The following is a 109,239-nucleotide window of genomic DNA, read 5'->3' on the forward strand; positions in this document are numbered from 1 at the left end:
TCGTGCCCTCGGCGCCCGCAAAACTGTAGGTCTCCGTCATCCCCGGTTGATCGCGGAAGCGAACGATTTCGGGAAGGCGATCCCATAGCGCCTTTGTCGGCAATCCTCTCTCCATGGCCATATCCTTAGTTATCTAACTATAATTGCGTATTACCGTACTCCAGTCAAGGGAAGGGCTTCCCATGCGAAGGGGCGCGCACTGAGCAACCATCCCCTCCCCTGTTTGCCCAAATAGGTAGCGGTTTTCCGTTGTCCTCGGTCACGATAGGTACGTTTTTAGGGCGGTACAGCCTATAGAGCACCTCCGACGGGACCGTCGCTATGGGCCGGAGCGACGCTGCTGGCCGGGTGCCCTGAATATGGCTTGCGTCGCGTTTCCTTTCATATATTACTTAGGTTCTAATCATTTTTGAAAAGCCGGCTTGCGAGCACGTCCACAGAAGGCGGCCGCCCGGAAGGAGAGGGATGAAAATATGAGACTAACTGCTCTCGCGCCGGTCACGCTTGCGACACTGCTGACCTTGTCCCAAGGCGCATACGCTCAATCACAGACCGCCCAACCAGCTCCGACGCCGCCTTCTGACGCCCCCGCGGCGCAAGACCCAAACGCTGAGGGCGACATCATCGTGACGGCGCAGAAGAAGTCGGAAAATCTTCGCGACGTCCCGATCGCGATCAGCGCGATCAAGGGACAGGATCTCACCGCCCGCGGCTTCACAACGTCGATGGATCTTCCAGATCTTGTTCCAGGTGTGCGCTCAACTACCCCGGGTGGCGGTGCTTATGTCACGACGATCATCCGTGGGGTCGGCCAGCAAGATATCGGGCGTCACCAGGAAGCACCGGTCGCCACCTATGTGGACGGAGCGTATGTCGGCCTCACGACCGCGCTGACTCAGCCGGTTTTCGACGTCGACCGTGTCGAGGTTCTCAAGGGGCCGCAAGGAACACTGTTCGGGCGCAATGCGACGGGTGGCCTTGTCCAATATATTACCCGAGCACCCAGCCAAGAGTTCGAGGCTTATGTCACGACCGAATATGGGAGCTACGACAAGTTCATGACGGAAGGGGCCGTCGGCGGCAGCCTTGGCGGTGACTGGTCAGGCCGTATCGCATATCATGCCGAAAAGGGTGGCGCATACATCCGCAATCCGATCGGGCCAGACCATAACGGCACAGATGTTCAAGCTGTCCGTGCGCAACTCCAGTATAAGCCCAGTAGCGATTTCCGGGCCCTGCTCAGCGTATATGCAGACCGTTTTCCGGACCAACCCGGCCCTGTCGCGAGCACGACGCGCGCGTTTATCGGGGCGAACGGTAAGCCGGTCGGCGTCACGCCCGGCAATTTTGCCGCGTATCAGAATTTCTGCCGCACGACAGTTGGGACAGTTCCGACCACTTATTCTCCACTCGGTGACTGCGCGGCATCACTGAAGAGCCCTTACAATGTGCCAGCCGCCAACTACCTAAAATTCAACGGAAAATATCTTAACGCCACCGCGACAATCGATTGGACGATTGGGTCCGGAATCAAGCTGACGTCGATCTCAAACTATCAGTACTCCGATCAACTCTACAACACCCAGCTTGCGAGCGGATTCCCGACAGCTATTTTAAATGTAAGCAATCCTGGGGACCGCCAATATTCCGAAGAGATCAGACTCTCCGGAAAGGTAAGTAATGTTGACTGGGTCGCCGGTCTTTATGGGTTGTGGATCAACAACCGTACCCGCGGAAATGCTAATCTAAACGATATACCGTTCTATGGAATCAATCTCAATGCGGCCCTGCATCTGAGAACCACGTCTTACGCTGGATTTGCGGAAGCCACCTACCACTTTAGCCCCAAGTTCAGTGTTATTGTCGGCGGCCGCGTAACCAGTGACCAGAAGCGTGGTGTCAATCAGTCCTCCTGCACGACCAATCCTACGATCCCGGTCAATATTTGCGCAGTGCTCGCAGGGGCGTCGCCGGTTCCGCTCGTGCAGTTCGTCGGATTCGACAAGTCAATATCAACGACATCCTGGTCAGGACGCATCGTTGCTCAATATAAACTCGATGAAAATGTCAATGTCTACGCTGGCGTAAACAGGGGCACAAAGGCAGGTGGGTTCAATACCGGTGCAAACGAGCTTTATCCCGTTTCCGTAGCCGAGTTCAAACCTGAGACGCTTGTGAACTATGAGGCCGGTGTTAAATCGAGAATGCTCAACGGAGTGCTCGATTTCAACGGTTCGATTTTCTATTACGATTACAAGAATCTACAAACCTTCTCGACCCAAAACTTTGCGCTCTACGTCTTTAACGTCGACGCATGGGTAAGGGGTGCCGAGTTCGACATGGTTATCCGCCCGATGCGCGGACTTAATTTTTCCGCATCCGCCAGTTATCTCGATTCAAAGGCCAAAAATGTTCCGGTTGGTGCGGGGTTTGCCGACTTTGTGCTCCCGAACGCGCCGAAATTCAGCTCGAACGTCTCGGCCCGCTACGAGTTCGACCTCGGCCCGGGCAAGGCTTCGATTTTCGGAAGCTACGCGAGGGTTGGCCGGCGGAGTACCTCGGCGGTTGATTACGCGATCGAAAATACACCTGCCTACAACAAAGTGGATTTCAGGCTCGGATACGAGCTTGATCGCGTCTCATTTGCTTTCAACATCCGAAATTTGACGAATGCACTTATCTATAATTCCGGTGTTCCTTCTGAGACTATAACTGGATCGGTGTTCAATTCAGTTCTTGCGCCAAGAACTTTTTCAGGATCCATATCTCTTAGATTGTGATCGATCTTCAATTGATCCCAATGGCGTCTGCGGATGATGGCGACTATGCTGCTAGAGGTTTGGTGTAGGCTCCTGGCGGTGCATTATTCACCTTGGTCTGGAAGGAGCCGATATAGGCGATATTGCCTACCCAAGCGTCACAATGACCGCGGCGGCACCCGCAAGCGGGCGCAAGATCGCGGGCAGATAGTCCGCAACGCGGGCCTTCCGCTCTCCGATCTCGCTCCGCAGGCGACGACGATAGGCGATGCGGGCGGCTTGCACGTCCTTGAGAGTGATACTCAGGCCGGCATGGTCGGGGCTGACGGCCCGGCACAGAAAGACGTTGCGATGGAATATCCGAACCTCGCCTACGTCGCGAGGATCGTAGCGGATCGTCACCGGCTCGCCGACATAGGCGGCGAGCGTAGGGTTGAAGTATCGCAGCCCCTCGAAACGGATGCCGTCGCGGTGGACGATGCGCGGCTTGGCGACCATGACCAGCAGCGCGTCCAGTTCCTCCAGCGTTTCCGGCATCCGGGACAGCCAGCCATCGCCGCGCCACGCATCGACGGGCGGTACGCCGATCGCCCTGTGCGGGCGGACGTTATAGGTCGCCACGATGTATGTGCCGATCGCAGCGTCCAGTTCGGGAAGCGTCAGGCGCGGGGGCGATACCGGTTTGCCGTTACGAAGATTGCCCGGCAGTTCCGCCAACAGTTCGGTGTTGATGGTGCGGAACAGCCGCTCGATCTTGCCGCGCCCCTGTGGACGCGCGACGGCAGAGTAGATCAGGCGGATACGCAGATCGGCCGCAGCCTGTTCGAGATGAAGGCTGGTGAAGTCCGATCCGTGATCGACGTACAGGACGTCGGGAATGCCGCATACCGGCCAGGTCGGATCGGCCTTGCGCCAAATCGCCTGTCGCAGCGCGAGCGACGTGTTGAGCGCGGAGGGCGCGCCGAGGAAAACCATGTAGCCTGCTATCACGCGCGAGTGATCGTCCAGCACCGTCGTCAGCCACGGCCGCACCGGGCGACCGCCGGCATCGAGGATCAGGATATCGAGCTGGGTGTGATCGGCTTGCCAGATCGCATTGGGGTGTTCGGCGCGGTGCCGATGCACCAACTCGAACTTGTCGCGGAAGGCGGCAGCACCTTCATGTGCCAAGGTCAGCATCGCCGGATCGATCCGCCGCACGATATCGCGCACGCTGCCATAGGACGGCATTCGCCATTGCCGTTCGCCGACGATGGCGGCGAGACGGCGATGGATGGTCACGATCGATGGCGGCGGTTTGAGCAGCGCCATGCCCTCGATCAGTTCGACTAGTTCTTTCGGGAAGGTACGCTTGCCGGCTTCGGGTCGGGTAGGACGCGCCAGCCCCGCCGGACCATCGGCGCGGTAGCGGGCGAGCCAGCGGCGAGCGGTGCGGAGCGAGATGCCGGCGTCGGTCGCGGCTTGGTCCAGCGGCACCGCATCATGGAGGTGCCGACGGAGCACAGCCATCCGTGGCGCGACTTCGGCACTTCCCGATTCCGACTTACGATCATCGGTCATGGTGATCTGCCCCGTCCGAAAGAGGATCGTTCAGCGGACGGTCGCCAGCTGACCTGTCGAGGCACGGGAAACCGCCAAAAGCCGAGTCTCATATAGATGGTACTATATCTTTTGCGTTGAGGGACCCCTTTACGTTACAGATTTCACCATGACACACACGCTGATCGGCTACGCCCGATGCTCCACCGACAAACAGGACCTTGCCGCCCAACAGGACGCGCTGGTCAAACTCGGCGTCGCGGCCAATCGCATCTACACCGACAAGGGCTTTACCGGGACGAACCGGACCCGCCCCGGTCTGGATCAGGCGCTCGCGGCGGTCCGAAGCGGCGACACGCTGGTGGTGCCCAAGCTCGACCGTCTTGCGCGGTCGGTGCCCGACGCGCGCGCGATCGGCGACGACCTCGCCATGCGGGGCGTAAAGCTACAGCTCGGGGCCAGTGTCCACGATCCGTCCGACCCGATGGGCAAGCTGTTCTTCAACATCCTCGCCACCTTCGCCGAGTTCGAGGCCGACCTGATCCGGATGCGGACCCGCGAAGGCATGGTGGTCGCACGTTCGAAAGGGAAGCTGCGCGGCAAGAAGCCCAAGCTGTCGGATCGCCAGCAGAAGGAGTTGCGCCGCATGTACGACACCGACGACTATTCGATCAGCGATCTCGCCGAGGTGTTCTCGATATCGCGGCCAACCGTGTATCGGACGCTTGGACGCCAATCTTCCGCGCCTGCGGCAAAGCCGGCGTGATCCTACCACGACCGCGCCTAGGTGTTGGCCCCATCGATAGAAGCTATGAGTATAAAGGGGCATCAGTGATCCGCAGAATGTTGGCGTCACCGTTAGCCGGGACGGCTCTGGGGTTGCTGTGCAGCCCTGCGTTCGCCGCCAACAGGCCTGGGGATGGATTCGAGGTAGCGAGCTACAGGCTCGCGCTTACCCCGGACATCGAGAACAGGACCGTCGCGGGACGTGAGAAGATCACGCTACGCGCGACGGTGGATGGCGTCCGGCGGCTGAATTTCTCCGCCAACACTCTCGGCATCGACAGTGCAACCCTCGATGGCGTGGCGCTCGCTCATACTGTGGAAGGCGATGTGCTCGGCTTCGATCTGCCCCGGCCGCTCCGGCGTGGACGCACGGTCAAGCTGGAGTTGTCCTATCATGGCCGCCCTGCACGTGGGTTCGCCGGCTCGGCGACGACGCTCTACACCAGCTATTTTGCCTGCGACTGGATGGTGTGTTCCCAGAACAAGTTCGGCGAGAAAGCGGCCTTCTCGCTCGATCTGCGTGTTCCGGCCGGGATGACCAGCCTGTCAGTCGGCAACATGATCGTGCGGCGACCGGGAGCGGACGGCAGCGAGATCCATACCTGGAAAGCGCCTCGGCCCTACTCGGCCTATCTTTACGGCTTTGCGGTGGGTCGACTCACGCGGGTCAGCGAACGGGTCGGATCAAAAAGGCTCACCTATCTGAGCAACACTGCCGACGCGGGCGAGCTGAAACGACGCTTGGCAGGGACAAAGGATATGGTCGCCTTTCTCTCCGCCAAGGCGGGCATGCCGCTTCCGGTTGCCGACTACAGCCAGCTTCTGGTCGAAGGCGATGAGGCGCAGGAGGCGGCGACATACTCCGTCCTCGGCAGCGATGCGCTGCCGAGGCAGCCAGATGATCCGTCGCAGGATTGGGCCATCGTACACGAACTTACCCATCAATGGTGGGGCAACCTGATCACATGCGAAACCCTCAAGGACTTCTGGCTGAACGAGGGCATCACGACATTCATGACGGCCGCATGGAAGCAGCATCGCTACGGTCGCGCCGCGTATGAAGCCGAACTCAATGAAGCCAGAAGCCGGTTTGAAAAGGCGCGAGCGATGGGTTTTGACAAGCCGCTGGCTTGGAACGGCACCTACCCGACATTGGGCGTCCGACGCGCGATCCAATACAGCAAGGGCGCGCTGTTCATGGCGCAGCTCCGGGTCACGCTCGGCGATGCCGCGTTCTGGTCTGGCCTGCGCCGCTACACCCGTGACCATGCGGGCGGCACGGTCACCAGCATAGACCTAAAGCGGGCGATGGAGGAAGCGAGCGGCCGGGACTTGCGTCCGCTGTTCGCCGAATGGGTGTTCGGCGAGGGCCTTTCGGAAGGGCAGTCGCAATAGCTTGGCCGTGATGACATTTACCGCTGACAGAACCATGCCAATTAGCTCTGACATCCACACATAAGATTGGGCTATTGTGTATCTTAACCAGCATCTCAATCAAGCTATCTCAAACCGTAGCTCGGAAAGAATAAGGAGCATGTATGCCGCGTCGCGTGACCCTGACCGATCGACAGCGCGAGGCGCTGCTTCACTTGCCGGTCGATCAAGGTGAGCTGCTGCGGCACTATACCCTCAGCGATGAGGATCTCGGGCATATCCGCCAGCGCCGGCGCGCCCACAATCGTTTTGGCTTCGCGCTGCAACTGTGCGTCCTGCGCTACCCGGGCCGGGTGCTCGCTCCTGGCGAGTTGATCCCGGCGCAGGTATCGGATTTCATCGCGGCCCAGCTCGGCCTGACCAGCGACGATCTACTCCTCTATGCCGCGCGCGAGGAGACCCGGCACGAGCATCTGGCGGACCTTCGCCGAATCTACGGCTATCGCTCGGGGCTGTTGAAAAAAGGCCGGGTGATCCGATCGCGTTCCTAACGGGTTCCCTGCTTCGACACATCGGGAGCAGCGGCCATGATGGGTGAGCAACAGCGAGGCGGCAAGGGCGCAAGCTGGCGGGCGCTGGGAGCGATGATCCCCGCCGATCATATGCTGCACAGGATAGACGGGCTGATCGACCTGGGTGAACTGCGCGATGCGCTCGCGCCGCACTACAGTTGCCGTGGGCGTCCCTCGATCGCGCCTGAATTGCTGGTCCGCATGGCGCTGATCGCTCGCCTCTATGGCATCACGTCGGAGCGCCGTCTGTGTGAGGAAGTCCGCTTCAACCTCGCCTATCGCTGGTTCTGCCGATTGCCGCTCAACGCGCCGGTGCCGCACCACTCGACGTTTAGCAAGAACCGGCATGGCCGCTTCCGCGATGCTAGCATCTTCCGCATCCTGTTCGAGCAGACGGTGCGGCGCTGCGCCGATGCGGGGCTGATCGCCCACAAGGATGCCGCAATCGATGCATCGTTCGTCGCGGCCGATGCGAGCTGGCAGCGCAAGATGCGGGACGCCGACATGGCCGCGCCCCGGCTTCCCCGCCCGGTTTGTGAATGGCTGGCGGATCAGGCCAATGCTCCACCGCAGGAACATGGCGTACCGCGTGGCAAACCGGCCGAGGTGTCACGCACCGATCCGGCGTCGGCATGGTCGGCGCGCACGGCGCGGGGCCGGTTCGGCTATGCCTTCAATGTCCTGATTGACACGCCGGGAGGGGTGGCGATCGACGTGGAGGCCAGTCCCGCCCGCTTCGCCGCGGAAGTCGATGCGGGGCGGACCATGCTGGCACGGGCCGACAATCGGTTCGGCTATCGGCCAAAGCGTGTCGCGGCCGACACCGCCTATGGCAGCGCTGCGTTCCTGGCGTTCGTCACCGATCGCGGCACCATCCCGCATATCCCGGTGCTGGAACGATCCGAACAGACCAAGGGCAAATTCCCCCGCGAAGCCTTCCGCTATGAGCGGGAGCAGGACCGCTATGTCTGCCCCGCTGGGAAGATACTGCCCTTTCGCGGTGCCGATCGTCGGGCGGGCTTTCTCCGATACAGCGCCAGTCCTGCCGATTGCCGCGCCTGTCACCTCAAACGGAAATGCACCGCAGGCAGCAACAGGTCGGTCACGCACAGCGAATATGAGGACGTGCGTGAGATGGTGCGCGGCGAGATGCAGACGCCGCTATTCAAGCGGTCGATGCGGCTGCGCCGGGGTGTCGAGCGGGTGTTCGCCGATGCCAAAGGCAAGCGAGGGCTGACCCGCCTGCACCTTCGCGGACTGCGCGGTGCCGAAGAAGAGTTTCTGTTGGGCGCGGCCATTGCCAATCTCGTGCTGTTAGCCCGCACCGACGCAAGACCGGCCCGGAACCGTCGCCCGCCCCCGGTGCCGGAACGCATCGAGCGCATGGCCCGGATCAGCCGTGGCCGGTTCGAGCAATCCTACTACGCGACGATCTTCTGACGCCGGTTAGCCGGGTTCGCGCTCGGCCGCAGGGAAGTGGCGATAGAAGGTAGAACGGCCGACCTGGAGCAGCTTCGCGACCTTCGCCGGTTTGTCGCCAGCCTTGAGCAGCTTGCGGGCGGTATCGAGCATGTCAGGCGTCATGACCGACTTGCGGCCTCCGCCCGTGCCGCCCTTGGCCCGTGCCGCTGCCAAACCGGCAATCGTCCGTTCCTTTATCAGTTCGCGCTCCATCTCCGCGACAGAAGCGAGGATATGGAACAGCAGACGGCCCGATGGGGTTGCCGTGTCGAACCCGTCCGTCAGGGACCGGAAATCAATCTTCCGAGCGGACAAGTCCGCCGCCAGTTCGATCAGGCCCCCGATCGATCGGCCAAGGCGATCGAGCTTCCATATCACCAGCGTGTCACCGGCCCGCACGAAATTGAGAGCTTCGGTCAGACCGGGACGGTTCAGCTTCGCGCCGCTCACCTTGTCGGTGAACAGCTTTTCACAGCCAGCCTTGGTCAGCGCATCGGTTTGTAGCGTCAGGTCCTGGTCGGAGGTCGAGACACGCGCATAACCAACCAGCATGAGTCCCGTTATCCCATCTCAAACAGCGAATTTCGGGACTCATATTTCGGGAACATATTTTGGGAAAGCCCCGGCGGGCATACAGCGGATTTTTGTGTCGGTCACGGTCGTCCCGTTGGAGGTTCCCAATCGGGAAGGCTGATAACCGGCTCACCCATGGAATAAACCCGGACGAGCGTCGTCTATGCTTTCAGGACTGATGCGCCGGAGGCTTATGCGTAGACGATATTGGATGCTCGGTCTGACTGCTTCGGCCCTGCTCACAGGCGCAGTCGCGGCCGCCCCTGCCGGTGGTTACGCCAGCATGGTGGCTGCCGCGATGGACCGGATGATGGCGGGCATGATGGTCAAGCCGTCCGGCAACGTCGACCGCGACTTCGTCACGATGATGCTCCCGCATCATCAGGGTGCGATCGATATGGCAGTGGCGGAGCTGCGCTACGGCCATAACGAGCAGCTCAAGCGCATCGCGCAGGAGATCATCATCGATCAGCAGCAGGAGATTGCCGCTATGAAGTTGGCGATCGGTCAGCCGCTACCGCCTTCGACGCCGGCCCCGACGCAGGGCGGCGACCACCACAGCCCTATGGAGCACTGACATGATCCGGACCATCCTGCGCTCGGCCGCCTTGCTGATGAGCGCCGCACCGGGCCTCGCCATGGCGCAGCAGGCGCCGTGGAACGCCAAGGACATGCCCGTCAGCCACCGCGACCGCGTCTATGCGTCCGAACAATTCTCCAACACGGTGTCGGTGACGGACCCTGCCGACAACCGGCTGCTCGGCGTCATCAAGCTCGGCGATCCGCAGCCGATGAACTTCTCCCCGCTCTACAAGGGACAAGTGCTGGTCCACGGCCTGGGCTTCTCGCCGGACGGGAAGACCTTGGCGGTCGTGTCGATCGGATCGAATGCCGTGTCGTGGATCGACACCGCCACCAACACGGTCAAACACACGACCTATGTCGGGCGCAGTCCGCACGAGGCGTTCTTCACGCCGGACGGAAAGGAGGTCTGGGTCACCGTTCGCGGCGAGGACTATATCGCCGTGCTCGATCCCGCGACGTACAAGGAAACCGGCCGCATCAAGACGCCCGGTGGTCCGGGTATGACGATCTTCTCGCCCGATGGGCGATACGGCTATGTCTGTTCCTCGTTCAATCCGGTGCTGGCCGTGTTCGATGTCGCAACCCACGCACAGGTCGGACAGGTGGCGCAGCCGAGCCCATTCTGCCCCAACATCGCCGCGACGCCGGACGGCAAGCAGGCGTGGTTTACGCTAAAGGACATCGGCAAGACGGTCGCATTCGATGCCAGGCCACCCTTCACAATCCTCAAGGTGCTGGATACCGGGCCGATCACCAATCACGTCAACTTCGCCCGCACGGCCAAGGGGCAGTTCGCCTATGTGACGGTCGGCGGGGAGAATGCGGTGAAGGTGTTCCGCACGTCCGACTTCACGCTGGTGGCAACCATTCCAGTCGGCAAGATGCCGCACGGTGTCTGGCCGTCCGGCGACGGTCGGCGCATCTATGTCGGGCTGGAGAATGCCGATGAGCTGGCCGCGATCGACACCGCTGGCAACACGGTCGTCGCTACCGTGCCGGTCGGACAGGCACCGCAGGCGATCGCCTATGTGCCGAACGCTGTTCCGACAGGCCCCGGCACCGACAATCTCCAGCCGCTCGGCACGGCCGGCAAGGCGTTGCATCTGACTATGGGGCCGATCGGCGGCAAGGGTGCGGCAAGCAGCATCACCCTCTTCGACCAAGGCATCATTCAGGTCGTGCAGAGTGCCGTTACCGGTTTGCAGCCCAAGAAGCCCTACATGCTCGTGCTGACCGCCAACGCGGATGGTAGCGGCGCTGTAGAGCCGCTTGCCAACTTCATGAGCAACCCGGCGGGTGCGGCGATCGTCAACGCGTCGGGTCCGATCCGGCAGATCGTTCAAGGCAGCACCGCGACGCCCCGCCGTTTTCTGGCGGTCGCTGAGGTGGTGAACGGCGCGCCGGGACGCATCGTGCAGGTACAGCGCGACTGACATGGACCCGCTTGCCGCCGCGATCGAGCCCCTGATCCCCGGTCTGCGCCGCTATGCCCGGTCGTGGTTGCGCGATCGGGCAATGGCAGATGACGTGGTGCAGGATTGTCTCGAGCGCGCGGTCGGGCGCTGGCGACAACGACGCGGGGCGGAGGTGCGCCCATGGGTCTATACGATCCTGCACAATCTGTTGGTCGACCATCAGCGGCAGCATAGCCGGCGAGGCACAGCGGTTCCGCTCCACCTCGTGGACGACGCCACGCTCGGCCGTCCGGCCGATCAGGAAACAGGCCTACACCACCGCGACCTGCTGCGCGCCCTTGATGCGTTGCCCGAGGAGCAGCGAACGGTGCTGCTCCTCGTATCGGTCGAGGGCCTGCCCTATGCGGAGGTCGCTGCCGTTGTCGGCGTGCCGCTGGGCACGGTGATGTCGCGCATATCCCGGGCGCGCGACCGACTGGCGACCCTCCTCCGGGAGGGTGAACGGCCGCGATTGAGGAGCGTGCAATGACCAGCCCGATCGGCGAGGACGATCTGGCCGCATGGATCGATGGCAGGCTGTCGCCCGAGCGGCAGCGCCTGGTCGATGCCTATCTTGAAGGCCAGCCGGACCTGCATGCCCGTTTGCGGGAACAGGCGGAGCAGGCGCGAGCCCTTGCATCCCTGTTTGCCCCGATCGCGGATGAACCGATCCCGGCGACGATGCGCGTCGCAGCCATCAGGGGGCGGCAACGTCAGCCGCGATGGCAATTCGCCATCGCCGCGTCACTTCTGCTGGCGGTCGGGTTTGGCGGTGGTTGGTCGAGCGCGAAGTGGAGCGGTGAACCCCGCGCAGGCATCGCGGCGCTGGCCAACGAGGCGAGTGACAATTTCCGTGTCTATGCCGCCGACCGGATACGACCGGCGGAGATCGGTCCGGATCAGCGCGCCATGCTGATCCGATGGACCTCCGCCCGTTTGGGTGAGCGCGTCACCATCCCGGACCTCAGCACAGCCGGCTATCGCTATGGTGGGGGGCGACTGGTCGCGACGCCTCACGGCCCTGCGGCACTGCTCCTCTACGACGGACCGCAAGCGTCGAAACTCGCGGTGCTGACGAGGCCTATGCAGATCGACAAGACTGCGAGCATGACCAGCACGTCCAGCGGGACCATGGGCCGGGTCACATGGGCAGTCGACGGGATCGGCTATAGTGTGGTGGGCGAGCGGCCTGCGGCCGAGCTGCATCCGATTGCCGATGAAGTCCGGCGGCAGGCCGATGCGGCGCTGGTGTCCTGATAGCGCCCTTGCTGCTCCTCAGCGCCGACAGGCACCGGGCGGGCCAGCGCGATCAGGGCTTGCGCTCGGCATCCTTCCTGGCGGCCTCGGCCGGCGTCAGGCGGGCTCGCTCGCGGATGTGGCGTTCCAGCGGCGCGCCGACGAACAGGACGAGCATCGCAAGGATCACCCCGCCAGTGATGAGCGGTCATGGACGATCAAACGTCGCAGGCCCGCCTAACGCTCCAAGTCTTCGAGACCATCGCAGACGAAAGGCTGCCGATCATTCCGATATCCAGATTGGAATGACCATATCAAACGGTTGGTCGTATCGATCTAAGTACGCGATATATGCTGCATGACCCTGGAGCAGCTCAGAATCTTCGTCGGTGTCGCGGAGCGCGAACACGTCACCAAGGCAGCGGAGGTGCTGAACGTCACGCAGTCCGCTGCCTCCGGCGCGATTGCTGCCCTCGAAGCGCGCTACGGGGTTCCTCTGTTTCACCGCGTCGGGCGTGGCATCCAGCTGACCGAAGCAGGCCGCGGCTTTCTGGAGGAAGCGCGCGCGGTGCTGGGGCGGGCAGCGCATGCCGAGACGATGCTGGCGGACTATGCCGGGCTTGCCCGTGGTTCATTGCGGATCGTCGCCAGCCAGACGATCGCGAGCTACTGGTTGCCGGCAAAGCTAGCCGCCTTCCACGAACGCCACCCGCAGATCGCGGTCGAACTGGCGATCGACAACACCGAAGGTGCGGCAGCGCAGGTCCTGAGCGGCGCGGCGGAGCTCGGTTTCGTCGAGGGCGAGGTGGACGAACCGGCGCTCGCCCACTGGCATGTCGGGCGTGATCCGATGGTGCTGGTCGGCCGCGAGGACACCGGGCGCGTCGACGAGGACTGGCTGCGCACTGAACGCTGGATCGTCCGTGAGCTGGGATCGGGTACGCGCTCGACCTTCGAGGACGTGCTGCGAACGCGCGGGTTTGATCCGGCCCAGCTGACGATAGCGATGACGCTGCCGTCCAACGAGGCGGTGCGCACCGCCGTCGAGGCGGGTGCCGGCGTTGCCGTCTTGTCGCGATTGGTCGTCGCGCGCGCGCTCAAGGCCGGTGACCTTGTCGAGCTGCCGCTCGGGCTGCCCGACCGCGCCTTTCACGCGCTGCGCCACAAGGAACGCTATCGCACCCGCGCGGCCGACGCGCTGACGGACCTCATCAAGGAGCAGGTCGCATGACTGCCGACACGCACTCCGTTCTCAGCGGCCTCAAGCCGCTCAGCCGGCTCGATCATCCCCGCGAGATGATTCGTCAGTTCACGCCCAACTGGTTCGCCGCGACGATGGGCACCGGTATCCTCGCGCTCGCGCTGCCGCAGGTGCCCGGCATCGGGCCTTCGCTTAAACCCGTCGGCGAGGTGTTGTGGTTCTTCAATATCGCACTCTTCGCGCTGTTCGCCGGCCTTTATGGCGCGCGCTGGGTGATGTTCGGGCACGAGGCGCGGCGCATCTTCGGGCATAACACCGTGTCGATGTTCATCGGCACCATCCCGATGGGCCTCGCGACGATCATCAACGGCTGCCTCGCCTTCGGCATCGCACGGTTCGGGAATGGCATCGTACCGGTCGCACACGTCCTGTGGTGGATCGACGCCGCCATGTCGCTCGCCTGTGGCGTGCTGATCCCGTACATGATGTTCACCCGTCACGAGCACAGCCTGGACGGCATGACCGCGGTATGGTTGCTGCCGGTCGTCGCTGCCGAAGTGGCGGGCGCCAGCGGCGGGCTGCTCGCGCCGCATCTGGCCGATCCTCACGCGCAGCTCGTCACGCTTGCGACCTCCTATGTGCTGTGGGCCTATTCGGTGCCGGTCGCGTTCGGCATCCTCGCCATCCTCATCCTGCGCATGGCGCTCCACAAACTGCCGCAGGAGAGCATGGCGGCGTCCTCCTGGCTGGCGCTGGGACCGATCGGCACGGGTGCTCTGGGCATGCTGGTGCTCGGGGCGGACGCGCCGGCTATCCTCGCGGCGCACGGGCTGGCCGGTATCGGTGCCGTCGCGCAAGGGATCGGCGTTGTGGCCGGACTCTGCCTGTGGGGCTTCGGCCTGTGGTGGCTGGCGCTCGCGACGCTCATCACCATCCGCTACTGGCGCGCCGGCGTCCCGTTCAACCTGGGCTGGTGGGGCTATACCTTTCCGCTCGGCGTCTACACCGTCGCCACCTTACGCCTAGGCACGACGCTGAACCTCGGTTTCTTCGGTTTCGTCGGCACGGTGCTGACAGTCGCGCTTGCGGCGATGTGGCTGCTCGTCGGCGCCAAGACGCTGGCCGGCGCATGGCGCGGCAACCTGTTCGTCTCACCCTGCATCGCCACCCCGAACTGATCCGCCATGATGATCGGATCAGTCGGTCCGATCACTTGCGAAACGCCCCTTCGATCCGCCAGCGTGGCTGGCCACAGGAGAGCCTTGTCATGGACAATTTCGACGCCGAACTGGCGAGTGAGACCAGCCGTCGCCGCTTTCTCAGGCATGCCGCGCTCGGTACCGCCGGCCTTGCCGCCGCGCCGGCACTGGCGCAGCAGCTCGTCGACCTGAAGCTGCCTGGCGGCAATGCCGAACGGCCGATGACCAGCGCCTTTCCCGGCAAGGGCAGCATGATCCTCCAGCGTGTCCATCCGCCCTTGCTGGAAACGCCGATGGACGTGTTCGACAAGTCGGTGTTCACGCCCAACGACCAGTTCTTCGTCCGCTGGCACTGGGCCGACATCCCGACCTCGATCGATGTCGAGACTTTCCGCCTCAACGTCTTCGGCCACGTCAACCGACCGCTGTCGATCAGCCTCGCCCAGCTGCTGCGCCTGCCGCGGGTCGAGATGGCGGCGGTCAACCAATGCTCGGGAAACAGCCGTGGGCTGTTCCAGCCACGTGTTGCCGGCGCGCAATGGGGCAACGGCGCGATGGGCAATGCCAAATGGCTCGGTGTGCGCCTGCGCGACGTGCTCGACCTCGCCGGGGTCAAGACAGGCGCGGTGCAGGTGCGCTTCGGTGCGCTCGATCAACCGGTCGTGGCGGGCGCCCCTGACTTTGAGAAGGCGCTCGACATCGACCATGCCCGCGACGGCGAAGTGATGATCGCCTTCGGCATGAACGGCGAGCAGCTGCCGCTCCTCAATGGCTTTCCCTGCCGGCTGATCGTGCCGGGCTGGTACTCGACCTATTGGGTCAAGATGCTGAACTCGATCGAGGTACTGCCCGGCCCCGACGACCAGTATTGGATGGCCAAGGCCTACAAGATCCCCGCGACGCCGGGCGCGAATGTCGCGCCCGGCGCCAGAGACTTCCCGACTGTCCCCATCAACCGCATGATCCCGCGCAGCTGGATGACCAGCCTGCCCGATGGCCAGACGATAGCCTATGAGGCATCGATCCCGGTCGGCGGCATCGCGATGGGCGGCGACTGCGGCGTCGCCAAGGTCGATGTATCGTCGGACGGAGGCCGCACCTGGTACAGGACGACGCTCGGAGCGGACGAGGGCAGGTACAGCTTCCGTCGGTGGGATGGTCGCGTGCCGCTGCGACGCGGTGCCAACCCGATCATGGTGCGCTGCTGGAACACCAACGGTGTCGCCCAGCCGATGAAGCCGATCTGGAACCCGGGCGGGTTCATGCGCGGCAATATCGAGACCACCACCATCATCGCGGCCTGAGGAGCGAGTAGCATGAAGACCCCGTCTCCCGGCATCATGGCCGCTGGCCTGATCGGCCTGACCGGCATTATCCTCGTCTCGATCGGGGCGCCGAGCAGCCGCAAGGCGCCTGCCCCGATCTCCGAGACATCCGAGCCGGCACCGCCCACCAGCGTCTCAGCCCGCGGCTTTTCGCTCGCCTCGACCAGCGTCGACCTGCCGGTCGATGACGCTACCTACCCCGATGGTCCGCACGCCGACGTCATCAACGCCAACTGCACTTCGTGCCACTCGGCCAGCATGGCGCTAACTCAGCCTGCGCTATCGGCGGACCAGTGGAAGGCGACCGTCACCAAGATGCGTGAGGTGTACAAGGCGCCGGTGGCCGAGAAGGACGTTGACGCGATCGTTGCTTATCTCACCGCTATGCCGAGCCAGAAAGCGGCACCCGCAACCGGCAAGGCACAGGATCCCGACCCCAAGGTGGCTCCTGATGTCTCAGGTGGAACCGGATAAGCAAACCTCTCGCATAATCTAAAAAGGCGATTTCGACAGACGATCGGCAGCCTTCAGTAGGACTTTTTCAACAGCCACGGCCGCTTGCTCTCGGCAAGCGTGCCGTCGAGGTCGAAGGCGATCAGCCACTTCATGCCGCCTTCCCTGCCGGATCGCGGTAGGCGAGCAGCCTGAGCGCATTGATGACGACGAGCAGCGTCGATCCCTCATGAACCGCCACCGCTGGCCCAATGCCGAGGCCGAGGATGGTAGCAGGCACCAGGAAGGCGACGACACCCAGGCTGACGAAGACGTTCTGCCGGATGATTCCACGGGTATGGCGGCTAAGACCGACTGCGAATGGCAGGTGCGCCAGATCGTCGGCCATCAGCGCCACGTCGGCTGTCTCCAGCGCAACGTCCGACCCCGCCGCGCCCATCGCGATGCCGACCGTGGCGCTTGCCATCGCCGGCGCATCGTTCACGCCGTCGCCCACCATCGCGACCTTGTCTTCGCCGGCGAGCTTCTTGATCGCGGCAACCTTGTCTTCGGGCATGAGGTCGCCCCACGCTTCGTCGATCCCGACTTCGTCGGCGATCGCTTCGGCGACTTTCTGGTGATCGCCGGAGATCATTATCATCCGCGACACGCCCATCTCGTGCAGCCGACGCAACGCGGTCTTGGCAGCTTCGCGAGGCGTGTCCATCAGGCCGATCGCGCCCAGGTCGCGGTCCCCCTTGCGGACCACCATTGTCGTGCGGCCGTTCTCGCGCAGCTTCGCGATTGCGTCCTGCGCGCCCTGCCCCAGCGCCGGAATGCCCTCACTTCCGAACATCTCGGCCTTGCCGATCCACACCGTCTCGCCATCCACGCTCGCGGTGACGCCCCGACCGGTCAGGCTCTTGAGGTCGCCGGCAGTCGGCACGGCACGATCGTTCAGACGTTCGCGGCCGTCCTTGACGATCGCTTGGGCCAGGGGATGGTCGCTCAACGCTTCGACGGCGACAGCCAGCGCCAGCAACTCGCCTTCATCGGCGCCATCGACGGGCACGACATCAGTGATGCGCGGACGACCTTCGGTCAGCGTGCCCGTCTTGTCGAAAGCGATCGCTTTGAGCGACCCGAGGTTTTCGAGCGGTGCACCGCCCTTCACGAGCACGCCGCCCCGCGCTGCACGGGCAACGCCCGACAGGACCGCGCTCGGCGTTGCGATCGCGAGCGCGCACGGGCTTGCCGCCACCAGCACCGCCATCGCGCGATAGAAGCTGTCGCGGAACGGCTCGTCGACGACCACCCATGCGAACAGCAGGAGCACTGACAGGACCAGGACGGCGGGCACGAAGATCCGTTCGAACCGGTCGGTGAAGCGCTGCGTCGGCGACTTCTGCGTCTCCGCTTCGCTCACCATCTTCACGACCTTGGCAAGCGCGCTTTCATTGGAACGGCGTGTCACCTCGATCTCGATCGCGCCGCCGCCGTTGATCGTACCAGCAAAAACCCGGCTTTCCGCGTCGACTGCATCGGGCTTGGCGCGTGCCGCTGCGGCATCTGCGACCGGCACCTTGTCGACCGGGATGCTTTCACCCGTGACCGGGGCCTGGTTGATCGCGCTGGTGCCCTTGATGACGAAGCCGTCGGCAGGCAGGCGCTCGTTCGGGCGGACGATGGCAATGTCCCCGACGACCATCTGCTCGACCGGGATTTCGCTGGTCTGCCCGCCGCGTCGCACGGTCGCGGTTTCGGGCGCGAGCTTCGCCAGCGCCTCGATCGCCTTCTTGGCGCGGCCCATTGCATAATGCTCAAGCGCATGGCCGAGGCTGAACAGGAACAGCAGCAGCGCACCTTCGGCCCATGCGCCCAGCGCAGCGGCGCCGGCCGCAGCGACCAACATCAGCGTGTCGATCTCGAACTTCTTCATCCGGAGGTTGTCGATCGCCTCGCGCAGCGTGAAGAATCCGCCGAAGAAATAGGCTGCGATATAGCAGGCGGTCGGCAGCCATTCGGGCGCGCCAGCGACCAGCCTCTCGATCGCGTAGCCGATCCCCAGCAGCGCGCCACAGGCGAGCGCGAAGATCAGCTCGGTATTGGGGCCGAGAAATTCGGCGTGGCTATGGTCGTGGCCATCGCCGGGGCCGTGCTTCTCTTCGCCCGCGCCGTGGCCCCCGGGGCCGTGGTCGTGGCCGGCATGTTCATCGGCAGCGACCCGCTTGCCCACCCTCACCTTCAGCTTGCGAAGCGCAGCGCGCACCTCCTCTTCGGTGGTTTCGCGGCGATCATATTCGACCCGGACAGACCCGCTGGTGCTGGCGCTTGCCTGGACCACGCCGGGCAAGGCGCACAGCGCATCGCTGACCGTGCGCGCCCGACGTTCGTGGTTGATCCCCGTCACCTGCCAGATCGCATGGCCGTAGCGCTCGGTGATTTCGGCACCTGCGGCGCGCACCATTTCGCGCAACCGTGGCAGCGGCAGCTTGGCGGCATCGAAATGGATGCACAGCGCCGCTGGCGTGTTGCCGTCGAGACAGATCACATGCGCCCGCTCGACACCTTCGCGCTTTGACAGGGTTGATACGAGACGGTCCAGGCAGGCATCGGCCGCGTCAGGAAGGTCCGGCAACAACACTGGAATGTCGAGTTCGAGCTTGTCGTTCATGACGACCTCCTTTCGCTTTTCTTGGTTTCGGCGCGCGCGTCGCGCAGGATTTCGACACCGCCCTTGATGGCGATGATGGCGGTGGCGAAGCCGACCAGCAGGTCCGGCCAATTGGTACCCAACCACAGCACCAGCACGCCGGCGATCAGGATGCCGCCGTTGGAAATGAAGTCGTTGAAGCTGAAGGTGGTTGCGGCCCGGAGATTGACGTCCGGATCCTTGAGGCGCTGGAGCAGCCGCAGGCAGAGGTAATTCACGACGCCGGCGATCGCGGACATGACCATCATGGTAGGTCCGATGGGCTCGCTGCCCTGCACGTAGCGCCGTCCGACATCGATCAAGATGCCGCCCGCGAAGATCAGCAGCATGACGCCCGAAGCGACCGCGGCGCGTGTCTTCCATGTCTGGCCCCGGGTGAGCGCCACAAGGCTCAGCGCATACACAGCCGTATCGGACAGGTTGTCGACGCCGTTGGCGATCAGCGCGCTCGAATCCGCGAAGAAGCCGGAAACGAAGAAGCCCGCAGCGATCGCCGCGTTCAGCAGCAGGACGATCCACAGTGTGCGGCGCTCCTGCCCGCCATTGTTGTCGTTGCCCGGGATCATCCCATCATCTCCTCAAGTGTCAGCAGGGCCAGGAAGCCGACGAAAAACATCGAGCTGATGAGCGGGGTGTCGGGTTTCTCGTGCGCCTCGACCAGCAACTCCTCCGTGACGAGGTAGAGCAGCGCCATCAGCCCGAAGCTGAGGAAGCCGGCGATCATCACCGGCGACAGCGCGGCGACCGGCACGGCAGCGAGCGCGCCGATCGGCAGCAGCAGGGCCAATGCCGAGACGATCACGATGATGCGCAAGCGCGAGCGATAGGTTTCCGCCAGCTCGTCGGTCAGCGTCAGTCCCAGAAATAACACTTCCAGAGTGAGCGCGATCGTCAGCAGGAGACCTGCCTTCTCGCCCGCCACGAAAGCGAGGCCGAGCACCAGGCCGTCGACCAGAATGTCGATGCCGATCGCGGCGAGTAGCGCCATCGGCCCCTTGAAGCGGGCCTCAAGAGCCTTGAGCCCCAGCATGGTCGCGACGCCCGCCGCCCCGCCGATCAACGTCGCGCTGGGCGATGCCTCATGCTTGACCTGCGGCAGGATTTCGGTCGCTGCCGCCGCGAACACGACGCCGGCAGCGAGATGCTGTAGGCCCGCCACGAGGCCAGGTTTCAACTTGGTGCGGCTCGCGACAATCGCGCCGAGCACGACCGCCAGCACAGGCGCAAGCGTATAGAGCAGTGCCTGCATTTCCTAGGACTCCTCCGGGGTTCGGTGGCAGACGCGGATCTTCCCGCGTCGCGTGAACGCGATCGATCCGCCCGCCACGACAGCCCGCGAATGGTCGCCGCGAAACTCGTCACCGGTTCGCTGCGCGCGCAGGATCTCGGTCCTGCCCTTCGGCAGCCAGGTGACGGCCATTTTCAAGCCGTCATCGATGAAGTCGACATCGGCGCGTGTGCCGTCGTCGCAGTACATGATGCGCTGCGCGATTAGTTTCGACGTCAGATGCTTTTCATGCGCCGGCTCGGTAGGCTGGGTCGGCGCTGGATTACACGCCCCTATAACCGCCCCGGAGACGAGAACGACGCCGAGGCGCGCGATCGCCAGACCGGCCCGATTCAGGCCGCACAAGGTTGTCACATTTGAAATCGACGTGTCAGACATCGGTCTCTTCCGACGAAGCGCCCTGTGGCGTTCGAAGGCAGGGCAGTTCATCGCGTGCCTTCCTGCTCGCAGATCCGGGTACGGCCATCGCCTTCCACGATGGTGAGCTGCGACCCCTTGAAGGTCGCGGTGGCTGTTTCGCCGACATATTGCAGGCCCTGCGCTGGCGCGGTCAGCATCATCGGCGGTCCCCCGTTGGAGCGCCGCAAATCGATCTGCAGGCCGTTGTCCTTGTAATCGACGAACAGCGGTTCCCCGTCGGAACAGCGATATCTATGCCGCCCCATTTCCCCGGTCGCCACGGCGCTGTCGGACGAATGGATCTGCTGCTCCGTTGGCGGGGCTGGCGGCTTTCTTTCCGAGCACGCCGCGAGCCCGACAACGAGGATGACGGCGGGCAGCACCCGCTTACAGTGCATCATCATCGCGCCTTCCTCCTGCAGCGGAAGGGGACGCGCTGACGATTGATAGCCCGGGCAGGCTGACCTACCCGCCAGCGGAGATAGGTTGCGAGGCGATCGTCAGATTCGACCATCAGGGATCGCAGGCGGCGCAACATCATCGCCGCGAACGGCAGGGAGAGCGCCCCGCGCAGCGTGCAGCTATGCGTTAGCCTGGTGCCGCCATCGTCCCCCGCCAGCTCGTACCGCTCTTCGAGCGTGAACAGATAGGGGATGCCGCAGGACCAAGCGAAGGCGTGCGGTTTATCGAATCGATCAATCCGTGCTGGCGTCCGAATTGGCCGGGTGATGCCCTGGATCGCAAAGGTGCATTCTGTGTCGCCGAGCCGGGACGGATCATCGAGAAATACGAGCGGACTCCACGCCCGGCGATGATCCGGATCGGTGAGTGCCGACCAGATGCGCAGTGGCCCGCCGTGAAGCATCGAGCTGGTTATGGTGCGAGGCATATCCCCATCTCCCAGAGATGGGCGGGGCGATCGCGGATCGCCCCGCCCATCCATCAGGCCAAGTTGTTCACGAAGGTCTGACCGTGGTCGTCCCCTTCATGCTCCTCATTGTAGTGCTCGGGTTTCTCGATCACTTTCTGCCCGAACCGGGCATAGAGTGTCGGCAGCACGAACAGCGTAAGAAGCGTCGCCGAGATCAGACCGCCGATGACGACCGTCGCCAAAGGCTTTTGAACCTCTGCGCCGGCGCCTTCGCCCAGCGCCATCGGCACGAAGCCGAGGCTGGCGACTAGCGCGGTCATGATGACGGGTCGCAGACGCTGCATCGCGCCAACATGCGCGGCTTCCTCGCGGCTCATCCCTGATCGGATCAGATCTTGGATCGAGCTGACCATGACGAGGCCGTTGAGGACCGCGATGCCCGAGAGGGCGATGAAGCCCACTGCCGCCGAGATCGAGAAGTCCATGCCCCGCAGGAACAGCAACAGGACGCCGCCCACCAGCGCGAAAGGCACGCCGGTGAACACGATCGCGGCGTCGCGGACCGATCCCAACGCCCCGTAGAGGAGCAGCAGGATCAAAATGAAGCAAGCCGGAATGACCAGCTTCAGCCGTTCGCTTGCCGATTGGAGGTTCTCGAACTGGCCGCCCCATTCGAGATAGGTGCCGGCAGGCAGCCGGAGTTGGCTGCCGATCGCCGCCTGCGCATCCGCCACGACGGATCCGACGTCGCGGCCACGCACGTTGGCTTGCACCACCACGCGCCGCTTGCCGTTCTCGCGGCTGATCTGGTTCGGACCATCGACCACCTTGATCTCGGCGACGCTGGACAGCGGTACATAGCCGCCGCCTGCCACCGGCACCTGCACCTGTTGGAGCAGGCCGATGTCGGCACGCTGCGCCTCCGACAGGCGGATCACCACGGGGAAGCGACGGTCGCCCTCGAAGATCTGGCCCGATGTTCGCCCGCCGATCGTCGCAGTCACGGTGTCCTGCACATCCTGAGCCGTAACGCCCAACCGCGCCATCGCGTCGCGGTTGACGCGAATGTCGAGCATGGGAAGACCGGTCGTCTGCTCCACCTTCACGTCCGCTGCGCCTTGCGTTCTGCGCAGCACCGCCGCGATTTGCTCGGCCGTCCGGTTCATCTGGTTGAAGTCGTCCCCGAACACCTTCACCGCGATGTCGCCGCGCACGCCGGCGATCAGCTCGTTGAAGCGCATCTGGATGGGCTGGGTGATCTCGTAGGCATTTCCCGGAATCTTCGCGAGATTACCCTCGATCCGGCTGACCAGCTCCTCCTTGGGAAGCTCAGGATCCGGCCAATCCTTGCGCGGCTTCAGGATGACGAACATGTCGGTCGCGTTCGGCGGCATCGGGTCGGCCGCCAGCTCGGCGGTGCCCGTCTTGGAATAGACGAATTGCACCTCCGGCTGCTTCGACATCATCCGCTCGATCGGCACCTGCATCGCCTGGCTCTGCTGGACCGACGTTGCCGGAATGCGGAGCGACTGGATCAGCAAATCGCCTTCGTCGAGCTGCGGCAGGAACACCGAGCCGAGCGTAGTGAAAGCAAGCGCCGCCACCACAAGGCTTCCCACACCCGCACCGATCGTCAGCGTCGGGCGCTTCATGGCCCGGTCGAGACCGGGTTCGTAGCGCTTCTTCAGCCACGTGATGATGCGGCCGTCCTTCTCCTCGACCTTCTTCGACAGCCAGATCGCAATCATCGCCGGCACGAAGGTGAGAGAGAGGATGAAGGCGAAGGCGAGCGCGATGATGACGGTCAGCGCCATCGGTCCGAACGTTTTACCCTCCACGCCGGTCAGCGTGAGCAGCGGTACGTAGACGAGGATGATGATTGCCTGCCCGTACACAGAGGGACGGATCATCTCACGCGCAGCGGCTGCCACGGTCGCGAGCCGTTCCTTGACGCTGAGCAATCGGCCTTCATGATGCTGTTGCTCGGCAAGCCGGCGCAGCGCGTTTTCGACAATGATGACGGCGCCGTCGACGATCAGACCGAAGTCCAAAGCCCCAAGGCTCATCAGATTGGCCGAGACCCCAGCGCGCAGCATACCAAAGCCTGTCAGCATCATGGTGATCGGGATGACCAACGCCGCGATCAGGGCCGCACGGAAGTTGCCGAGCAGCAGGAAGAGCACGACGATGACCAGCACCGCGCCTTCGGACAGGTTTTTCGCGACCGTCTTGATCGTCGAATTGACCAGCTCGGTGCGGTTCAGCACCGGCTGAATTACGACGTCAGGAGGCAGCGAAGCGTTGATCGTCTTCAGTTTCTCAGCGACCGCGGTCGACACGATGCGGCTGTTCTCGCCGATCCGCATGATCGCCGTGCCGACGACGACTTCGGTACCGTTCTCCGATGCCGAACCCATGCGGATCGCCTGACCCGTCTTCACAGTCGCAACTTGTTCGACCGTGATCGGCACGCCGTTACGTGTCGCGATCACGGTCCTGGCCAACTCGCTGGCATTGCGAACGAGCGCATCCGAGCGAACAGCCAGACCTTCGCCATTGCGATTGACGAAGCCACCGCCGACGCTGGTGTTATTGCGCTCCAGCGCATTTCCCAGGTCCGTCAGCGTGATGCCGAGCGAGGCCAGCTTCTGCACGTCGGGCACGACGAGGAACTGCTTGGCGTAACCGCCAATCGAGTCGACACCGGCGAGGCCCGGTGTGGTCTTCAGAAGCGGCGTCACGATCCAGTCCTGCGCGGTGCGCAGGTAGGTCGCCTTGTCCTCTTCGGTCGTCAGTCGCTCGCCCTCTGGCGTGATGTAGCTGCCATCGGGCTGTTGGCCCGGTTCACCGGGCTTGTGCTTGTCGTCCTCGCGATGATCGAGACGAACGGTGTACATGTACACCTCGCCCAGGCCTGTCGCGATCGGACCCATTTCAGGGTTCACGCCGTCGGGCAGATTCTCTTGCACGCCCCGCAGACGCTCGCCCACCTGCTGGCGGGCGAAATAGATGTCCGTCGCGTCCGAAAAGACCGCCGTGATCTGCGCGAAGCCGTTGCGGCTCAACGAGCGCGTATATTCCAGGCCGGGGGTGCCGGCGAGCGCGGTTTCGATTGGAAACGACACCTGCTTCTCGACCAGCTCGGGCGAGAGGGCAGGCGCGCGGACGTTGATCTGGACCTGATTGTTGGTGATGTCCGGCACCGCGTCGATCGGTAGCCGGTAGAGGGAAAAGGCGCCGATGGCGGCGACGATGACGGTGAGGAGCAGGACTAGCCAGCGCTTCTCGACCGCCCAGGTTACGATACGGGCGATCATGGCTTAATCCTCGTGGCTCGCTTCGCCCTTGCCGATCTCGGCCTTGAGCGTGAAACTTCCGGTGGTGGCGATCTGTTCGTTGCCGGTCAGGCCCGACCGGACGATCACCGTGTCGCCCGACGCATCGCCGAGCTGGACCGGGGTCGCCTTGAAGCCGGTGGGCGTGCGCACGAACACGACCGACTTGCCCTCGAAACTCTGGACCGCCGTCGTCGGCACGCGGACCGCCCCGCTCCCGCCGCTGCCCGTGAGCTGCACGGCTGCCGTCACAGGCTCGCCGACCCGCCATTCGCCACCGCGATTGTCGAGGGTGGCGAGCGCAGGCACGAGCCGCGTCTGCGGATCAAGCGCCGGCGACACGAAGGTCACGCGGGCGGTCGCCTGACGGCCTGCCGCCTTCACCAGCACCGTATTGCCGGGACGCACCCGGCCCGCATCCTCGGGCTTGAGATTAAGCGCGATCGACACCTGGCTCAGGTTGGCGATGCGATAGAGTTCGGCATCCGCCGCGACCGTTTGTCCCAGCGTCACGGGGCGCGCAATGATCTGGCCCGAGATCGGCGCGGCAATGCCGAGCCGGTTGAGCCCGCCGCCGCCGACACCCGCCGCCGAAACCATGCTCTGCGCCTGCGTCAGGGCGATCCGCGCCTCCGTCGCCGCTGTGCGGGCGGCGATCAGATCCTGTTCAGGGGAGACTCTCTGCGCGAACAGCCGCTGTTCGCGCGCGAGGTTCGAATTAGCGAGCTGAAGCCGCGCCCGCGCCGCCTCGACCTCGCCCTTGATCTGCGCCGCCTCGCGGCTTTCGATGACCGCAATGGTCTGGCCGCGTCCGACCGATTGGCCGAGGTTACGGGTGAGCGCGACCACGCGTCCCGCAATTGCGGCCGAGACGACCTGCGTTCCCTGTGGGTCGCCCTCGATGATCGCGGGCAGCTCGATCGTCCCGGCCCCGCCGATGATCGGCCGTCCGACCTGGACGCCCGCTGTGGCGATCTGGTCGGCACCCAATGTGACGACGCCTTCACCGGCATGACCGCCTTCAGCACCGCCCTTTTCCGTGCCCGCTGCCGTCTCATTGGCAGCTGCGCCTTCGGCAGTTGCCTCGTTTCCGCCATCCTTGCCGCCGCAGGCAGCCAAGAGCAGGGCGAGCGACGCCGCGCCCGCGAGATAAAAGCTCTTCATCACTGATTCCCCCCATTGGGCGCACGAGCGGTCAGTCGCTCCACTTGCGCGCGGGCATTCTGGTAATTGGCAAGCGCGTCGATCGCGGCGACCCGCGTTTCGGCGAGCGTGCGTTCAGCATCGAGCAATTCGAGCTGGCCGAACTTGCCCTCGCGATAGCCGATCCGCGCGATGCGGGCGGCCTCCTGTGCAGCCGCCAGCGCCGGCCCCGACGCCGCACGAGCCGTCGTTGCGGCATTGGCCGCCTGCGCCTGCGCGTCCGTGATCGCCTGTTCGATGTCGAGCGCGGTCACGCGGCGCTGCGCATCCGCCTGGGTCCGCTGCGCGGTCGCCTGCGCAATCGCGGCGCGACCATTGTTGAACACCGGGATCGGGATCGACACGCTGAACACCGCCGCCATGTCGTTGGTCGCTTCCAGGCGGCGGATCGACGGCCCGACGTTCAGGTCAGGCACGCGATTGGCGCGCGCGAGCCGCACGCCGGCTTCGGCAATGGAGAAATCCGCGTTGGCTGCCGCCAGCGCGAGTGTGCCGGTCGTGTTGACCGGTGCCAACGGCCCATAGACGTTCACATCGGGAAGGCGATCGAGCAGCGTGTCATCGAGCAGGCCGTCGATCGGCCGTCCGATCCGACGCGCCAGATTGGCGCGGGCCGCCTCGGCCAAGCGAAGCTGCCGCTCCACATTGGCGTCGGCATTGATACGCGCGACATCCGCGCGCTGTTGCTCGAGTGGCGATGCCCGCCCTGCCTGCACGCGAACGCTCGCGGCCCGCAGCGCATCGCTGGCGATCCGGGCCTGATCGCGGGCTGTCATTACCCGGCGATCGGCCGCGACCGCTTCGACATAGAGCTGCGTTACCTGAAGCCGGACATCCGCCGCGATGATCGCGGCCTGGATCTCGGCCCGGGACAATTGCGCATTGGCGACCGCGACGCGGGCGCCGCGCTTGCCGCCTAGCTCGATCGGGATCGCAAAGCCGACCGTGGTTTCCGCGCTGCGGACCCCCCGATACGGCCCGGAGCCGATGACATTCTCGACTTGGCCTTGAACCACCGGATTGGGCCGCAAGCCGGCGACTGTGCGACCTGCACGGGCCGCGTCGATTCCAGCTGTCGCCGCTTCCGCAGCAGGGGCCGAACCGCCCGCTGCACTGACCGCTTGGTCAAGCGTGTAGACCGGCGCATCCTGCGCAACAGGCGCGGACGGTCCGACCTGCGCCTGCGCCATCGTGGCGCAAGACGCTGCGGCCAGCATGGCCGCGAGGATACGATTCATGAAAATAGGACTCCTGACGATGATCGACAGGGGCGCGCCAACGCACGCCCAAATCGGACGTCAGGCTTGGGGGGGCCTCAAATGGACCATGCCGGTGCGGCCGTCGAGCGACGCAGAGGCGGAGATTGTCGGCTTGGGCACTGTGAGGACGGGGGTATATTCCATCGTCGTGCGCGCAGGCACGCCGACGTCGTGTCCGTGACAATAATTGTGATGATGCGGGACATTCTTGTCCGAGTCCGATGGCACCTGATCGATGTCACCGGCGGTATGGACCGTGAACTCAACGCCCGCGATGCTTCCCCCCGCCAGATCGGCGGCATGGGCCATGCCGGAGAAGCTGGTCAGGACCAGCATCAGGCATGTCAGGAAAGGCAAAAAGGCTCGCACTAGCTTGCCTCTATCACGGAAGGGTTTTCATGTCATTGCACTAATTCGAACCAAGGGTCACTGAGCCGGAACCCGAGCGGGATCGGTCGCGCCCGTTCCAGGCGAACCCGACCGCAATGGCGACCGCCATCAGGAGTTGCGCCAGCACCGATTGCCAAGTGGGAAACACGCCGAGCATCGACAGCCGTGGCACGTCCGCGAGCGGTGCGATGTTGATAAGGCCGGCTTCCTGGAGCGCGGCGACGCCTTTACCCGCCAGCACGACGGTCAGGACCGCCATGAGCCAGGAGCTATAGCGGAAGAACTGCGCGATCGGCAGCTTGCGACTGTAGCGAAGCATGGCCCAAGCGATCAGGCTGAGCAGTCCAATCGCCGACCCGGCCCCCGCGAGAAGCATCCCGTTGTCACCTTGCGCCGAAAGCGCGGCATAGAACAGGATCGTCTCGAAGACCTCGCGATAAACTACGACGAACGCCAGCCCGAACAGGAACCAGCCCGACCCGCCCGAGAGCGCCCGCGACATCTTCTCGCGAATATAGCGCTGCCACTGATCGGCCTGCGCCTTGCCGTGCATCCAAATCCCGACCGAGAGCAGCACGACCGCGGCGAACAGCGAGCCAAACCCTTCCGTCAGCTCCCGGCTCGCACCGCTGATCCCGATCGCATAGGTGGCGACCGCCCAGGTGATCCCGCCCGCGATGATCGCGCTGACCCAGCCGCCATGCACGTACCGCAGCGCCTCGCCGCGCTCGGCTTTACGCAGGAACGCGATCATGGCGACAACGATGAGCAGGGCTTCGAGCCCTTCACGCAGCAGGATCGTGAACGCGCCCAGGAACGTGGACGCTTCGGTGGCGGCATCAGGCGCGAGCGCCGCTTCCGCATCGTCGAAAAGGCCGCCCAGTACTGCGACCTTCTCCGCGAGATCATCGGGCGACGCGCCCCGGTCGATCGAGGCGCGGAACTCCCCCATCGCGCCCTCGATTCGACCCATCAGCGTCGCGTCGCGCGCGGTGAGTGTTGGCTCGATCGGCTCGAACCCATCGAGATAGGCCGACAGCGCCAGCTCTTTCGCCATGCGCGCATCGCCGCGCCGCGCAGCCGCCACGCTTTCGGCGAGTTTGGCGCGGGCGACCGCGAGCGAGCCGGGAGCCTGTTGTATCACCTGTTCGGGATGACGACGCAGGAACGCGAGCACTGGGTCAGCCTTGGCGTCGCCGATCGCCGCGCCGAGCGCGGCCGGGGTGAGCGCGACCAGGGTTTTCAGGTCCGGAATGCGCCGGCGAAGGGTCGGGTCGGATTTCCAAAGCCGCTCGCCTTCGCGCGCCTGCGCATCCGTGAAGGCGAAGCTCCCGGCTCGGAATGCTAACGCCCAGCGCTGATCGTTGGGCAGATCGGCGAAGCTCTGCATCGCGGTCCCGTCGATGCCTTGCGTCACCACCTGATAGAGCGCGAACACGCTGCGCTGGCGCGCGCGCTCGGCATCGGTGAAAGCAATCGGGGGCGTAGCGAGCTTGGCGGCGTCAGGGCCACGGCCGTTGCCCGTCATCCCGTGGCAGGACGCGCAGGATTGTCGGAACAGTGCATCGCTGGAGACGAGGTTCGGAGCCTTATCGGGCGCGAGCGGCACCGGGTAGGCGCGCAACAGATCGGCCGCGAGCCCGTGCGCCAATGTTGCCACCTGTTCAGTCGGTCCCTTTTCCGCGATCACCGCCTGGAGGTTGGCAGCCCGCTGGATGAGGGCTTGACGCTCCGGCTTCGCCGGCAGGCCCTGAAGCCGTGTCGAGACCGACGCGGCGAACTCCGTCATCTCGGCATATTCCGACGTGCTCTTGATCCGACCGTTGGCGACCGCGCCGCCATAATCGACGGCCATATAGTCGAGCAGCCGCCATGCGGTTTGCACGTCGCCGGGTTCGGCGATTGCCGCAGCAGGGATCAGCAGCGCCGCGAGCGCGGAGAGCAGCCGCAACGAGAGCATTGCCCGGATCAACGCGAGCAGACGCACTACCGCTCTCCCAATTCGCGCCGAGCGCCAGTGACGATTTCATAAGCGGAGTGGAGGAACAGGAGGGCGATGAGGCCGGCGACGGCGAGGTCCGGCCAGGCGCTTCCTGTCCACGCCACCAGACCGGCCGCGGCGATCACCGCCACGTTGGCGAGCGCGTCGTTGCGGCTGAACAGCCAGATCGCGCGAACATTGGCGTCCCCTTCCCGGAAACGCGCAAGCACCAAGGCGGACACGACATTGATCGCGAGCGCGACAACGCCGATTGTGCCCATCAGTTCGGCATCGGGCGCGGTTGCGTTCAGGGCGCGCCAAATCGCGAAACCGATTACGCCCACGCCAAGCGCACCGAGAAACAACCCCTGCGTCAGCGCGACCTTTGCCCTCGCCCGTGCGGACCAGGCAAGCGCGAGAAGACCGATAAGGCTGATCGACCCGTCCCCGAGAAAATCGAGGGAATCCGCTTTCAGCGCTTGGCTATCGGCGATGAACCCGCCGAACAGCTCGGCGACTCCGAAGCCGAGGTTGAGCACCACGACGGTCAGCAGCGCACGGCGATAGGCCGGATCGGTTTGCGCGCGCGCGGGCTCCCCGTGGCACCCGCAGCTTTCGGTAGAAGCATTCATGCGGCCTTCCTTACCACCTCCAGTCGCTGTAGAAGCAAGCGAAATGTGCGACACGTTCGCATAAGCAAGGATGGCATGATGAAGCCGGTGATGATTGGGCAGCTCGCCAGCGAGACCTCGACGAAGGTGACGACGATCCGCTTTTATGAGTCGATCGGGTTGCTCCGATCCGCCCCTCGCACGGCGTCGGGTCGCAGAACCTACGATGCCAGTGACATTGAGCGTTTGCACTTCATCCGCAACGGTCGCCGGCTTGGCTTCTCCGTCGACGAGATCCGTTCGTTGATGGGGCTGGCGCAGAACCCGGACCAGGATTGTGGTGCCGCCTCAGCTATCGCTGCTCAGCACCTCAAGGATGTGGAGGAGAGACTGGCGCAACTCGCGGTGTTGCGGGATGAGTTGGCAATGCTCAGCCAGAGCTGCACCAAGGCGCGCATGGCCGATTGTCGGATCATGAAGGCGATCGGCAAAGGCCACCCTCAAGCCGATCAATAATAATCGGCCAGCCTGAGCTCGCGCACATCACCCGAGGCCATCGTCAGCTTTACGAGGGTGCCAGCAGGCCGGGAGCGCACTTGCCAGAGCTCCCCACGCGTATAGTTCGCATCGATCGAATGGCCGTTCACCGCCACGATCCGGTCGCCGACCGCCCAGCCAGCCTTTTCCGCGGGACTGTTCGCCGCCACATGAACAACGGTGAGCGCCGTTGGTGAGGCTGCGAGGCCAAGGCCGCTACGGTCCTTCAGCATCGGCAGGCGACGACGAGGACCGAGTGGCCGGAGCCACACGAATCCGGCGGTCACGTCGAACACCACGTCGAATTGAGCGATCAGCGGTAGGCCGACATTGCCAACCGTGCTGGTGGAGAGCCAAGCTCTCATCCCGAGTGTGGGGACGTTCGAGACGCCAAGCCCTTCGATGTTGATGTTCTGGATCGTGAAAGCATCGTTGATACGCACACCATCGACGCCGCCGATCGCCGCGGTCGAGACGAGCTTCCCGTTCAACAGCCCTTGATCGCGGGCATAGGCCGACGAGAGCATCAGCGCGGCCGAGCTGCCAAGATCGATCATCAAGGGCACGGGAGGCAAACCCGAGACGGAAGCTCGAATGAACAGCTCCTGCTTGGCACCGCGCCCGAGCGCGACAGCGCGCCAGTCGGGACCGGCGAGAAACGTGCCTGACTTGACGACCGCCATACGCCTTTTCGCGAAATCGAGCGCGATGCAGCTACCCGTGAACATATCGGCACCGAGGAGGATATCGATCGGTCGTCCGAAGGCCGCCGACACTGAACTCAGATCACCAACGACGGCAAAGGGTAAGCGACGGGTTTCGCGGGCGAGCTGTACGTCGATGTCGCGGACCAGCAGCACCGGGGCCTTGGCGCTCAGCCCGCTAATCATGCGCCGCTCACCATCGTTCAAGCCGAGCTTCGCCGCGAGCGCCGTGCTCATGATCGACGCGCCGCTGCCACTGTCGAGCACCGCCCGCACCGGCACTCCGCGCACTTGTGCCGAAACAAGGAGGGTATCACCCGTGCCGACTTCCAGCGGCTCCCATTCGAGGTGAGCCGCACCGAAGTTCCACGAGCCCGCAGACCGGGAAGTCTGTCGCGCGAGCGTTGGAGAACCGAGCACCAAGCCGGTTCCACAGGCCACCAGCCGCGCCACTAATGAGCGTCGAGACATACCGATTGCTTCAACACGGGCCGTCAAAAAGCCACCTCCAGCCCCCCGTCCGCAGGAGAGCAAATTGCGGTTACATGCTCCAGCCACTGGAGGAGCAAGTGCTTTTGGTGCGCCCGAAAATCCTCAGAAGCGCTTGGAGAACTTTAGATGAAGGATGGTGCAGACCGCTTAGATGCCTTCCCGATAACGAACGGTTCCGGGGGACGCTGGGCCGATCGGGACCGCGAACGGTGTAAACGCTCGCGCTAAGTGGCGGCATTCTGATCGCGCTATTTGTCGGCGAGCGTCGCTACGCGGCTACCGGCTTGGTCTCGGCCGATCGCACATAGGCGTAGAGTTTTGGCTTGGAGATGCCGAGCATCGAGCAAATCTTGGCGATCGGCATCGTGTTCTCGTGGTAGAGCCTGACGGGCAGGTCGCGCTTGTCCTTGCCGAGTGCGGCCGGCCGGCCACCCTTCTTGCCGCGAGCGCGGGCTGCGGTGAGACCGGCCTGGGTCCGCTCGCGGATCAGGTTGCGCTCGAACTCCGCCAATGCCCCGAACAGGTGGAAGGTAAGCTTGCCCGACGTGGTGGTCGTGTCGATCGCCTCGTGCAGGCTCAGCAGCCCGACCTTTTCCTCGTCGAGGTAGGTCATCCATCCGATCAGATCACGGAGCGAGCGGCCGAGCCTGTCGAGGCGCCAGACCACCAGTGTGTCGCCGGCGCGAAGCAGCTCCTTCACCTTTTCCAATCCAGGGCGAGCGGCAGTCGCCCCGGAGGCCTTGTCGGTGATGACCTTCTCGCAGCCGGCAGCCTTCAGCGCATCACGCTGGAGGTCCAGGTTCTGCTCGGCGGTCGATACGCGGGCGTAACCGATTTTCATGCGTAGGGCCGGTGGCGCCCCGATCGGGCGCGGTTTGGGAAGAAAGTCGTCATCGGCAGGTCTATGTTGCCCTAGTTTTCTTTACCGGGTAGATTTACGTCGAACAGGCCGGTTTGGCAACGCGAGCGGACTCGCATGGCGATGGGCAGGCAAATCTCCGTTTTCCTTACCTGCGACACGGACCGTCGGCGGTGACGCATCCGGCGCTTGTCCCGCCGCTGGCGATCGAGCGCTACCGCGTCCTTGAACCGCACCTCGCCGATGGCATCCCGCTCGCGGACCTCGCCCGCACCGGCACGCTGAGCGAGCGGACGTTGCAGCGCTGGCTCGGGCGCTACCGTGCCGAAGGACTTGCCGGTCTCGCGCGTCTGCCGCGCAACGATCGGGGCAGGCTGCACCTGCCGGAACATCTGGTCGAACTGACCCGCACTCTCGCCACCAAGCGCCCGCGACCCCCGGTCGCCGCCATTCACCGAAAGGTGCAGGAACTCGCCATCGCGCATGGACACCGAACCCCCAGCTATGCGGCCGTCGCGCGTGTCGTCAGGGCGATACCGGCAAGCCAGATCGCCGCAGCCTCCGATCCGGCCGTCTACCGCGACCAGCACGAGCTAGTGCATCGGCGCGAAGCCGCGACCTCGAACGAGATGTGGCAGGCCGATCATACCGTTCTCGACATTCTCGTGCTCGATGATGCCGGAACCCCGGTGCGTCCTTGGCTGACCGTCATCGTTGACGATCACAGCCGAGCCATCGCCGGTTACTTCCTCAGCCTCGATGCCCCCAGTGCCCTCAACACGGCGCTCGCCTTGCGGCAGGCGATCTGGCGCAAGCCCAATCCCGAATGGATCGTCAGCGGCATTCCCGAACAGCTTTACGTCGACAACGGCTCGGATTTCATCTCCGAGCATATCGAGCAGGCGTGCATCGCCCTCAAAATCCGCCTCATCCATTCGCTGCCGGGGCGTCCTCGCGGGCGCGGCAAGATCGAGCGGCTGTTCCGCACCATCAACGACATGTTCCTGCCCGACCTGCCCGGCCACCTGATCGCGGGCAAGCCGCTGTCGGCGCCAGTGCTCACGCTCGACGAGCTGCGCGCCCGCTTCGAGGCGTTCGTGTGCGGCGTCTATCATCGTCGCCCGCATGGCAGCACCGGCGAACCGCCGATCACGCGCTGGCAGAAGGGCGGGTTCCTGCCCGCAATGCCCGACAGCCTTGAACAGCTCGACATGCTGCTCGTGCACGTGCCCAAGCCCCGTAAAGTGCTGCGCGACGGCATCCGTCTGATGGGCAGGCGCTATGTCGAACCCACGCTCGCGGCCTTCGTCGGCGAGCAGGTCGAGGCGGTCTATGACCCCCGCGACCTGACCGAGATCCACGTCTACCACCAGGGCCGGTTCGTCTGCCGTGCGCTCAGCTCCGAGCACGCTGGGCACCCGTCGTTGCGCGCGATCCAGCGCGCCCGGCGCGGCGCGAAGGAGCGCGACAAGCAGGTGCCTGCCCCCACGGAGACCTTCGATGGCGACCAAGAGGATACGGCTTCCCGGCCCACCACCTACCGAGGGCTCCGGCTCTACGCCGCTGACGATTGAGTTCCTGGTCGAGCAGCCGTTCCTGGCGACCCGCGACCATGCCCGGTTCGTCGAGTTTGCCGAAGCCTGCGCGCACTACCGCTATATCGGCGTGTGTCATGGCCGGCCGGGCGTCGGAAAGACGCGATCGGCGCGCGAGTTTTCCAGCTTCCCCGACCTGGGGGAATATGCCGCGCTCCGTCCCATTGCCGCGCTCCTTGGCGAAAAGGTCGCTCGCTGCCGCGCCGTCTTCTACACCGTGTCGGTCAGCAACACGCCCAAGACGATCGACGCGGTGTTGGGCCTCAACCTCATTAAGCTGGGCTATGCCCGGCTGACGGTCGCGGGCGGCTCGCAGGACGAAATCACCCATGACGCCGCCCGCATCGCCTGCCCCCTCGTCATCGTCGACGAGGCCGACCGCCTGACCATAAAGTCGCTCGAACATCTCCGCGACATGGCCGATCGCCACGGCTTCGGGCTGATCCTGATGGGTATGCCGGGCTTGGAGAAGCGCCTCGCCCGCTATGCCCAGCTCTACTCGCGGATCGGCTTCGTCCACGAGTTCAAACCGCTTACCGAGACCGAAATGCGGCTGCTGCTCGCGACCCACGCCGGCGATTTCGGGATCAGCTTCGACCCGGCCCAACTCGACGCGATCGAAGCGCAGGCAGCCGTGATCCGCATCACGCGCGGCAACTTCCGGCTCATGGAGCGCCTGTTCGCGCAGATGCGGCGGATCATGACCCTCAACCGCGTCGAGGAGGTCACCGCTGACATCGTTCAGGCCGCGCGCGATTGCCTCGTCATCGGACCCGGCAACTGACAAATAGCGCGATCAGAACGCCGCCATTTAGCGCGAGCGTTTACACAGGATAAGATCCATACCGTTTCCGGAACCACTTTCTTGTTTCCTCTTCGAAATTGGACTGTGCTGATGAGTTTGAGCGATGGTGGCTTCGCTCATACACTACGCGCTACCAGGCCCCTGCCCGTTTCTTAGGCTTAACGTTGTAGCTCAAGACCCCGGGGGCTCAGCCTCCCTTCTCCGGTTCTTGCCGCTGCGCAAATCCCTCGATCTACCTGCCGCCGTCGTGTGGTCGCACGGCATCATCCAAAGACCTATTTAGGCCGTCATGACTAGCCAATCTTCGCCATAAGGCGCCCCGTCGCCCCCTGCTCTGCCGCGAGATTGCGATTATAAGCGAGCGGCATCCGCGGCGACTTCCACCGCAGCGCGTCCATGATGCCGGCCAAATCCTCCCCGCTGGCGAACAGGTCCTGATTGAGCCCGATCCGCGTCGAGTGCGCACTGATCCCCTTCAGCAACCGCGCCAGATCGTCCGCCGTCAAATCGGGCAGCGCGCCACGGTCGAACGCGCGGCCGATGATCGACCGAAAGATTGGTCCGATCGAGCCCGGGTGCAGCGCCACGGTGCCGATGTCATATTCGACGCGCGCCTTCACCGCCGGCTTGGACAGCGTCTTGCGCAGATCCCACGTCTCCCGGCCCGAGATGCTGTCGATCGGCCGACCGCGCACGGCTGCCCGCGCCTTGTAGCGCCGCACCTGCACCCGCCGGAACAGCGGCCCTGTCGTGATCCCCGCCGCTTCGGTCCACGCCGCGATCGCCGCGACGGTGCGCGGGCTGAGGTAGGCGGTCGCCCCCTCCCCGTCTTGATCGCCCTTATGACGCAGAATCTGCAGCAGCCGCGCTTCGGGATCGATCGCCTCCTCAATATGCTCAATGGCGACCGCCACCAGTTCGGAGGCGCGCAGCCCGGTGTCATAAGCGGCCGATAGCAGCGCCCGATCACGCAGCCCCGGCAGATCCTCGCCACAACTCTCGAGCAGCGCGCGGATGTTGAGCCCCCGCGCCTTGTCGCGCTCGACGTCGCGCACCGGGCCCTTGAACCGCAGCGGCCGCGCCTGCTTCTGCGCAGCCCCCTTCTCGCGGCGCACCGTCTGGAGCCGCAGCTTCACCAGCGGCGCCGGCGTCGGATCCTTGAGCTCGAGCAGCTGGTGGATCTTGGCGATCGACGCCTTGTAGCGGGATAGCGAGGCCGGCCGGCTCCCCTTCCCGGCCCGCGCGTCGAGATAATCGGCCACGGTCTCGGGCGTGGCCGGCAGCGCGATCCGGTTGTTGCGCCTACACCACGCATCGAACGCCTCGACGTCGGACTTGAGCGCACGGATGCTATGGGGCGATGAAGCGGCCTGATAGGCGGCGATCAGGCCCTCGTTGACGGTGATGCGCTCGCCGGCGCGCATCTGCACGATCGTCCACGCAAGGTCGGCCGGCGCCCTGACGGCCGGCAGGACAGCCTCAGGCGGCGCTACGGGGATTTCTGGCCCTTCCCGGGCGGTTTCGGTGCTCACGACGCGCCTCGCTCCTCAGCTGTCAGCTTGACCAAACCGACAGACCGAAATTGCTAGGTTTTTCAATCTTCATCTATCCCAAATACCTCCGGACTCTCGCCCGTCCATCCCGTTTCTGATACAATACCGGTGGACCCGGCAACACGAGTCCCTGGCAAGATCGGGGATAGGTCATGGCCGAAACGGGCACAGCTCTTACGAGAGCGGATTCTACAGCCTGGAGCATTGCTTGCAATCGCGAGCCGGCTATTCGTTCGCTTGCCAGCCTGCCCAAGATTACCCGCGCCGCGATGTTGAATGCGAGCGCGGAGCTGGGCCTGAGCAGGTCGCGCGTTTTTGAGCTTGTCGCCCGCTATCGCGCAGAGCCCGTTACCAGCTCCCTGGTCGATCGGCCCGAAGGTTTTCCCAAAGGGCGTCGCCGATTGGCGCCGGAGATCGACCAGGTAGTCGCCTCCGAAATCGAGCGGTTCTACTTGACGCGCCCCAAGCCGACCCTCGCGCGATTGCTACGCGAGATTCGGCATGCCTGTTATGAACGCGGCCTTCGCGCCCCGACACGCAAGACCATCGCCGCGCGCGTTGCCGCGATTGACCGAGAACGCCTCACCAGGGCGCGCGACGGTGCGAAGGCTGCATCTGATCGATATCGACCCGTGACGCGATCTTACACTGCCGACTACCCGCTGCAGATCGTACAAATAGACCACACACCTGCCGATATCATCATCGTCGACGAGCATTTCCGCAAACCGCTTGGTCGACCAACGCTGACCCTTCAGATCGACGTAGCGACGCGGGTCATTCCGGGCTTCTACATCTCGCTTGAGAGACCCTCAGCCACGTCTGTAGGCATGGCGATCCGCCATGCAGTCCTGCCGAAGGCAACCTGGCTTCAGGAGCGGGAGATCAACCTCGACTATCCCGTTTTCGGCATCCCCGAAACTCTGCATCTCGACAATGCCGCAGAGTTTCGGTCCCGGGCACTCGAGCGCGGCTGCGAGCAGCATGGCATCGACCTCAAGCACCGCCCCCGGCGCACGCCGCACTACGGTGGCCACATCGAACGCTTGATCGGAACCGCGGTCGGCGCCGTGCATCTCCTGCCCGGTACGACCTTTGCAAACATAAAGGCCAAAGGCGACTATGACGCCGAAGGCCGGGCCTGTATGACGCTGCGCGAGTTCGAGCAGTGGTTCGCGCTCGAAGTCGGCGTCTATCATGGCTCGATTCACAGCGAGCTTGGCGTCCCGCCGCTCACGGCCTGGGCCGACGGGCTGGGCAACCGCGCTGATCCGCTCCGGCTCCCCGCCGATCCCGCTCGCTTCCTTTTCAACTTTCTCCCGTTCGAGATGCGGAAGGTCAGGCGCGAGGGGATCGAGCTGTTCCATGCGTTCTACTGGCATGGCAGTCTGGCCGGCCTCATCGCGAACTGCGACCACAAGCTCCCGATCAAATATAATCCGCTCAACCTCTCGGCTGTTTACGTCGAGTTGTCCGATACCGAGCATTTGACGGTTCCGCTTCGTGATCGGCGACGGCCTGCCATCACGAAGTTCGAGCACGACCTTGCAGTGCGAGCACTGCGCGAGCGCGGGCGCCAGGCCGTCGACGAGCAATCGCTGTTTGACATGGTGAACGAGCAGCGGCGCATCGTCCTCGAAGCGGCCCACAAGACCAAGACAGCGCGAAAATCCGCCCAGCGCATCGCCTATGCTCTGGAGGCTGGCCTTCCTCCTGCCACCGCAGCCCCTTCAATGGCTTTGCCGGTATCGTCCGAGCCGGAGGATAGCGCGCCTATCGTTCCATTCCAGATCGAGGAGCGACTATGACCGACCTTTACGATCACCTGTTTCCGGCATATCGCGAGCAGGCAGGGCTATCCGACGACGAACGCATCGACTGGCTGAGACGCGATCGATGGCTATCGCTGCCACAATCCGAAGCCGCGCTCGGCAGGCTAGAAGATCTGCTGACCTATCCCCCGCGCGGCCGCATGCCCTGCCTCCTGCTTTTCGGTTCCACTGGTATGGGCAAAAGCGAGATCCTCAATCGCTTCGCAGAGCTGCACGCAACCCGGTATGATAAAGGCGCCGGCCTTAGGATCATGCCTGTCGTCAAGGTGCAGATGCCGCCACAGCCTACCGAGGACGAGTTCTACACCGAGCTTATGCTGGCGATGAACTACTCCGAGTTCGACCATATCTCCCTGCGATCACTGCGCTCTCTGGCTCGTCGCACCCTTGGGGAATTCGGGACGAAGGTGCTGGTCCTCGACGAAATCGACAAGATGCTGGCAGGCTCGCCGCGCCAACAGCGGATTTTTCTCAACACCATTCGCTTTCTGACCAACGACCTCAGAATCCCGATCGTGTGCGCGGGCACCGAAGATGCACGTATCGCGATACTCACCGATCCTAATCTCGCCGACCGCTTCGCCGCCTTCGAGCTGTCTCCATGGCGCAACGATCACGCCCTGCGCCAGCTCATGGCGAGCTTCGCCGGTCTGCTGCCCTTGCGCCGCCCTTCCCTGCTCGATGAACCTGATGTCCGCCAGCGCGTCATCGCATTGAGCGAGGGCGTGACAGGCCGAATATTCCGATTGATGGAGGCTGTCGCAATCGCGGCGATCCGAAGCGGCCGCGAGATGATCGACGCCGACAGCTTCGATGATGAGCAACTATTGCTCCCGCTCGTCTCGATGCAAGTCATCGCCAGTACCAAGCGGGCGTTGCGGCGCCGTGCGGCATGAATATCCTTTCGCTGACGAACTGCTGACGTCCTGGCACGCGCGTCAGCGCCATTCCCGCCGAGGGCGAGGGCTACCGGCGCCAAAGGCTGTCCGAGATCGCATGGGCGACTGGCGCCACCCGGATATTCGCCCGACAATGGCCTGGATCAATGCGACTGCCGACGACCTCAACGTGTCGGCAGCGCGCTTGGTCGAACATAGTCTCGCGAAACATTATCCCGCTTTGCCGCCCGATTTTCTGGCCTGGGAACACCTCCCAGGGTCAGCCAGTTCTACCGGGCTGATCCCGATACCACGGTTGCACGTCAGTTGGTGCAGCCGGTGTCTCGCGGAAGATTTCGCATCCGACCGGCCAGCACACGTCCGGCGTCAGTGGGTGCTGGCCGCCGTGGGCTTTTGCCATCGGCACCGCTGGCCGCTGGAGGATCGTTGCAATGGTTGCGGGTCGCGGACATGGCGATTTGCGATGCCCGCGCGCGGTCCGCTGCGGATGATTTGCGAAGCCTGCTGGCAACCGATGGAAAGAACCTCGGCGCCGGCCCTTTATGCCGGGAAGGATACCCGGGTTCGCTGGGATCATATCATTGCGTTCGAGCAGCAATGCATGGGCGCGATTAGGGGTAGGACCCCTGACCAGTTCCGCTTCAACTTCACGTCGGCCGGCCAACTCCTCAACGAGGTTCGAGACGTTTGCAGCCTCCTGACCAAGAAGCCGCCAAACGACGAATATTGGTGGTGCAGGACACGGAATATCGCGCTGAACGATTTCGCGTGCGATGCGATGACGCCCGGTTACATCGGTCTCCAATTCTATTCGAGCGACACTCGCAACCCGCTGGCCACCGCATCGCCGCTCCTGCGCCGGTGCCTGCTTGCCGCCGCTTGCGGCATCATCGAAACCAATCCCGATGTAGGTGCCGCGCTTTTTGGTCCTGAAGCACCGCCAGCGATCGAAAGGTTCATAGCCAGGACAGATCGCGGCGGGCTCGATCGCTTGCTGATGGCAGACGGCCACTGGTCTTCCGCCTTTATCCTTCAGATCAAAGCCGCACGAGAGCGAATGGCTCGCCGGTTCATGATCTCAAAGCTGGAAGCGGCGCATCGAGCGATACGCAACGCATTCGCGCATTCATCGTCCAACGAACAAACCAAATTTAACCGTTCCACCGGCCAAATCTGATTCCATGTCGTGGGAAGTAGTTCCTGATTGAGCCACCGCCCTTCACCGGCTAGAACCCCATCCATGCGCATTTCGAGGCTCTTCCTCGCGAACCGGTTTTGGGCGATGCTTTGTATCGCCTTGGCCGTCGTCTTCGCCGGCACCTCGCTCTCCACGTCTATCGACAAGATCCAGCATGCGCCGGGTGTTTCGTTCGAACACGACCATTCCTTGTTCAGCGAAACTTCCATCATACAAGACCATGCCGACGATCATCACGCGCCCCAACCCGGCGACAAAGATCCGGCCGACCATCTGCCCGGCAGCCATCACCATCATGGCGATGGCGGATCGGCTGTACCGGTGACGGCTGCAGCGGAGGCTGCTCAACTCGTCTTGTCCGGCGCGCTGCATGGGTTTGCGCCGGATAACCAGACACCAAGCTTGCGCATTTCCGGCCCCGAACGACCTCCCAAGAGCCTCGCGGTCCCAAGCTGAGCCGCCGCGTCACATGAGGCGCGGCATCTGCCACGCCTGCTCGTGAGACCGTCTCTGTCATGTTTTCCCTTCTTGTTGCGCGCCCATCGGCGCGTCTGCGGCGCACGCTTGCGATAAGCGCAGCGCTGGCCACATTGTCCGCGCCTTCGATCGGCGCGGCGCAGACCCTCAGCCTGTCCGATGCGTTGTCGCGCGTCGCGTCCGGCGATCCTTCCGTTGCGGCCAATGCCGCGCGGCTCCAGGCGGCTGATGCCGCCATCACCCAGGCCGATGTGCGGCCGCGTGATGTCGTCGGCGTCGATGTCGAGGATTTCATGGGCACCGGCCCCTATTCTCCAGTCGATCGCTCCCAGACAACCGCATGGTATGAACGCACCTGGGAACGCGGCGGCAAACGCGAGGCCCGCATCGGCGCCGCCCGTTCCGATCTCGACGCGACCTCGACACGCAATCGCCTTCGGATGCTCGATCTCATGGCGCAGGTCCAAGCCGCATGGGTCGAGGCGCTGGCGGCCGAAGCGGCGATCCCGATCGCGCAGCAACGGCTTGCCGCTGCCCAGCGCGTCGAAGCGGAGACTGCCCGGCGCGTGGACCGCGCGCTCGATCCGCTGTTCGCCGGCGAACGGGCCAAAACCGCCGTGGCGCAAGCGCGGATCGCGCTCGACCAGGCACGAGAGAACGCCCGCATCGCGCGCGCCACGCTCGCTTCCTGGTGGGGCGGCGGCGCCGACTACAGCCTCGACACGGCGCCTTTCGCCAGCGTGGACGCGGCTATGGCGCCGGACGATGACAGCCCTGACATCGCGCTGCTCGCCGCCGAGCGTGATGCGGCAGGCGCGCGGGTCCGGCTCGCCGAGACCGGCAATGTCTCCGACCCGACCGCGCGCGTGGGCCTGCGCCATTTCGGTCAAGGCAATGACGTCGCCATCATGATCGGCGGGTCGATCCCGCTGGGCAGCCGGTCAGCAAATCGCGGCAATGTCGCGCGCGCCAATGCCGAAGCCCAGGCGGCCGAGGCCGAGATCGCGGTGGTGCGAGCGCAAATCCGCCGCGACGTCGACCGGCTTGTGGCCGAGCGCGCGGCGCTTGCCACCGAGATCGCCCGGATCGACCGGGAGGTGCTGCCCAGTGCTGAACGCGCCGTGATGCTGGTGCGCGATGGCTTCGCGCGTGGCGGCACGGCTTTCACCTTCCTCGAAATCAACCAGGCGAGCCAAGCCCTGACCGACGCGCGCTCGCGCCGGGTCGAGCTGCTGCGCCGCTTCCACCTCGCAGGCGTCCGTCTCGACCGGCTGACCGGCCGCCATGCTCCCCTTCTTGCCAGCGCGGAGAACCGCTGATGACACGATCCATTCCTATCACGGGCACACTGCTCGCTTTTGTCCTGCTCGCCGGTTGCGGCGAGTCCCCGACGACGACCGAAACCGCCGAACCCAAGGCCGACGCTGCCGCCAGCGAGTATGAACGCGGCCCCCATCGCGGCCGGATGCTGCGCGACGGCGATTTCGCGGTCGAGATCACGATCTTCGAGGACGGCGTCGATCCCGAGTTCCACGTCTATCCCTATCGTGGCGACAAACCCGTGCCGCCGCGCGACGTGCAGCTTGCCATCGAGCTGTCGCGCCTCGGCGGCAAGGTCGACCGCTTCGCCTTCACCCCGCAGGAGGACTATCTGCGCGGCGGCGGTGTGGTGATCGAGCCGCATTCGTTCCACGTGAAGGTGCGCGCCGTCGAGGGCGGCCGCACGCACAACTGGACCTACGCCTCCTATGAGGGCCGCACGAGGATTTCGGCCGAGGCGGCGCGGGCCGGAGGCGTCAAGACCGAGCGCGCGGGTTCCGCGACCGTCGCCGAGCTGATCGACATGGGCGGGCGCATCGAGATCACGCCCGAAGGCAAGGCCGATGTCCGCGCCCGGCTTCCGGGCCAGATCGTCTGGATGAGCGGCAAGCTCGGCGATCGGGTCAGCCGGGGGCAGACCCTGCTGCGCGTCGAGTCCAGCCATTCGCTCCAGACCTATGCGGTGCCCGCACCGATCAGCGGCACCATCATCGAAAAGAACGCCAATGTCGGCGACACCACCGGCGACCGGGCGCTGTTCGTGATTGCCGATCCCACGAAGCTCCATGCCGAGTTCTTCGTCTATCCCCGCGACGCCGAGCGCGTGCGCGTAGGCCAGCGGGTCAGCGTGCGGAGCCTGTCGGGCGAAGCGAAGCTCGACGCGCCCGTGGAGGCCGTGCTGCCGACCGCGGACGTCGCCAGCCAGACGATGATGGCGCATGTCCATCTGCCGGCATCCGCCTCGCAGACTTTCCGCCCCGGTATGGGGATTGAGGGATCGTTCGCCGTCGCCGAGGCGCAAGTGCCGCTCGCGGTCAGGACCAAGGCGATCCAGCGGTTCCGCGATTTCGAGGTGGTCTATGCCAAGGTCGGCAACACCTATGAGGTGCGGATGCTGGAGATCGGGCGCCGCACGCCCGAATGGACCGAAGTGCTCGGCGGCCTCGAACCCGGCACCGAATATGTGACCGATGGCGCGTTCCTGATCCGGGCCGACATCGACAAGTCGGGGGCCAGCCATGACCATTGAGACCATCCCCGCGCCCGCAAGCTCGGGCTTTCTCGAACATATCGTCTCGGCCGCGATCCGCTTCCGCTGGGCGGTTCTCGCCGTCGTCGTGCTGCTGTGCGGTATCGGCGTCTGGGCTTTCCAGCGCCTGCCGATCGACGCCACACCCGACATCACCAACGTCCAGGTTCAGATCAACAGCGAAGCGACCGGCTTCTCGCCGCTCGAAGCAGAGCAGCGTGTGACCTTTCCGGTCGAGACAGCGATCGCCGGCCTGCCTGGCCTCCAATATACGCGCTCGGTGTCACGCTACGGTCTCTCCCAGGTGACGGCGGTGTTCGAGGATGGCACCAATATCTATTTCGCGCGCCAGCTCATCAACGAGCGGCTCCAGACCGCGCGCGACCAGCTTCCCGAAGGCGTCATCCCCGAAATGGGACCGATCGCGACCGGGCTGGGCGAAATCTTCATGTATACGCTGGAAGCGGAGCCAAACGCCCGCAAGTCCGATGGCAGCCGTTACACGCCAGAGGATTTGCGCACGCTTCAGGATTGGGTGATCCGGCCGCAACTCCGCAACACGCCAGGCGTCACCGAGGTCAACAGTATCGGCGGCTATGAGCGGCAATATCATGTGACGCCGCTGCCCGACCGGCTCTCGGCCTATGGCTTGACGCTCAATGATGTGGTCGAGGCGCTCGGCCGCAACAACGCCAATGTCGGTGCCGGCTATGTCGAACGCTATGGCGAGCAATATCTGGTCCGCGTGCCAGGTCAGGCTTCGGGCATCGACGATCTCAAGTCGATCATTGTCACCAATCGCGGCGGCGTGCCGATTCGCGTCGCCGATGTGGCCGATGTGGGGATGGGAGAGGAGTTGCGGACCGGGGCCGCGACTGAAAACGGGCAGGAAGTGGTGCTGGGCACCGTGTTCATGCTGGCCGGCGAGAATAGCCGGATCGTCGCGCGCGCGGCAGCCGCGCGGCTTGAAGAAGCGGCCAAGGCACTCCCGGCGGGCGTGAAGGCCGTGGCGATCTATGACCGCATCGATCTTGTCGAACGGGCGGTCTGGACTGTCGAGAAGAACCTGCTCGAAGGCGCGCTGCTCGTCATCGTCGTGCTGTTTCTGCTGCTGGGCAATATCCGCGCGGCGCTCATCACGGCGGCGGTCATCCCGATCACCATGTTGATGACGATCACCGGGATGCTTCGCGCGGGCGTGTCGGGCAATCTGATGAGTCTCGGCGCGCTCGATTTCGGGCTGATCGTCGATGGCGCGGTCATCATCGTCGAGAACTGCCTGCGCCGGTTCGGCGAGGCGCAGCACCGCCTGGGGCGTCTGCTCGATCGCGAGGAGCGATTCTCGCTGGCGGCGTCGGCCACCTCCGAGGTGATCCGCCCGTCGCTGTTCGGCGTGCTCATCATCGCGCTCGTCTATGTGCCGATCTTCGCGCTCACCGGCGTCGAGGGGAAGATGTTCCACCCGATGGCGATCACGGTGGTCATGGCGCTGACCTTCGCGCTCATTCTGTCGCTCTCCTTCGTGCCGGCAGCGGTCGCGTTGTTCGTCACCGGCAAGGTCGAGGAGAAGGAAAGCCGCCTCATGGGCTGGGCGCGCAAGCTCTATGCGCCCGCGCTCGATGCCGCCTTGCGGCTGCGGGTTGCGTTCGTCGCAGGAGCCATCGCCCTTGTGGCGATCTCCGGCTTCGCCGCGACGCGGATGGGATCGGAGTTCGTTCCCAATCTCGACGAGGGCGACATCGCGCTTCATGCGCTGCGCATCCCCGGCACCAGCCTCACGCAAGCCATCGGGATGCAGACCGCGCTCGAAGCCCGGCTCAAGCAGTTCCCCGAGGTCGAGCGGATCGTTGCCAAGATCGGCACCGCCGAGGTGGCGACCGACCCGATGCCGCCCTCGGTCGCCGATACCTTCATCATGCTGAAGGATCGCAGCGAATGGCCCGATCCGAGCAAGCCGCGCGCGCAGCTCGTCCGCGAGATGCAGGCGGCCGCAGAAACCATCCCCGGCAACAATTATGAGTTTACCCAGCCGATCCAGATGCGGTTCAACGAACTGCTGTCGGGTGTGCGAGCGGATGTCGCGATCAAGGTGTTCGGTGACGATCTCGACCGGCTCCATGAGATCGGCCAGTCGATCGAAGGCGTGGTGAGCGGCATCGAGGGCGCGCAGGATGTCAGCGTCGAGCAGGTGACGGGTCTGCCCGTGCTCCAGATCACGCCCGACCGGGCGGCGCTGGCCCGGCTCGGCCTCAACATCGGCGACGTGCAGGATGTGGTGGCCGTCTCGATCGGCGGCCGGGAAGCTGGCCAGATGTTCGAGGGCGACCGCCGCTTTCCGGTGATCGTGCGGTTGCCGGAGGACATTCGCAGCAAGGCCGACGAAATCGGGCGCTTGCGGATACCGCTGGCCGGCAATGGCGCCGACCCGCGCGGGTTCGTGCCGCTCGCCGATGTGGCCAAGGTCGAGGTCGTCATCGGCCCCAACCAGATCAGCCGCGAGGACGGCAAGCGGCGCGTGGTCGTGACCGCCAATGTGCGCGGCCGCGATCTCGGCTCGTTCATCGAGGAGTTGCGCGAGAAGGTGGGCGCCGAGGTCGAAGTCCCGCCCGGCTATTGGGTGAGCTATGGCGGCACGTTCGAACAGCTTATCTCGGCGGCCGAGCGGCTGCGCCTGGTCGTGCCCGCCGCGCTGCTGCTGATCTTCGGGCTGCTCTACTGGCTGTTCCGGTCGGGCAAGGATGCCGCCATCGTGTTCTCCGGGGTGCCGCTGGCGCTCACGGGCGGCGTGGCGGCGCTGCTGATCCGGGGGATGCCGCTCTCGATCTCGGCGGGGGTCGGGTTCATCGCGCTCTCGGGCGTGGCGGTGCTGAACGGCGTGGTGATGCTGAGCTTCATCCGCCAGCTCCGCGAGTCCGGCGGCGGCCTTGAGGACGCGATCCGCGAAGGCGCGCTGACAAGGCTCCGTCCGGTGCTGATGACCGCCTTGGTGGCGAGCCTCGGCTTCGTGCCGATGGCATTCAATGTCGGCGCTGGCGCCGAGGTGCAACGGCCGCTCGCGACCGTGGTGATCGGCGGCATCATCTCCTCGACGGTGCTGACGCTGCTGGTGCTGCCGGCGCTCTACCGCCTCGTGCATGGTCGCAGGGCCGAGCCGGAAGCGCAGATGCCGGCGGACACGGCGCCCGCCGCAAGCTGACCCCATGCCGCTCCCATGCGCCGACCGCGCATGGGAGCGGACCCACCAAGGATACCCGCCATGCTTTCGGTTCTCGCCAATCGGACCTATCGCCATCTGTTCCTGGCGCAGATCATCGCGCTGGTCGGCACCGGCCTCGCCACGGTCGCGCTCGGCCTCCTTGCCTACGACATCGCCGGGGCCGATGCGGGCGCGGTGCTCGGCACCGCGATGGCGATCAAGATGGTCGCCTATATCGGCGTCGCTCCCATCGTTGGCGCCTATGCGAGCCGCCTGCCGCGCCGCAGCTTCCTAGTGGCGATGGACGTGATCCGCGGGCTGGTGGCGCTCGCGCTGCCGTTCGTCAGCGAGGTCTGGCAAGTCTATATGCTGATCTTCGTGCTGCAATCGGCCTCGGCCGGGTTCACGCCGACCTTCCAGGCCACCATCCCCGACGTGCTGCCGGATGAGAAGGATTATACCAACGCGCTGTCGCTCTCGCGGCTCGCCTACGACATGGAGAGCCTGACCAGCCCGATGCTCGCCGCCGCGCTGCTGACGGTGATGAATTTCCACTGGCTGTTCTCGGGCACCGCGATCGGGTTTGCCTGCTCGGCGCTGCTGGTGCTGACCACCGTGCTGCCGCGCTCCGCCGCCAAACCGAAGGGCGGAATTTACGACAACACGACGCGGGGCGCCCGGCTCTATCTCAAGACGCCCCGTCTGCGTGGGCTGCTGGCGGTAACGCTTGCCGCCGCCGCCGCGAGCGCGATGGTGATCGTCAATACGCCGGTGCTGGTGCAGGCGGCGCTGGGGCGCGGGCAAAGCGCGGTGGCGGTCACGCTCGCCGCGTTCGGCGGCGGCTCGATGCTGGCGGCGCTGCTGCTGCCGCGCCTGCTCGAAAAGCTCCCTGACCGCACGGTGATGCTGTCGGCGGCAACCGCAATGACGCTGGCGCTCGCCGCCCTGGCTGTCTCCTGGGGCGGCCATGCGTCACCCAGCTATTGGGGGGTGATCCTTGCGGGCTGGCTGGTGCTCGGCATCGCCTATTCGGCGAGCATCACGCCGGGCGGCCGCCTGCTGCGCCGCTCATCGGGCGCCGAAGATCGCCCCGCGCTGTTCGCCGCGCAGTTTGCGCTCAGCCATGTGTGCTGGCTCGTCGCCTATCCGCTCGCCGGCCAGACCGGCGCGCTGGGCGGCATGGGCCTCGCGTTCGCGGCCGCCGCCATATTGGGGCTGCTTGGCACCATTACCGCGTTCCTGATCTGGCCGAGGGACGACCCCGAAGTGGTGGCGCATGACCATGACGGCCTGCCGCCCGACCATCCCCATCTGGTCGAAGGCCACCCGGAGGGCCGCACCGCCCATGCGTTCATGATCGACGAGCTGCATCCGCACTGGCCGATCCGCTAGGATTGGGGACGCCGGGGGATAGCCCCGGCGTCCCTCGGAAATCAGGGCTGGCGGAAGTCGCCCGAGACGAACTGGCCGTCCGTCGTCAGCACGACATGGAACAGCTTGCGCGCCGGGTCGGATTCCGCGTCGTTGCGGAAGGTCACGATCGTCTGGCGCTGGCCCCGGCTGGTCCGCTCGCGCGTGCCGGCCACGGTTGCCCGCGACCAGCTCGCCGGCAGTTTCGCCTGGCTGACGAGCCGGATCACATTGTCGCGGGCGGTCTGCTGGGGCGTGCGCGCCTCATGCTCCTCGTCGTCATGGTCGGGATGGGCGAGCGCCGGGCCGGCATGGAGCGCGAAGGCGGCAAGAGCAATAAGAGCAATACGCATGGTGATGTCCTTTCAGAATGAAGTGAGATGTCAGGGAAGCGCGGCGAATTTCTCGAAGTCGCCGGTAGCGGTGACGGTGATGGTGACGGGCCGGTCGGTGCGGTTGCGCCAATACCAGCCATGCGTGCCGTCGAAGGGGGCGCGGAACTTGCCCGATGCGCCCGCCGAGCTGCCTTTCTCATAGCTGGTATAATCGCCCTCGGCGGCGCCGGTCTGCTCGCCGTGCAGCTCGAACCGTACCTCCGGCCCGTCGGTTGCCCAGCGATAGTCGAACTCGCCGCCCGCCTTCATGGTCGCCTTGACCTCGCGGCCCTCATTGGGGGCGAGGGTCAGCGTCACCTCGACGGGTTCCCCGGCCTTCAGGGCGGGCGTCGGCGAGGCGGCGGGCGCCGCGACCGCGGGCGGCGCCGGGGCGGCATGGCTTGCGGCGTCGGCCTGCTTGGTCTCGCCCATCTCGGTCAGCCCGAGCAAGCGGCCGACGCCGGTGGGATCGACGCCATATTCGGCCGGAAGCACGGTCGTCACGAGGATGACGGCGGCGCCGAACGCGATCAGGGTCGCGCGGTTGAGCTGGCGCAGGCTCGGCAACTCGCCGATGCCGGGTTGCGGAACTTGGGTCATGATGCGGCTCCTTCCAGAGCATAGCCCGCGAGCTGATAGCCGGTGAGCACGAAGCCGGCGGTCATCAGCAGGACGTTGGCGGTGAAGGCATGGGCCGAGAAGCTGCGCGTGCGCCGCCAATAGCCCATGACGATAAGGATGGCGGCGAGCGCGAGGATCTGGCCGATCTCGACGCCGACATTGAACGAGAGGAGATTGACGATCAGGCCGTCCGAGGAGAGCGAGAAGTCTTGCAGCTTGGTCGCCAGGCCGAAGCCGTGGAACAGGCCGAAGATCAGCACCGCCGCCTTGGTGTTGGGCTGGACGCCGAACCATCGCTGGAACGCGCCGAGATTGTCGAGCGCCTTGTAAACGACCGACAGGCCGATGATCGCGTCGACCAGATAGGCGCTGACATGGGTGCCCATGAGGACGCCCGCGATCAGCGTGGTCGAGTGGCCGATGGCGAACAGCGTCACATAGGCGGCGACATCCTTCATCCGGTAGAGGAAGAAGATGACGCCGAACAGGAACAGCAGGTGATCGTAGCCCGTCACCATATGCTTGGCGCCGAGATAGAGGAACGCGCCGATCTGCGGCCCGCTCGTCTGCTCGATATAGCCCTGGTCGCCCTCGGCGACGCCATGCGCGAAAGCCGCGCCGGCGAAGGAGAAGGCCATCAGGGCAAGGAGGACCGTGCGGCCAAGCGCCGAGGGTCTGGCCCGGAATGGATACATGATATGACTTTCCTGGGCGCCGGACGGGCAAGCAGCCCGCCGGCACATGCCTGGGGAAACGGCGCGGGACAGGCCCGCACCGCGTTCATGCGGCGGTTGCCGCACCAGGCTCAGGCGGCGGGCGGTTCGAGCAGCGGCGCGAGAACGGCCGAAGGCATTTGCGGTTGGTTGTGCGGCCAGTGCCGGGGCGCGCGGCCGAGCCTCGTCGCCGGGACCGGCGCCGCATAAGCGAGCCGGTCGACGAGCAGATGAACATGGGCGCTGGTTCCGTCCGATTCATGATCGGCATCGGGCGCATCGCTGTGGCTATGGCCATGCTCCGCATGATGATGGTCGGCCGCGACGACATGATCGTGGCTGATCGACGCCACCGGACCGCCGTGGGAGAAGGCCAGCGTCAGAACGAACAGCAAGGAAAGCAGCCGGACGATCAGCATGGCAGGGTCGGATGCGGCCTTTCTTTCCGGCGAGACGGGTCGGCACGAATCCTGTGATCCCGCCGAGGCTTCGGCCTTTATCTGCGAATTATTCGCAAAAGGAAAGCGCAAGCTCACGCGCCCGATGCGGGCCATCCACCGTTACGCGCAACGTCAGCTCCGCGCGACTGCTGCCGCTTGCTCATAGCGGCGATCGACGGCTTCCCAATCGAGGTTCTTGAACCAGGCGTCGATATAGCGTGCGGCTTGTGTGCCATAGTCCATGTGGAAGCTGTGCTCATACATATCGAGCGCCAGCAGCGGGACACCCGCCGCCGCGCCGTGCATATGATCCCAGGCCCAATGGGTGTGGAGCGAGCGGGTGTGGAGGTTGTAGGCAAGGATCGTCCAGCCCGATCCGCCCGCAAGGCTCATGCCGGTGCGGCGGAACTCGGCTTCCCATGTAGCGAACGACCCGAACGCGGCGGTAATCGCGTCGCGCACCGCGCCGCCGGCCTGGCCGTTGCCGCCCAGCCCGTCGAAATAGACCTCGTGCAGCACGACCGAGCCGGTGCGGTGCAGTTCCTCGCGCTTGAGGCCGCCATAGACGACCGGCGGCAGGTCGGGATCGGCGAGCGCGGCCGCCAGCCGGGTCTCGATCATGTTCAGCGTTCGCACCGAGCCGATATAGTTGTTCTCCCAATGCGATTTGACGAGCCGTTCCGAGAGCCCGTCGAGCCTAGCGGGATCGAATTTGAGCGGCTTGGGCTGATGCTGGCCGGCAAACGCCGGGGGCGGCGCTGCTCTGGTTTCCTGCGCTTCGACGCTGTCCATCGCTGCCATTGCCACTGCTCCTATTCCAAGGGCTTTCACCGCCGATCTGCGCGAAATATCCGTCACCGGGTTTCTCCGTTCATCTGAGGAGGACATAGGCCGCGCCGAGGCCGGCGCAGGCGAACAGCACCGGGATCATCCCGGCCTTGAACCGGAACACGGCGATCGCGGCGCCCGCCGCCAGCAGCAGCGCCGGGATGTTGAGCGAAGCCAGGACCGGCACGTCGAAGCGCGCGCCCGCGATCCCGACCTCGCGCACCTCGCCAAACAGCGTGTGGATGGCGAACCAGAGCGCGAGGTTGAGGATCACGCCGACCACGGCGGCCGTGATCGCACCGAGCGCGCCGGAGAGCGCCCTGTTGCCGCGCAGCGTCTCGACGAAGGGGGCACCCGCGAAAATCCACAGGAAGCAAGGCACGAACGTCACCCAGGTCGTGAGGATCGCCCCCAAGGTCGCGGCGACGAGCGGGTGCAAGGAGCCGGATTCGCGGAACGCCGCAAGGAAGCCGACGAACTGCGTCACCATGATGAGCGGACCCGGCGTGGACTCGGCCAGGCCCAGCCCGTCGAGCATTTCGCCGGGCTTGAGCCAGCCATAGGTATCGACCGCTTCCTGCGCGACATAGGCCAGCACCGCATAGGCGCCGCCGAAGGTCACGACCGCCATCTGGCTGAAGAAGGTCGCGATGCGCGAGAACACGTCATCGGGACCGAGCAGCGCGAGCATCGCCGCGACCGGCGCAAGCCAGAGGACAAGCAGCGCCGCCGTGATCTTGAGCGACCAGGCGAGGTTGGGGCGGGCATGGTCGGGCAGCCCCTCGCCGAGCGCGGTGTCGCGGTCATGGACCACATTGCCGCCCGCCGCGCCGTGCCCGCCGCCGCCCTTGAACGCCGACAAGCCGAGGCGTCCGCCGACATAACCGCCAAGCGCGGCCGCCAGCACGATCAGCGGAAAGGGTGCGTCGAGGAAAAAGATGGCGACGAAGGCGGCCGCCGCAACGCCGCGCATGACGTTGTTTCTGAGCGCGCGCGAGCCGACCCGGACCACCGCCTGGATCACCACCGCCAGCACCGCGGCCTTGAGGCCGAAGAACAGCCCCTCGACCAGCGGCGAAGCGCCAAGCAGCACATAGAGGAAGCTCAACGCCAGGATGGCGAGGAAGCCGGGCAGCACGAACAGCGCGCCCGCGACCAGCCCGCCCTTCGTCTTGTGGAGCAGCCAACCGATATAGGCGGCGAGCTGCTGCGCCTCGGGGCCGGGAAGCAACATGCAATAGTTGAGCGCGTGCAGGAACCGCTCCTCGCCGATCCAGCGTTTCTCATCGACCAGGATGCGGTGCATCACCGCGATCTGTCCCGCCGGACCGCCGAAGCTCAGCGATGCGATCCGCGCCCACACCTTGACGGCTTCACCAAAGGGGATGCCGTGATCGTGGGCTGTCTCTGACCGCTCCAGCGGATCGGTGACGGCGACGCTCACCGCTCGGCCTTCCGGCTGCTGAAATAGGCATGGAACTGGCCGAGCGCGTCGCCGCCGCGCGCGATCCGCTCCAGATCGTCGTCGGTGGACGCGCAGACGCCCGATAGCATGGCGCCCAGCCCGGCCGCCTCGGGCCGGTCGAACTTGCCGTCGCCGATGTCCAACTCGTGGATGATCTCCGAAATCGCCACCAGCGCCGCATCGCCGTCGAGCGCGGCGCGCTGCACCAGCGTCTCGAAGCTGCACCGACCGCCCTCATGGGTGAATTCGGCATCAACCATGTCGAAGCGCAGTTCGCCAGCCTCGGGCGTATAGCTCTTGCCGTCGATGAACTTGAAGCTGGCCTTCGGGTCGATGAAGCGCCGAATGAGCCAGGCGCAGGCGATACGGTCCACATGGACGCCGCGCCGCGTGACCCAGACGCGGTTCGCAAGGTCGGAGGGCGCCAGCTCGGGCGGTGCGTCCGTTCGGCTCACATCGGGATGGGCATAGCGCTGCTCGTCCAGCTCGCGCAGCGCCGCTTCGGCGCCCTGCCGCCCATGCGCGTCGAAGAAGTCGAGCCGGACGATCTCGGCAAGCCGCCGCTGGAGCTTGGCGATGTCCGCGCCGGAGGCCGGTCCCGTATCGAGCAGATTGCGCGCGGCCTGCGCCAGCTCGTCATAGTCGGCGTCGCGCGCGGCATCGAACAGCGCGCGCAGCTCGGCATCGCTCTGGCCCTCGATCAGCCGCGCGTCGATCAGCACGGCCTCGCCGCCGCTCGACGTGATCTCGGCGAGCAGGTCGCGGAAGGCGGTTTCCGTCTCCTCGCGGCGCGGCAGCACATGGACCGCGTTCTTGAGCGGCACGGCGCCCACCGCCTGCAAGCGGCGCCATATCTTCACGCGCAGATAGGGCGGTTTCGCCGGAAGCTGATGCAGCAGCGCGAGCCAGATGTCGGAGCCGGTTGTGTCGTTCATAGTGCATATGTATCATCGTAAGTGATTCTATGAAACATCTATATCCCATATCCGCAACCGCGCTGATTGCAGCCGTCGCGCAACCCGCTTGGGCGCAGCAGCCGCCAGCGCGTGCCGAGGCGCCCCCGCCCGACGATGGCCTCGCGTTCTCGGGTTCGATCCGCTTGCGCTACGAGGCGATCGACGGCCAGGCCCGGGCCGGGTTCAACACCAGCGACGAACTGGTAAACCTTCGCACCAATATTCTCGCCGAATACCGCAAAGGCGTTGTCCGCGTCGGGGTCGAGCTGTTCGACAGCCGCGTCTGGGGCGACGATGCGGGAACGCCGGTGACGACAAACGAAGTGAACGTGCTGGAGCCGGTCCAGGCTTATGTCGCGGCCAACTTCGACGGAGCCTTCGGCCGGGGCACGAAGCTTACGCTCACCGCCGGTCGCATGATGCTCAATCTGGGCTCGCGGCGGCTCGTGGCCGCGGACGATTATCGCAACACCACCAATGGCTATACCGGGCTTCGCGCCGACATCGCTGCACCGCAGGGGTGGAAGGCGACGCTCATCTACACGCTGCCGCCGATCCGTCTGCCTGACGACAATGAGGGCATCCGCGACGCCAGAGTGCGGCTTGATCGGGAGAGCTTCAACCTCGTGCTCTGGGGTGGTCAAGTCAGCAAGGCCAGAGTGATCGGACCGACAATGGGGGAACTGACCTATTTCCATCTCGGCGAGCGCGACGCGCCGGGTCGCCCGACTCGAGACCGCGCGCTTGACACCTTCGGCGGGAGAGTCATCGCCGAGCCGCGAAGCGGTGCGTTCGACTACGAGATCGAGGCACTCTATCAGACCGGCCATATCAGCGCGTCGCTGGCGCCGACGGCGGCCCGGCAGTCGGTCAGCGCGAGCTTCATCCATGCCGATGTCGGCTACAGCTTCGCTGGACGCTGGAGGCCGCGCCTCTCGGTCGAGTTCGATCGCGCCAGTGGAGACAAGCCTGGCGGACGCTTCGGCCGGTTCGACACGTTGTTCGGAATGCGACGTGCCGAGCTTGCGCCGGCCGGTCTCTACAACGCGGTCGGTCGCGCCAACATCGTGACGCCGGGCATCCGGCTTGAAGCAACGCCCAGCAAACGGCTTGACTGGTTCGCGGTCTATCGCGCGATATGGCTTGCCGCCAACGAAGACAGCTTCTCCACAACCGGCGTGCGCGACGCCTCGAGCAGATCGGGCGATTTTGCCGGCCACCAGATCGAGGCGCGCGTCCGCTACTGGATCGTGCCCGCGCGGCTCAGGTTCGAGTTCGACGGCCTGCTGCTTGCTAAAGGACGCTTCTTGCGAGACGCGCCCAATGCGCCGCCGAGACGATGGACGCGCTATGGCTCGTTCAATCTCACCGCGAGCTTCTGATCATTCAGTTGCCGATTCTGTCGGCGATTCATCTCCATAGCGCCTGCCTGGACAGACCACATTCTCGCTGCAATCTAGATCAACGACAGCTTCTCGGCTTGGCCAATCACCCGGCGGACACCTTCAGGCGACCACGCCAGTCCACGGCGCGGCGTTGGCTCTCGCAGATCGCGGGTCAGCCAGGATGCGATATCCCGCAGCGACGAATTCGGATGCGTCTTCAGCCGATCAGCGACGAGGCGCGCGACGCGCGTGTCAGGCGGCAGCCTTGGTGCCGGCTCGAGGATCGCTGCGTCGGCGTAGCCGGCCTTGACCAGCGTTCGGCAAGCTTTCACGAGCGTCCGCTCGCTAAACGAACGCACCGCCGGCGTAATGGCGCGGATTTGCCGCAAGACCAGCGCCCAGGGCAAGTGCGGCCGCAGGCGTGCTACCGTGGGCAACCACCGGTGCCGATCGTTGAGCAGTTCATTGAGATAGCGCTCCTTGAGGCTGTACCGGATGTCGGCGATCGCCGCCGGATCGCGAGAAAGCATCTTCGGGTTTCCGGGCCGCGCGCCGCGCGCGACAGCTGCCTTGAGGCCTGCCCTGGTCCGTTCGCGGATCAGCGCCCGCTCAAACTCAGCGAAAGCGCCCAGCATCTGGGTCATCAGCATGCCTTGCGCGCTCGACGTGTCGATGGGATCGTGGATCGAGCGGAAATAGGCCCCCTTCCCCCGCAAGGTCTCGACGATCTCGAGCAGATGCGAGAGCGACCGGGCCAAGCGGTCGATCCGCACCACCAGCAGCGTGTCGCCGTGCCGCACGCGCTCGAGCGCTCGTGCAAGGTTCGGCCGATCGCGGCTGCCACCGCTCGCCTTGTCCTCGAGGATCACCGTGCAACCCTCGGCGCGCAAGGCACTGAGCTGCGCGGCGGTGTCCTGTTCGTCGGTCGAGACGCGCGCGTAGCCGATCAGGGCCATTTGTCACATTCCATATAACGGGGTCAAACGACCGGTTGCCCGCGTATGATATAAATTCCTCGCGGTCCTGGCCAGCGTTGAATGGTGCAGATCGGCCCGGCATGTTTGGCGCAGCAAGTGCGAGAAGCACGCAATTATGCGGGATTTGCGTCTGTGGCGGCAACCCAGTCCAGTGGTTTGATATCCGGAGTCCGGCGGTTTGGGATCATCCTGACTCGCTACGCCACGGGATAGGCTGGAGTCCGGTCGTATAGGGAAACCGACATCAGCCGCGCTTGTAGCCCACCTTATAAAGAACAATCAAATCTGCTTATGTGATAACTGCAATTATCGCATGTTGATGCTAAAAACCATCAGAGCGGTTGTATAGCAATCTTTCCTTTGCTATACATAGATTATATACGATTGTTTTTACTGGATTTTCTGGCCGTGTCGCATGGGTTTCCTGGCTTCGAGACCACCGAACCGCCCTCGATGGCGGATCTCGAGGCGCTGGGGACAGCCCAGGCGCAAGCGGCCTTCGCGCTCGGTGGGCTCGATGCCGCCCTCACCTGGTGCCCGTCCGACATCCACCCCATCCTCGCTGCGCGCCTGATCCGCGAGACGCTGATCTCGGCGCTCCGGCAGGAAGGGCATCTCTTCACCGACGCGCGCTTCCATGCCTGGTACGCCGGCCTTATACCCCTTTCCGACGAACCACTCCAGTTCGCACTCGCCCCCCGCGCGCTCGCGACCACCCTGCTCGCCGAGATGACCCGCAGCCGCTGGGTGCCGCTCATCGACGCGGCACTGGGGCTGGAAAAAGCCTGCCTGGCGCTGCGCGACCCTGACAGCGCTGCCGCCGTCGAAACCGCACGGGCCGCGATCGACGAGGCCGCAGCGCTGATCACGGCGCTCGAGCCGGCCCCCCTCCCCTTCTCCGCCCTGGCCGCCCTCCACCGGGCCATCGGCCAAAGCCCGCGCTTCGCCCCGGCCGAACGCGCGACCGAGACGATCACGCTCGCCACGCGGCAAGTCGTGATCGAGCGCCCTCGCCCGCCCTCCCCGCGCTGGGCGATCGAATGCGCCTTTGGCGCGTATCTGCAAGCCACCGGCGCCCATAGCGCGGCGCTGCCGCTCAACGGCCTGATCCGGCTCGATACGGTGCGCGCGGCCGAAGTTGACGACAACCCGGCGCACGCCGCCATCGTTCACGCCGAAGCGCTGCGCGATGTCCTGAATCATCTCAACCGCCTGGTTGCTGAGGCCCGCGACACGCGCCAACACCTCGCCGAGCGCTACCGCGCGAAACGGACGAACTCGCGCGCGCAGCAGCTCTATGGCCTCCTCTCCGGCTTTGGCCCGCTGCGCTCGTCCCAGATCGAGGCCGTGCTCGGCGCGACCCGGCTCGGGGTCCGGACCATGCTGGCCGCGCTGGCAGACGGAGGCGATCTGGCCGTTGAAACCCTGTCGGGGGTCAAGCTCTATTCGGTCATGCGCGGCAGACCAGCCGTTGCGCCTACACCGCTGGCCGATGACCCGGTCCGGTTTTCCAGCGAGGCGATTGAGGACTATGATGCCGCCCTCGCCCGGATTGATGCTCTGCTGGCGCGCTATGACGATCGATCGGACGACTAGGCCTGAAAACCGGCAAAAAGTTTGTCCCTGCAAACGCCCCTTACAGCGCCAACACGAGCGTGAAGCAGCCCCGACTACGGGAGCACCCCCTAATCGCGCTGTGCGGGCTTCTGAGGACGATTTTGCCAGCCGAGCCCGTCCACCCACGTTCATTTGCCCAGTTTTGCACCAATGCGCGGTTCGTCGAGCGATAGAAGCCATAATTGGCTTCAGGCCCCGGGGGGCGACCGATCGGTTCGCCCCGCGCTTCCGCGCGCTGGGTAATGGACATATCAGATCGGCGGGAAACCGATGTTCTCCGTTATCGCGTGGAGCAGGCCCCCTCCCCTGCCTGTGCGGGGGTGCGAAGACGTTGCGGTTGAAGCCACGTCCTTCCGACGCGGACTGGTTGGCGGGCGTACGATCGCTTCATGGTGCGGCTGTCTCAGGGTCCGAACGGCTCGATGAGCTCAAGCGTCTCTATCGCGACGCCCAGCACGCTATCCTCTCTCGCGCAGGGACCCTTCCCTCCCCTGCCTCTCTCTATTCATCGTCCAATTCTTTCGCCGCAGTTCGTCCCGGAGGCGTTGAAGTTGAGCGTGGCCGGAGTCAGCAAGCTTCTGGTCCGTGGTGTTGCCGCGAGTCTGGTGGTCGAGGTTACCCGACCGCGCACCTTGGGGAGATTCCTGGCGGCCAATCTTGCGGTTACGTTCGGATACGCATCCCCGAAGCGCGGCCGACCAAGGTTGGCCCCCCTCCCCTACCCGCGGATCCGAGCTTGTCGGCAATCTTCGACACCTTTGACGAAGAAATGGCCGAGATCGATCGCCTGCTTGCGCGCCATTGACTCCGCTATGGCAACGCTCCGGGTCCCTTAGCTCACAGCGTCGGCATCGTCGGATTCCTTGATTTCTGCGGGCTTTTGGCATGTGCCGCATTGTGTGCCGCGCTTTGTCGTGCGCTGGGTGTCGCGCTGGCGGGTTGTAACGCCATCGCGCTAGGTGACGCGCTCACGCCGTGTAATGCTGCGCCGCTGTACCCAGCGCTGTCACCTTCTACCTCGCTTTTCCCAGCGCGTGCGCTGTCGATGGCGCACGCGCTGGCCAATGTGCTCGCATACGCGCTTTGCCCTACGCCTGCGACTATAGCCGCGCCCACGCCTTGCACCGCGCATCCACAGGCGCTATGCACCGCGCATATCAATTGTGTCGCGCTGCCCATCTTACGCTACATGGGTGCCGCGCCTTCGACCCACAGGGAGTTCCTTCGTGCCAGTCATCACTATCGCGCAGAGCAAGGGAGGGGCGGGCAAGACGACACTCGCACTCGCCCTGGCATCAGAATTCGAAGCGCTTGGCGGTTCAGTCTTCATGCTCGACGCAGACCGCCAGAACAGCTTGCTCAACTGGCACCGGGATCGGATCGCAGCGGGCAGGGGAGGGGATTCGCGCATCGCCGTCGAAGACGCCTCGCAGCTTCGAGATTCCGATATTGGCGGCGCAATCGCTCGGGCCCGAGAAGTGGCCCAGCTCGTCGTCGTCGATTCTGAGGGAACCTCGAACTTCAAGACGGCCTACGCCGCCATGGACTCGGATTTCGTCGTCATCCCCACGCGTTCCTCGCGGCTCGATCTCGAGCGGACCGTCGAAACCAGCGACATGCTCGAGAAGATGTGCCGTGGCGTGCCGTACCGCGTGCTCATCACGCAGACGGGGCAGGTGGCCCGCTCGAAGGCCGAATGGGAGATCGACGGGCAGATCAGGAAGGCCCTGCCAACTTTCACAGACCAGATGTTCACGCTCGATGCCTTCCGCGCCATGTCCAATTACCGGATGACTCTCGCTGAAGTCGAAGCCGCCAACCTCGCCAAGACGGAAAAGGCCAGGCGCATCGCCCAAAGCGTCCTTGCCGATATTCTCAGCGAAATTCAGAACAAGGAGGCCGTGGATGCCTGAAGACAAGGCCGCCGCAAGCAGCATGGGCGATATCATCAGCTCTACACGCCAGCGACTGGAACAGCCCGAAGCGCCAGCCGACCGCCTTCGGGGCCTCGTAGCCGCAACCGCAGCGCCCAAGCCCGGCGGCGCACCTCCTGTGCAACGTGAACCCGCTGGCACGGCTGTGCCGGCGAACTATTTCCACCAAATTCCTGCAGAACTAGGCGTCACGCCCAAGCGCAAACCGCAGCGCGGGCCAGCTCGTTCTCTGCATATCAGCATGCGCTTGTCGCCCCCGGAGCGCGACCGCCTCGTGCGCTGGTGCGACGATCGCAATCTCAGCCTCCCGGACGGAATCATGGCGCTGATCGATCTGGTAGAAGGGGAGGGCGGCACGCCCAAATAGGCGCTATTACGCTTTATGTGAGGAATCGGGGGAGGGGGTCTTCCCCTAGGGCCGACCCCGGGCTCCAACGAAAGCTTTGCAGAACCCTTCCCACGATCTGTAGAGAGGCACGCCAGTCAGCGTCTTCAGCTTGTCTCCCATCTTCTCCCGAAACGCGCCGGCGATCAGGTCCTTGTCCCAACCACCTCCAAAATCGGCGACAATCGTGAGCAAACGCTGATCCCCGCAGAAATGCATGGATCCTGTGGGGAAGGGCTTGCTCGAAGCCAGCGCCGCTACCGGAGCCGCCGCCGGGATCGCCGCGATCTGCTCGACGCTGCCATCGCGCCTGGCCCGCCGTCCGACCTTCGGCCGATCGAGCTCCTTGGCGGTCTCTTCCTGATCGACAGGATCCTTGGGACTGAAGGTCAGCTTGACCGCTTCAACCGGCCGCCCACGCCCTGATCCCCTGATTTCTTCCCACTCCACGATGAAATCGGCGAGCTGGTCGATCTCCGCCTTCGATTTTGCGAGGACGTCGCGCCGAAATTCGGCGAAGTTCTTGAAGCTGCCGTCAGGCACACCGAGCCGCCGCCGCAGTTCATCGACGTTCATTTTGACGACACGGTTCTGGCGATTGATGATCAGGCAGCCAAGATCATACAGCGTGAGCGAATAGCGCGACTGAAGCGCAAGCATCACGCCGAGATTCACCCGCGCATAATAATCCGAACGCTGGATTACGCGCTTGAAACTCTCGGAGAATTGATACTCGACGACGCTCATGCCGTCCTCGGAGATTTCCTCCACGCAGCTCGACAGCAAAGACTGCGACATGATCGCAGGCTTGCCCTTCTTCGAGGTCGTCCGGATACGAACAATGACGCGCAGCAGTTCATCCATCACCGGCTGGATGCGCTCATTGCCCTTATGCGTGCCGCGCAGTTCCTTCTTGGTGATCGTGAAGGTCTTGCTGTCTTCCCCGGCTTCCGGTCCAGCCTTGCGCAACATCAGCGCAAAAGCCTTTCTTCCCGCGGCGCTCAACGACCCGGTCTCGAACTCGGATTCGACTAATTCCCCGGGTTTACTTACAAAGTCGAGGTCGCGGCGGCGAATCACGTCAGCCACCCGCAACGTCCGGCTCAGACCCTCAAGGTCAGGCGGAACCTCGATTTCAACCGTGTCCGAATCGAGCTTCATGTGAGTTGCATAACATCAGCTTGTCATAAAGAGAACAGCCCCCCCCGTTCACTCACATAGACGTGCCCCTGAGCGCTCACATAAACCTCGCTGGCACCATTCGGCCGACAGCCCCCACGCACTCACATAAAGACAAAGGGCCCCCAACTGCCGACTCGCACAAACAGGCCGAGTCGCGTCCGCTCCCCCGAAAACTCACATAGAACTTTTGTCCGCCTGGAAAGGGCCGGGGAGGGGATTCCGACCCGACGAGCCGATGCCCCCGGCGACTCACATATAGATCCCTACATCCCGCTGTTTTAATTGAGTTTTCTTGGCCACCCCCCATCGCTCACACAAAGGCGGGGGAATTCCTTATTTCGAATACTCTTCACAGAAGGCTCCGCCCCCGTGCGCTCACACAAAGATCGGCCTCCCGCCAATTCGGTCCCCCACATGCTCACATAAACATCGGGATCGCCGGCCAGCCATCGTATGGACAGCAAAACGCCCAGCGATTCAGGGCTTTCGAAACTGCTCTTAAGCCCGCTTCGCCCGCTTCGCCTGATTCCCCCGAAAACTCACATTATCCCCCGATCGCTCAGGCTCTTGCCCCCATCGCCTCGCATAGACGCCCCCGAGAACTCACGCAGAAGCCCCCGCATCCTCACAAGGAGAGCACTCAAGCTATTGGTTTGCCGTCACAAATGGTGCCCGAATCTTAGAATCCATGAATCTATGAAGCTCCCGCGCTCCGCTTGGGCGTTTTTAAGATTTGATTCTTTGAGAGTAGCAGCTCGACGGTTCCGCATCACCGACAGGCTGGCGGCCAGGATAGAGCGACCAAGGAGAGAGGCAAGGGGGAGCAAGGACCGCGAAAGGAGCAGCCAATGGCCCTGGTCGCGCTCAAACCCACTCAGGAACTCGTCGATCTTGTCGGCTCGCTGGGCGGAACCTGGCACGGTCGCACGGCGATGTGTCCGTGTCCGGCCCACGCCGACAGCACCCCAAGCCTCTCCATCCGGCAAGGCAATCGAGGCATCCTCGTCACCTGCTTTGCCGGATGCGACCGTGACGACATCCTTCGGGAACTGCGCCGCGTGCCCAGCCGGGGGCGGTTTGCCTACACCGACAACCCGGCGGCTCAGGCGGGCAATGCGAGCCGGCTATGGGACGAGGCGCTTTCCGTCGCCGGCACGCTTGCCGAGCGCTATCTCGGGATCAGGCACCTCATGCCGATCAGCCAGGATCTGCGGTTTCACCCGCGCTGCCCTTACCGGCCAAAGCCGTGGACGACCTACCATCCCGCCTTGCTGGTCGCGGTTCGCGAGGGCCGGCGCCTGACAGCGGTGCAGCGCATATTCCTCGATCCAGTGACGGCGCGCTATCGCATGAAGCTCATGCTCGGCCGACCGGCGCGCGGTGCCTGGCAAGGGGGAGGGCGAGGCGATGTCCTGGCACTCGCCGAGGGGTTCGAAACGGCCCGGGCGTTCACGCTCCTTCACGACATCCCCTGCTGGGCGAGCCTGGGCGCACGTCGTCTCGACCAGATCCTACTGCCCGAGACGCTGACCTCGCTGATCCTGGCCGCCGACAACGACGCCGAAGGGGCGATCGCCGCGGAGCGCGCGACCCTTCGCTATGCCCGCCCTGGCCTCAAAATCAGAAGCATGCCGCCAGAGCGCGTCAAGGATTGGGCCAAGGTCCTCGAACTGAGCCGGCGATAACCGACTGCCGCGCACGCATTCGGAAACATCCGGATTGCGGGAGGCTGCGCTTCGGAGGAACGCCTTGCCTGGAGGCTCGAATGGCACGCATCACGATCATCGATGGCCACCCCGATCCGGACCGCGCGCGGTTCATCCATGCGCTCGCGTACGCCTATGCGGCCGGGGCAGAAGACGCCATCCATGAAGTGAGGCGGATCGACGTCGCGACTCTGGATTTCCCCATCCTGCGCTCGGCAAACGAATGGCGCGAGACCGATCCCGCAAAAGCCATCCACGACGCGCAGATCGACATCAGATGGGCCGACCATCTGGTCATCCTCTTTCCGCTTTGGCTCGGCGACCTACCGGCGCTCCTCAAGGCCTTTCTCGAACAGGTTATGCGGCCGGGCTTCGCGATCGACGAAACCGTGTCGGATCGGAATGCGAAGCTGCTCTGCGGCCGACCGGCACGTGTCGCGGTGACCATGGGAATGCCGGCCCCTTTCTATCGATTCTACTACCGTGCCCACAGCCTCAAGAGCTGGGCGCGAAATCTACTCGGCTTCACTGGGATCGCGCCCGTTCGCCATTCCATCATCGGGGACGCCGAGGCGAGCGACGGCGAACGGCAACACTGGCTGAGCCTCATCAGCCAGTTCGGCCGGGACGCGCGATAGCGTTCGGCAAACAGCGGGGCCCGAGCCCTGTCCCGCCAGCGCCAACCAAGCCTCGCCGCAGTCGGGCAATCGTGAAAAGGGAAGGGGGGTCGAAGGATTGATGCTGCCGATGGGGCAGCCAGTCCGGAGACCCCTCAATGTCCGATCTCTTCGATACCGCCACCGCGGCCGAACGCCGCGCGGCCACGCTTCTCGTCGACCGTCTCCGCTCCAGCGACCCGATCACGAGGGCGGACCTCAATGCGGCCATGGTCGAGGGCTATGGCGGGACGGACGCCGACGGGCTCTGGACGCAGCGCGACAGCTTCGAGATTCTGGAGCACGCGCTTGCCCATCACCTCCAGTTCGGGCCCTATCCCCTGCGCTCGCTCGATGACGTTGCGTCCGCCTGCGATCTGCTCGACCGGCTGCCGACGCAGACCGTGCGCAGCGAGGACCAGATCGAATGGCAGCAATTCTCGACGCCCGTCGATCTCGCTGCCGTCGCGGTTCTGCTCGCCAATATCCAGAACGATGACGTCATCCTCGAGCCGAGCGCGGGCAACGGACTCCTCGTGGCACATTGCCGAGGCTTCGCCGCCCTGCAGCTCAACGAATACGCACCGGCTCGCCGCGCGCGCCTCGCCGACGTTTTCCCCGACGCGGTAGTCACCGGCCACGACGGTGCGACGATCAATTCGAGCCTGGCCGCGGCACCGCGTCCCAGCCTGATCCTCATGAACCCGCCTTTCTCGCGCTCGGTGGGGCTCGGCGCCGACGCCCATGCCGCCGTGCGTCACCTTCAGGCAGCGCTTCGCCGGCTGCGCACTGGTGGGCGGCTGGTCGCCATCATGCCTGACTGGTTCGGACCCAATGCGCGCATGCGTGACCTCTTCGAGACCACGCTGCGCGATGTGACCGTGCGGACCTTGGTGCGGCTCGAGAAATGCTATCTGAAGCACGGCACCAGCATCGCGGTCCGGCTCTTCGTCATCGACAAGGTTCCCGGGACAACCATCCCCGCGACAATCCAGCGCACCTCGATCCGCGAACTCATCGGCGCGCTCTCGATCCATGAACGCGGGATGCTCGGCACCGCGGCCGCGCCCGCCCCGAAGCGATCGAGCAGTCCCTCGCTGTTCCGCGCCATGAAGAGCAATCGCGCGCAGCCACGGCCCTATCACGCTCCCGTGCGCAACAATGTGCTGCCGGTCGACTACATGTCGCTCGACACGCCCGCGCCGCTGCTCGACCAGGTCGGCGTCTATCTTCCCTATCGCCCGAGCCGCATCACCTTCGACGCCGCCGGCGAACATCCGACCGCGCTTGTCGAATCGGTCGCGATGGGCTCGATCGCCGCCCCGATCCCAGCTTACATCCCGAGGCTTCCCGAGCGGACCGTCTCCGAGCGCCTGCTATCGGCTTCGCAGCTCGAGACTGTCGTCTATGCCGGCCATGCCTGGGACCAGTTCCTGCCGGGCAAGTTCAGGCCCGCCAAGGAGGGCGTCGGTCTCGAGGAAGCGAACGACGGACGCGCCTACCGCATGGGCTATTTCCTCGGCGACGGCACCGGGGCGGGGAAGGGCAGGCAGGTCGCGGCCTGCATCCTCGACAGCTGGCTTGCGGGTCGGCGCCGCAACATCTGGATCTCCAAGAACGAGGCGCTGCTCGAAGACGCCCGCCGCGACTGGACTGCGCTCGGCGGCCTTGCGGCCGATATCCAGCCTCTCGCCAACTGGAAGATCGATCAGGCGATCCCGCTCGAACAGGGCGTGCTTTTCGTCACCTATCCCACCCTTCGTTCGGCACGCGGCGACCATAGCCGTCTGCAGCAGATCATCGACTGGGCAGGCGACGACTTCGAAGGCGTGATCGGTTTCGACGAGGCCCATGAAATGGGCGGTGTCGCGGGAGGCGAGGGCGCGCTCGGCAAGAAGGAGGGCTCGCAGCAGGGCATCAGCGGCGTGCTGCTCCAGAACCACCTGCCCGAGGCACGCGTGCTCTATGCCTCGGCGACCGGCGCTTCCGACGTCAACAATCTTGCCTATGCCGTGCGGCTCGGCCTTTGGGGACCCGAAACGGCGTTCAGCAACCGCGAGCAGTTCATCCAGGGCATACGCAAGGGCGGCATCGCGGCGATGGAACTGGTGGCCCGCGATTTGAAGGCGCTCGGCCTCTACACGTCCCGCGCGCTCAGCTTCGCCGGCGTCGAATATGACATCCTGCGCCATGAGCTGACCCGCGAACAGATCGCGATCTACGACGCCTATGCCGATGCCTGGAGCATCTTATGCGCAGCTGCGCATAAGATGCCTTATCACGAGGTCGCGATAATGTGAAGGAACGCGGCAGCGACGTGGATTCTCCTAATGCGGGGCGATGTTGCTGCGCATTATTTTGATTGCGAACCTCGGCGGTCTCTGGACCAGCTGAGGATAAAAGCATGTTGAAATTGCACGACGAGTTGATCGCCGAACTCTCGAATTTGCTCACGACGCAGAATTATAACCCGGTGGTCGTAGCGAACCATCGCCTGTACGCCCGCGCGTTTCTCGATTATCTGGCCGAGTGCGGCGTGCAGGTGGAAACTGTGACGCTGGCGCAGGTCGATCAGTATCTTGCCTATGCAGTTCAGGATTTCGAAGCCCAGTACGGGCGGCCTCCCTGTGCGCGCTGGCAGATGTTGCCCCGCACATCGATCAACAAACTGCTCCGGCTTGCCCAAGGCAAATGGCCGCCCGAGCCAGAGATGACCGAACCGGAAACCGCGTATCGGCAGGCGATCTGCTGCGAATACGAGGCATGGCTGCGCGACGAGCGCGGTCTGGCAAGCGCTTCCATCTCGGCGCTTCTGTGGGAGGCACGGAACTTCCTGCGATGGCAGTTCGAACGGGGCGGGGCCGCCAGCCTCGACACCTTGAGCATCGGGGAGGTCGATCTCTACATGGACATGCGCGCCCCTGGATTACGGCGCAAATCATTGGCCGATGTCGCTGAGCGGCTCCGGTCGGTGGTGCGGTATCTGCATCGGACGAGGCGCATCCCGATGGATCTCACGCCGCACATCATCGGCCCCATGCTCTACGCCTATGAAGACGTGCCCTCGACGCTGGACAGGCGCCAAATCGCCGCGGTGCTGGCGGCGACGAAGAAGGATGGATCGCCGCGGGGACTGCGCGATTTTGCGGTACTTCAACTGCTTGCCACATATGGGTTGCGCGAAGGTGAGATCTGTCGCCTTCGGCTTGAAGACGTGAACTGGCGCGGAGAAGCCCTGCGTATCCGTCACACCAAGACCAATGCGTACTCCTACTTGCCGCTATTGGCGCCCGTTGGTGAGGCGCTCCTCGACTATCTGCGTAATGGGCGCCCCCAGGTTGAGGGGCGGGAAATCTTCATCCGGTCCTGCGCGCCCTATATCGCAATGACAAACCTGTATGGCATGATCCGCGGGCGGTTGTCAGCCGCTGGCGTCGAGCCGCCGGGAAAGCGAGGAGCGCATGTCTTTCGCCACGCGCGGGCGGTCGAAATGCTGCGGGCGTCGGTCCCGCAAAAGATCATCGGCGACGTGCTCGGACATCGATCCACCGAATCCACCAACGCCTATCTCAAGCTGGCGACAGATGATCTCCGAGCCGTGGCGCTCGACGTGCCCGGATCGGAGGTGCTGCCATGAGCGCCTGGCACGATCCCGATCGCACGGTCATCGACGCCTTCCTGGAAAAATCGCAGTTCCGGCAGGGAAGCAGGCCGACTTATCGCTGGTTCCTTCGCAGCTTCGAGAATGTAGCCCAGCGTCATCCGGCGGTCGACCGGCAGATGCTCGAAGTCTGGCTGAAGGAAATGGAAAAACGTTGGCGAATGCCGACGCTGCTCAACCAGGTCTGCATTGTCGATCGCTTCCTCGACCACCTCGTCGAAATCGGGCTGATCGCAGATAATCCCGTTGCCGTGCTTCGCCGTCAATACAACGTCAAACAAAGCAAGCCGATCTGGCGAGCGCTGGCTTCCACAAATCCCGACGGAGCCCTGGCCGCATTGCGACGCCCCGCGCCCTTCGGCAGCTCGCTGGGGGACTTCATGCGTGAGCATGTCGCGTTGATGCGGAGCCGGGGGTATCAGTATGAGACTCAGGCTCACTGGTTATTGCGGTTCGATCGGTTCCTCCAGGCGACCCCGGAACTGACAGGGGCATCGCTTGAGACGATGCTGGCGCGCTGGGCAACTGCCAAGCTGACCCGCAATCACGCGGCTGAATGCCAGAAGCTCGGGCGCCTCCTGACTAAGGCGCGGTATCGCCTTGATCCCAGCATCCCACCGAAACGCTTCAACGCCCGTCCCGAGCGGGAAGTGGCACGAGAGCATCGACGACCGCACATCTTCAGCCCGGCCGACGTTCGGCAGATGCTCGACGTTGCCCGCTCCTATCCGTCGCCGGACGCGCCGCTGCGGCCGATGGTTCTCTACACCATGGTGGTTCTGGCCTATTGTGCCGGACTGCGCCGTAGTGAACTCGCCGGGCTCGATCTGGGTGACGTCGATCTTCAATCAGACACGATCACAGTGCGGGAAACGAAGTTCTACAAGACCAGGATATTGCCGCTAACCGGCAGCGTCATGGCCGAATTACGGGCCTATATCGATGCAAGGCGGCGCGCTGGCGCCCCACAGGATCCTCGGTCCGGGCTCTTCTGGCACGAGCACTTCAATGATCGCTATACCCCGGTGACGGTCTCAACGATGATCACCAACGTCATGCGCCGTGCCGGGTTCAAGGCCCCGACCGGGCGGACAGGGCCGCGTGTTCATGACCTGCGCCACTCGATGGTCGTGAACCGGATCCTTCAATGGTATCGATCCGGCGTCAATCCGCAGGACAAACTGCGCTTCCTCTCCACCTACATGGGCCACCGGGACATCAACTCCACGCTGGTCTACATCACCGTCACGCAGGACCTGCTGCAGGAAGCAAGCGAGCGGTTCCGGACCGTCGGCGCCCGATGCCTCACGATGGAGGCGCGGTCATGACGAAGGGCAATCTCTTCCCCGCATTGTTGCGGGCGTTCTTTCAGGAATGGTTGGCTGAGCAACGCAGTGCATCTGTCCATACGATCCGGTCTTACCGCGACACCTGGCGGTTGTTGCTTCGGTTCATCGCGGAGCGAAAGGGCGGCGGGGTCGCGCGGATCATGCTGGCCGACGTCTCGGCCGGAGAGGTTCGCGCGTTCCTCCACCACACCGAGCATGGGCGCAGGGGCACGATCGGTACACGCAACTGCCGGCTCGCCGCGATCCGCAGCTTCTTCAGCTTCGTGGCTGACAAGGATCCCGAATACATCGCGCAATGCGCCGAGGTCCTGACCGTCCCGCTCAAGCGGGAGCCTACCGTTGCACCCTGCTATCTCGAGCCGGAGGAGGTCGAAGCGATCCTTGCTCAGCCCGACCGGTCGACAATCGAGGGAATGCGCGACCACGTGCTACTCTCGTTCCTATATAACAGCGGCGCGCGCATCCAGGAGGCCCTCGACCTCTGTCCCGAGGCGATCCGGTTCGACGCACCGAACTTCGTGCGTCTTTACGGCAAGGGTCGCAAGGAACGTATCTGTCCACTCTGGCCGGAAACCGTGACGTTGCTCAGGAAGTTGTTGGAACGTCACCCGCGCGCGCCAGATCAGCGGATCTTCGTCAATCGATATGGTGAGCCGCTGGGCGCCTCGGGAGTGCGGTTCAAACTCGCCTCCTATGTAGGAAAGGCGTCAGAAACCGTGCCGTCGCTTCGGTCCAAAAATGTGACGCCGCACAGCTTCCGGCACGCGACTGCCGTTCACCTTGTCGCTGCCGGGGTCGACATCACCGTCATCCGCAGTTGGCTGGGACACGTCAGCCTCGATACGACCAACCACTACGCACAGGCCAATCTGGAGACCAAACGAAAGGCGCTCGAGCAGGTAGGGGCGCCGGCGGCGAGCAACGTGCCACCTTCGTGGAAACGAGAAGCCAGCCTGATGGAGTGGCTCGATGCCTTGTGAAATAATGTGAAGGACGTGGCGAAATGCTCAGCAGCTTTGCGGGCCTTCGCCACGTTCCTGCGCATTATCGCGACCTCGCGATAAGGCATCATCCACCGCAACATGGAGCATGCGCTCGAACTGACCGCGGTGGTCGACGGGCTCGAAAATGCGACCCTCAACAGCGGGGCGAAGGCATCGGCGCGCTCGCGCTTCGAGTCGACCAAGCAGCGCTTCTTCGGTCAGCTCCTCCTCTCCATGAAGCTTCCGACCGTGATCGCGGCGGCGAAGGCCCATCTCGCTGCCGGGCAGTCGGTGGTCCTTCAGCTGGTGACGACCGCGGAATCGATCCTCGACCGGCGCCTTGGCGACCTCTCTCCCGACGAGCGCGCGAATTTGGAGATTGATCTGAGTCCGCGTGAGTACATCATCGATTACCTCGAGCGCGCATTCCCGACCCGTCAGATGCGCGTGTTCAAGGACGACACGGGCACGCCGCGTTCTCTGCCGATGGTGAATGACGACGGCCACCCGGTCTACAATCCCGAGGCTCAGGCCGCGCGCGATGACCTCATCGAGAAGCTCTGCGCCATGCCGCCGATCATGTCGGCGCTTGATGCGCTGCTCGAACATTTTGGGCACGACAATGTCGCCGAGGTCACGGGCCGGACAAAGCGCCTCATCACGGTAAGCGACGGCCGCCAGAAACTGGAAAGCCGCTCGGCGCGCACCAGCCAGGCCGAGGCCGCTGCCTTCATGGCCGGCAAGAAACGCATGCTGGTCTTCTCTGACGCCGGCGGCACGGGGCGAAGCTACCACGCCTCGCTCGACGTGATGAACCAGGAGCAGCGCGTCCACCTTCTGCTCGAGCCCGGCTGGCGCGCCGATCGCGCGATCCAGGGCCTGGGCCGAACCCACCGCACGCACCAGGCGACCACGCCGCTGTTCCGGCCGGTGACCACTGACTGCAAGGGCGAGCTGCGCTTCACCAGCACGATCGCACGCCGTCTCGACAGTCTCGGTGCGCTGACGCGCGGCCAGCGGCAGACGGGCGGGCAGGGGCTCTTCGACCCGGCCGACAATCTCGAGAGCGAATATGCCTGCGCGGCGCTCCTCTCCTGGTTCGACCTGCTCGCCGCGGGCAAGCTTTCGAGCACGACGCTCGACGATTTCCAGCACCGCACCGGGCTCGAGCTTTGCGACAAGGACGGCGTGCTCAAGGACGAGATGCCGCCGATCCAGCGCTGGCTCAACCGCATCCTGGCCCTGCCGATCGCGCTGCAGAACAGCATCTTCGACGAGTTCCTGTCGCTGATCGAAACCCGCGTCTCGGCCGCGCGCGAGGCGGGACGGCTCGATGTCGGCGTCGAGACGATCCTCGTCGACAAGGCGACCCTCCTCGACGACGTCGTACTGCGGACCGATCCCCGCACCGGCGCGACCTCGCATCTTCTCACCATCGAGATCGCGCGGCGCCGCAACCCTGTTTCCCTCGAGCGCATCCTGAGGATCGCCGACGGCGATGCCAGCGCCGGTTTCATGATCAACCGCAAGTCCGGCAAGGCGGCGCTCAGGACGCGGGCGCGCTCGCTCATGGAGGAGAAGGAAGGCACGCCGATCCCGCGCGTCGAGATGATGCGACCTACGCGCAACGAATATATGCGCGAGGACGATCTCTACGAATCCTCCTGGGAGGAGGTGACCCGCGAGGCCTTCACGGCGACCTGGTCGGAGGAAGTGGACATCGCCCGGGAGACGGTCGACAGCGAGACGATCCGGTTGGCCACGGGGCTGCTGTTGCCGATCTGGTCGGCACTTCCGAGCGATCACATGGCGGTCAACCGTATCGTCGACGGGGAAGGGCAGTCCTGGCTCGGCCGTCTCGTCTTCGACGACCATGTGCCCCAGCTCTTCACCAAGCTCGGGATCGATCGGTCCGATACGCTGCCGCCCGACGCGGTCGCGAAGGCGGTGTCCGCGGGCCGCAGCGTCGACGTGTCGCATCCGTTCCCGCTCACCATCAAGCGCTCGGTCGTCAACGGCTCCCAGCGGATCGAGCTCGTCGGCTGCCCGCACGACCGTCTGCCGTGGCTCAAGTCGATCGGCTGCTTCACCGAGATCATCCAGTATCGCACGCGGATGTTCGTACCCATGGCGACGGCGGAGGCGGTCCTGGGGAAGCTACTCGAAGGAAGATGACGGCGCTCGGAGACGCTGCCTAAAGTATGTGGGCCGGGATGGTCTGTCTTGTCTCATTGGGCTAGACCGAGCAGGGCCGTTTCGGGGGAAACCATTGCGCATAATTTCTTTTTTGATTGCACTCGGCCTGTCGCTGCCGGCCATGGCACAGACCCAGGCGCAGCAGGACCGACTAAACCGCGTGGGGCAGTTCGTCGTGACGGCACCCATGTGCGAAAGACTCGGCATGAAACTCGACCCGGACTTGCCAGTGAAGGCGGAAGCCGCGCTGAACGCCGAGACAGCGGCCTGGGCGGTCGCGCCCGCGACGGTGGCGCGCTTGAAGGGCGAAGCGATCAACCGTCAGAGCCGCATGCTTGCGACTGATCTTCAATCAGCGGCCGACGGCGCGAAAACCGACGCTCAGCTCCGCGACCTGAAGCATACACTTTTGGGCTATGGCCGCACGTGCATGGAGGCGTCCGGCGAACCTATCTTCTCTTCCCTCATCGTTCCGCCACCCGGCTTCAATCTCGAGACCGCAGCGACCGAACTAACGGACAGCATGCTGGAGGTCGGTGGCCTCGCGAGTTGGCAGACCCCGCAGATCCAGGCACGCGGTGATCTGATGATGCTGGCCGGCACCTGCCGGTCGAAGATCGGAGCCCTGCGGTCGGACGCTCTGGTCAGGCAATATGGCCAGTCGGATGATCCCCGCGTTCGGGACTACTATTCCAAGTCATTCGACGAGGGTCTTTCCGATCCTTCCACGATTGGCACTCTAGCTGGCTGCAACAGGGCGATCGCTGCCTATCGCGCCAGGATACGGTGACTCCCGTGCTGCGGCGACGATCCATCGAGTTGCAGATGCACGATTATATCCGTTCCGTCATTGTGGAGCGGCATCTGTTTTTTGTGCTGAAGCGAAAAGCCGCCTGCTCACCCAGTTCGACGATATCGAAGGTGAAGCTGAACGCTATCAGGAGGATGCCTGGCAAGCGGCTATTAAAGCGCCCTATCATGGTGAAGAGCCCGATATGGGCGACATCGCAGATGCGGTGACGAGTGATGCCGCCGGACATTACATGTTGCTCGATGAGATGCGCAAACAGGTCCGCCTCGCCACCACGGCCGCCATGTTCCATCAGTGGGACAAGGAGCTGCGCGAATATCTCGCCAATGAATTCCGGCACTATGTCGATACGAAATGGATCGACAAGAACATCTGGAACGCCAAGACCATCGAGATTTTCGACATGTTTGGCGAGTTTGGATGGCAGGCAAAGCAGCAGGCTTTCTACCCGCAGATCGATGCCTGCAACCTCGTCGTGAACGTCTACAAACATGGCAAGGGTGCCGCGCTTACCCGCCTGCACAAGGCCTATCCGCACTTTATGAGCAAGCTCGGCGTCCAGTCGTGGACCGGCACGCTCTATCTCGATTATCGGTGGCTCGAAATCACTGACAGCGACTTCGACGATTTCGCGGGCGCGTTAGAGGCGTTCTGGCGAGCCATGCCGGAGCGTCTTGTTTATCATTCCCCAGATGTTGATTGACCTACCTTGTGCGCCCCGGCTGCGCTGCCGGAGATCATGTTGAGACCGAGGGGATATTTGGACGCGAGGCTATATTTCTCGACCATAGCCGCCTCCGCGTCATGCGCTTCCCGGCGAGAGAGCCGGTGGCACAAATGGTGGTAATCAGCCCCGCTAGCTTGGGCCGATCGTCGGCCCTGCCGGTGCGCTCGGCGATCCGCGCATCGATCAGCGCGTTGAGCGTGCGCGCGAAAAGGCGTTTGGACGCTGTCGCGACTGCCGCGCGGGTGTGTTCGTGGAAACGGATGTTCCAGCCCCGCTTGGTGATCCCGTAATATAGATAGGCCTCCCCCTCGCTGGTCAACAGCGTGTGGAGATAGAGCGTGTAAGTGCACGCGAGAGCTGGATTCCCGTGCAGAATTGCGCGCATCGGCAGTTCGACGCGCATGGCGACGTCGAGGAGAGGCGAGACCATGCTGAGGAAGACGGCCGGCGCGACGCCCGCCTCCCGCGCCTCTTTGAGGATAGCCGCAGTGTGTGCTGTCTTTCCCTCGGCGTTCGCCGCCTCTCTTACATCGGCGATGATCCGCCCGCCGGGATAAGCCGGGCAAGCCCCGGCCTGCAGCCCCCCTGCGCGAACCCAGGTTTCGACCTCGGCGACATAGCCGCTGGTCTCGTTGAAATGGACGAGGACATCGTCCAGCACTTCAGCTGACCGGAGCGGATTGAACGTAAGGCCGCGCGAGAGGTGCATGAGCGCCACTGGGTCGACGAAGCGAAGTTGCCGCCCGAGTTCGGCGGCGGCAGGCCAGTCTGGTTTGAACGCAGGGCTGAACATTCGACGTCCTTCAGCTACGCAGGTTACTTCCATGGTCGAACCCGGCGGGTCACGGGCTGCTTTTGTAAAACACTGTAAAATTACAAGAAATGAGGACCGGCGCGTAGCAGTAATGGCAGATATGATCTATCTATCTCAATGCGCGCAAATAACGATAATATAGCCGGGAGAACATGCCGTGACGGACGTGGTTTCCTCGTCTGTTGGCGAGGCTCGCCCATACATAAGCCCGGACAGCGAGATCGTCCGGGAGATGCGCTCGATACGGCGCACCATCGACGAAGCGCGCTCCGCCGGCACCCTCGACCCGCTCTTCGGCTATCTCTATGCGACCATCGAGCGGCGAACCCCAGCGCAGATCCGGACCGAAGCTGCATGCGGTCCGCGCTGCGCCTGGTGTTGTCACACGCGCGTCGCGGCGACCGCACCGGAAATCCTGTTCCTCGCGCGCAGCCTTCCCGCCGGGGTCGTGGAGGCCGTTCCCGCATTGGCCACGCGGCGCCGCGACGGCTGGGATCGACCGCTGCTCGAGAGCCTGGCGCCCTGCGCGGTTCTCGCCGATGGCCTTTGCACCGCGCATCCGAGCCGGCCGATCGTATCCCGCACCACCGTGTCGCTTGACGCCGAGCAGTGCCGGATTGCCACGAGCAATCCCGAGGAAGCCGTTATCCCCTCCGTGCTGGCGTCGGTCGCCCTGCGCGCGGTTTACGAGATCGCGCTGCAGGGCGCGCTGCTCAACGCCGGCTATGCGGTGGACCGGTTCGATCTTGCCACTGCGCTCGCCGATGTAGTCGCGGCGCCGGATGCCGAAGCCGCCTGGCTCGCGGGCGGCGATGTCTTCCCTTCAGCGCTCAGGATCGAGCAGGAAGCCTATCTGGACGAGCCGCTGAGGCTTGCCTTCTACGAGGCGGCGTTCGGCTGAAGCCCGACTTTGCGCGCTGCCGGCATGAGCTGGCGGCACGCCCGTACCTCATAAAAAGAGCCTGCCCGGTAAGGACCGGACAGGCTTGGAAGTGGGAGGCCGCCGAAACTTTCGACTCGAAGGCCCCTCGGGTCGCAGCAACATTGTATCGCAGCGCGCATCCATTTCCTTGCACGGATGCGACACTAGCGGCTCTCTAGAGTCGCCTGCACTCGACGAGCAGGCTGGTGGCTGTCTCCAGCCGGTCCGGCGTCGGCTCCGGCGGATTGCCCTGCCGGGTGGTGCCCGGCGTCAGCGTCCATCCGCCCTCGTCCATGACAATCCGCAACCGCAGGATCGTCTTGCCCCGATTGCGTGCATCGGCAAGGCCTCTTCCTACCGACCAATAGGCGTGCTGAGCCATGATCCAGATCTCGAGCATGTGGCAGACGAAACCGGCCGGCGTCAGCTCACCCCAGCCTTGCGCCTCCCGCTTGGCCCGGCTCAGGGGCAAGCGATCCGGATTTTCGAACGGATGACCCTGGTTCGGCGCTTCCCGCAGGCAGAGCGCGAGGGCAGCGACGATAGCGGCTGGAAGCTGGTCCTGGTCACGCAAGACTCCCTGCAGGGCGCGAAGACGTTCCACCGGGTTGGTTGCGTCCTTTGATGCGAGAATCCAGGCTTCGGCACTATCCGCCAATGACTTCTTATCGAGAGCGCCGATGAAGGCCCGGGCCAGTTGTGTCGTCGAGCGAGGACCAGGCAGGAGTGCGCCGATCGTCCAATAAAACATGCCTTCGAGGGCAAGACGGAACAGTTGGCGGATTTGCACCGCGCGCCATTCGTCCGCTGCCAGGGGGCGGTCACTCGCGCTGTCCCAGGCTTCGGCGCGATCGGCCATCCGAACCCTGATGTCCTCGTAGGTGGCTTCCTCGTCGTCGAGATTCGCATAGGCCGCCTGGACCAGCGCGACACCCTTCTGACGGGCTGGAGCTGCCCGTTCACCGCCGAGCCTCGTAAACATGGCCTTCGCCTCCGCGGCGCGAGGCTTGTCCATCGTCCAAAGCTTGCCCCAGCGCTCGGCATCCGCGCGCCTGACGACCACGTTGCCGAAGCGGTTGAACGCCTCGTGGCCCAGCTCCGCCCCGAAACCTCTTTCGAAGGCGTCGAGCACCGGGTCGAGGGAAGCATCGGGTTGGAATATGCCTGCCGCGCCCTCGACCGGGATCAGCCAGCCCATGGTGCGCAGGCTCGGCCCGTAGTTCAGCGGCGATATGAAACCTGTCGAATAGCGTCGCATGTTGCGCCGGGCTTCCCATTCCTCACCGCCAAAACGATACTGCTTCGCGTCCAGCATCGGCCGCATGGCTTGCGCCCCCGGAATGTCCGCACGCGGGTCGATCAGGAACTGTGACCACGCGTAGATAGCCTCGATCCGGTCGACGAAATCGCGCATCTCTTCGGGCTTTGCGCTCTGCCGCTTTCCCCGCTCCAGAACATGGCGCACCCTCCGCCAGGCCCAGGCCATCAGGGTGTAGGGACGGATGTGGCTTGCCACATTGTTGAGGTCCGGCAGCACCCGGTCCATCAGGCCGAAGTTGATCTGCCTAAGGCCCAGCGGGTCTACCCCGCCGAAGTTGATCTTGCTCCTGTCGACCGCGCGAGCCTCGCCAGCGGAGCGCGCGGTATCGAGGAGTTCGTTCAGATCCGTCATCGTCAGCAATCCCGATTGATGAGGATTCGGCCGCAGCAGGTGCTGAGACCCCGCAACCGCAGATCTTCCCCGGCCGCCAGAGGCAGGCGAATGTGGCACCGCGGGCAGGAGGGTCTGAAGGAGTCGAGTACCGTCAGTTTGGCGTATGACGAAGGATCACGCAGCGCCCGCTCTAGATTGGGCCAGTGCGGCGATGACCTCAGGCTATCGTAACCGACATGGGGGCCACGGCCATCGCCAGCGGCAAGATAGGCGTCGATCTGCTCACCCATGGTCCTTGCCGTCAGGACCTCGCCGAGGAAGCTGTCGAGGTCGACGCCCGATCCCAGCAAATCCATGAATGCCGGTATTACATCCGGAGTGACGGAAAGGCTTGCCGGGTCGATCCCGCGGCGCAGGAAATAGCGACGTGCCCGGATCGCATTGTCGTCCCGGCGATCAGCTGCGTGATGAAGGAGAATGGAGGCGATGGCGATGTCGCTTTCGGGTCCGTCAAGCGCAACGACGTGCGCAAGCACCTTGTCGAGCCAGAGTTGCACCTTGCCCGGCGCCGGCCTGATCCGGTCCGCCAGGAAATGCGATAGCGACAGAGCCATGAGCGCGTTGCGGCCCTCCGCCTCGGGCGCCAGCATGGCCGTCAGGAGCTCGTCGAAGAGTTGCAGCGACCGATGGTTCGCCGCCTCCTCCGATCGCGCCCGCTTTTCCCGGTCCTTCTCGTCCTCATCGTCGTCGTCATCGGTCTCGCCGCCGCCGCCCCAGGGTCCGCGCGACTGTCTGAAGACGGCACGGATGAGGGCCATGGAATGGCGCCAGGCGGACGTTGCTTCGCCGTCGCTCGCTCCAGAAAATGACTGTGCGCCAAGGCCAGCCGCCTTAAGGTCCGCGAGCGTTACCGCTCCTTCGCTCTCATTGGGTCCGCCGGTGCTTCCCCCGCCGCCAATGCCCAGCGATGCCGGCATGCGGCTCGGATCCTCACGAAACCATGCCAGGATGGCGGCAACGTCCGTCGGTGTCTCCGTGCCGGCGAGCATCGCCATGAGGCGGGGCGCGATCGAACCCGTGCGTCGGATCAGTTCGAGGGCAGCCGCGATCGACACGAAACCCTCCCAGCGTCTGCCGTCCTGCTCAAGCCCGAGGATCAGGCGACCATTCTCCCAGCTTTCGAACTCGATTCGCGGTGCATCGACCTCGAAATGGCCGTCGTCGGAAATCAACACCGAGCCCAACATGTGGGATCCCCTGGGCGTTCGCAGGACGGCGTTTGCGCTCCCGGAGAGTCTGGGCGCGAGCGTTCGGCCGGTTATCGTTTCGCCTTCGAGCGATGCGCCCAGGACCCCGACCGCGGATGCCACCGCGTCATTCTCGTCCTGCTCGTCGGCCGGCAGTCGTGCAGGGGCCGTCGCCGGCGCCGTCACCCAATAATTCTTGCTGCCTCGCTGAACGCGCAGCACACCGGCTTCGACGTTTCGGCCGAACAGTCCGGCATGCGTCACATTGGCGCTGCCGCTCAGAACGAGGCGGCCTTTGCGGCACACCAGTTCGATCGATTTGGCGTGAAGCGGCCTGTCATCCTGGCCGAACGCGTCGGCGGCATCGATAGCCTTCCACCTCTTGCCACCCTCGAAGGGCCAGGCGTTCGAACCCTGGCCGCGGACCGTGCCTGCGCGGTGGGCATGGAGATGCGCTTCATCGATCTCCAGCAGCGCCGCGAGCGCATTCAACCCCTCGGCGCGAAGATCGTAATAGGGCGAAACAGCTGTCATGCGCGTCACGCCGCCCAGATCTTCCGCATAGAGCGCCAGTTGTTCCGCAATAGGCGCGTCGAGGCTGTGGACCATGCGAACATTGCCCGGCCGCGGCTGTCCTTGCGCCGACCGGCGTAACGACGCAGCGATCGTCTCGCACGCCGGTCCCGCTGTCGTGATGATCTGAGCGGAAGCCGAAATCTGTCCGAAGAAGTCGGCCGCATCGTCGAAGGCGTCCGCAGCGAAACTAGGATGGAGATGCTCGACCAGCTCGAGATTGCCGCCCCAGCCCGCGAAGGTCAGATTTCCCGATCCGACGAGCAGATGAGCATCGTCCTCGCTGAAAAGTGCGCAGACCTTCGCGTGGAAAACGCCGTGATTGGTGCAGGCAACGGGTTCGATTTCATAGTCGCGGCCGACCCTGCGCGCCCCTTCCTCGCTCAAACCGGCACGCACGCCCTCAGGATCGGCCAGAACAAGAGCATTGCGCCCGCCGCCACGCAGCAAAGCGTCGAGAAGCACCGCCTCGAAGAAGGATAGCGAAAGCGCATAGGTTGTGAAGGCAGCGCGCTTCCACGGCGCGGCCGAGATCAGATCGAGCGGATTCACGTACACCCCCTGGACCAAGCCTAACCATCGACCAGTTCATCGACAGTAAAAATCGAAGCTTCCGCAGGTGAGCGACTGGCGGCTCCGGCCTATGCAAGTTCGGCCGAAGCAGATCGGGGAAAGGGAAGGGGGGACGGAGCTGGTGTTCGGGATGATCCGGACGCCAGATGGAGCTCCTTCCCATGACCGCTTCCGTAAAGCTCGCCAAACTCACCCTATCGCCCATCAACGTCCGCAAAAGGCCCGACGAACTGCTCGAAATCCCGCAAATGGCGGCCGATCTCGAAGCGCGCGGCGTTCTGCAGAACCTTCTCGTCACGCCAGTGAAGAAGCCGCGCGGCACCTTCGAGGTTTTCGACGGCGGTCGCCGCCTCCGCGGCCTGCGGATGCTCGCCGACCGCGGCGTCATTGACCCTGAAACCTACGACGTTCCCGTGAAGGTTCTGGTCGGCGACGAGGCGACCCTGTCGGAGACCTCGACCGCGGCGAACTTCCATCAGCTCAAGATGACCCCGGCCGAGGAATGCCGCGCGTTCCAGTATTTCATTGGACTGACGGGCGACATCGAGGGTGTCGCCAAGCGGTTCGGCCTCACCCGCCGCTTCGTCGAGGGCCGCCTGCGGCTGGCGACGCTCGCTGAGCCGATCTTCGAGGCGCTGAGCGAAGGCACCATCACGCTCGACGTCGCCAAGGCCTATGCGTCGACCGAGAACCAGGAGAAGCAGCTTCTCGTCTGGAACAGCTACGGCACCAGTTACTCCAACGCCGACACGATCCGCCGCGTGATCGCCAACGAGACCATGAACTCGACCGACCCCGTCGCCATCCTGGTCGGCGAGGATCGCTATGCGGAGGCTGGCGGCAAGGTCGACCGCGATCTCTTCAGCGACAGCGGCGACAAGTGGGTCAATCCCGAGATCGCGCAGCGGCTGGCCGCGGACATCATGGAAGCGGAAGCCAAGCGCGTCGGTGAGGAACTCGGCCTTGGCTGGATCCGGCCGATCGCGTCCAACTATACCCACAGCGCGGCTGCCGGCCTCTATCGCGTCATCCTGCCCCCGGCCGACCTGACCGAGGAACAGCAGGCCCGGATCGAGGCGATCTCGGCCCGGCAGGAAGTGATCTCCGTCGAGATGGACGATGATGCCATCGGCGAGGACGCCTACAAGGCGCTTGACCAGGAATATGACGCGCTCACCGAGGAGGAGCAGGCGATCCGCAACGTCGCGCCGGTGCTGCCGGACGAGCTGCGCCCGCTGGTCGGCGCCTTCCTCAAGCTCACTCCCAGGGGCGAAATGGTCCTCGACGCCGAATATTACAGCGAGGAGCCCGTCCGGATCGGCGGCACCGAGGAGGAAACCGGCGACACCGCGGTCAACGGGGCGCGCAGCCGGCCGAGCGGGGCAGGCAGGGAATCCGCGCCTCCGGCGTCGCGGCCCGAAGCGGTCGCGCCCGGCGGCAAGCCGCTCAGCGCGCGGCTCTACGACGAGCTTGCGATGCAGCGGCGCGACGTCCTGGCGGCGACCCTCCTCAGCCATCCGGCGCTCGCGCTCGACTATGCGCTGTTCGTGATGATCGACGACCGCATGAGCACCGAAAGCGCCTATGGCTCGACCATCCGCGCACGCTCGCCGCAGGACCCGGTCACCGGCGAGCAGCCCGCGACCCGTGCCCGCAGCTATCTCGCCGAAGCGCATGACGGGCTCGATGCCGATTGGACCGAATATCCCTCGCAGGTCGAGCGGTTCGAGGCGTTCCGCGCGCTCGACGACGACGGCAAGGCGGCCTGGCTAGGCTATATCGTCGCGATGTCGCTCGAGGCGCCCAATTCCCGCGCCGAACAGTCCCCGCTCCACAACCGTCTCGCGACGATCATGGAGATCGACGTCGCGAGCTGGTGGCGGCCGACCTCGGAGAACTTCTTCGACCGGGTCAGCAAGGGTTCGATCCTGACGCTGCTCGCCGATGTCGGCGGCGCCGCGCTCACCGCGCGTCACGCGACGATGAAGAAGTCGGAGATCTCGGAATCGTGCGCCAAGCTCTTCGCGGGCGAGGCGATCGTCGAGCCGGAGGTTCGCGACGCGGCGCTGGCCTGGGTGCCCAACGCCATGAAGTTCCTCGACCAGGTGCCCGCCGACGATCTCGATGTCGACGACAGCACCGAGGATCAGGGCGACGATCGGGAGACGGTCGCGGGGAACGACGCCGACGGCGAATCTCAGCTGGACGATCAGGACGCGCTCGCGGCCTGACGCCAGTCACCAACTGGAGTGCTCACCGCCGGCGCGCACCCCGCGCTGGCGGTTTCCTTCTCGTCCGCACCGGAGTTCCCACCATGTCAGCTTCACGACGCTCCAGCCGCGACGTCGCCGCGGAAATCACCGACCTCATCATTCGCAAGCTCGAGGAAGGCGTCCCGCCCTGGTCGAGACCCTGGCGGTGCAGCGGCGCCGGCGGGCGCCCGCTGCGGCATTGCGGCACGCCTTATACCGGCATCAATACGCTCTACCTGTGGGCGCTCGGCGACGCGATGGGCTACCGCTCGCGCTTCTGGATGACCTATCGCCAGGCCGAGGCGCTCGGGGCCAATGTACGGCGCGGCGAAACCGGCGCGATCTCGGTCTATTATTCCTCGTTCAAGAAGACCGAGGAGCATCCCGAAACCGGCAGGGAGGTCGAGAAGAACATCCGCTTCCTTCGCCACTACGTCGTCTTCAATGCCGATCAGATCGACGCGCTTCCGGCCTATTTCTATGCTCCGCAAGAGCCGGAGGTGCCGGTGGAGCCCTCGACGCACCAGGCCGCGATCGACGCCTTCTTCGACGCGATCCCCGCCGACGTCCGCCACGGCGGCAACCAGGCCTACTTCACACCGACATTCGATCACATCCAGATGCCCAGCCGCAGCTCGTTCCGCAGCATGGATCTGTACGCCTCGACGAGGTGCCATGAGACAGTCCACTGGTCGGGCCACCCCGACCGGCTCGCGCGCAAATTCGGCAAGCGCTTCGGCGATAAGGCCTATGCGTTCGAAGAGCTCGTCGCAGAAATCGGGGCCGGCCTTTGCTGCGCCGATCTCGGCCTGCCCAATCTGCTGCACGACAGCCATGCGAGCTATGTCGGGCACTGGCTCGGCATCCTGCGCGGCGACAAGACCGCCATCATCCACGCGGCTGCCAAAGCCGAGCAGGCCTTCGCCTATCTGAAGAGCTTCTCCGGTGCCGAGAGCGATGCCGCGCCCGCCGATCCGGCCGTGCCGGCGCTCGCCGCCTGAGCGCCGCCGAGGCTCCCGCTTCCCCAATTACCGACAAGCAAAGGAACACCATCATGGGATGGCTCTACATGCCGCGTGCGTCGCTCGGCGGCCACGCAACCGCCAAATCCTACCTCGACGCCCAGTGTACCTACGACCGCCCACAGGAGGATGGCGGCACGCAAGGACTCAAGGTGCTGGCCTCGGCCTGCCCCGGCAACCGGGTCTATTACGCCGCGGTGCAGGTCATGAAGAACGGCATCGGCGGCGAGGTTTTCGCCATCGTCTGCCTCGTGCGGTGGAACCCGCGCGACAAGGACGGAATGATCTTCGGGTATAAGGACAGTGCGCCGTTGCGGCGCTGAAATGGAGTATCAGTGATGATGAGGTAAGTTGAGAATGCCTCTGCTCGCCGGACTAACCTCGGGCCTCACAAGGTCTGAAATCCCGAAAGGGACGGGGAACAATAGCATGTTCGGAAAAGGCCAGATGCGTCTTAGTCGCAAATGGAGGCGATGACGGTCAGGGCAAGGTGCGTATGGTGAAGGCTACACTGCTTAAATCCCAGTCTGCAGCAATCTATATAGCGATACTGGCGAAAGCGACTGTCACGCCAGGTCCGGATGATGACAGCGGTCTCATGTCTTGGCCGCCTGTTTCTCAGCCCATCCGGTGCGCCTCTCGTCGAGGGGTTTAGTGGACGAACGGGACACCTAACCGCGCCGCATCTCCATTCAGCGTAACTACGGGATGCCCTAAACAGGCGGCTTCTGCCGGCCTGCATGGGTACGGAGCCGCCATATTACTCAAATGCCCGGGGTAATGCCCGGGACATCGACCTCTTCGGAGGCGGCGGTGCAACTGTATAAGGTCTCGAGCGATCGGGCCGAAAGCGGGGAAGACCGGGGGAAGGGCGGCAGCTGTGATTCTTCAACCACCGATCATGGGGTGTGCTGATGCTGCCAGAAACTGTGAAAGGCCGGTTGGAGGCCATTCCGGCGCTCGTTGCGTCGGGCAAAAGGGTGAATGGACTCTATCGTCTGATGGGGTCTCGCCTCCTTTGGGAGGAGGGGCTCCAGAAGATCGGATCCAACAAGGGTGCGATGACGCCGGGTATTGACGGCGAGACCTTCGCGGACTTCGGACCGGAAGACCTCGACCCGATTATCGCCAGCGTGACGGCAGGGACCTATGATCCCAAACCAGTGCGTCGGGTGTTTATCCCGAAAGGCAAGGGCAAACGGCGTCCGCTGGGCATTCCCACGCGCGACGACCGCCTCGTTCAGGAAGTGGCGCGGCAACTGCTCGAACGGATCTATGAACCGGTGTTCTCGAACGCCTCCCATGGATTCCGGCCGGGCCGGTCGTGTCATACGGCGCTTGAACACGTCAAAGCCGTATGGACGGGGGTGAAATGGCTCGTAGATGTGGATGTCGCGGGGTTCTTCGAGAACATCGACCACGACATCCTCCTGCGGCTGTTGCGGAAAAGGATCGATGACGAGAAATTCATCGGCTTGATCGGCAGCATGCTTAAGGCGGGTGTTATGGAAGACCGGGTTCACACCCGGACCTACAGCGGCACTCCGCAGGGCGGTATCGTCTCTCCAATCTTGGCCAACATCTACCTCCATGAACTCGATATGTTCATGGCGGAACGGATCGCGGCTTTCGAGAGGGGGAAGGTCCGTGCCACGAACCCGGAATATGGGCGACTGGCTGGGCGCATCCAGAAACAACGGAAGCGCGTCACCATGCTGCGGGCCAAAGACAATGTCGACGAGGTGAAGGTTGCGGCCTCCTTGGCCAAAATCCAAACCTTACTGCCGCAAAAGCGGTCCATCCCGTCGAGAGACGCGATGGACCCCGGTTATCGCCGACTTCGTTACTGTCGCTACGCGGACGACTTCATGATTGGGGTTATCGGTAGCAAGGAGGATGCACGAAGCGTGTTCGCCGAAGTCAGGGCATTCCTGACCGAGGCGCTGGCGCTCACGGTGTCCGAGGAGAAAAGCGGTATCCGCAAGGCGAGCGATGGAGCCGCCTTCCTTGGATATGAGGTCCGCACATATACGACACGCCAACGGGTTGTCCGGAGCCGACAAGGTTCCGTCAGCTTCCTTCGTAGGCCGCCGTCGGAAGTGATGCAGCTGCATGTCCCTTGGGAGAAGGTCCACGCGTTCGCTTCTGCAAAAGGTTATGGTGATCTGTCGGTGTTGAAGCCGCGTCATCGTAGCCTGCTGCTCAGCTGCAGCGACGTTGAGATCGTCCTAGCTTACAACGCCGAATTGCGGGGTTTTGCGAACTACTATGCTCTCGCCAAGGATGTGAGCTTCAAGCTGAACAGGCTTGAGTTTCTCCAGCGGTGGAGCTTGTTCAAGACCTTGGCCAGCAAGCACAAAACCAATGTGCGAGCGGTCGTGGCCCGCATGAGGACGGGGCAGGAATTCACCATCGGCTACGACGTCGATGGCCAGCCCCGATCGGTCAAAGTCTGGAAACTGGCTCATCTGAAACGTGATCCGGCCACCTCGTCCAGGATTGATATCCAGCCTTGGACGCAGGTGTTCACCCACTCACGTACGGACTGGGTTGATCGTCAGAATGCCAAGCAATGCGAGGCTTGCGGTCGATCCGATGTTCCGTGTCACGTGCACCATATCCGGGGGATGGCCGATGTTTCGCACCGCGGTTTTGTCGTGAGAATGAAGGTGGCACGCGCCCGCAGGACGGTGGTCCTGTGCGAGCAATGCCACTGGGATACTCACAGAGGCCGCCTGCCCGATCTACGGCAAAGTGATGGTTCGTCACAGTGGAGAGCCGCATGCGGTGAAAGCTGCACGTGCGGTTCGGCGGGGGGATCAGGGCTGACTCCATGAGCAGCACCAATCCTACCCGACTGACCGAAAATATGGGTCCATGCGAAGCCGAGTGCCCCGAGCGTATCCTCGATCTCCTGACCCCGACCGAGCATCGTCACGCAATCGATTGGCGCGAACGCTGCCGCGCCAATCTGGCCCTGCGCGGGCGCAAGCTCGCCCAAGGCGATCGCATCCGGCTCGACCAGCCGGTGACCTTCACCGACGGCCACGTCGCGCAGGAGTTCGTCGTCTGCAAGCGCAGCCGGAGCCTGATGCTCCGCGACCCGGACAATGGCTGCTTCTACCGGATCAGCCGGCTGATGGAGCGGGCCTGGTCGATCGTGCCCGTCACCAAAATCCACAAGACGGTGTTCGCCTGAACATCAATCCGTATATCCTCGTGATGAAGTGGATCATGTCATGACAATCGCCATCGAAAGGAACGCCCTGTCGCCCAAGCGCGGCCTGCTCTGCAGCCGCGAGAACGCGCTGCGCGTCGCGGCCGGATTTTCGATCATTCCCAGGAGAGGGTCAGCATCCTGCGCACCGCGAACCCGCTGCAACCGTTCCGCGTGTCCACCGACCCGGCAACGCCGGGCCTGATCGTCCTCGAAATGGTCGCATGAAACGGCTTCCCGTCCTGGCTCTGCTGCTGGCGGCAGCCTGCACGCCCAGCGATGCGGCGGAGGACACGTCCTTCAGCGCCACCGCGCGCGCCCTCGATGGCGACACGGTCGCGACCGATTTCCGCCTGCTCGGGGTCGATGCCTTCGAACGGCACCAGATGTGCGAACGGGCCGGTGCCTGCTGGGAGTGTGGGAAAGCCGCCCAGGACCTCGCCGCGCGGACGTTGCGGGGCGGCGACGCGCAGATCCGTCTCTCGTCCCGATCGAGCTACGGCAGGCCGGTTGCCATGGTTTCCATCAATGGACGCGACCTCGGCGAAGTGATGATCTCGGCCGGACTCGCCATCCCGCAGCCGCAATATCTGAGGTCCGACGCCGCCCGCGCTTCGCGCTATGCGGCCGCCTTCAGCGAAGCGCAGCGGCGACACGCGGGCGCCCTTGCCGGAAACTGGCTGGAGCCAGCGCGGTGGCGGCGCGGTGAACGGCTGTCATGCGAGCGCTGATCGCCGGCAAGGCCCGGCCTTGCTCGGCGGAAGCGCACGCCGGGCATCCCCAACCAGGCAAAGGGTAGAGCAGGGGCCGGCGCGCCAAGCGCCTGACGCCCGCAGGCTTCAGGCACCCAGGCCGGGATCGGCCCACCAGGACTGGCCCTGCTGGAAATCCTCCGCCGTTGACACCACCGGGCCATCCGGCTCGTCCGCCACATAGGGCCGCACGAGCGGCCGGGCCTTGACCTTGCGGCGATGCATCTTGCCCGCGATCCGGCCGCGCGCCTCGAGCAGCTCCTCGAGCCACATCAGATCGTCGATCATCTCGACCACGCCGCGTCCGGCGAGGCAGAAATAGATGCAGCGCTGAAAGTCGTCGCCCGCCGGATTGCTGAGGATCGAGGCCAGCTTGCGCTTCCCGCCAAGCTCGCCCTCGTGGATCCAGGTCACCGCCTCGCGCAGTTCGCGGACCGAATAGAAGGCGTCCTCGACATGCATGCCGATGGCCGCGTTGGCGATCATCCGCCGGGTCGGGCGGTTCTGCTCGTCGAGCGCCGCATCGCGCAGCGTCACGTCCAGATCGAAATGCCCAAGAAAACGGGCTGCGGAATCGGTCATCGGAAATCTCCTTTTGCAAGGAACATAATATGAACATGGATCGGGTCAAGCCGCGCACGATAGCGGTGATGATCGGCTTACCCCACCTGTCCGACAGCAAATTGCTCGATCGCGCGCGCCAGTTGCAGCAGCCCGTGCTCATCTCGGCGAACGCCCTTTCGCGCTGGTCGCGGCGGCGCGGCTGGCGCGAATGGACGGGCTGGACGACTGGTCCGCTCGCCAATGCGGCCGGGCTCCACAGCCTCTGCCTCGACAGCGCCGGCTTCAGCGCGATGACCACCTACGGCGGCTATCCCTGGACCGTGGGCGACTATGTCCGCCTCGCCGCCGCCTACCCGTTTCGCTGGTGGGCGGCCCTCGACTATTGCGTCGAGCATGAGGTCGCCGGCGACCGCGACGAGATCCTCGACCGCATATCGCGCACCATCCGCGCCAATATCGAGTGCCGCTTGCGCGGTGAGGACCAAGACATCCTCGACAGCTTCATGCCGGTGATCCAGGGGCGGCTACCCGCCGACTATGAGCGCTGCGCCGATGCCCTGTCGGGCACGATCGAGCGCGCCGGGCTCGTCGGCGTTGGATCGATGTGCCGGCGTTCCATCCACGGCCCCGAAGGACTGATGGCCGTCGTCGACCATCTCGATCGGGTGCTTCCGCGGCGCATCCGGCTTCATCTGTTCGGCGTGAAAGGGGAGGCACTCCCCTATCTCGCGGCCTTCCGGCACCGCATCGCCTCGATCGACAGCCAGGCCTATGGTGTCGCAGCGAGGACCGCGGCCCGGCGCGATGGCTGCGTGAAGACCGACGCCATCGTCGCCGACCATATGGAACACTGGGTCCACGCCCAGCATGCGCGCCTGCGCCAGCCGCAGCGCCAGCTTCCCGTGCAGATTCCCCCAATCGCGCCCGCGCAGCCCGATGACCCCTGGGAGGCGGCGATCGCCGAGGCGCGCGAGCAAATGCGGGAACTCATCGAATGCGGCGATCTCGACCATGACGAGACGACCGCGCCCTGGATCGAGCAGTGGGCGGCCGACATCTATCGCGAGCGCATGACCGGCTGATCCCGGAACGGAATTGAAATATCTCGCGGACTAGTTAGATAACTAGTCAGAAAGGAATCGATATGCAGGCTTGGCCCGTTCAGGACGCAAAGGCGCGCTTCAGCGAAATGCTCGAGGCATGCACGACCCATGGACCCCAGATGGTCACCAAGCGCGGCGTCGAAGCGGCGGTGCTGGTACCAGCCGCCGAGTGGCATCGCCTTCAAAGCCGTGCTCGCCCGACACTCAAGGACCTACTTCTGGCGCCCCCCGGCCGAGGCGATCTCGTGATCCCGCCGCGGGGCCGGGGGAAGCACCGCGCGTCGCCCGCCCTCTGATGTTCCTCCTCGACACCAATATCGTTTCGGAGCTTCGCCGCGTCCGCCCCCATGGGGCCGTGCTCGCGTGGCTCGAAGCGCAGGACGACAGCACGCTCCATATCTCGGCCGTTACGCTCGGCGAGATACAAGCCGGCATCGAAATCACCCGCGGCCAGGACCCGGCCCGCGCCGATGAGATCGAAACCTGGGCCGATGCGCTCGCGGAGGCCTGGAATGTCCTTCCCATAGACGCCGCCATCTATCGCACCTGGGCAAAGCTCATGCATGGCAAGAGCGAGCATCTCTACGAGGACGCCCTGATCGCCGCGACCGCGCGTGTTCTCGGCCTAACGATTGCGACCCGCAATGTCGCCGATTTCGCGTCGTTCGATGTTCCGGTGATCAACCCGTTCGAGACGCCGACGCTATCCTGAATCCGACGTCGACCACCTCACCGCCAGAGAAGAGAGGGGGTGCGAGGGCAGCCCGACGGGAGCGAGAGCTCCTGCAGTTCGAGGAGCCCTCATGTCCCACCAGTTCATTGCCACCGAGCGGATTCCCGCTCGCTCGAATCGTGCGGAGGTCCGCAATCCGATCCTCACACTGCCGGCCGTCGCCAGGCTGCGGGCACTCGATCCGGAAACGCGGGGCATGCTGCGGGACCTGCTTCTCGAACTCCAGCAGGACGCGAGAGAGCGCGCCGAGGCGAGCTGGCGCAGCCGCAAGCCTCCGCTCGCCGCCTACTGGGCGGCCTGCGGCGTCTATGCCGGTCACATAGCCCGCGCCATCGGTCCGGGCGCCTGCCGCAAAATCCGATTGGTCAGGCGGGGATAACATTGCGATTGCCGACCTCAAGTCGCCTGCAGGCGGGCGTCCTTGTCGGACCCAATCCGGGGCGCTTCCGCAGGCCAGTCGCCCGTCGCGAGGACGGGTAGCTCCTCGAACCCCGCCAAGTCGATCGTCAGCGAGAGGCGTCGCGCAGCGAAGCAGACGACCTCGCAAGGCACCGCGCGCAGCGTCTCGTCGATACCGCCGATACCGCCCCGGGAAACGACCAGATAACTTATCCTCGCCGACGCGGACTCGAGGAGTGCTTCGACCGCGCGCCCGATGCGCTGTCCGTGGCAATCGTCCACCTCCATCCCGGCGAGTCCGGTCGCGGTGAACAGCTCATCGCTCGAGCATCGGCGGCTGGCCCTCTCGGCGGACTTGCCACCCTCTTCGTATCGGCGCTGCTCGCCCAGCCATCGCCATGCGCCGACCAGGTTGACCACGGTCAGGAAGCCGTTCGTCGCGAGCAGGTTGGTCTGCCCGGTCGATAGCCCCACGAGCGACCAGCAGATCGATCCTATCGTGAAGACCAGGAATCCCGACCCGGTGACCTTCGCGCCCAGATTGGCCGCGGTCATCATAGCGGCGATCATCGTCGCGATCGGGGCGATCCAGCCCGCGATATCGTCCATCCAGTTCCTCCGTCCGCCCCAGCTCTTCGCCGTGTCCGGCGGCAATACACCGTCGCTGCGCCGCTGTCGTCGTTCGGCAGGGCCAGCAGCGAGGTTCGAATCCATTCCGCCGGGGGGACGAGAGGGAAGGGGGGCCGGGGGCGCGAGCGGAAGAACCGCTCGAGATTCCCGGAGGACCCCATGACCTACGATGTGGCATTTCGCTACGGCCAGGCGCTCGACCCCAGCGCGCTGGTCACGATCGGCACCACGCTCCACGCTATCCAAGCAGCCATCACCGATTGCCGCAACGCCGGCATCGAGGTCGAAACCGACCCCGCCGTCATCCTGCTCGTGCGCCATCTCTCGCAGGTCTGCGCCGATCGGCCGGCCGATGCCGAGCTGCGCCGAGACTGCATGGCGCGGATCGCTGACCTCAGAAACCGGCCGATGCTCAAGACGCTCGCCCTGCGCGGCGTCGCCTATGACGAGACCGCCAAGAAGCTGTTCCATTCCGAGGGCCGCGCGGCCCTCCGCCGCCTCGCAGAAGCGCTGAGTCTCGATGAGGGCAGCTTCGACATCCGCTCCAACAAGGCGGGGCCGGCGGTGTCCGGCGAGATCACGCTCCACGCCGACATGCTCTGGGTCCAGTTCTCGCTCGGGCCGTTCGGGCCCGACCGCGAGGTCTGCTTTCGCAGGGTCCGCGACCGCCAGGATTATATCGGCGAACGCAACCATTGGGCATCCGTCCGCGAGCTCGTCGAGCCCGACCGGTTTGCCGCGCGTATCCGCCGCGACCTCAATCTCCCTGCCGCCGCGCCCGCCGCGCCGCGGCTGGTCGCCTGAGGGGGATGGAGCGATGCGCATATTGCTCACACGCACCCGGATCGGCGTCGAGGCGCCGAGCTATTCCTACCGGGTGCATATCCCCTTCACCGAGATCTCGCTCGAACGGCAGGGTCTGATCTCGATGCATTCGGACTACGGCCTGGGAGCCGGGCTGCTCGCCCGCCTGCCGGACGTCATCGCGCCGATGGCGCATCTCGAAGCCGCGCCGGGCCTCGACAAGCATCATTTCGGCAAGCGCGTCGATGCCGTCGCCGACCGGGTGGCCGCAATCCTGCTCGGCGCCGTCTTCCCCGAGATGGCCGAACGGACCCTGCCGTTCCGTCTCGATGTGCCATCGGCGCCGCCCAACGCACGGGCCTTCGGGGCAATCGAGAATCTCACGGGACGCTACGAGGCGCTCGCGCGCGGCCTCGACAGCCTGACCGCTTCGAGCCTCGGCTTTCGCGCGGAGGGCGACCGATGATCTCCGAGCCGTTCGATCCCGCCGACGCGGCCACCTGGATCGCCCGCGGCCGGAGGCCCGACCATGCGGCAATCCTCGCCGACGCCTGGCAACGATTCCCGGATCTCCCGAACGAGGCAGACCGAGAAGCGAGGGTCGCGCGGATGCGTGACCGGGCACTCGCGCTGCGCCCAGTCATGGAAGCGATGTCAAGAGCCAACGACGAGGAGCGGCAGGCGCGCAACTTCGGCTTCACCGAGGGCAAGGTCGGCCGCGGCGAAGGTGACGCCCGCGACGACGCCATCCTGCGCGGCCGCACGCTTCACGGCTATGACTGGGACCGGGCCGTGCGCTACGCCTCGGGCTGGTACGCAGCCCATGCCGGATGGGAACCGGAAGCCCGGCGGGCCGGCTCCCCGTCGCCTGCCTCGCTCGCCTACGACCAGGGCTTCGCCGACGGTGGCGGCGATCGTGACGACCTATTCGATACCGCGCGCCGCGCATTCGAAGCGGCACCATCGCCGGATGCGCGGCCGGCGGTGCAACGCGCTCGTCCCCTTCCAAGCACATGGCCCAAGCCGACCGACGAACCGCTGCCCGCCCGGTGGACGCGACGGCTCCTCATTCTCGGCGCGCCCGAGGCAGGATTGTTCGGTGAGAGAGCCAGCCCGCCATCGGATGCCGCCCTGCTTTTGCCGGCCTTGCGGGCCGCCGCCGGCCCGGATGAACTCACCGTCATCCTGGTCTCCGGCGCCGGCTTCCATAGGCTTGGCGAGGACATGACGGCGATCATCCCGTTGCACGGCGACGCCCTGCCAGCCGATCGGCGCGTTGGCGATCGGCTTCGCAGCCTCCTCGCGGGCCGCGATTTCGACGACATCCTCGTTGCCGCCCAGGGCGACTATCTGAGGCTCCTCGACCTTCACGCGCCGGCGCTGCCGCTCTGCCGGACCATGGAGCGCACCCGCAACACCGTCCTCCAGCAGCGCACGCATTTCCGCATCTGGCTCGAACGCGGGCTCATGGCCGGCGAAAGCCTCGGCGCCGGTCACATACGCTGGGGCAAGGCGGTGAAGGGCCTTACCGGCAAGCTCGGCGAGTTCACGGCTCGTTATGCCGGAAAGCAGCCCGGCCGCGGCCACCGCATCATCGTTGAGACGCCGGAAGGGCGGCTTGCCACGGGCTATGTGTCGGCCCGCGGCGAACCGCTGTCGCCTGAAACCATCATCGGCAACCGCGCTCATCTGCGCAAGACGATGGCCGCCCGCCTGCGCGCCTTCGGCGGGGCAACGCGGCTCACCGCCACTCCCGTGCCCGACCTCCTCGACCTTGCCGCTGCCTGATCCGGCGCGCGTGCAAGGGGAGGGGGTATCGGGGAGATGTGCCGGCCGATCGAGACGCCGGCGCTCCAGCTTCCTCCACCGATCGGAACCCCTGCATGTCTGAACTCTCCGTCTTCTCGGGCCTTCCCGCCACCGCCAATGCCGATCTCGTCCGGCAGATCGACCAGCTCACCGTCGCGCTCGGCGAGAGCGAATATCATGCAGCCACGATCCTCGCCTTCGATCCCGACGCCCATATCGCGGCAGGCCAGCTCGCCGGGCATGACGAGCCATATGACCGGCGTCTCGCGGGCGATGCGATGAGCCTCCGCTCATGGGCGATGCTCGCGCGGGCCTGCTGCGCGGACGGTGACCGTCTCGATGACGCGGCCTGCCTGGCGCGCTTCCTCGCCGCGCGGACGACCCCTGCTGAACCTGTCCTCGAGCATCGGATCGGGTCGCGGGTCCGCATCCGGCCGCGAACGTGCGTTGGCGGGGACCGCTATGCCGGCCGCGAGGGCGTGATCGTGAAGACTCATTTCGCCGGCTTCTACGTGAAGCTAGACATGTCGCGGCGCGAGCGAAGCCAGAAGACGGAGCTCGTCGAAACCGCCTATCTGGAGGTTCTGGCGCCGCCGCTCGCCGCGTGAATCCCCTCCAACCGATATAGAGGTTTTCATGACCGATGCTTCGGACTTCTATGCCGTGATCGAGCGCAACATCGCGCGCAGCGGCCAGCATATGTTCCTGGTCTTCGCCGATGGCGAGACACCCGCCTTTGCCTACAGCATCGGCAACGCCTTGCACGGCCTGCCGGAACTCCTGCTCGTCGGCAATTTCTCACCCCGGGTCGCGGGCTCGATCATCAACGACCTCGGCCGGAAAATGCGCGAGGCGCGCAGGCCGCTCGAAGGCGACATCGATGTCGGCGGCCAGTTCCCAGTTCGGGTCCGCCGCGCCTCCGCCAAGGCCCACCAGTGCTTCACACTCCAGGCAGGACGCTATCTCCGCCACGAGGAGTATGACGTCCTGCAGGTACTGCTGTGCGATGCGGCCGGGATCTATCCCGGCGAACCGGGCTGCGAGCCGGCCTACGACGTGCCGCTGGCCTGACGCTGCCGCAGCATTTCCCCAAACGTTCGGCCGAGGACCTTCGGGAATCCGTCGATGCAACCGCGAAGGAGCTTCGCCCATGAACCCCGCCCTCGCCAACGAACTGGCCGCCCGCGCCGCCGATGGCTGGCATCCCGTCACGCTCAACGAAATCAAAAGGCAGTTGCGCGGTCTCGGTTATGCGCTCGACCGCTCCCTGGACTGCCGCTCTACGGCCCAGATCATGACGGGTCCGCGTGCTGGCAAGACCTATCCCACGCTCTCGACCGGCATCAAGGAAGCCGACACCGGCCGCAGCGCGTTCCACGTCGAGGCCCGGCGCGACGCCAGGTTTCGGGCCATGCAGAACCTTCGCTTCGAGGTCGGCCTTTATGCCGTCCTGGGCGGAGCGATCATGGATCTCTGATCGCGCGGCGCCACTCTAAAATTGCCGGGACGACGTTCGCCGAGCGCTTCGGCCCCATTCTGTCCAACATCCCCAACGCCAGACCCAGGAGACCGATGATGTCGGAGCCCACCCATTTCGTTCACGTCTATGCGACCGTTCGCGTCAAGATGGCGGTCACGGCCACGAACCATGAAGACGCCATGCGCGCCGCCGACGAGGCGCTGTTCGCCAGGGGGTTCGGCGTGCGCCTGGTCCCGACCGCCGAAGGCGCGCTCGACGCCGATTATGCCGAGGAAGTGACCGGCTATCTCGTCGATGAGGCTGGCGACACCGAATATCTCCGCAGCGCGAACTACGGTCCGGACTATGCGCCCGACTGGGGTATGAGGCCGCGGGACAAGCCGGAGCGTCCGGCTGATTGATGAAGCCGCGACAATGACTTGAACGCCTGCAGCCACATGCGCAGGTTGCGGTCCAGCCGGCGACGGACGACGAGACAGAACAGGAAGGGTGATTGCCACATGGAGAATGACGAGAAGCCCCGCGGCCTCAATCGGCGGATCGCCCTCCTGATCGACGCCGACAATGTGTCCCATGCGAAGATCGCGGTGATGCTCGCGGAGCTATCCAAATATGGCACCGCGAATATTCGCCGCGCCTATGGCGATTGGGCCAAGCCCGCGCTCAAGGGATGGACCGACAAGCTCCATGACTTCGCGATTCGGCCGATCCAGCAATTCAGCTATTCCACCGGCAAGAATGCGACCGACATCGCGCTCGTCATCGACGCGATGGAACTGCTCTACACGCAGAAGCCCGACGCCTTCTGCATCGCATCGAGCGATGGCGATTTCACCCCGCTGGTCATGCAGCTGAAGGCCAATGGTCATGAAGTCTACGGATTCGGTGAGCGCAAGACCCCCGCGCCCTTCGTCAACGCCTGCACCACCTTCCTCTATCTCGACAGCCTCGAGGATCCGAGCCAGCCAGCGTCTCAGAGCGAGGCTCCCGAAGCACCCGCCGCGCCCAAGGCCAAGGCGAAGTCCAAGCCTTCAGCGGGCAAGGCCACCGAAAAGACCCTGGCACAGAACACCAAGCTCGTGACGATCCTGCGCGGTGCCGTCGAGGCATCCGCGCGCGAGGACGGCTGGGCGCTCATGTCGGCGGCGGGCAGCGCGGCGAAGCGGCAGGCGCCCATCGATCCCCGCAACTACGGCGTGAAGAACTTTACCGCGCTCTTCACGGGAACGGGCCTTTTCGAGATCCTCAAGGGCGAGAACGGCCAGAGCTATGTCGCCGACAAGCGCAACAAGGATCGAGCACCGCGGCCGGGCGGCTGACCTCCCCCGGGGGCGCCGCAATAGCGCGGCCAGGCGCCCGATGCGCAAAGGGAAGAGGGATCGAGTGGGCGATGGCCAGACAGGCCAGGCCCAGGAGATCCCATCATGGCTACAGTCCTATCGATCGACCCATCCGCCGACCAATGGTCCGTGCCGATCGGCAAGCACAGCCGCGGCGCGCTCATGCTCAACCTCGAGCGCCTGCTCGCCGGCCGGCTGCTCATCCAGGGCAGCAGCGGCGCCGGCAAGAGCCGGACCCTGCGCAAGATCATCGAGGAGGCGTTCGACTTCACGACCGTCGTGCTGGTTGATCCCGAAGGCGAATTCGGCAATCTCGCAGCCCATATCGGCGCGACCTCGCTCAAAGGCTGCGAACTCACCTCGGACGGCCTGACGGCAGCGGCCGCGCGCGCCCGCCAGCACCGGCTCTCGCTCCATGTCGATCTCACCGACCTTGATCCCGACCAGCGCATCATCAAGGCGGCGGCCCTGTTCGCCGGCCTGATCGGCGCGCCGCGCGAGCATTGGAGCCACACCGTCCTCGTCTGCATCGACGAGGGCCATCTGCTCGCGCCGCATCATGCGGGATCGGCCCGCGACGCGGAGACCCGCCGCCTCGGCGTCGCCACGCTCACCGACCTCTGCGCCCGTGGCCGCAAGCGCGGCATCGCACCGGTTATCGCCACCCAGCGCCTCGCCAAGCTCTCCTCCTCGGTGATCTCCGAGCTGCAGAACTTCCTCGTCGGCCTCAACGTCTTCGACCGCGACATTGCGCGCGCCGCCGATCTGCTCGGTTTCTCGGCGAAGGAGGCCGACCGCCTGCGCAAGCTCGCTCCCGGCGAATTCTTCGCCATGGGGCCGGCGATGTCGCCGCTCCCCGTTCTCGCCCATATGGAAGAGACGATCACCGAGCATCTCGGCGCGACGCCCAAGCTGACCGCGGCCGCTGCGATCGACAGCGACGAGGCCGAGAAGTTGCTCGATCTTTCCGCGCTGCGCGAGGTGTCGAACGGCTCGCGCGATACGGCGCTGACCCTCAAGGGCACGCGCGCGCTGGACGCCTTCCTGCTCGATCCGTCGGCGCCGCACGCGGCCTCGATCATCGGCGCGCTCAGGCGCATCGCCCCCAACGCGACCACGGCAAACGACCTCGCCGGCCACCTCGGCTGCCCACGCGATGCCGTCGACAATGCGCTCGACATGCTGGCGGCCATTGCAGCGGTCGACACCATGCCGCGAGGGGAGGACCGGATCGCCCGTCTGCATGCCCGGCTCAGGGCCAAGATCAGCGACATTCCCGTGGTGGCACTGGCATGACCCCGCTCGACCTGGACGCCAACGTCGTCGAGCTCGCGCCTGCGCCAGGCCCTTTCCCCCAGCCACCGCCGCTGCGCGAAATGGCCTATCGCGCGGACGCCTGGACGCCGGCCGAGAGTGAAAGGCTCCGAGCTCTCTTTCTCGAAGACATCTCGATTGGCGATATGGCGCTCACGCTCGGCAGGGGCAGGGGGGCGATATCCGAGCGGATCGCGCTGCTGGGGCTTCGTCGCAACTCGACGCGGTCGTGGACCGAATTCGACGATGCAGAGCTCACTCGCCGCTATGGCACCGAGCCGACCGCCACCATCGCCTCGGATCTCGCTCGCTCCTGCTCAGCGGTCTATGCCCGGGCCCGGCTTCTCGACCTGACCGAAGGCAATCCTCCCGAATGGACACCCTGGGAAGATGCCCAGCTCACCGAGGGGTATCGCCGCGGCGTTCCTCTCGCCCAGATCGCGACGCTGATCGGCCGGCCTTTCGGCGGGTTGTCCAGCCGCGCCGGCTATCTCGGCATCGTGCACGCAAACCATCCGCCCGACTGGACTGAGCAGGAGACGGCTCGCGCACTCGAGCTTGCGGAGGCGGGGCACCGCTACACGGCGATCGTCGCGATGCTTGTCGGGGAGGGCTTTCCGCATAGAACGATCAGAGGCTTCGGCCTTGCCATCCGCAAGCTCGGCTACGGCCGCGGATGGGGCCGGGCCTGGACACCCGAAGAGGACGCGTTCCTCGGCAAGGCCTATACCGAGGGGACAAGCCTGACCCCGCTGCGGCGCCAGCTCGGCCGCACCGCTGGCTCGCTGCGCCACCGCGCCGAATATCTCGGGCTGCGCGGCCTCCATGCCAACCGCAACGGATGGCGCATCGGTCCGGACTGGACCGAGGCCGAGGAAGCGCGACTGCGCGCAGACTATGGCCGTGTCGCGACCAAGACCCTCGCAGCGAGCATGGGCCGGACCAAGGCATCGATCACCACGCGTGCCAACGTCCTGGGCCTGGTCCACGGCTACATCCGCCCGTTCAGCGACGATGAGACCCGCGCCCTCGAAATCGCCTTCCGCACCGGGGTTTCGATCGCCGATCTGGCGCTCGCTCTCGACCGGAAGGCCATGTCGGTCAGCAAATACGCGACCAATCACGGCTACCAGTTCGGGCGGAGGCCCAGACGCGCCGTGACGCTCGAGGGTCTGCTCGCCGCCGCGTGAGCTCTCCGTCGATGCCGGCGGACCCTCCCACCCTTCAACCAGACACAGCAGGCGCGGTCGCCAGACGGCCGGCGCTCGGGGAACCCTCATGCCGCCCCAGGATCGACATATCAGGAACGTCCTCAAACTCTTCGACGCCCATGGCTATCGCCACGATCGCTACAGCCTCTTCTCCGATTGCATGGAGCTCTGCGCGATCAGCATCTCGAACAGCGTCGACAGCCGCTCGCGGACCGATCGGGAGGCGCGCTACCTCGAGATCGTGGGACGATATGACAGGCCGACCGTCGAGATGTTTCCGCAGGTCTTCGCCGAAATCACCTTGGCGCTGGAAGCCGCGCCGGGCGATGTCTTGGGCAGCATCTTCACCGCGCTCGAGATCCACAACAAGAACAGGGGCCAGTTCTTCACGCCCTATCCCGTATGCCAGATGATGGCGGAAATCACGCTCGGCAACGCCGATGACGCGCGGGCGCTGATCGCCGACAAGGGGTTCGTCAGCGCGATGGAGCCCGCCTGCGGTGCAGGGGCCATGGTCATCGCGCTCGCGCAGGCGATGCTCGCAGCCGACATCAATTACCAGCGCCATCTCCATGTGACCGCGGTCGATATCGACAGCCGAGCCGTCCACATGGCCTATATCCAGTTCTCGCTGCTCCATATCCCGGCCCATGTCATGGTCGGCAACTCCCTCAGCAACGAGGTTCGCGAGCACTGGTTCACTCCGGCCCATATCCTGGGAGGCTGGGGTGCGAAGCTTGCGGCCCAACCTCGCGCAGCCGAGCCGCCGGCACGCTCCCTACCGCAAACGACAGTTGCGCGCCCATCTCCTCGCATGCCAGCGCGTGAACCACAGCCCCGCGCGATCGGCGAGCAGTTGACCCTGTTCTGACTGGGAGGCTGGCCCTCGCCGCTCGCGACCGGACATCACTGCGCGACAAGGTCTCCGGGTCACCAATAGACCTTGTACCATGGGTCTGCACGATCATAGGGCTGCTCGAAGATCGCTGCCCGGACCTTCTCTGCGATCTCCTTCAGCGTCGCGAACATCCGGTTGATCTCTGACAGGTCGCCGAGCTGCTCTGGACCATATCGCACCACCAGATAGTCACGCTGGTCGCTGAGCCGGATCAGATGCTCTGCGGTGCGTCGGCGGAGCGACAGCCCTTTTTCGACCGCCAGGCGCGTGCGCTCGGCGAGATCGTGCTGCAGGCCCCGCACCAGCTTTCGATCGAGCGAATGAAAGAGCAAGAACGCGTTGAGATAGGTCTCGATCGATTGAATGGCGCACAGCCTGGCAGGCGCGGACGAGACACCCCGGCCCTTCTCGATCTGCGGCAACAGCCTGTGCGCGGCATCCCAATAGGCGTCGGCCAGGCTCACGACCGTGCCGACCGACGCCTCGGTGCCGGGATAGGACGGCGGACGTGCATCGGGCTGCCCTGAAGGTGCTGTCACGCGCCGCGCCGGCGCACTTTGACCCGACTGTCCCTGTTCCAAACCCGACGTCTCCGAACCGAAATGCCGCGTTGATGCTGCTAGGAAGGCTGCCCTTCGGTTGACTTTGCACGTCCGCGACGAGCCGGGGCGGCTTTGGTGGCCTTTGCCGGCGCGGCGCTGGCCGCCTTGGGCTTGCGCCCGAGGCCGATGCTCTTCGCGAGCGTGCGGCGCTGCTCGGCATAGTTGGGTGCGACCATCGGATAGTCGGCCGGAAGATTCCACTTCGAACGATAATCAGCCGGCGTCATCTGATAATGCGTCATGAGATGGCGCTTGAGCATCTTGAGCTTTTTGCCGTCTTCCAGACAGACGATATAGTCGGGTTTGATCGAAGCCCGGACCGACACCGCCGGCTCCTGCTTTGTTTCGGCAGCCGGTTCACTTTTGCCGAGATTGCTCAGCGCTCCATGAACATTCTGGATCAAGGATGGCAGATCAGCGACCGCCACGCTGTTGTTCGTCACATGTGCCGCGACGATATCGGCGGTCAGGGTAATCAGCGTGCTATCGTCTTCCGATACTTCGCTCATGATGATCTTGCCTTCTTTGGTTGAAAGAACCCGGAGGACTATTCGCTACCGGGAACATGACGCCATGTGAAGCTCGCAAGGCCTCAAAGGAACATAAGCTCACCGGCGCCAATCAGGGGATGTGCGATATCTGATCGTGCCCAATCCCAAACATTCCGTAAACCGATTCATCTCGATCCCTGTCCAAAGAAGAGGGGAATGGACCGGGGAGACAGGTCGAAGGTCCAAGCGGCGTCGATCCTTCTCCATCCCGAGGCCACGACATGGACACCTCACGCAGCCAGCGCTGGCGGGAGCGGCGCGCTCTATGGGCGACCGACTCTCTCGTCATCAATCCGAAAGCCTACTCGGCGGACATCATCGACCACGCCGCCGCGCGCGCGTTCATCGCCGAGCATCATTATCTGCCGAGCTACCCGGCCGCTCAGGTCGCGATAGGTCTCTTCGGCCGCCAGGCGGTGCTGGAAGGTGTGGCCGTCTTTGCTGTGCCGGCGACCGACGCCGTCATCACCCGGCATACCGGCTTTACCGATCCCGCCAAAGGATGCGTCCTCGCGCGGCTGGTCCTGCTCGACAGCGTTCCGCAGAATGGCGAAAGCTTCTTTTGCGCCCGTGCCTTTCGGCTTCTTCGTCAAGCACGCCCCAGAATCGAGGCCGTGGTCTCCTACAGCGATCCCGAGGCAGGTCATGTCGGCCGGGTCTATGCTGCCCTGTCCGGCGCGCACCGGGGCGTCTCCCGGCCGCGCATCGTCCTTCGCGTAGGGAACCGCACCATCTCCGATCGGACGCTCTCCAAAATCCGGCTCGGCGAACGGGGCATGGATGGCGCGATCGCACAGATCGTCGGCCTCGGCCTGCCAGGCCCGGGACTTCGGGAGCAGCCGGAAACCTGGCTCCGCCGTCTTCAGGCTGAAGGCCTCCTGACCCGCCATCGCACCGCCGGGCTTTTCACCTATTGTTTCGAGCTGACCCGCAGCGCCCGCCGAAACGGCCGGACGCTGCCCAGGCTTCCCTATCCCAAAATCCTCCCGCAGGCTCGATTCCAGCGTCAGGCTTTGGCGCTTTCGACGTAGGTGATTGCGTCGCCGACGGTCTGGATTTTCTCGGCATCGGCATCCGATATCGAGATATTGAACTCTTCCTCGATAGCCATGACGAGCTCGACGACGTCGAGGCTGTCGGCACCGAGGTCATCGATAAAATGGGCGTCGGGTGTAACCTTGTCGCGATCGGCACCAAGCTGGTCCGCCACAAGCTCCGCAATTCGATCGGCGATGTCGCTCATCCAATTCATCTCCAAGGGGGGCCGCCTTTCGAGGTCGGCATCCGCGTGCCGTTGCTCTTTCGGCGGCGTCGCGTCCGCCGGTGGGGCCGCAATATCGTCTTCAGCAGAGGAGCAGTCTGATGCATGTCGAGTTCGAAATCCATGGCCGCTTCGACGTCCCCGACGGGACCGAACAAATCGACGGATCGACCAACCTCTTCCGGCTTCCGTCAGGCCAGGTCGTATCGGTTCATCCGGTGATCGAGATGGCCACCGCCCTCGACGGCGATGACCACCGGGACCTCACGACCGACGCGGCGGCCGCGATCGGCGTCCATCTCGATCTATACGATCGGGAGTCCAGCCTTCAGGACGCCGAGTGACGATGCGCTTTCACCACCCAGGGCCGAGGAGGAGAGGCGGGGGGACGTTCGGCGCGCAGATGGACTGCGCGAGAACGGAGCACCTCCATGCTGGCGACCGATCCTTCCGCGCCCGCCGCGCATATTCGCGACATCGACTATATCCGCGTCGCCGAACCTGCCCCCGTGGTGCTCGCCTACGGGATCGGCGTCGACAGCACCGCGCTGCTCGTCGAGCTCGAAAGCCGCGGAACCCCGCCCGATCTCGTCCTGACCGGCGACCCGGGCATCGAGAAGCCGGAGACCTACGCCTATCAGAAGATGATCGCCGCCTGGATGGCCGCGCGCGGCATCCGCTACGAGACCGTTCGCTACACGCCGCGCCGGTTCAAGCACTGGCCGCCCTATTACGACCTGCTAGCCAACGTCCTCACCAATGCGACGCTGCCGAGCATTTCTCTGGGGCGTCATTCGTGCTCCCTTAAGTGGAAGGTGGCGCCCCAGGATGCGTTCCTGAAACAGTGGGCGCCGGCGAAAGCGGCCTGGGCGCGCGGCCAGAAGGTCATCCGCCTGATCGGCTATGATGCCTCGCCGGCGGATACTCGGCGCCATGCCCATGCTTCCGCGATCGAGCATGATCTCTTCGAGTGCCGATACCCGCTTCGCGAATGGAAATGGGACCGCGCCGCCTGCATCGCCCGCATCGAGGCTGCCGGCCTTCCCGTGCCGCCCAAGTCGAGCTGCTTCTTCTTATGTTTGCAGATGGTGTCTCGTCTCATCACAACCCTTTATTTATGCGCTATAAAATTAACCGCCGTTTGAGACGATTCGAGACCATTGAAGCGCTCGGGACAGTTGCAAAGCGCTACTGCACTTTGCAACTGTCCCGAGCGCAACCGCCGAAGGCGGCGCGACTCGTCGCGGGGGCATCCGGAATGACTTTGCTGAGCGGAAGAAACTAACTTGCCATTGCCTGTCGGGTTGCTGATGCGGCCTTGATCATTGCGCCGACAGATTGGGAAATGTCTGGTACGCGCCCAAATCGGCCGTTTGGGCCAAGCCGTGCCGCCCCCGAAACCTGCCATTCCTCCGGATACTTGGTGCGTTGGGAGTACCGCTTCATCGACACTCCCATTTGACAGTCAGGCCAAGAGGACCTTCGATTCAGCTTTGAGGCGCGATGGCGATCGCAGAATGGTCTGTGGAGGCATCGACTGGAACACCCGCCTCCTTGCGTTCGGAATAGCGGTCGACAAGTTGCACCGCATGCGGACGCATCAGCACGGTGAAGCGGACCAGCTCCTCCATGACGTCGATGATCCGATCGTAATAGCTCGACGCCCGCATCCGGCCGTCTTCGTCGAACTCTTTGTACGCCATTGCTACCGACGACTGGTTGGGGATCGTGAACATCCGCATCCACCGACCCAACAGGCGCAGTGAATTGACGGCATTGAAGGATTGCGAGCCGCCGGACACCTGCATGACGGCAAGTGTCCGTCCTTGCGTCGGCCGCATCCCGCGCATCTGAAGCGGGAGGTGGTCGATCTGCATCTTCATGATGCCGCTGATCTGGCCGTGTCGCTCCGGGCTGCACCAGACCATGCCTTCGGACCAGAGCGCGTGCTCGCGCAGCTCATGCACGGCCGGGTGGTCGTCTCCGGCCACCTGATCGGGCAGCGGCAGGTCGCTGGGATCGAAGATCCGCGTCTCGGCGCCGAAGAACTGCAACAGGCGAGCAGCCTCCTCCACGGCGAGGCGCGAGAACGAGCGTTCCCTGAGCGAACCATAAAGCAACAGAATGCGGGGCGGAGGCTGGTCTGAGCCGAGGCCGGTGGCTGGACGCTCGAATGCGAACGCCTTGTCCAACGCCGGCAAATGGTCGGGGGCTGCGAGTTCACGCAATCTCATTCTCGAATACCTTTCTCAAGTCGGCTGCACGCCGCTTCATTTCGGCGGCAAAATGTCTGTTCGAACCTCGCCCGGCACGACTGCGGTCCACTTCTTCGCGGGACGATCGCAGGGCATCGCGGTCGAAGAACCGGGCGGCACTGACCGACCGCACAGGTATTTGGGCTCTAGGCCGGTCGATCCGCTGTCGGCGCAGAAGCCGTGCCGCCGCCAAGCGCGATCTGCATGTAGACGGTGTCGAGCCATCGGCCCGCCTTCCAGCCCATGCCTGTCAGTCGGCCGACGTGTTCGAAGGCGCAGGATCCGTGCAGCGCAACGGAAGCAGGTTCGCCGCCTCCGATCACAGCGACCATTTGCCGGAAGCCGTAAGTTTCCGCAGCATCAAGCAAAGCCGTGAGAAGTCGCTTGCCGATCCCGGAGCCCCGTCGATCATGCGCGATGTAGATGCTGTTCTCGCAAGCAAAAGCGTAGGCAGGACGATCTCGGAACTGCGTCGCGTATGCATAGCCGACAACTTCCGTTCCCTCGCAGGCGACGAGGAAAGGCCAATTCCGGTCGGTGATGGTCTCAATCTTGACGGTGGTCTCGGCAACCGTGGGCGGAACGATCTCATAGGTCGCCGTGCCGTGCAGTACGTGATGGGCGTAGATGGCAGCGATGGCTTCCGCGTCATCGACGGTCACGCTTCGAACAGAGATCGTCACTGGCGTACTCCAAGTGGGCTTTTAAGGTTCAACATGGCAGGCAAACGCTGGCCGGTTCGCTGCACTGCGGGCGCACTTACAGGAACGGGATTCACTCGCGTCCCGTCAGATGCAGGTCAGCTCAGCCAGCAGCGGCTCGTAGAGTTCGGTTCGACCCTGGCAGCAATCCTTGGCGAGAAAGACCATCACGCCGCGCAAGGAATCCAGGTTGGCGCGCTGAATTTGCTGTCGCCCGCGCTTTTCGGCGATGACGAGACCCGCCTTCACCATGACGGCGAGGTGCGTCGAAAATGTGCTCTGGCTCAGCCCAGATGCCTCGACCAATTCACCCGTGGAAAGCCCACCGGGCTCATGCCGGATCAACAGCCTGAAGGCCTCCAGTCGCGTAGGGTGCGCGAGCGCTGAAAGCAGAGCGAGGGCTTCTTCGGTGTTCATTCATCGTAATTTACCGATTGGATTGCGATCGTCAATATTGAATCGGAAATTCCCGATAAAAAGCCGGCCGGTGCCTCAGCTGTCGGCAGCCTCCGCCAGCGCCGAAGTGAGCAGCGCGGACACATCGCGTGCGGTTCGTGCAGCGCCCATCAGGGTCGCGGAGCCAGGCCCCGTCCAATCGCCGTATCCGGCCATCCAGAGGCGTTCCTCTTTGATCGAGCGATAGTCCTCAACGTGGACCCTGCCATCGGCCTCCACCACGTTCAGCGATTGCAGGTGGTCGAGCGCCGGCTTGAATCCGGTGCACCAGATCACCGCATCCACGGCTGTTTCCGATCCATCGGGCCAAACTACGCCTGTTGCCGTCATTCGGGTGAATGGCCGCACCGAGGAGAGGTCGCCGCGATCGCGCGCCGCTTTGACAGGAGGAACCATCACGATGTCGCCGACACCGCCGACAGGCTCTCCATCTGGCGGCCCTTTCATCCGAGCCACGGCCCTTTCGAAGAGTACCCGCCCGTCGACATCATCGGGAAGAAACAGTGGGTCATGTGTTGTAACCCAGGTCGCGCTGGCAATCGGAGCAATCTCCGCCATGATTTGCGCGCCGCTGTTGCCACCCCCGACAACCAGCACCGATTGCCCGGCATAGGCCTCCGGGCGGTTGTACAGCGCGGAGTGGACTTGCGTCCCCTCAAACAGATCGTGACCGGGATACTCAGGCACATAGGAGTGCGACCAAGTACCGGTCGCGCTGACAACGAAGCGAGCAAAATAGGGCCCATCCTCCGTCACAACCTCCAGATGAGCGCCGGACCGGCGGATGGTCTCTACGCGTACGGGCCTTTGGATGGGCAGCTTGTAGCGTTCCTCGTAGCGGCTCAGGTAATCGAGCACATCATCGCGGGTCGGATACCCCTTGTGTGAGGGCGGGGGCATCAGCCAACCGGGCAATGAACTGTATCCCGCTGGAGAAAACAGCCGCAGCGAATCCCAGCCATGCCGCCACGCGCCGCCAGGACCGGTTTCTGAATCGACGATCACGAAATCTGCCCCGGAACGGCGTAGATAATAGCCCAACGACAGCCCCATTTGCCCGCCGCCAACTATGACGATGTCGTGCGTTTTCATTCGGTCGCTCCCATTCCGAGGATCGAGGCAGTGCTGGAGAAAGCATTGGCGCCGCAGCAGCTTGCTTGAGCTCGCATAACTTTGAACGACGTGCATTCCTCTAAGGACCGCAATAGCACGGTGAATCCATATTTCCACGGTTTTGGAAATATCGATTGACGAGCCTTCGGCGCGCCCATATTTCGATAATCCTAGAAGGATCGACGAATCATGAATGACCTCAACTCCCAGGTGTGGGCAGTCGATGCATTGAGCGCTTTGGCGCATGAAACGCGCTTGTCCGTGTTCCGCATGCTGATCCAGGCAGGGCCGGAAGGCCATGTCGCGGGCGCCATTGCCGAGCGCGCGGGCGTGCCGCAGTCGACGATGTCCCACCACTTGAGCACGCTTGAGCGCGCAGGCCTCGTTCAATCCGAACGGGAAAGCCGCCTCATCCGCTACCGCGCCAACTATGCCGGAATGCAGCGGCTGCTCACGTTCCTCATGCAGGATTGCTGCCAGGGGGCGCCGGAGATGTGCTCGGACCTGATCGCCAAGATTCGCTGCGATACATCAGCTTGAGGGTGCTCCATGTCCGACAGAACCTACAACGTCCTGTTCCTATGCACCGGTAACAGCGCGCGCTCCATCCTGGGCGAAGCGCTCATGAACCAGCTCGGTGGCGATCGCTTCGTGGCGTACAGCGCCGGCAGCCAGCCCAAGGGCAAGGTTCACCCGATGGCTCTTGCGGTTCTCGATGAAATGGGGATCGACAAGCGGGGCATGTATTCCAAGAGCTGGGACGAGTTCGCGAAGCCCGGCGCTCCTAAGTTCGATTTTATCTTCACCGTCTGTGACAACGCCGCCGGTGAGACATGCCCGGTGTGGATCGGACATCCGATCACGGCGCATTGGGGTATTGAGGACCCGGCCGCAGTTGAAGGCGAAGGCCAGCGCGAGGCGTTCCTGAAGGCGCTGCGCTATCTTCACAACCGCATCTCGCTGTTCCTCACCCTCCCGCACGACAGCATCGACAAGATGGCGATGCAGCAAAAACTTCTCGAAATCGGCCAAAGCGAAGGTGCGAGCCTCAAAGCTGGAGCAAACAGTATGACCACCGACATCATCATCTACCACAACCCGGAGTGCGGCACGTCGCGCAATGCCCTCGCGATGATCCGCAATGCCGGCATCGAGCCGCACGTCATTGAGTATCTGAAGACGCCGCCCTCGCGCGCATTGCTGGAAAGCCTGATCTCGCGTGCGGCTATGACCCCTCGCGCGCTGCTTCGCGAGAAAGGCACGCCTTATGCCGAACTGGGCCTGGGTAATGCCGACCTCACCGATGCCGAATTGATCGATGCGATGATGGAGCATCCGATCCTTATCAACCGGCCGCTGGTCGTCTCACCGCTCGGCGTTAAGCTATGCCGTCCGTCCGAAGAAGTGCTCGACCTCATTCCCGCTGCGCAGCAAGGCGCTTTCGCGAAGGAAGACGGCGAACAGGTGGTCGATGCGGCCGGCAATCGCGTAGCTGGCTGAGCGAGCAGGACCCATGACCATCGAGCCCAAGCCGGAACGTCTCTCGTTCCTTGATCGCTATCTGACCCTCTGGATATTCCTGGCCATGGCGCTGGGCGTAGGCTTGGGCTCCGTGTTCCCCGGCCTACCAAAGACAATCGACAGCCTGTCTTGGGGGTCGACAAACATCCCCATCGCAATCGGCCTGATCCTCATGATGTATCCGCCGCTTGCGCGGGTACGGTATGAGGAACTGCCTCATATCCTCGACGACAAGCGCATCCTTGTGATCTCGCTCATCCAGAACTGGCTTATCGGACCAGTCCTGATGTTCGCCCTCGCGGTCCTGTTCCTGCGCGACAAGCCGGAATACATGACCGGCCTGATCCTGATCGGTCTGGCGCGTTGCATCGCCATGGTTATCGTCTGGAACCAACTTGCGAAGGGCAACAACCAGTACGTTGCAGCGCTGGTCGCGTTCAACTCGATCTTCCAGATCTTGTTCTTCAGCGTCTACGCTTGGTTCTTCCTGGCTTTCCTGCCGCCGTTGTTCGGGCTCGAAGGTAGCGTGATCGACGTGAGTTTCTGGACGATTGCCCAAGCTGTCTTGATCTACCTTGGCATTCCGTTCCTCGCCGGCTTCGTGACCCGAAAGGTGCTGACGAAGGCCAAGGGCAACGAGTGGTATGAGCACACGTTCCTGCCGAAGATTGGGCCCGTGACGCTGGTCGCGCTGCTCTTCACGATCGTTGCTATGTTCAGCCTCAAGGGAAGCGAAATTCTCGCGCTGCCCGGTGATGCCCTGCGCGTGGCGGTCCCGTTGACGATCTATTTCGTCGTCCAGTTCACGATCGCGTTCTTCATGGGGAAGCTCGTCGAGAGCGATTACCCGCGCACGACGGCCGTTGCCTTCACAGCGGCAGGCAACAACTTCGAACTCGCCATCGCGGTTGCCATTGCGGCTTTCGGGCTTTCGTCGCCGGTTGCGTTCGCTGCAGTGATTGGGCCGCTGGTCGAGGTGCCGGTCCTGATCCTGCTGGTCAATGTTGCCTTCTGGTTTGGACGGCGCTGGTTCCCTGACACTGTGCCACAGCGGGCGCGCGCGTCCACCTGAGCCTGAGTTCGCGAACTGTTGTCTGCGCCGAGATCTCTCAACGATAGCCCTCTCGGCACAGACACAGCAGTTGCGCCTGCTCGACATCACTTCGCCAACGGCAGCTTTCTTCGTTTTTCAAACCAGAACCGGTCGGACAGCAAGCGGCCCATCGCGGTCATTTACATGCGAGATACCCGTTCAAGCTGCTGGTCGCAGGCAGGCTGTTGATTGAGAGAATTTTTCGTCGAGCGATGGGCCCAACCAAAATCCATCAAGCGTTGTGCAGGGCAGGATCAGTGCTGCGCAAGCGGGGAGGGTTCTAAACTGAATCTGCGTTCAATGGGTATCCCGCCCGTGACGGGCTCGCGTCGCCATGTAGCGTAGAGCGAATTGAGCGTGCAACGTGGCGTCGATTGTAATGTCCTCAGGGCTCGCTCGCATCATGAGCTGGCCGCCCCTGGTTTTGGCAGCATTGAATGTGGATCGGCGTGCAAAAAGGACCCCGTTAGCGGGGTGATCGGCGTCTAAAAGGGACCCCTCATTTCGATGGTTTAAGCAGCCGGCTGGATTTTCAGGCGGCGAGATCGGGATGTTGATTTTGGAGACAGTGGTTCGGATTCGGCGCGAGTATGCCGGCGGCAAGGCGATCAAGGCGATCGCGCGGGATTTGCATGTGTCGCGGAAGGTGATCCGCAAGGCGATCCGGGCGCCGGAAGGCGCATTCGACTATCAGCGCAAGGTTCAGCCACTGCCTAGGATCGGGCCGTTTCAGGATC

General features: G+C 64.4%; 98 protein-coding genes and 7 pseudogenes. 67 read left to right on the plus strand and 38 right to left on the minus strand.

What is annotated here, in order from left to right; genetic code table 11:
* The first annotated feature begins 473 nt into the window (after positions 1-473).
* Positions 474-2,780, plus strand: coding sequence for a TonB-dependent receptor (locus HJG53_RS15830; protein WP_171132312.1), 2,307 nt, complete (start codon positions 474-476; stop codon positions 2,778-2,780).
* 126 nt (positions 2,781-2,906) lie between these two features.
* Here HJG53_RS15830 and HJG53_RS15835 read toward each other — a convergent pair whose 3' ends face one another.
* Positions 2,907-4,319, minus strand: coding sequence for a Mu transposase C-terminal domain-containing protein (locus HJG53_RS15835; RefSeq protein WP_123152339.1), 1,413 nt, complete (start codon positions 4,317-4,319; stop codon positions 2,907-2,909).
* 148 nt (positions 4,320-4,467) lie between these two features.
* On the opposite strand from HJG53_RS15835, the gene HJG53_RS15840 reads away from it, so the two are divergent.
* The 4 genes and pseudogenes from HJG53_RS15840 to HJG53_RS15855 all read left to right on the plus strand — a co-directional run bounded on the left by HJG53_RS15840 (position 4,468) and on the right by HJG53_RS15855 (position 8,470).
* Positions 4,468-5,064, plus strand: a complete 597-nt coding sequence (locus HJG53_RS15840; protein WP_048575153.1) for a recombinase family protein — start codon at positions 4,468-4,470, stop codon at positions 5,062-5,064.
* A gap of 65 nt (positions 5,065-5,129) precedes the next feature.
* Entirely contained in the window at positions 5,130-6,479 is a 1,350-nt protein-coding gene (locus tag HJG53_RS15845) for a M1 family metallopeptidase (RefSeq protein WP_223811145.1), read from the plus strand.
* Between the two features lie 143 nt (positions 6,480-6,622).
* Positions 6,623-6,964, plus strand: a pseudogene (locus HJG53_RS15850) (DUF4158 domain-containing protein); the annotation flags it as partial.
* 81 nt (positions 6,965-7,045) lie between these two features.
* Complete coding sequence (locus HJG53_RS15855; RefSeq protein WP_021224445.1) at positions 7,046-8,470, plus strand: transposase; 1,425 nt, start codon at positions 7,046-7,048, stop codon at positions 8,468-8,470.
* 6 nt (positions 8,471-8,476) lie between these two features.
* Here HJG53_RS15855 and HJG53_RS15860 read toward each other — a convergent pair whose 3' ends face one another.
* Complete coding sequence (locus tag HJG53_RS15860; protein WP_004212894.1) at positions 8,477-9,043, minus strand: recombinase family protein; 567 nt, start codon at positions 9,041-9,043, stop codon at positions 8,477-8,479.
* A 214-nt stretch (positions 9,044-9,257) separates the two neighbouring features.
* Here HJG53_RS15860 and HJG53_RS15865 point away from each other — a divergent pair, with 214 nt between their 5' ends.
* From HJG53_RS15865 to HJG53_RS15900, 8 genes are all read left to right on the plus strand, one after another.
* A complete protein-coding gene (locus HJG53_RS15865; protein WP_228222241.1) occupies positions 9,258-9,641 on the plus strand; it encodes a DUF305 domain-containing protein in 384 nt (127 codons plus the stop codon).
* A gap of 1 nt (position 9,642) precedes the next feature.
* Complete coding sequence (locus HJG53_RS15870) at positions 9,643-11,082, plus strand: YncE family protein (protein ID WP_021224443.1); 1,440 nt, start codon at positions 9,643-9,645, stop codon at positions 11,080-11,082.
* A gap of 1 nt (position 11,083) precedes the next feature.
* A complete protein-coding gene (locus HJG53_RS15875) occupies positions 11,084-11,593 on the plus strand; it encodes an RNA polymerase sigma factor (RefSeq protein WP_021224442.1) in 510 nt (169 codons plus the stop codon).
* Positions 11,590-12,360, plus strand: coding sequence for an anti-sigma factor (locus HJG53_RS15880; protein WP_021224441.1), 771 nt, complete (start codon positions 11,590-11,592; stop codon positions 12,358-12,360). The genes HJG53_RS15875 and HJG53_RS15880 overlap by 4 nt, the downstream gene beginning before the upstream one ends.
* Before the next feature lie 337 nt (positions 12,361-12,697).
* On the plus strand, positions 12,698-13,570 hold the full coding sequence (locus HJG53_RS15885) for a LysR family transcriptional regulator (RefSeq protein ID WP_021224438.1): 873 nt from the start codon (positions 12,698-12,700) through the stop codon (positions 13,568-13,570).
* Complete coding sequence (locus HJG53_RS15890; RefSeq protein ID WP_021224437.1) at positions 13,567-14,718, plus strand: TDT family transporter; 1,152 nt, start codon at positions 13,567-13,569, stop codon at positions 14,716-14,718. Before HJG53_RS15885 ends, HJG53_RS15890 begins: the two co-directional genes overlap by 4 nt.
* Before the next feature lie 89 nt (positions 14,719-14,807).
* On the plus strand, positions 14,808-16,043 hold the full coding sequence (locus HJG53_RS15895) for a molybdopterin-dependent oxidoreductase (protein ID WP_021224436.1): 1,236 nt from the start codon (positions 14,808-14,810) through the stop codon (positions 16,041-16,043).
* Between the two features lie 12 nt (positions 16,044-16,055).
* Positions 16,056-16,538, plus strand: coding sequence for a cytochrome c (locus tag HJG53_RS15900; RefSeq protein ID WP_021224435.1), 483 nt, complete (start codon positions 16,056-16,058; stop codon positions 16,536-16,538).
* Positions 16,539-16,668: 130 nt separating this feature from the next.
* Here HJG53_RS15900 and HJG53_RS15905 read toward each other — a convergent pair whose 3' ends face one another.
* From HJG53_RS15905 to HJG53_RS15960, 12 genes are all read right to left on the minus strand, one after another.
* A complete protein-coding gene (locus tag HJG53_RS15905; protein WP_004212886.1) occupies positions 16,669-19,170 on the minus strand; it encodes a heavy metal translocating P-type ATPase in 2,502 nt (833 codons plus the stop codon).
* On the minus strand, positions 19,167-19,775 hold the full coding sequence (locus HJG53_RS15910; RefSeq protein WP_004212885.1) for a cation transporter: 609 nt from the start codon (positions 19,773-19,775) through the stop codon (positions 19,167-19,169). Before HJG53_RS15910 ends, HJG53_RS15905 begins: the two co-directional genes overlap by 4 nt.
* Positions 19,772-20,458, minus strand: coding sequence for a ZIP family metal transporter (locus HJG53_RS15915; RefSeq protein WP_004212882.1), 687 nt, complete (start codon positions 20,456-20,458; stop codon positions 19,772-19,774). Before HJG53_RS15915 ends, HJG53_RS15910 begins: the two co-directional genes overlap by 4 nt.
* 3 nt (positions 20,459-20,461) lie before the next feature.
* Positions 20,462-20,875 carry a hypothetical protein gene (locus HJG53_RS15920; protein ID WP_004212881.1) on the minus strand — a complete coding sequence of 138 codons (414 nt, stop codon included), beginning with the start codon at positions 20,873-20,875 and terminating at the stop codon, positions 20,462-20,464.
* A 47-nt stretch (positions 20,876-20,922) separates the two neighbouring features.
* Entirely contained in the window at positions 20,923-21,300 is a 378-nt protein-coding gene (locus HJG53_RS15925; protein ID WP_009824022.1) for a hypothetical protein, read from the minus strand.
* Positions 21,297-21,785, minus strand: coding sequence for an SRPBCC domain-containing protein (locus HJG53_RS15930; protein ID WP_013849881.1), 489 nt, complete (start codon positions 21,783-21,785; stop codon positions 21,297-21,299). Before HJG53_RS15930 ends, HJG53_RS15925 begins: the two co-directional genes overlap by 4 nt.
* Before the next feature lie 53 nt (positions 21,786-21,838).
* Positions 21,839-25,084: an efflux RND transporter permease subunit gene (locus HJG53_RS15935; RefSeq protein WP_004212878.1), complete on the minus strand. Its 3,246-nt coding sequence runs from the start codon at positions 25,082-25,084 to the stop codon at positions 21,839-21,841.
* Between the two features lie 3 nt (positions 25,085-25,087).
* Positions 25,088-26,266 (minus strand): efflux RND transporter periplasmic adaptor subunit, encoded by a 1,179-nt coding sequence (locus HJG53_RS15940; protein WP_004212877.1) that lies wholly within the window; start codon positions 26,264-26,266, stop codon positions 25,088-25,090.
* The gene (locus HJG53_RS15945; RefSeq protein WP_013039111.1) at positions 26,266-27,543 is read right to left on the minus strand and encodes a TolC family protein; all 1,278 of its coding nucleotides are present in this window, start codon (positions 27,541-27,543) and stop codon (positions 26,266-26,268) included. Before HJG53_RS15945 ends, HJG53_RS15940 begins: the two co-directional genes overlap by 1 nt.
* A gap of 60 nt (positions 27,544-27,603) precedes the next feature.
* On the minus strand, positions 27,604-27,900 hold the full coding sequence (locus HJG53_RS15950) for a hypothetical protein (protein WP_086491600.1): 297 nt from the start codon (positions 27,898-27,900) through the stop codon (positions 27,604-27,606).
* Positions 27,901-27,973: 73 nt separating this feature from the next.
* Positions 27,974-29,941: a cytochrome c/FTR1 family iron permease gene (locus HJG53_RS15955; protein WP_004212871.1), complete on the minus strand. Its 1,968-nt coding sequence runs from the start codon at positions 29,939-29,941 to the stop codon at positions 27,974-27,976.
* Positions 29,941-30,567, minus strand: coding sequence for a cation transporter (locus tag HJG53_RS15960; RefSeq protein ID WP_004212870.1), 627 nt, complete (start codon positions 30,565-30,567; stop codon positions 29,941-29,943). The genes HJG53_RS15955 and HJG53_RS15960 overlap by 1 nt, the downstream gene beginning before the upstream one ends.
* Before the next feature lie 75 nt (positions 30,568-30,642).
* Between HJG53_RS15960 and HJG53_RS15965 the strand changes: the two genes are divergently transcribed.
* Positions 30,643-31,062, plus strand: a complete 420-nt coding sequence (locus tag HJG53_RS15965) for a helix-turn-helix domain-containing protein (protein ID WP_007406847.1) — start codon at positions 30,643-30,645, stop codon at positions 31,060-31,062.
* Here the strand turns inward: HJG53_RS15965 and HJG53_RS15970 are convergent.
* Positions 31,056-32,258, minus strand: coding sequence for an aspartyl protease family protein (locus HJG53_RS15970; protein ID WP_013039112.1), 1,203 nt, complete (start codon positions 32,256-32,258; stop codon positions 31,056-31,058). The genes HJG53_RS15965 and HJG53_RS15970 overlap by 7 nt on opposite strands.
* A 289-nt stretch (positions 32,259-32,547) precedes the next feature.
* Complete coding sequence (locus tag HJG53_RS15975) at positions 32,548-33,120, minus strand: recombinase family protein (RefSeq protein ID WP_009824027.1); 573 nt, start codon at positions 33,118-33,120, stop codon at positions 32,548-32,550.
* Positions 33,121-33,311: 191 nt separating this feature from the next.
* Between HJG53_RS15975 and HJG53_RS15980 the strand changes: the two genes are divergently transcribed.
* Both HJG53_RS15980 and HJG53_RS15985 read left to right on the plus strand, forming a co-directional pair.
* Positions 33,312-34,712 carry a Mu transposase C-terminal domain-containing protein gene (locus HJG53_RS15980; protein WP_004212864.1) on the plus strand — a complete coding sequence of 467 codons (1,401 nt, stop codon included), beginning with the start codon at positions 33,312-33,314 and terminating at the stop codon, positions 34,710-34,712.
* On the plus strand, positions 34,639-35,517 hold the full coding sequence (locus tag HJG53_RS15985) for an AAA family ATPase (RefSeq protein WP_086491602.1): 879 nt from the start codon (positions 34,639-34,641) through the stop codon (positions 35,515-35,517). The genes HJG53_RS15980 and HJG53_RS15985 overlap by 74 nt, the downstream gene beginning before the upstream one ends.
* Positions 35,518-35,831: 314 nt before the next feature.
* On the opposite strand, the gene HJG53_RS15990 is transcribed toward HJG53_RS15985, so the two are convergent.
* A complete protein-coding gene (locus tag HJG53_RS15990) occupies positions 35,832-37,070 on the minus strand; it encodes a site-specific integrase (protein ID WP_171132314.1) in 1,239 nt (412 codons plus the stop codon).
* A 173-nt stretch (positions 37,071-37,243) separates the two neighbouring features.
* On the opposite strand from HJG53_RS15990, the gene HJG53_RS15995 reads away from it, so the two are divergent.
* From HJG53_RS15995 to HJG53_RS16030, 8 genes are all read left to right on the plus strand, one after another.
* Positions 37,244-38,899 carry a Mu transposase C-terminal domain-containing protein gene (locus HJG53_RS15995; RefSeq protein WP_164847519.1) on the plus strand — a complete coding sequence of 552 codons (1,656 nt, stop codon included), beginning with the start codon at positions 37,244-37,246 and terminating at the stop codon, positions 38,897-38,899.
* Positions 38,896-39,819, plus strand: a complete 924-nt coding sequence (locus HJG53_RS16000; protein ID WP_127691885.1) for a TniB family NTP-binding protein — start codon at positions 38,896-38,898, stop codon at positions 39,817-39,819. The genes HJG53_RS15995 and HJG53_RS16000 overlap by 4 nt, the downstream gene beginning before the upstream one ends.
* Entirely contained in the window at positions 39,740-40,999 is a 1,260-nt protein-coding gene (locus tag HJG53_RS16005) for a TniQ family protein (protein WP_241242057.1), read from the plus strand. Before HJG53_RS16000 ends, HJG53_RS16005 begins: the two co-directional genes overlap by 80 nt.
* Before the next feature lie 63 nt (positions 41,000-41,062).
* Complete coding sequence (locus HJG53_RS16010) at positions 41,063-41,476, plus strand: hypothetical protein (protein WP_171132316.1); 414 nt, start codon at positions 41,063-41,065, stop codon at positions 41,474-41,476.
* A 59-nt stretch (positions 41,477-41,535) separates the two neighbouring features.
* Positions 41,536-42,816: a TolC family protein gene (locus HJG53_RS16015; protein ID WP_127691888.1), complete on the plus strand. Its 1,281-nt coding sequence runs from the start codon at positions 41,536-41,538 to the stop codon at positions 42,814-42,816.
* Positions 42,816-44,066 carry an efflux RND transporter periplasmic adaptor subunit gene (locus HJG53_RS16020; RefSeq protein WP_127691889.1) on the plus strand — a complete coding sequence of 417 codons (1,251 nt, stop codon included), beginning with the start codon at positions 42,816-42,818 and terminating at the stop codon, positions 44,064-44,066. The genes HJG53_RS16015 and HJG53_RS16020 overlap by 1 nt, the downstream gene beginning before the upstream one ends.
* Positions 44,056-47,262: an efflux RND transporter permease subunit gene (locus HJG53_RS16025; RefSeq protein WP_127691890.1), complete on the plus strand. Its 3,207-nt coding sequence runs from the start codon at positions 44,056-44,058 to the stop codon at positions 47,260-47,262. Before HJG53_RS16020 ends, HJG53_RS16025 begins: the two co-directional genes overlap by 11 nt.
* Positions 47,263-47,322: 60 nt before the next feature.
* A complete protein-coding gene (locus HJG53_RS16030) occupies positions 47,323-48,654 on the plus strand; it encodes an MFS transporter (RefSeq protein WP_127691891.1) in 1,332 nt (443 codons plus the stop codon).
* Between the two features lie 41 nt (positions 48,655-48,695).
* On the opposite strand, the gene HJG53_RS16035 is transcribed toward HJG53_RS16030, so the two are convergent.
* From HJG53_RS16035 to HJG53_RS16065, 7 genes are all read right to left on the minus strand, one after another.
* Positions 48,696-49,025 (minus strand): DUF6488 family protein, encoded by a 330-nt coding sequence (locus tag HJG53_RS16035; RefSeq protein ID WP_127691892.1) that lies wholly within the window; start codon positions 49,023-49,025, stop codon positions 48,696-48,698.
* A gap of 30 nt (positions 49,026-49,055) precedes the next feature.
* Positions 49,056-49,646 (minus strand): hypothetical protein, encoded by a 591-nt coding sequence (locus HJG53_RS16040; protein ID WP_127691893.1) that lies wholly within the window; start codon positions 49,644-49,646, stop codon positions 49,056-49,058.
* On the minus strand, positions 49,643-50,305 hold the full coding sequence (locus tag HJG53_RS16045; RefSeq protein WP_127691909.1) for a HupE/UreJ family protein: 663 nt from the start codon (positions 50,303-50,305) through the stop codon (positions 49,643-49,645). The genes HJG53_RS16040 and HJG53_RS16045 overlap by 4 nt, the downstream gene beginning before the upstream one ends.
* Before the next feature lie 167 nt (positions 50,306-50,472).
* Entirely contained in the window at positions 50,473-50,799 is a 327-nt protein-coding gene (locus tag HJG53_RS16050; protein WP_127691894.1) for a hypothetical protein, read from the minus strand.
* A 153-nt stretch (positions 50,800-50,952) separates the two neighbouring features.
* Positions 50,953-51,621 carry a superoxide dismutase gene (locus HJG53_RS16055; protein ID WP_171010601.1) on the minus strand — a complete coding sequence of 223 codons (669 nt, stop codon included), beginning with the start codon at positions 51,619-51,621 and terminating at the stop codon, positions 50,953-50,955.
* Positions 51,622-51,691: 70 nt separating this feature from the next.
* On the minus strand, positions 51,692-53,092 hold the full coding sequence (chrA, locus tag HJG53_RS16060) for a chromate efflux transporter (protein WP_127691895.1): 1,401 nt from the start codon (positions 53,090-53,092) through the stop codon (positions 51,692-51,694).
* Complete coding sequence (locus HJG53_RS16065; RefSeq protein WP_127691896.1) at positions 53,089-54,048, minus strand: chromate resistance protein ChrB domain-containing protein; 960 nt, start codon at positions 54,046-54,048, stop codon at positions 53,089-53,091. The genes chrA and HJG53_RS16065 overlap by 4 nt, the downstream gene beginning before the upstream one ends.
* A 29-nt stretch (positions 54,049-54,077) precedes the next feature.
* Here HJG53_RS16065 and HJG53_RS16070 point away from each other — a divergent pair, with 29 nt between their 5' ends.
* Complete coding sequence (locus HJG53_RS16070; protein WP_127691897.1) at positions 54,078-55,451, plus strand: alginate export family protein; 1,374 nt, start codon at positions 54,078-54,080, stop codon at positions 55,449-55,451.
* Positions 55,452-55,525: 74 nt separating this feature from the next.
* Here HJG53_RS16070 and HJG53_RS16075 read toward each other — a convergent pair whose 3' ends face one another.
* Positions 55,526-56,410 carry a recombinase family protein gene (locus HJG53_RS16075; protein WP_171132318.1) on the minus strand — a complete coding sequence of 295 codons (885 nt, stop codon included), beginning with the start codon at positions 56,408-56,410 and terminating at the stop codon, positions 55,526-55,528.
* Between the two features lie 474 nt (positions 56,411-56,884).
* Here HJG53_RS16075 and HJG53_RS16080 point away from each other — a divergent pair, with 474 nt between their 5' ends.
* From HJG53_RS16080 to HJG53_RS16090, 3 genes are all read left to right on the plus strand, one after another.
* A complete protein-coding gene (locus HJG53_RS16080) occupies positions 56,885-58,027 on the plus strand; it encodes a hypothetical protein (protein WP_217352904.1) in 1,143 nt (380 codons plus the stop codon).
* Positions 58,028-59,274: 1,247 nt separating this feature from the next.
* A complete protein-coding gene (locus tag HJG53_RS16085; protein ID WP_019054793.1) occupies positions 59,275-59,961 on the plus strand; it encodes a ParA family protein in 687 nt (228 codons plus the stop codon).
* Positions 59,954-60,349: a hypothetical protein gene (locus HJG53_RS16090; protein ID WP_019054794.1), complete on the plus strand. Its 396-nt coding sequence runs from the start codon at positions 59,954-59,956 to the stop codon at positions 60,347-60,349. Before HJG53_RS16085 ends, HJG53_RS16090 begins: the two co-directional genes overlap by 8 nt.
* Positions 60,350-60,394: 45 nt before the next feature.
* Here HJG53_RS16090 and HJG53_RS16095 read toward each other — a convergent pair whose 3' ends face one another.
* The gene (locus HJG53_RS16095) at positions 60,395-61,528 is read right to left on the minus strand and encodes a replication initiation protein (protein ID WP_019054795.1); all 1,134 of its coding nucleotides are present in this window, start codon (positions 61,526-61,528) and stop codon (positions 60,395-60,397) included.
* 869 nt (positions 61,529-62,397) lie between these two features.
* On the opposite strand from HJG53_RS16095, the gene HJG53_RS16100 reads away from it, so the two are divergent.
* From HJG53_RS16100 to HJG53_RS16140, 9 genes and pseudogenes are all read left to right on the plus strand, one after another.
* The gene (locus tag HJG53_RS16100; protein ID WP_024018137.1) at positions 62,398-63,234 is read left to right on the plus strand and encodes a toprim domain-containing protein; all 837 of its coding nucleotides are present in this window, start codon (positions 62,398-62,400) and stop codon (positions 63,232-63,234) included.
* 80 nt (positions 63,235-63,314) lie between these two features.
* Entirely contained in the window at positions 63,315-63,893 is a 579-nt protein-coding gene (locus tag HJG53_RS16105; protein WP_019054338.1) for an NAD(P)H-dependent oxidoreductase, read from the plus strand.
* A gap of 137 nt (positions 63,894-64,030) precedes the next feature.
* A pseudogene (locus HJG53_RS16110) lies at positions 64,031-66,163 on the plus strand (strawberry notch-like NTP hydrolase domain-containing protein); the annotation flags it as partial.
* 152 nt (positions 66,164-66,315) lie between these two features.
* Positions 66,316-67,548, plus strand: a complete 1,233-nt coding sequence (locus tag HJG53_RS16115; RefSeq protein WP_008832423.1) for a site-specific integrase — start codon at positions 66,316-66,318, stop codon at positions 67,546-67,548.
* Complete coding sequence (locus HJG53_RS16120; RefSeq protein WP_171132319.1) at positions 67,545-68,900, plus strand: tyrosine-type recombinase/integrase; 1,356 nt, start codon at positions 67,545-67,547, stop codon at positions 68,898-68,900. Before HJG53_RS16115 ends, HJG53_RS16120 begins: the two co-directional genes overlap by 4 nt.
* Positions 68,897-69,901, plus strand: coding sequence for a site-specific integrase (locus tag HJG53_RS16125; RefSeq protein ID WP_060977020.1), 1,005 nt, complete (start codon positions 68,897-68,899; stop codon positions 69,899-69,901). Before HJG53_RS16120 ends, HJG53_RS16125 begins: the two co-directional genes overlap by 4 nt.
* Before the next feature lie 444 nt (positions 69,902-70,345).
* Positions 70,346-72,079: a strawberry notch C-terminal domain-containing protein gene (locus HJG53_RS16130; protein WP_254447839.1), complete on the plus strand. Its 1,734-nt coding sequence runs from the start codon at positions 70,346-70,348 to the stop codon at positions 72,077-72,079.
* 112 nt (positions 72,080-72,191) lie between these two features.
* A complete protein-coding gene (locus HJG53_RS16135) occupies positions 72,192-72,890 on the plus strand; it encodes a hypothetical protein (RefSeq protein WP_019054340.1) in 699 nt (232 codons plus the stop codon).
* 205 nt (positions 72,891-73,095) lie between these two features.
* Positions 73,096-73,614: a hypothetical protein gene (locus tag HJG53_RS16140; RefSeq protein ID WP_019054342.1), complete on the plus strand. Its 519-nt coding sequence runs from the start codon at positions 73,096-73,098 to the stop codon at positions 73,612-73,614.
* 34 nt (positions 73,615-73,648) lie between these two features.
* Here the strand turns inward: HJG53_RS16140 and HJG53_RS16145 are convergent, their stop codons facing one another.
* Positions 73,649-74,431 carry a hypothetical protein gene (locus tag HJG53_RS16145; RefSeq protein WP_019054343.1) on the minus strand — a complete coding sequence of 261 codons (783 nt, stop codon included), beginning with the start codon at positions 74,429-74,431 and terminating at the stop codon, positions 73,649-73,651.
* A gap of 253 nt (positions 74,432-74,684) precedes the next feature.
* On the opposite strand from HJG53_RS16145, the gene HJG53_RS16150 reads away from it, so the two are divergent.
* Positions 74,685-75,353, plus strand: a complete 669-nt coding sequence (locus tag HJG53_RS16150; RefSeq protein ID WP_019054344.1) for a hypothetical protein — start codon at positions 74,685-74,687, stop codon at positions 75,351-75,353.
* Between the two features lie 196 nt (positions 75,354-75,549).
* Here HJG53_RS16150 and HJG53_RS16155 read toward each other — a convergent pair whose 3' ends face one another.
* The gene (locus HJG53_RS16155) at positions 75,550-77,046 is read right to left on the minus strand and encodes a hypothetical protein (RefSeq protein ID WP_019054345.1); all 1,497 of its coding nucleotides are present in this window, start codon (positions 77,044-77,046) and stop codon (positions 75,550-75,552) included.
* A 2-nt stretch (positions 77,047-77,048) separates the two neighbouring features.
* The gene (locus HJG53_RS16160) at positions 77,049-79,400 is read right to left on the minus strand and encodes a hypothetical protein (protein ID WP_019054346.1); all 2,352 of its coding nucleotides are present in this window, start codon (positions 79,398-79,400) and stop codon (positions 77,049-77,051) included.
* Between the two features lie 182 nt (positions 79,401-79,582).
* Here HJG53_RS16160 and HJG53_RS16165 point away from each other — a divergent pair, with 182 nt between their 5' ends.
* From HJG53_RS16165 to HJG53_RS16190, 6 genes and pseudogenes are all read left to right on the plus strand, one after another.
* On the plus strand, positions 79,583-81,652 hold the full coding sequence (locus HJG53_RS16165) for a ParB/RepB/Spo0J family partition protein (protein ID WP_031308780.1): 2,070 nt from the start codon (positions 79,583-79,585) through the stop codon (positions 81,650-81,652).
* An 83-nt stretch (positions 81,653-81,735) separates the two neighbouring features.
* Positions 81,736-82,674 carry an ArdC family protein gene (locus HJG53_RS16170; protein WP_019054348.1) on the plus strand — a complete coding sequence of 313 codons (939 nt, stop codon included), beginning with the start codon at positions 81,736-81,738 and terminating at the stop codon, positions 82,672-82,674.
* 53 nt (positions 82,675-82,727) lie between these two features.
* Positions 82,728-82,997 (plus strand): annotated as a pseudogene (locus HJG53_RS16175) (hypothetical protein); the annotation flags it as partial.
* 612 nt (positions 82,998-83,609) lie between these two features.
* A complete protein-coding gene (locus tag HJG53_RS16180) occupies positions 83,610-85,532 on the plus strand; it encodes a reverse transcriptase domain-containing protein (RefSeq protein ID WP_076709853.1) in 1,923 nt (640 codons plus the stop codon).
* 20 nt (positions 85,533-85,552) lie between these two features.
* Positions 85,553-85,894 (plus strand): annotated as a pseudogene (locus tag HJG53_RS16185) (hypothetical protein); the annotation flags it as partial.
* A gap of 242 nt (positions 85,895-86,136) precedes the next feature.
* Positions 86,137-86,643: a thermonuclease family protein gene (locus tag HJG53_RS16190; RefSeq protein ID WP_019054351.1), complete on the plus strand. Its 507-nt coding sequence runs from the start codon at positions 86,137-86,139 to the stop codon at positions 86,641-86,643.
* Between the two features lie 108 nt (positions 86,644-86,751).
* Here HJG53_RS16190 and HJG53_RS16195 read toward each other — a convergent pair whose 3' ends face one another.
* Positions 86,752-87,246, minus strand: a complete 495-nt coding sequence (locus HJG53_RS16195) for a hypothetical protein (protein ID WP_019054352.1) — start codon at positions 87,244-87,246, stop codon at positions 86,752-86,754.
* A gap of 29 nt (positions 87,247-87,275) precedes the next feature.
* Between HJG53_RS16195 and HJG53_RS16200 the strand changes: the two genes are divergently transcribed.
* The 4 genes from HJG53_RS16200 to HJG53_RS16215 all read left to right on the plus strand — a co-directional run bounded on the left by HJG53_RS16200 (position 87,276) and on the right by HJG53_RS16215 (position 89,443).
* Positions 87,276-88,310 (plus strand): hypothetical protein, encoded by a 1,035-nt coding sequence (locus HJG53_RS16200; RefSeq protein ID WP_019054353.1) that lies wholly within the window; start codon positions 87,276-87,278, stop codon positions 88,308-88,310.
* 62 nt (positions 88,311-88,372) lie between these two features.
* The gene (locus HJG53_RS19215; protein ID WP_019054354.1) at positions 88,373-88,627 is read left to right on the plus strand and encodes a type II toxin-antitoxin system Phd/YefM family antitoxin; all 255 of its coding nucleotides are present in this window, start codon (positions 88,373-88,375) and stop codon (positions 88,625-88,627) included.
* Positions 88,627-89,043: a type II toxin-antitoxin system VapC family toxin gene (locus HJG53_RS16210; RefSeq protein ID WP_019054355.1), complete on the plus strand. Its 417-nt coding sequence runs from the start codon at positions 88,627-88,629 to the stop codon at positions 89,041-89,043. The genes HJG53_RS19215 and HJG53_RS16210 overlap by 1 nt, the downstream gene beginning before the upstream one ends.
* 91 nt (positions 89,044-89,134) lie before the next feature.
* On the plus strand, positions 89,135-89,443 hold the full coding sequence (locus HJG53_RS16215; protein ID WP_019054356.1) for a hypothetical protein: 309 nt from the start codon (positions 89,135-89,137) through the stop codon (positions 89,441-89,443).
* 17 nt (positions 89,444-89,460) lie between these two features.
* On the opposite strand, the gene HJG53_RS16220 is transcribed toward HJG53_RS16215, so the two are convergent.
* Positions 89,461-90,072, minus strand: a complete 612-nt coding sequence (locus HJG53_RS16220; RefSeq protein ID WP_052310930.1) for a hypothetical protein — start codon at positions 90,070-90,072, stop codon at positions 89,461-89,463.
* A gap of 180 nt (positions 90,073-90,252) precedes the next feature.
* Between HJG53_RS16220 and HJG53_RS16225 the strand changes: the two genes are divergently transcribed.
* The 11 genes from HJG53_RS16225 (at position 90,253) to HJG53_RS16275 (ending at position 98,922) form a co-directional block, all read left to right on the plus strand.
* On the plus strand, positions 90,253-90,897 hold the full coding sequence (locus tag HJG53_RS16225; protein WP_019054358.1) for a hypothetical protein: 645 nt from the start codon (positions 90,253-90,255) through the stop codon (positions 90,895-90,897).
* Between the two features lie 13 nt (positions 90,898-90,910).
* A complete protein-coding gene (locus HJG53_RS16230; RefSeq protein WP_019054359.1) occupies positions 90,911-91,363 on the plus strand; it encodes a hypothetical protein in 453 nt (150 codons plus the stop codon).
* Positions 91,360-92,685, plus strand: a complete 1,326-nt coding sequence (locus HJG53_RS16235) for a hypothetical protein (protein WP_171132323.1) — start codon at positions 91,360-91,362, stop codon at positions 92,683-92,685. Before HJG53_RS16230 ends, HJG53_RS16235 begins: the two co-directional genes overlap by 4 nt.
* Before the next feature lie 95 nt (positions 92,686-92,780).
* Positions 92,781-93,314: a hypothetical protein gene (locus HJG53_RS16240; protein ID WP_019054409.1), complete on the plus strand. Its 534-nt coding sequence runs from the start codon at positions 92,781-92,783 to the stop codon at positions 93,312-93,314.
* Positions 93,315-93,342: 28 nt separating this feature from the next.
* On the plus strand, positions 93,343-93,777 hold the full coding sequence (locus tag HJG53_RS16245; protein ID WP_019054410.1) for a DUF4262 domain-containing protein: 435 nt from the start codon (positions 93,343-93,345) through the stop codon (positions 93,775-93,777).
* Between the two features lie 79 nt (positions 93,778-93,856).
* The gene (locus tag HJG53_RS16250) at positions 93,857-94,183 is read left to right on the plus strand and encodes a hypothetical protein (protein WP_019054411.1); all 327 of its coding nucleotides are present in this window, start codon (positions 93,857-93,859) and stop codon (positions 94,181-94,183) included.
* 98 nt (positions 94,184-94,281) lie between these two features.
* Positions 94,282-94,587, plus strand: coding sequence for a hypothetical protein (locus HJG53_RS16255; RefSeq protein ID WP_254447836.1), 306 nt, complete (start codon positions 94,282-94,284; stop codon positions 94,585-94,587).
* A gap of 99 nt (positions 94,588-94,686) precedes the next feature.
* Positions 94,687-95,505 carry an NYN domain-containing protein gene (locus tag HJG53_RS16260; RefSeq protein ID WP_019054413.1) on the plus strand — a complete coding sequence of 273 codons (819 nt, stop codon included), beginning with the start codon at positions 94,687-94,689 and terminating at the stop codon, positions 95,503-95,505.
* Positions 95,506-95,610: 105 nt separating this feature from the next.
* Positions 95,611-96,822: a DUF87 domain-containing protein gene (locus HJG53_RS16265; protein ID WP_019054414.1), complete on the plus strand. Its 1,212-nt coding sequence runs from the start codon at positions 95,611-95,613 to the stop codon at positions 96,820-96,822.
* Positions 96,819-98,030, plus strand: coding sequence for a hypothetical protein (locus tag HJG53_RS16270; protein WP_019054415.1), 1,212 nt, complete (start codon positions 96,819-96,821; stop codon positions 98,028-98,030). Before HJG53_RS16265 ends, HJG53_RS16270 begins: the two co-directional genes overlap by 4 nt.
* Before the next feature lie 88 nt (positions 98,031-98,118).
* Complete coding sequence (locus HJG53_RS16275; protein WP_026149969.1) at positions 98,119-98,922, plus strand: N-6 DNA methylase; 804 nt, start codon at positions 98,119-98,121, stop codon at positions 98,920-98,922.
* A 59-nt stretch (positions 98,923-98,981) separates the two neighbouring features.
* Here HJG53_RS16275 and HJG53_RS16280 read toward each other — a convergent pair whose 3' ends face one another.
* Positions 98,982-99,488 carry a hypothetical protein gene (locus HJG53_RS16280; protein WP_255209807.1) on the minus strand — a complete coding sequence of 169 codons (507 nt, stop codon included), beginning with the start codon at positions 99,486-99,488 and terminating at the stop codon, positions 98,982-98,984.
* An 80-nt stretch (positions 99,489-99,568) separates the two neighbouring features.
* Positions 99,569-100,060 (minus strand): MucR family transcriptional regulator, encoded by a 492-nt coding sequence (locus tag HJG53_RS16285; RefSeq protein WP_019054418.1) that lies wholly within the window; start codon positions 100,058-100,060, stop codon positions 99,569-99,571.
* 263 nt (positions 100,061-100,323) lie between these two features.
* Between HJG53_RS16285 and HJG53_RS16290 the strand changes: the two genes are divergently transcribed.
* Positions 100,324-101,133, plus strand: coding sequence for a hypothetical protein (locus HJG53_RS16290; protein ID WP_019054419.1), 810 nt, complete (start codon positions 100,324-100,326; stop codon positions 101,131-101,133).
* Here the strand turns inward: HJG53_RS16290 and HJG53_RS16295 are convergent.
* Positions 101,109-101,345: an acyl carrier protein gene (locus tag HJG53_RS16295; RefSeq protein ID WP_026149970.1), complete on the minus strand. Its 237-nt coding sequence runs from the start codon at positions 101,343-101,345 to the stop codon at positions 101,109-101,111. The two genes, HJG53_RS16290 and HJG53_RS16295, sit on opposite strands and share 25 nt — an antisense overlap.
* Positions 101,346-101,464: 119 nt before the next feature.
* Between HJG53_RS16295 and HJG53_RS16300 the strand changes: the two genes are divergently transcribed.
* Both HJG53_RS16300 and HJG53_RS16305 read left to right on the plus strand, forming a co-directional pair.
* Positions 101,465-101,707, plus strand: coding sequence for a hypothetical protein (locus HJG53_RS16300; RefSeq protein ID WP_019054421.1), 243 nt, complete (start codon positions 101,465-101,467; stop codon positions 101,705-101,707).
* 87 nt (positions 101,708-101,794) lie between these two features.
* Positions 101,795-102,442 (plus strand): annotated as a pseudogene (locus HJG53_RS16305) (hypothetical protein); the annotation flags it as partial.
* Positions 102,443-102,850: 408 nt separating this feature from the next.
* Here HJG53_RS16305 and arsH read toward each other — a convergent pair.
* The 4 genes from arsH to HJG53_RS16325 all read right to left on the minus strand — a co-directional run bounded on the left by arsH (position 102,851) and on the right by HJG53_RS16325 (position 105,867).
* On the minus strand, positions 102,851-103,597 hold the full coding sequence (gene arsH / locus HJG53_RS16310) for an arsenical resistance protein ArsH (RefSeq protein WP_062069117.1): 747 nt from the start codon (positions 103,595-103,597) through the stop codon (positions 102,851-102,853).
* 167 nt (positions 103,598-103,764) lie between these two features.
* Entirely contained in the window at positions 103,765-104,301 is a 537-nt protein-coding gene (locus HJG53_RS16315; protein WP_037509299.1) for a GNAT family N-acetyltransferase, read from the minus strand.
* A 105-nt stretch (positions 104,302-104,406) separates the two neighbouring features.
* Positions 104,407-104,736, minus strand: a complete 330-nt coding sequence (locus tag HJG53_RS16320) for a helix-turn-helix transcriptional regulator (protein ID WP_037509301.1) — start codon at positions 104,734-104,736, stop codon at positions 104,407-104,409.
* Positions 104,737-104,811: 75 nt separating this feature from the next.
* Positions 104,812-105,867, minus strand: a complete 1,056-nt coding sequence (locus HJG53_RS16325) for an ArsO family NAD(P)H-dependent flavin-containing monooxygenase (protein WP_037509361.1) — start codon at positions 105,865-105,867, stop codon at positions 104,812-104,814.
* A 210-nt stretch (positions 105,868-106,077) separates the two neighbouring features.
* Here HJG53_RS16325 and HJG53_RS16330 point away from each other — a divergent pair, with 210 nt between their 5' ends.
* The 5 genes and pseudogenes from HJG53_RS16330 to HJG53_RS18900 form a co-directional block, all read left to right on the plus strand.
* Positions 106,078-106,428, plus strand: a complete 351-nt coding sequence (locus HJG53_RS16330; protein WP_037509303.1) for a helix-turn-helix transcriptional regulator — start codon at positions 106,078-106,080, stop codon at positions 106,426-106,428.
* Positions 106,429-106,437: 9 nt separating this feature from the next.
* A pseudogene (locus HJG53_RS18415) lies at positions 106,438-106,917 on the plus strand (arsenate reductase ArsC); the annotation flags it as partial.
* A gap of 39 nt (positions 106,918-106,956) precedes the next feature.
* The gene (gene arsC, locus HJG53_RS18420; protein WP_037509366.1) at positions 106,957-107,388 is read left to right on the plus strand and encodes an arsenate reductase (glutaredoxin); all 432 of its coding nucleotides are present in this window, start codon (positions 106,957-106,959) and stop codon (positions 107,386-107,388) included.
* 13 nt (positions 107,389-107,401) lie between these two features.
* Entirely contained in the window at positions 107,402-108,481 is a 1,080-nt protein-coding gene (arsB, locus tag HJG53_RS16340; RefSeq protein WP_037509304.1) for an ACR3 family arsenite efflux transporter, read from the plus strand.
* A gap of 571 nt (positions 108,482-109,052) precedes the next feature.
* Positions 109,053-109,239: pseudogene (locus HJG53_RS18900) on the plus strand (IS21 family transposase); the annotation flags it as partial.

Source organism: Sphingomonas sp. ID1715 (genome assembly GCF_013044515.1).
In the GTDB taxonomy this organism is placed as follows: Bacteria; Pseudomonadota; Alphaproteobacteria; order Sphingomonadales; family Sphingomonadaceae; genus Sphingomonas_B.

Excerpts from the sequence above, each read along its gene's own strand:
- HJG53_RS16270 (WP_019054415.1), top strand. The coding sequence starts at position 96,819 with ATGACCCCGCTCGACCTGGACGCCAACGTCGTCGAGCTCGCGCCTGCG.
- HJG53_RS16240 (WP_019054409.1), top strand. The coding sequence starts at position 92,781 with ATGTCTGAACTCTCCGTCTTCTCGGGCCTTCCCGCCACCGCCAATGCC.
- HJG53_RS16290 (WP_019054419.1), top strand. The coding sequence starts at position 100,324 with ATGGACACCTCACGCAGCCAGCGCTGGCGGGAGCGGCGCGCTCTATGG.
- HJG53_RS15985 (WP_086491602.1), top strand. The coding sequence starts at position 34,639 with ATGGCGACCAAGAGGATACGGCTTCCCGGCCCACCACCTACCGAGGGC.
- HJG53_RS15905 (WP_004212886.1), bottom strand. The coding sequence starts at position 19,170 with ATGAACGACAAGCTCGAACTCGACATTCCAGTGTTGTTGCCGGACCTT.
- HJG53_RS15940 (WP_004212877.1), bottom strand. The coding sequence starts at position 26,266 with ATGAAGAGCTTTTATCTCGCGGGCGCGGCGTCGCTCGCCCTGCTCTTG.
- HJG53_RS15865 (WP_228222241.1), top strand. The coding sequence starts at position 9,258 with ATGCGTAGACGATATTGGATGCTCGGTCTGACTGCTTCGGCCCTGCTC.
- HJG53_RS15890 (WP_021224437.1), top strand. The coding sequence starts at position 13,567 with ATGACTGCCGACACGCACTCCGTTCTCAGCGGCCTCAAGCCGCTCAGC.
- HJG53_RS15970 (WP_013039112.1), bottom strand. The coding sequence starts at position 32,258 with ATGTCTCGACGCTCATTAGTGGCGCGGCTGGTGGCCTGTGGAACCGGC.
- HJG53_RS16155 (WP_019054345.1), bottom strand. The coding sequence starts at position 77,046 with ATGACGGATCTGAACGAACTCCTCGATACCGCGCGCTCCGCTGGCGAG.
- HJG53_RS15950 (WP_086491600.1), bottom strand. The coding sequence starts at position 27,900 with ATGCTGGTCCTGACCAGCTTCTCCGGCATGGCCCATGCCGCCGATCTG.
- HJG53_RS16015 (WP_127691888.1), top strand. The coding sequence starts at position 41,536 with ATGTTTTCCCTTCTTGTTGCGCGCCCATCGGCGCGTCTGCGGCGCACG.
- HJG53_RS16120 (WP_171132319.1), top strand. The coding sequence starts at position 67,545 with ATGAGCGCCTGGCACGATCCCGATCGCACGGTCATCGACGCCTTCCTG.
- HJG53_RS16115 (WP_008832423.1), top strand. The coding sequence starts at position 66,316 with ATGTTGAAATTGCACGACGAGTTGATCGCCGAACTCTCGAATTTGCTC.
- HJG53_RS16050 (WP_127691894.1), bottom strand. The coding sequence starts at position 50,799 with ATGCTGATCGTCCGGCTGCTTTCCTTGCTGTTCGTTCTGACGCTGGCC.
- HJG53_RS16215 (WP_019054356.1), top strand. The coding sequence starts at position 89,135 with ATGTCCCACCAGTTCATTGCCACCGAGCGGATTCCCGCTCGCTCGAAT.
- HJG53_RS16080 (WP_217352904.1), top strand. The coding sequence starts at position 56,885 with ATGGCGGATCTCGAGGCGCTGGGGACAGCCCAGGCGCAAGCGGCCTTC.
- HJG53_RS15860 (WP_004212894.1), bottom strand. The coding sequence starts at position 9,043 with ATGCTGGTTGGTTATGCGCGTGTCTCGACCTCCGACCAGGACCTGACG.
- HJG53_RS15975 (WP_009824027.1), bottom strand. The coding sequence starts at position 33,120 with ATGAAAATCGGTTACGCCCGCGTATCGACCGCCGAGCAGAACCTGGAC.
- HJG53_RS16045 (WP_127691909.1), bottom strand. The coding sequence starts at position 50,305 with ATGGCCTTCTCCTTCGCCGGCGCGGCTTTCGCGCATGGCGTCGCCGAG.
- HJG53_RS15835 (WP_123152339.1), bottom strand. The coding sequence starts at position 4,319 with ATGACCGATGATCGTAAGTCGGAATCGGGAAGTGCCGAAGTCGCGCCA.
- HJG53_RS16170 (WP_019054348.1), top strand. The coding sequence starts at position 81,736 with ATGTCAGCTTCACGACGCTCCAGCCGCGACGTCGCCGCGGAAATCACC.
- HJG53_RS15935 (WP_004212878.1), bottom strand. The coding sequence starts at position 25,084 with ATGATCGCCCGTATCGTAACCTGGGCGGTCGAGAAGCGCTGGCTAGTC.
- HJG53_RS15885 (WP_021224438.1), top strand. The coding sequence starts at position 12,698 with ATGACCCTGGAGCAGCTCAGAATCTTCGTCGGTGTCGCGGAGCGCGAA.
- HJG53_RS15875 (WP_021224442.1), top strand. The coding sequence starts at position 11,084 with ATGGACCCGCTTGCCGCCGCGATCGAGCCCCTGATCCCCGGTCTGCGC.
- HJG53_RS15995 (WP_164847519.1), top strand. The coding sequence starts at position 37,244 with ATGGCCGAAACGGGCACAGCTCTTACGAGAGCGGATTCTACAGCCTGG.
- HJG53_RS15925 (WP_009824022.1), bottom strand. The coding sequence starts at position 21,300 with ATGATGATGCACTGTAAGCGGGTGCTGCCCGCCGTCATCCTCGTTGTC.
- HJG53_RS15880 (WP_021224441.1), top strand. The coding sequence starts at position 11,590 with ATGACCAGCCCGATCGGCGAGGACGATCTGGCCGCATGGATCGATGGC.
- HJG53_RS16325 (WP_037509361.1), bottom strand. The coding sequence starts at position 105,867 with ATGAAAACGCACGACATCGTCATAGTTGGCGGCGGGCAAATGGGGCTG.
- HJG53_RS16070 (WP_127691897.1), top strand. The coding sequence starts at position 54,078 with ATGAAACATCTATATCCCATATCCGCAACCGCGCTGATTGCAGCCGTC.
- arsC (WP_037509366.1), top strand. The coding sequence starts at position 106,957 with ATGACCACCGACATCATCATCTACCACAACCCGGAGTGCGGCACGTCG.
- HJG53_RS16035 (WP_127691892.1), bottom strand. The coding sequence starts at position 49,025 with ATGCGTATTGCTCTTATTGCTCTTGCCGCCTTCGCGCTCCATGCCGGC.
- HJG53_RS15855 (WP_021224445.1), top strand. The coding sequence starts at position 7,046 with ATGATGGGTGAGCAACAGCGAGGCGGCAAGGGCGCAAGCTGGCGGGCG.
- HJG53_RS16125 (WP_060977020.1), top strand. The coding sequence starts at position 68,897 with ATGACGAAGGGCAATCTCTTCCCCGCATTGTTGCGGGCGTTCTTTCAG.
- HJG53_RS15910 (WP_004212885.1), bottom strand. The coding sequence starts at position 19,775 with ATGATCCCGGGCAACGACAACAATGGCGGGCAGGAGCGCCGCACACTG.
- HJG53_RS15895 (WP_021224436.1), top strand. The coding sequence starts at position 14,808 with ATGGACAATTTCGACGCCGAACTGGCGAGTGAGACCAGCCGTCGCCGC.
- HJG53_RS15840 (WP_048575153.1), top strand. The coding sequence starts at position 4,468 with ATGACACACACGCTGATCGGCTACGCCCGATGCTCCACCGACAAACAG.
- HJG53_RS16295 (WP_026149970.1), bottom strand. The coding sequence starts at position 101,345 with ATGAGCGACATCGCCGATCGAATTGCGGAGCTTGTGGCGGACCAGCTT.
- HJG53_RS15930 (WP_013849881.1), bottom strand. The coding sequence starts at position 21,785 with ATGCCTCGCACCATAACCAGCTCGATGCTTCACGGCGGGCCACTGCGC.
- HJG53_RS16090 (WP_019054794.1), top strand. The coding sequence starts at position 59,954 with ATGCCTGAAGACAAGGCCGCCGCAAGCAGCATGGGCGATATCATCAGC.
- HJG53_RS15920 (WP_004212881.1), bottom strand. The coding sequence starts at position 20,875 with ATGTCTGACACGTCGATTTCAAATGTGACAACCTTGTGCGGCCTGAAT.
- HJG53_RS16000 (WP_127691885.1), top strand. The coding sequence starts at position 38,896 with ATGACCGACCTTTACGATCACCTGTTTCCGGCATATCGCGAGCAGGCA.
- HJG53_RS16235 (WP_171132323.1), top strand. The coding sequence starts at position 91,360 with ATGATCTCCGAGCCGTTCGATCCCGCCGACGCGGCCACCTGGATCGCC.
- HJG53_RS16250 (WP_019054411.1), top strand. The coding sequence starts at position 93,857 with ATGAACCCCGCCCTCGCCAACGAACTGGCCGCCCGCGCCGCCGATGGC.
- HJG53_RS19215 (WP_019054354.1), top strand. The coding sequence starts at position 88,373 with ATGCAGGCTTGGCCCGTTCAGGACGCAAAGGCGCGCTTCAGCGAAATG.
- HJG53_RS16130 (WP_254447839.1), top strand. The coding sequence starts at position 70,346 with ATGCGCGTGTTCAAGGACGACACGGGCACGCCGCGTTCTCTGCCGATG.
- HJG53_RS15960 (WP_004212870.1), bottom strand. The coding sequence starts at position 30,567 with ATGAATGCTTCTACCGAAAGCTGCGGGTGCCACGGGGAGCCCGCGCGC.
- HJG53_RS16275 (WP_026149969.1), top strand. The coding sequence starts at position 98,119 with ATGCCGCCCCAGGATCGACATATCAGGAACGTCCTCAAACTCTTCGAC.
- HJG53_RS16320 (WP_037509301.1), bottom strand. The coding sequence starts at position 104,736 with ATGAACACCGAAGAAGCCCTCGCTCTGCTTTCAGCGCTCGCGCACCCT.
- arsH (WP_062069117.1), bottom strand. The coding sequence starts at position 103,597 with ATGAGATTGCGTGAACTCGCAGCCCCCGACCATTTGCCGGCGTTGGAC.
- HJG53_RS16230 (WP_019054359.1), top strand. The coding sequence starts at position 90,911 with ATGCGCATATTGCTCACACGCACCCGGATCGGCGTCGAGGCGCCGAGC.
- HJG53_RS16095 (WP_019054795.1), bottom strand. The coding sequence starts at position 61,528 with ATGAAGCTCGATTCGGACACGGTTGAAATCGAGGTTCCGCCTGACCTT.
- arsB (WP_037509304.1), top strand. The coding sequence starts at position 107,402 with ATGACCATCGAGCCCAAGCCGGAACGTCTCTCGTTCCTTGATCGCTAT.
- HJG53_RS16195 (WP_019054352.1), bottom strand. The coding sequence starts at position 87,246 with ATGACCGATTCCGCAGCCCGTTTTCTTGGGCATTTCGATCTGGACGTG.
- HJG53_RS15870 (WP_021224443.1), top strand. The coding sequence starts at position 9,643 with ATGATCCGGACCATCCTGCGCTCGGCCGCCTTGCTGATGAGCGCCGCA.
- HJG53_RS16330 (WP_037509303.1), top strand. The coding sequence starts at position 106,078 with ATGAATGACCTCAACTCCCAGGTGTGGGCAGTCGATGCATTGAGCGCT.
- HJG53_RS16260 (WP_019054413.1), top strand. The coding sequence starts at position 94,687 with ATGGAGAATGACGAGAAGCCCCGCGGCCTCAATCGGCGGATCGCCCTC.
- HJG53_RS16105 (WP_019054338.1), top strand. The coding sequence starts at position 63,315 with ATGGCACGCATCACGATCATCGATGGCCACCCCGATCCGGACCGCGCG.
- HJG53_RS16030 (WP_127691891.1), top strand. The coding sequence starts at position 47,323 with ATGCTTTCGGTTCTCGCCAATCGGACCTATCGCCATCTGTTCCTGGCG.
- HJG53_RS15965 (WP_007406847.1), top strand. The coding sequence starts at position 30,643 with ATGATGAAGCCGGTGATGATTGGGCAGCTCGCCAGCGAGACCTCGACG.
- HJG53_RS16005 (WP_241242057.1), top strand. The coding sequence starts at position 39,740 with ATGAGCAACTATTGCTCCCGCTCGTCTCGATGCAAGTCATCGCCAGTA.
- HJG53_RS15945 (WP_013039111.1), bottom strand. The coding sequence starts at position 27,543 with ATGAATCGTATCCTCGCGGCCATGCTGGCCGCAGCGTCTTGCGCCACG.
- HJG53_RS15830 (WP_171132312.1), top strand. The coding sequence starts at position 474 with ATGAGACTAACTGCTCTCGCGCCGGTCACGCTTGCGACACTGCTGACC.
- HJG53_RS15915 (WP_004212882.1), bottom strand. The coding sequence starts at position 20,458 with ATGCAGGCACTGCTCTATACGCTTGCGCCTGTGCTGGCGGTCGTGCTC.
- HJG53_RS16025 (WP_127691890.1), top strand. The coding sequence starts at position 44,056 with ATGACCATTGAGACCATCCCCGCGCCCGCAAGCTCGGGCTTTCTCGAA.
- HJG53_RS16255 (WP_254447836.1), top strand. The coding sequence starts at position 94,282 with ATGTCGGAGCCCACCCATTTCGTTCACGTCTATGCGACCGTTCGCGTC.
- HJG53_RS16265 (WP_019054414.1), top strand. The coding sequence starts at position 95,611 with ATGGCTACAGTCCTATCGATCGACCCATCCGCCGACCAATGGTCCGTG.
- HJG53_RS16285 (WP_019054418.1), bottom strand. The coding sequence starts at position 100,060 with ATGAGCGAAGTATCGGAAGACGATAGCACGCTGATTACCCTGACCGCC.
- HJG53_RS16010 (WP_171132316.1), top strand. The coding sequence starts at position 41,063 with ATGCGCATTTCGAGGCTCTTCCTCGCGAACCGGTTTTGGGCGATGCTT.
- HJG53_RS16245 (WP_019054410.1), top strand. The coding sequence starts at position 93,343 with ATGACCGATGCTTCGGACTTCTATGCCGTGATCGAGCGCAACATCGCG.
- HJG53_RS16075 (WP_171132318.1), bottom strand. The coding sequence starts at position 56,410 with ATGGCCCTGATCGGCTACGCGCGCGTCTCGACCGACGAACAGGACACC.
- HJG53_RS16100 (WP_024018137.1), top strand. The coding sequence starts at position 62,398 with ATGGCCCTGGTCGCGCTCAAACCCACTCAGGAACTCGTCGATCTTGTC.
- HJG53_RS16165 (WP_031308780.1), top strand. The coding sequence starts at position 79,583 with ATGACCGCTTCCGTAAAGCTCGCCAAACTCACCCTATCGCCCATCAAC.
- HJG53_RS16200 (WP_019054353.1), top strand. The coding sequence starts at position 87,276 with ATGAACATGGATCGGGTCAAGCCGCGCACGATAGCGGTGATGATCGGC.
- HJG53_RS16055 (WP_171010601.1), bottom strand. The coding sequence starts at position 51,621 with ATGGCAGCGATGGACAGCGTCGAAGCGCAGGAAACCAGAGCAGCGCCG.
- HJG53_RS16300 (WP_019054421.1), top strand. The coding sequence starts at position 101,465 with ATGCATGTCGAGTTCGAAATCCATGGCCGCTTCGACGTCCCCGACGGG.
- HJG53_RS16020 (WP_127691889.1), top strand. The coding sequence starts at position 42,816 with ATGACACGATCCATTCCTATCACGGGCACACTGCTCGCTTTTGTCCTG.
- HJG53_RS16180 (WP_076709853.1), top strand. The coding sequence starts at position 83,610 with ATGCTGCCAGAAACTGTGAAAGGCCGGTTGGAGGCCATTCCGGCGCTC.
- HJG53_RS16150 (WP_019054344.1), top strand. The coding sequence starts at position 74,685 with ATGCGCTCGATACGGCGCACCATCGACGAAGCGCGCTCCGCCGGCACC.
- HJG53_RS16065 (WP_127691896.1), bottom strand. The coding sequence starts at position 54,048 with ATGAACGACACAACCGGCTCCGACATCTGGCTCGCGCTGCTGCATCAG.
- HJG53_RS16140 (WP_019054342.1), top strand. The coding sequence starts at position 73,096 with ATGGGCGACATCGCAGATGCGGTGACGAGTGATGCCGCCGGACATTAC.
- HJG53_RS16220 (WP_052310930.1), bottom strand. The coding sequence starts at position 90,072 with ATGGACGATATCGCGGGCTGGATCGCCCCGATCGCGACGATGATCGCC.
- HJG53_RS16190 (WP_019054351.1), top strand. The coding sequence starts at position 86,137 with ATGAAACGGCTTCCCGTCCTGGCTCTGCTGCTGGCGGCAGCCTGCACG.
- HJG53_RS16225 (WP_019054358.1), top strand. The coding sequence starts at position 90,253 with ATGACCTACGATGTGGCATTTCGCTACGGCCAGGCGCTCGACCCCAGC.
- HJG53_RS16040 (WP_127691893.1), bottom strand. The coding sequence starts at position 49,646 with ATGACCCAAGTTCCGCAACCCGGCATCGGCGAGTTGCCGAGCCTGCGC.
- HJG53_RS16210 (WP_019054355.1), top strand. The coding sequence starts at position 88,627 with ATGTTCCTCCTCGACACCAATATCGTTTCGGAGCTTCGCCGCGTCCGC.
- HJG53_RS16145 (WP_019054343.1), bottom strand. The coding sequence starts at position 74,431 with ATGTTCAGCCCTGCGTTCAAACCAGACTGGCCTGCCGCCGCCGAACTC.
- HJG53_RS15900 (WP_021224435.1), top strand. The coding sequence starts at position 16,056 with ATGAAGACCCCGTCTCCCGGCATCATGGCCGCTGGCCTGATCGGCCTG.